Origin of the sequence: Flavobacterium sp. Leaf82 (assembly GCF_001422725.1) — a bacterium.
Classification (GTDB): domain Bacteria; phylum Bacteroidota; class Bacteroidia; order Flavobacteriales; family Flavobacteriaceae; genus Flavobacterium.
Window position 1 is genome coordinate 1 of record NZ_LMMA01000010.1, and the last position, 84735, is coordinate 84735.

31 protein-coding genes are annotated in these 84735 nt (G+C 32.2%); 23 read left to right on the top strand and 8 right to left on the bottom strand.

What is annotated here, in order from left to right; translation table 11 throughout:
- The 23 genes from ASF10_RS08260 to ASF10_RS08370 form a co-directional block, all read left to right on the top strand.
- On the top strand, positions 1 to 4922 hold a 4922-nt coding region (locus ASF10_RS08260), incomplete at its 5' end, for a non-ribosomal peptide synthetase (RefSeq protein ID WP_117611361.1).
- Positions 4923 to 4982: 60 nt separating this feature from the next.
- Positions 4983 to 7379: an outer membrane beta-barrel family protein gene (locus tag ASF10_RS08265; protein ID WP_056247576.1), complete on the top strand. Its 2397-nt coding sequence runs from the start codon at positions 4983 to 4985 to the stop codon at positions 7377 to 7379.
- Positions 7380 to 7391: 12 nt separating this feature from the next.
- A complete protein-coding gene (locus tag ASF10_RS08270) occupies positions 7392 to 12191 on the top strand; it encodes a non-ribosomal peptide synthetase (protein ID WP_056247577.1) in 4800 nt (1599 codons plus the stop codon).
- A gap of 65 nt (positions 12192 to 12256) precedes the next feature.
- Positions 12257 to 14158, top strand: coding sequence for a class II aldolase/adducin family protein (locus ASF10_RS08275; RefSeq protein WP_056247579.1), 1902 nt, complete (start codon positions 12257 to 12259; stop codon positions 14156 to 14158).
- Between the two features lie 4 nt (positions 14159 to 14162).
- The gene (locus ASF10_RS08280; RefSeq protein ID WP_056247580.1) at positions 14163 to 21293 is read left to right on the top strand and encodes a non-ribosomal peptide synthetase; all 7131 of its coding nucleotides are present in this window, start codon (positions 14163 to 14165) and stop codon (positions 21291 to 21293) included.
- A gap of 20 nt (positions 21294 to 21313) precedes the next feature.
- Entirely contained in the window at positions 21314 to 22204 is an 891-nt protein-coding gene (locus ASF10_RS08285) for a serine hydrolase (RefSeq protein WP_056247583.1), read from the top strand.
- 11 nt (positions 22205 to 22215) lie between these two features.
- Positions 22216 to 29598, top strand: coding sequence for a non-ribosomal peptide synthetase (locus tag ASF10_RS08290; protein ID WP_056247584.1), 7383 nt, complete (start codon positions 22216 to 22218; stop codon positions 29596 to 29598).
- Positions 29579 to 30457 (top strand): sulfotransferase family 2 domain-containing protein, encoded by an 879-nt coding sequence (locus ASF10_RS08295; protein ID WP_056247587.1) that lies wholly within the window; start codon positions 29579 to 29581, stop codon positions 30455 to 30457. The genes ASF10_RS08290 and ASF10_RS08295 overlap by 20 nt, the downstream gene beginning before the upstream one ends.
- Before the next feature lie 19 nt (positions 30458 to 30476).
- A complete protein-coding gene (locus ASF10_RS08300; protein WP_056247628.1) occupies positions 30477 to 31835 on the top strand; it encodes an aspartate aminotransferase family protein in 1359 nt (452 codons plus the stop codon).
- A 219-nt stretch (positions 31836 to 32054) separates the two neighbouring features.
- Positions 32055 to 32681 (top strand): adenylyl-sulfate kinase, encoded by a 627-nt coding sequence (gene cysC / locus ASF10_RS08305; RefSeq protein WP_056247590.1) that lies wholly within the window; start codon positions 32055 to 32057, stop codon positions 32679 to 32681.
- Positions 32682 to 32720: 39 nt separating this feature from the next.
- A complete protein-coding gene (locus ASF10_RS08310; RefSeq protein WP_056247592.1) occupies positions 32721 to 33125 on the top strand; it encodes a hypothetical protein in 405 nt (134 codons plus the stop codon).
- Positions 33126 to 34073: 948 nt separating this feature from the next.
- Positions 34074 to 35786, top strand: a complete 1713-nt coding sequence (locus ASF10_RS08315) for a carbamoyltransferase N-terminal domain-containing protein (protein WP_056247593.1) — start codon at positions 34074 to 34076, stop codon at positions 35784 to 35786.
- 167 nt (positions 35787 to 35953) lie between these two features.
- Positions 35954 to 39889 carry a non-ribosomal peptide synthetase gene (locus ASF10_RS08320; RefSeq protein WP_056247595.1) on the top strand — a complete coding sequence of 1312 codons (3936 nt, stop codon included), beginning with the start codon at positions 35954 to 35956 and terminating at the stop codon, positions 39887 to 39889.
- A 13-nt stretch (positions 39890 to 39902) separates the two neighbouring features.
- Positions 39903 to 40970, top strand: coding sequence for a serine hydrolase domain-containing protein (locus tag ASF10_RS08325; protein WP_082472400.1), 1068 nt, complete (start codon positions 39903 to 39905; stop codon positions 40968 to 40970).
- A 14-nt stretch (positions 40971 to 40984) separates the two neighbouring features.
- Positions 40985 to 44410 carry a non-ribosomal peptide synthetase gene (locus ASF10_RS08330; protein ID WP_056247599.1) on the top strand — a complete coding sequence of 1142 codons (3426 nt, stop codon included), beginning with the start codon at positions 40985 to 40987 and terminating at the stop codon, positions 44408 to 44410.
- A gap of 9 nt (positions 44411 to 44419) precedes the next feature.
- Positions 44420 to 46024, top strand: coding sequence for an MBL fold metallo-hydrolase (locus ASF10_RS08335; protein WP_056247600.1), 1605 nt, complete (start codon positions 44420 to 44422; stop codon positions 46022 to 46024).
- Between the two features lie 6 nt (positions 46025 to 46030).
- Positions 46031 to 54343: a non-ribosomal peptide synthetase gene (locus ASF10_RS08340; protein WP_056247602.1), complete on the top strand. Its 8313-nt coding sequence runs from the start codon at positions 46031 to 46033 to the stop codon at positions 54341 to 54343.
- 13 nt (positions 54344 to 54356) lie between these two features.
- Complete coding sequence (locus tag ASF10_RS24610; protein ID WP_056247603.1) at positions 54357 to 58988, top strand: non-ribosomal peptide synthetase; 4632 nt, start codon at positions 54357 to 54359, stop codon at positions 58986 to 58988.
- 2 nt (positions 58989 to 58990) lie between these two features.
- Positions 58991 to 59677 (top strand): thioesterase II family protein, encoded by a 687-nt coding sequence (locus ASF10_RS08350; protein ID WP_056247605.1) that lies wholly within the window; start codon positions 58991 to 58993, stop codon positions 59675 to 59677.
- A gap of 426 nt (positions 59678 to 60103) precedes the next feature.
- A complete protein-coding gene (locus tag ASF10_RS08355) occupies positions 60104 to 61408 on the top strand; it encodes a hypothetical protein (protein WP_056247606.1) in 1305 nt (434 codons plus the stop codon).
- A gap of 157 nt (positions 61409 to 61565) precedes the next feature.
- Entirely contained in the window at positions 61566 to 62216 is a 651-nt protein-coding gene (locus tag ASF10_RS08360) for a hypothetical protein (protein WP_056247609.1), read from the top strand.
- Complete coding sequence (locus ASF10_RS08365; RefSeq protein ID WP_056247610.1) at positions 62213 to 64369, top strand: hypothetical protein; 2157 nt, start codon at positions 62213 to 62215, stop codon at positions 64367 to 64369. The genes ASF10_RS08360 and ASF10_RS08365 overlap by 4 nt, the downstream gene beginning before the upstream one ends.
- A gap of 20 nt (positions 64370 to 64389) precedes the next feature.
- Positions 64390 to 66159: a hypothetical protein gene (locus ASF10_RS08370; RefSeq protein ID WP_131726519.1), complete on the top strand. Its 1770-nt coding sequence runs from the start codon at positions 64390 to 64392 to the stop codon at positions 66157 to 66159.
- 199 nt (positions 66160 to 66358) lie between these two features.
- Here ASF10_RS08370 and ASF10_RS08375 read toward each other — a convergent pair whose 3' ends face one another.
- The 8 genes from ASF10_RS08375 to ASF10_RS08410 all read right to left on the bottom strand — a co-directional run bounded on the left by ASF10_RS08375 (position 66359) and on the right by ASF10_RS08410 (position 84408).
- Positions 66359 to 67996, bottom strand: coding sequence for a hypothetical protein (locus tag ASF10_RS08375; RefSeq protein ID WP_241774930.1), 1638 nt, complete (start codon positions 67994 to 67996; stop codon positions 66359 to 66361).
- Between the two features lie 12 nt (positions 67997 to 68008).
- Positions 68009 to 71788: a YecA family protein gene (locus ASF10_RS08380; RefSeq protein ID WP_056247614.1), complete on the bottom strand. Its 3780-nt coding sequence runs from the start codon at positions 71786 to 71788 to the stop codon at positions 68009 to 68011.
- Between the two features lie 220 nt (positions 71789 to 72008).
- Complete coding sequence (locus tag ASF10_RS08385) at positions 72009 to 72329, bottom strand: helix-turn-helix domain-containing protein (RefSeq protein WP_056247616.1); 321 nt, start codon at positions 72327 to 72329, stop codon at positions 72009 to 72011.
- Between the two features lie 93 nt (positions 72330 to 72422).
- A complete protein-coding gene (locus ASF10_RS08390; protein WP_131726520.1) occupies positions 72423 to 74663 on the bottom strand; it encodes a hypothetical protein in 2241 nt (746 codons plus the stop codon).
- 38 nt (positions 74664 to 74701) lie between these two features.
- Positions 74702 to 77941: an AAA family ATPase gene (locus tag ASF10_RS08395; protein WP_056247619.1), complete on the bottom strand. Its 3240-nt coding sequence runs from the start codon at positions 77939 to 77941 to the stop codon at positions 74702 to 74704.
- Positions 77942 to 78003: 62 nt separating this feature from the next.
- Complete coding sequence (locus ASF10_RS08400; RefSeq protein WP_056247622.1) at positions 78004 to 80289, bottom strand: hypothetical protein; 2286 nt, start codon at positions 80287 to 80289, stop codon at positions 78004 to 78006.
- A 233-nt stretch (positions 80290 to 80522) separates the two neighbouring features.
- Entirely contained in the window at positions 80523 to 82481 is a 1959-nt protein-coding gene (locus ASF10_RS08405; protein ID WP_056247624.1) for a UvrD-helicase domain-containing protein, read from the bottom strand.
- A complete protein-coding gene (locus ASF10_RS08410) occupies positions 82465 to 84408 on the bottom strand; it encodes an ATP-dependent nuclease (RefSeq protein ID WP_056247626.1) in 1944 nt (647 codons plus the stop codon). Before ASF10_RS08410 ends, ASF10_RS08405 begins: the two co-directional genes overlap by 17 nt.
- Positions 84409 to 84735 lie beyond the last annotated feature (327 nt).

Consider the following 84735-nt stretch of genomic DNA (forward strand, 5'->3'; position numbering starts at 1 on the left):
AACAAGCAGAGGAAACCCCAAATAATATTGCCGTTGTATTCGAAAACAACGAATTAAGCTATAAAGAACTAAACGAAAAAGCCAATCAACTGGCGCATTATCTTAGAGATAATTATGCTATAAAACCAAATGATTTAATAGCAATCAAGGTAGACAGAAGCGACATGATGATGGTTGCAATCTTGGGTATCCTTAAATCCGGGGCAGCATATGTGCCTATAGATATTAATTATCCGCAGGAAAGAATAGCCTATATAGAAACAAACAGTAGTAGTATTGCTGTTGTTGATGAGCAACTATTAAAAGAATTTAATGGTTTACAGGAAAATTATTCAAAAAATAATATTGACAAAATTAATACATCCCACGATTTAGCCTATGTAATTTATACATCAGGGACTACCGGTAATCCTAAAGGAGTAATGGTAGAGCATTTTAGCGTGATAAGTATTTTTGAAAATTGGAAAACGCATTATGGCTTAGATCAAATTGAAGTTAATTTATTACAACTGGCCAGTATATCATTTGATGTCTTTGTAGGAGACATTTGTCGTTCTATATTAAATGGAGGCAAAATGATCATCTGTTCAAATGATGTCAAATTGAATCCGGAGCATTTATATGAATTAATGCAAAAGCAAAAAATATCCATTTTAGAAGGGACTCCAAGTCTGTTATTACCTTTAATGGAATATATAATAGTAGAAAATAAAGATTACAGTTTCTTTAAAATATTAATTTTTGGATCAGACAGTTTTAATAATCAGGATTATAACAGCTTAAAGGATAAGCTTGGAAAAGACATAAAAATTATTAATAGTTATGGCGTTACCGAAGCTACGATAGATTCCACTTTTTATGATGATTACAAAGATGACTTAAATGGATTTACTCCAATTGGCAAACCTTTCTCTAACACGAAAATCAGAATATTAGATTCGTTTAACAACCTGGTTCCTGTTGGTGTATATGGAGAATTATTTATTGGAGGAGATGCCTTGGCAAGAGGTTATTTTAACAATGAGGATTTAACAGCGGAGAGATTTGTTAGAAATCCATTTGAAACGGACGAAAAGCTTTATAAAACCGGAGATTTGGGCAGATGGCTTCCTGATGGCAATATTGATTTTATAGGTCGCGGAGATAATCAGGTTAAGATAAGAGGATATCGAATTGAATTGGGCGAAATTGAGACTGTTTTATCAAAAAATAAAGACATCGTTTCCTGCGTTGTTTTGGCCAGAAATGATTTGTCCGGAGAGAAATGCCTTGTGGCTTATGTAGTTGGTAAAACGGAACTTAAGGTTGCAGATTTGATTTCTTATTTAAAGAATGTAGTGCCAAATTACATGATTCCTTCTTATTTTATTCAATTAGAAGCATTACCAATTACTCCAAATGGAAAAGTAGACAGAAAAGCATTGCCGGACCCTCAGGAATCAAGTATAAATTCACAGGTAGAATATGAAGCGCCTTCAAATGAAGCAGAAAATAAACTCGCTCTTATCTGGCAGGAAATATTGGGTATTGAAAAGGTAGGAATTAATGATAATTTCTTTGAACTGGGAGGGCACAGCTTAAAAGTTACAAAACTCTTATATAATATAAATAAGGAATTTGACGTAAAAATCAACTTTCAGAGTTTATTCTCGAGCATGATTTTTAGGGAACAAATAGAAATCATTGCTGCTGCACGCAAAGAAGTTTATAAAAACATACCACAAATTGCTAAACAGGCAAGCTATATTTTATCTTCATCTCAACGCAGATTATGGCTTTTAAGTCAATTTGAAGGAGGTAATAAAGCCTATAATATGCCAAGCATATTTGAGTTAAAAGGGAATTTGATTATTTCCTCACTAGAAAAAGCTTTTTTCGATTTGATTGAACGTCATGAATCATTAAGAACCGTATTTAAAGAAAATGAATACAGCGAAATAAGACAATTTGTGTTAGATTTTGAAGATCATAATTTTCAATTAAAATATGAAGAAATTAAGGAAGAATCCTCAGCAGAAAAAATAGAGCGTATTATTCAAAATGAAATAGAAGTTTCTTTTGATTTATCATCAGATTCTTTGATTCGTGCAAAAATAATTAAAACAAGTAAAGATAATTACCTTTTTGTTTGTGTAATGCATCATATAATTAGTGATGGATGGTCAGCCGAAGTAATAACAAATGAGCTTTTTACTTTGTACGACAACGAAGTGCATAAGAATCAGAATGCGCTTCCGGTGCTGAAATTGCAGTATAAGGATTATGCTGCATGGCAGCAAGAGCAATTAACAAATGATACTACAGATAAAAGTAAAGCATATTGGTTAAAACAGTTTGAAGGAGAATTACCAATATTAGACCTGCCTGTTTATCAGGTAAGACCAGCTATAAAAACGTATGCAGGAAACTCGATAAATAAAGTCTATGATGAAAAACTTCTTAAAGATTTTGGCGATTTATGCCAATTACAAGGAAGTACTTTATTTATGGGATTGGTTACAGCTGTAAAAATTTTATTGCATAAATATACCAATCAAACTGATATAATAATAGGAAGCCCAATTGCAGGAAGAGAGCATGCTGATTTACAGCATCAAATTGGATTTTATGTTAATACATTAGCATTAAGAACAAAATTTTATCCTGATTATAGCTTTTTAGATTTATTAAAAAACACGAAAAAAGTTACTCTTGGTGCTTATGAACACCAGATTTATCCTTTTGATGAATTAGTAGAAAGTCTGACAATTAAACGCGATATGAGCCGCAATCCTTTGTTTGATGTCATGGTGACGTTTCAAAATACTGATAATCTTAAAGTTAATATAGAAACCCTTGGGAATCTTGTAATTAATGATTATAAAGGAATAAAAAATGATATCAGTAAAGTTGATATTGAATTTATATTTGAAGCCACAACAGTTGGAATTCAGTTAATATTAGTTTACAACACAGATCTTTATACAGAGGCATTTGCCACAAATATTACAAATCATCTTGAAGTATTGCTGCAAAGTATTGTCACTCAGCCAAAGGTTACATTAAGAGAACTGGATTATCTTAAACAAGAAGAACTTCACAAATTGCTGCTGGATTTTAATGATACAAACGTGAGTTATTCCAGCGAACATACTTTTATCGATTTATTTGAAGAAGCTGTAAACACGTTTCCTGAAAAACAGGCCTTGAAAGATGATTTCAGATCTTTTTCATATTCTGAACTTCATAAATTATCCAATCAAATTGCAGCTTATATTACAGCCAATTTTATTGAGCAGGATAAATCGCCTATTGCAGTTTTATTAGACCGTTCGGCATATATGGTTGCGATATTATTAGGAATAATGAAAACTGGCAGAGCTTATATTCCTCTGGATCCAACATTTCCAAAAGAACGTTTAGATTTTATCGTTGCCAACAGTGGATGCAAAATACTAATTAATGAGAAGAATTATGAGCTGGAAAAAATTGAAAACTTAAAGGTAATTTCAATAGAAAGTATTTTAGAACAAACTGATCAATTAGATGGTGATCTAAAGTTAAAAGTTACTCCTGACCATACTGCTTATATTATTTACACATCAGGTTCAACCGGTAATCCTAAAGGAGTTGAAATAGGGCATAAATCATTGCTGAATTTTCTTTTAAGTATGAAAAATAAGCCGGGATTTGGTCCGGAAGACACCTTGTTTTCTGTAACCACTTACTCTTTTGACATTTCAATACTAGAGTTTTTTGCGCCTTTAATTTCTGGTTCAGGTTTATATATAGCGATTCAGGATGTATTGTCTGATCCTAATTTAATAATACAAAGGTTAAACGAAATACAACCTACCATAATACAGGCAACACCAAGTTTTTATCAACTATTGTTTAATGCTGAATGGCAGGGAAATAAAAATTTAAAAATACTTTGTGGTGGAGATTTGCTAAGTAAATCATTGACAGAAAAACTGCTTAGTAATACTTTAGAAGTTTGGAATATGTATGGACCAACTGAAACAACTATCTGGTCCAGTACGAAAAAAATCAATTTTCCGGATGAATCATCTAATATTGGCAAACCAATACAAAACACCCAGTTTTATATACTTGATTCTTTCTTAAAACCAAAACCAGTAGGAACTGTAGGTACAATATATATTGGAGGAGATGGATTAGCAAAAGGATATTATAAAAATAGTTCGCTAACGGATCAAAAATTTATTAAAAATCCATTTTCAAATGGTGGTTTTATCTATGATACAGGAGATGTAGGTAAATGGAATACCAAAGGAGAAATTGAATTTTTAGGAAGAAATGATAACCAGGTTAAAATTAGAGGTTATAGAATTGAACTTGGAGATATAGAAAGCGCCTTGTTTAAGATATCTGCGATTGATGCAGCTGTAGCTACAGTAAAAACTGACGATCAGGGTAATAAATTTTTGGTTGGCTATCTCACAAGCAAGGAAAAGCTTGATGTTACAGATCTTAAATTCAGGCTTAAAGATTTTTTACCTGATTATATGATCCCAGCCTATTTCGTACAGTTGCAAGCGATGCCTTTAACGCCTAACGGCAAAATTGACAGAGCATCATTACCAAATCCGGATAATCTTAAAATCACTTCAAGTGTTGAATACGAAGCGCCAAGGGATGAAGTAGAAACTAAATTAGTACAGATATGGTCAGAGGTATTAAATATTGAAACCATTGGTATTAATGACAATTTCTTTGAATTAGGAGGTAATAGTTTAAGTGCAACCCGATTAATTAGTTTGATTCATAAACAATTTTTAGTCAAAATTTCTATAAACGACCTGTTTAAAAACATCATTGTAGAAGAGCAGGCAATTTTAATCAGAAATATACTTTTAACAGCTACATTGGAAAATAATGAGGATATAAATGACATTGAGATCGAAACTTTTACATTGTAATTATGAGATTTTTCGGTCATGTAATCGAAATAATTTAGAAAAGAAAAAAATAAGAATTGAATGAAAAAAAAGATTTTGGTTTTATTGTTATTAATAAGCACAACATTATCAGCCCAAATAACGGAAACAGGAAAAATTAGTGGAAGAGTAGCGAATTCAGAGGGAAAATCTGTTTCTCTCGCAGAGGTAATTCTAATAGGAAAAGACTCTGTAGCGGTTAAAAGCGAACTTACAAATGAAAATGGAAATTTTACAATAGAAGTAAAACAAGGATGGTACAGGTTACAAATCAGGGAAACAAGTAAAATTGTTTTTTCTAAAAATATCGAGTTAGGTACCTTTTTAGATTTAGGCACTATAACATTAACAAGTATCAATCACTTAGAGACGGTTACAATAGTAAGCAAAAAGAAAGTGGTAGAAAGAAAGGTAGACCGATTAATATTTAATGTAGAAAATTCTATTAATGCTGCAGGAGGAGATGCTATAGACGCTCTTTCTGTTACGCCGGGCGTACGTGTGCAAAACGATAAGATAACCATTATTGGCAAAAGCACTCTGGCTGTTATGATAGACGATAAAATAGTGCAGCTTACTGAGGAAGATCTGGCAAATTATTTAAAATCGATACCGGCTGATGCTATAAAAAGTATAGAAATTTTTACCACTCCGCCTGCTAAATATGAAGCTGCAGGAAACAGTGGTTTAGTGAATATAAAATTGAAAAAAGTAAAAAAAGATTCCTGGAATGCATTAGTAGGATCAACTTATATACAACGAAAATATGCCGATGGTTCTGCCATGGGAAATTTTAATTACAATAAAAATAAATTAAGTATTTCGGCAGGAGCTAATTTCAGAGACGGAACACGATATATTGAGCAGGATGATTATGCATATTTTTCTGATGGCTTATGGTATACAAGTTCTCCGTTTAAAAAGAAATATGACATATTTAATGTGAATTTAAATCTGGATTATAAGCTTACTTCTAAATGGACCATTGGAACACAGATAATGATGAATCAAAATAAAATTAGACAGACAGATAGTCCGTATACTCCTGTTTATGATTACTCTACAAATGCAATTACCAGTTCTTTAAAGTCGGACGGAGCAGTTAAGCAAAATCCAAATATAAAATCTTTGAATCTTTATAATGAATTCAAAATTGATACGCTGGGAAGAAAGATTACTGTAAATCTTGATTATTTTAATTATGAGAACGCTGATACTAAACAATACAATGGGATTTCAGTTATTGAAAATCCTTATTCTACTCAGTATTATGCAGGGATAAACTCTAATAATCAAGATATTAGAAACTTATCCGGAAAGGTAGATGTTGATTGTCCTATAAATTGGGCAACATTAACTTTTGGAGGAAAAGTTTCCAATTCAAAAGCTAAAAATACCATTTTGGCTTTTAACAGCGGTTTAGTCGACGATCCGATCTTAGATTTTCCTTTGGCTCAAAATCAATTTCAATATACAGAAAATATCGAAGCGCTATATTTTTCAGGAAATAAGAAATTTAATGACAAATGGGAAATGCAGTTTGGATTAAGGGGAGAAGCTACACAGACAAAAACAAACTCAGCTCCTGTTAATCAATCGGTAAAGAATGATTATTTTAAAATTTTCCCAACATTTTATTTGTCTTATTCAGCCGGAGAAAATTCAACTTATACTTTAAGTTATAGTAAAAGGATTGTACGCCCTTCATTTTATGAATTAAACCCTAATGTATATTTCATAAATCCATTTCAGACTATAGAAGGTAATCCTTTCCTGCAACCCGCATTTGTTGACAACGTCGAACTGACTTATACGTACAAAAAGCTGGAAAGCAAACTTTATTATGCTTATGAGGATAATTTGTTTTTTCAAATTCCTATAGCAGATTCAAATACCAATTTCATTCGGTTTACAAATGAAAACTACATTAACAGGCAAAAAATAGGAATATCTGAAAACTATGTTTATGACAGTTTTAAATGGTGGGTAAGTACGAATGCGCTCGATGTAAATTATGCCGTTTCTAAATCAAAATTGTCATTTGCAGAAGCACAAAAGGGATTTAATTCAAGGATTTCAACGAGTAACGATTTCATACTAAACAAAAACAAATCGTTGTTACTGAACCTTAATTACTGGTATAGTTTCGAAGGAGTTGACGGAATTTATAAAAACGGGGCAATGAGTTCTACATCGCTGACTGTTCAATATTTGCTTTTGAATAAAGATTTGAAAATTTCATTAAAAGGAAACGACATATTCAGAACTCAAAAAGTAACCGGAAATTCAACGGTAAACGGAGTTTATCAAAATTTCAAATATTATTATGATACCCAATTTTTTCAATTCTCAGTTTCATACAAATTTGGAAATAAGAAAATTACAGTAAAAAAGAGAGAAACCGGAAATGAAGAAGAAAGAATAAGAACTGGAAATTAATAGCTTAAAATAATGCAGGCACTACTCAGGAAATTAAATGAATTAAATATAAAGATTGATTTAGTTGATGAAAAACTAGACATTCAGGCTCCTAAAGGAGTTATGAGCAGTGACTTATTGGAAGAAATTAAGCTTCATAAAAATAGTCTTGTAGCCTTTATTAAGTTGCATAAAGCTAAAAATGAAGCCTATGTATTTATTCCGCAGGTTCAGTTGCAGGACAGTTACATTTTATCTTCGTCGCAAAGCAGATTATGGCTTTTAAGTCAGTTTGAAGACGGTAATGCGGCTTATAATATGCCCGGTGTTTTTGAATTGAAAGGAAAAATAGATATTTTTTCCCTGCAAAATGCCTTTAATCAACTTATTGCCAGACACGAATCGTTAAGAACAGTGTTTAAAAGAGACCAAACCGGAGAGGTAAGACAATTTATCCTACAGGCTGATGCACATAAATTTAAATTGCAATTTGAAGATATAAGCACAAAAAAAGATGTTTTTGGCAGACTTGAAAACACCATCAGAGAAGAATCGGAATATGCATTTAATCTGTCTGAAGATTCTTTACTAAGAGCAAAGTTAGTACAGATTTCTGAAGATACGTATCTGTTTATTTTTGTGATGCATCATATTATAAGTGATGGGCATTCGGCAGAAATCATGACCAATGAATTATTTGCTTTATACGATTCTATAAGTCAAAAATATCAAAATCAATTACCGGCATTATCACTTCAATACAAAGATTATGCAGCCTGGCAGCAAGCAATATTAAAAAATGATGGACTAGCAATCCATAAATCATATTGGATAAAACAATTTGAAGGTGATTTGCCCATTCTTGATTTGCCCTCTTTTCAGTCAAGACCAGTTATTAAAACCTATAATGGTAAGTCTGTCAGCAGGATTTTAAATGACACTTTATCTAAAAATTTCAACACCCTTTGTCAATCAGAGTCCGCAACGCTGTTTATGGGTTTGCTGGCAGTGGTAAAAATAATATTTTTTAAATACACAAATCAGACTGATATCGTGGTTGGAAGCCCAATTAAAGGGCGGGAGAATTCAGATTTACAAAATCAAATTGGTTTTTATATTAATACGCTGGCTCTAAGAACGCAATTTGATGAAAAAGACAGTTTTGAAAACTTATTAAAAAATATAAAAAAGGTGACTCTCGATGGATATGAGCACCAAATTTATCCATTTGATGAATTAGTTGAAAACCTGTCAATAAAAAGAGATGTTGGGCGTAATCCATTATTTGATGTGATGGTTACCCTTAATGACAGGAAAAATACAAAAGAAAAGCTGCAAAGTATTAATGGACTGAGTATTCAGGAATATAAAATAGAAGAATCTGCGTTTAGCAAATTTGATTTGAGCTTTACTTTTAATGAACGTAACGATGGATTAGAGCTAATTCTTACTTACAATACCGATATTTATGCGGATGAATTCTGTAGTAGGATTTTAGATCATTTTCAGGTTTTACTTTTTAGCATTACTGCAGCTCCTAATGCCGCAATAAATACACTGAATTATTTGACTGCTCTAGAAAAACAGCAGTTAATAACGGGATTTAATACGAGTAAAACAGATTATCCAAAAGACAAAACTTTAATCGATTTATTTGAGGCACAGGCTGAAAATAAACCTAAAAATATTGCGATTGCATTTGAAGACACCAAACTTTCTTATGCAGAGCTTCATCAAAAAGCCAATAATCTGACCCATTATTTAAAAGCACAAGGAGCAGAAGCAAATTCTAACATTATTCTGTGTTTTGACAGCCATCTTGAAATGGCCATTATTGGACTTTTGGCAATATTAAAATTAGGAGCTGTATATGTACCGGTTGATCCGGATTTTCCGCTGGAACGAATTCAATATATAATTCAAGATTCAAATGCAAAATTTATCATTACTAATAGTATCGATAATCCTTTAAATGAGGATAGTACTGTTCGAAGTATTTTATTAGATAAGGAAGGCTTGGATTATAATCCTGAATCTGTAAAAAATAACACTGTACAAAGTAGTAATGCCTATTTAATATATACCTCTGGTTCTACTGGCTCTCCAAAAGGGGTAGTTGTGAATCACCAGAATATAATTGATTATCTTTTTGGATTGTCTGAGAAAATAAGAATCGAAGACAATAAATCTTTTGCTATTATGTCAACAATAGCAACAGATTTGGGAAATACGGTATTGTTTAGTTCTTTGGTTTTTGGAGGAACAATTCATCTATTTTCTAAAAATACGTTGCGTGATATCATTCATATTCAGCAATATTTTAGTGCTAATGAAATTGATTGTATTAAAATAGTTCCATCTTATTGGAAATCTCTGCAAATAAATTGTGAAGAGATGTCCCCAAAAAAAATGATTGTTTTTGGAGGTGAAGAACTTACCATTGATATTGTTAGAAAAATAAATTCAGAGAATCCAAAACTAAAAATTATTAACCATTATGGTCCAACGGAAACCACGATTGGTAAATTAATACACGAAGTAGATCCTAATTATAATTATAGCAGAATTCCTATTGGTAAAGCTTTTTCGAATACTCAAACTTATGTTGTTGATAGTAATCTTAATTTGTGCGCAACAGGAATAAAAGGGGAGCTTTTAATTGGAGGTGATGGCGTATCTAATGGTTATTGGAATAATACTGTATTATCTCAAGAAAAATTTATTACAGATACTTTCCTCAACAATGGCGGTAAACTCTATAAAACCGGCGACTTAGTAATATTACAAAAAGACGGAACGATCGAGTTTAAAGGCAGAATCGATCATCAGGTAAAAATATTAGGACATCGTATAGAACTAAGCGAGATAGAAAAAATTCTCAATAAGTTTAAAAGTGTTAAGTCCAGTATTGCAACGGTTTGGCAAACAGAAAACGAAAGAAAAAGAATAGCTGCATACGTTGTTTATGAAAAAGAAGAATTGCCTCATAATGAAATTATGACACATTTAAGGCAGTTTTTACCAAGCTATATGATTCCGTCAGTTTTGGTTAAAATTGATGAAGTTCCTTTTACTTCAAATGGAAAAATCAATTATAAAATATTACCTGAAATTACAAAGGATCACATAGTACAAAACGAATACAAAGAACCTGCAACTGATACTGAAAGAAAATTACAGGCAATCTGGCAGGAAGTTCTGGTACATGACAGAATAAGTATTACAGATAATTTTTTTGAATTAGGCGGACATAGTTTACTTGTTGCTCAGGTAATTAACAGCGCAAATAAAGTAATAGGCAAAAACATTTCATTCAAAAACTTTTTTTCAAATCCAACAATTGAAGAATTAGCTCTGATTATAGAACAGGATTCTGTTGACGTAATGGACCAGATAGCTGTTACTACAAACAAATTTATTGAGGGAGAGGCATGTTTATTATCTAATAACCAAAAGCGTCTTTGGATTGTAAATCAGAATAATCAAATATCGAATGCCTATAATGTAACAACAGGCTTATTATTTGAAGGAAATTTTGATGTAGTTTGTTTTATTGAAGCTTATAAAAATATAATTCAGCGTCATGAAAGTTTTAGAACGCAGTTTATTTTTAATGAAAACGAACCTGTACAATATGTTCTCGAAAACGTTAATGCAAATGTAGAAATTGAGAGATATGATTTTCTTTTATCTGAGGACGAGCTTGTTGAGAAAATAAATTTCGAAAACAAATTTATTTTTGATATAAGATCAGCACCTCTTTCAAAACTGAAAATAATAAAAATGCAGGATAATAATCATTTTGTTATTATTTCTATGCACCATTTAATCAGTGATGGCTGGTCTATGGATTTATTAATTGAGGAATGGATTGAAACTTATAGTGCATTAATAGAAAACAGAACTCCGTATTTACCAGAACAGCATTTTACTTATAGAGATTTTTCGATATGGCAGCACAAATATCTTGAAAGTACAAAATACAAGGAAACTGTTTCGTATTGGAAAAACAGACTAAATAAGGAGATTTCATATTTGTACTTATCCAAAAATAATGCAGATGAGAAAAATCCGGTAAATGATGAAGCAGGGTTAGTTTCGTTTCAAATTGACAATTTTGTATATCAAGGTTTAAGAGAAATAGCAGGCGAATATAAAGTATCGATGTTTTCATTGCTGCTAACCGGTTTTAGTGTTTTATTATATCATGTTACAAATCAAAACGATATAATATTAGGCACTTCTACAGCTGGCAGAACAAGAAAAGAATTCGAATCTATTATTGGTTTTTTTATTAATACGCTGCCTATCAGGATTACGATCGAATCAACAGACCGTTTTATTGACTTATTGCTGAAGTCAAACCAGGGAATTTTGCAGGATATTGATAATCAAGATATTTCATTAGATGAAATTATCAAAAATTCCAACACTTCAAACAAAGGTTCGGATGCATTATTTCAGGGGCGTTTTGTATTTAATGAAGATTCTAGGAGTTCAATTAATGCTGTTGAAAGGTTGAAAATTGATAAAATTGAACGAATTGAGGTTACGGAGCTAGATGCAAAATTCAATTTTAGTTTGATAATTACAGCTGCCCACAATTCTATTTCCGGATCTTTTGAATATAAAAAGCAACTTTATGATAAAGATTATATCGAATTACTTATCGATAATTACAATGTTTTATTGCGTAAAATAATAACAGATTATAAACAGGAAGTTTCTTCATTGAATTTATTTACAGATAGTTATTCTAAATATTTAAAAAATAAAAATAAAAACAATACTAATAAGGTATTTGAAAACTTTATGAATTTTAGTAAAAAATAATTAAAAAACATATATAAAATTTTGTTTTCAAAATCAAAAAATACCAAGCCTAAATAAAACTTATTATGAGAAATAATTTTCAGGATTTATTAAAATCAAAACCAAGAAATTTAAATTCAGTTCAAAATGCACCTGATGATGTAAACTTGGATATTATAGGTAATGAATTTACAAAAATTAGAGTAATTAGCCCAAATGACAGTAGATTGAATCTAAAAGAATGGATTCAGAACAATACTGATTTTGTCAACTCACTTTTTGAAAAAGACAGGATTTTGTTATTTAAAGGTTTCAAAGGTTTTTCGCAAAAAACAGATTTATCAGAGGTTGTTGATCTGACCTCAAAAGGTACGGCATTAACTTACACAGAACCTTCTACACCACGAACGAAAGTAAACGACCAGATATATACTTCGACAGAATATCCTAAAGAGCAAAGAATAGCGCAGCATAATGAACATTCTTATTCTGATTTCTGGCCTAAAAAAGTATTTTTTTACTGTGAAAAACCGTCCAGAATAGGAGGTCATACACCCATTGCAGACAGTCGTTCTGTATATCAATTAATTCCGCAGGAAATCACAAAAAAATTCGAATCAAGGGGCGGCGTTATGTACGTTAGGAATTTTAGTGATGAAATGGATATTAACTGGCCCACTTTTTTTGATACCACAGATAAAAGTAAAGTCGAGGAATACTGCAAAAAAAAGAATATAAAATTGCAATGGGGAGAAGATAATAAGCTTCGAATTTTTCAAATTTCCCAAGCCATATTACATGATAAAGAAAAGAACGTTAAAAACTGGTTTAATCAGGCGCACTTGTTTCATTATTCAAACTTAAGCGAGGAAATTTCAGAATATCTGATTCAGACTTACGGTGTTGAGCATTTACCAAGAAATACATATTATGCTGATGGATCTGAAATTGAAGTTGACGATTTAAATGAAATTCGTAAAGCTTATGAAAAAGCGATGTTTCGATTTGATTGGGAAGAGGGAGATTTGGTTGTTATCGATAATGTGCATTTTACGCATGGACGTGATTCGTACGATGGCGACAGAAGCATATTGGTAGCCATGTCTGAAGAAGATTCGATTGAAAATTATTTAGAAAAAAATCAGGAAAATAATACCAGAGATGCTAAAGCAGCTCCTACAACCAAAAGTGTAAATACAACCAGAAAAAATACGGGGGAGTTCTTTTTTAAAGATCCTGTTTTTGAGAATAGTACTGAAATGTTAAAATATAAACTGGCTCTTTCATGCCGATTATTAAGGCTTTTGGATCTTGACGAAGGCAGTATAAGCGGACATGTGAGCATGAGGGTTCCGGGTGCTGAGAATTTGTTTTGGGTTAATCCGTTTGGAGTATTATTTGAACACGTTACGCCCGATAATTTAATATTAGTAAATGAAAGCGGGGATATTATCGAAGGTGATTATCCTATTAATGTGGCTGGTTTTTGTATTCATTCAACGATACATAAAATGTATCCGGAAGTTAATTGCGTTGTTCACACGCATTCTCCTTGGGGAACTTTGTTTTCGGCTTTTCAGGATCCTAAAGTATTACCGATAGATCAGAATAGCTGTATGTTTTTTGAGAATCATATCGTGTTTGATCAGTTTGAAGGTCCTGTAAATAGTTTAGAAAGCGCAGACAATCTGGCTAAAGCCCTTAACGGTAATAACGTAGCTATTTTATCTAATCACGGAAGTATTACTTGCGGAGAAGACATAGAAACTGCTTTGATGTATACAGTTTGTCTGGAAAGAGCCATGAGATTAAATTTTAAGGCAAAATCTTTTAAAGACGAATTAAAACTGGTAGAACCGGAAATTGCCAGAAAAACAAAAGAATGGATTTCTAATCCTCTGGGATTTAAAATTGAGTTTGATGCACTGGCTAAAAAAGCAGAACAATTTTACCCGGATCTTTTAAAATATTACCCTAAAAATAAATAGCATTATGTCTTTAGAAAAAAATAGTTATTATAGCTTATCTCCGCAACAAAACTTTATTTATTTTAATAGTTTAAAATGTTTCGATACAACAAACAGAATTGTATTGGAAATTAAAAACAGTAGCTTAAATAATTTTATTGAAAGCATCAGTTCTATTGTGAAAAATGAGGTTGTTCTTAAAATGGATCTTACCTTTTTGGATGCGAACAATTCTCCTTGTATAAAACTTAATGAAAATGCCCAGTTTACAATAAAACAAGAAACAGATGAATTAACCAAAATTGAACAGGAATATGATTTATCTTCTGAAAAAATCAATCTTAAAGTCTATATACAGCAAATAGATGAAAATGTATCTGAGATAGTTTTAGAATCTTCTGCTTTTTATTCCGATATATGGAGTTTGTTATTACTTGCAGATAAGACCATGAATAATATCAAAGGGAATACTGAAGAAGAATCCCCTATTGATTATTTGCAGTTCTCAGAGTGGAAAAACCAATTATTAATATCTGACGATGCCGGAGAAAGCATAAGCTATTGGAGTAATAAAATTAAAAACAGCAAAAAACTAAAGAATAATTTTGAATTTAATTCTGAAAGTACTTCTGTTTCAAAAGTTTATGATGTTGTTAATCCAGATTTAATTGCAAAGCTAAATTCAGGTTCAGTTAACAAAGAGTTGTGTCTTTTGTCTGCGTGGTATTTAATGTTATCACGTTTATCTTCAGATAAAGACGAACCAGGTACTATAGGATATATTCATAACGGAAGAAGTTTTGAACAGCTGTTCAATAATATGGGAGCATTTTCATTTGAAGTTCCTTTTCAAATTGATTATAAGGATAATAACCCGTCAATTTCTGAATATTTAAATAGTGTAGAAAATGAATTAAATCTTATAAATACACACAAAGAATATCTACAAATAGACAAAGATTATTATGCTTATAGTGCAGATGTGCTTTCATATCAGTTTGAATATATCGATCACGAACTTTTTTGTAAGTCAGACGAAATCGAGTTAAAAGAAGTTTCTGTTTTTGATCAGCCTTTAAAACTCAGAATGCAGATTCATAATAGTGGTGATACTATTAAGACGATTTTGTTTTTTAATGAAAAATCATTTCAACAAGATGAAGCAGCTTACTTATTGCAATTATGGATGGGGTATTGCGAACAAATTATTGATAATCTAAAAGCTGGGAAAATAAATGATATATTTTATAGCAAACAGGTTGAATTATCAAATAAAATAGTTGTTGACGAAAACTCTGTATTAGATTTATTTGAGGCTCAAGTTAAAAATAATCCTGATAAATATGCCGTTGTAGATAGTTTAAATTCAATTACCTACAAAGAATTAGACAAACAGTCGACTTTGCTTGCCGCTTATTTGTCAGGAAAAGGCGTTGATAAAAATTCTAAAATTGGTATTTTAAATGATTCAGATCATCATTTAATGGTGGCAATGCTTTCTGTTTTAAAACTGGGAGCAGCTTATATTCCAATTGATCCTAATGATAGCAGGATCAGAATAAATCACATTGTTTTAGATTCAGGTACAAAGTTTATAATCAGTAAAAGCAAATTCAATTATTTATTTGCAGATATTAAAAATTGCATTCCTGTTTTTCTGGATGAAATCGTTATTGATGATACTTTGCAAAATAATAATTTTCAAAAAAGAGTACCACACGATATCAGTTATATCATCTACACATCTGGTACAACAGGTAAATCTAAGGGAGTTTGTATTAAAGACAGTTCATTGGTAAACTATGTGAAATGGCTTCGTGACGATCTTAAGATCAGTGAAAAAGATTCTTCTGTATTATTGTCTTCCTATGCTTTCGATCTTGGTTATACAACCATTTGGGGAACCATATTGTTAGGTGGTACATTGCATTTTGTAGACAGAGAACTAATTTATCAAACAGATGTAATCATAGATTATATTTTAGATAATGGCATCACTTATATAAAAACTACACCATCTTATTTTAATGTTTTAAATAATTCTTATAATCTTTCAAAGATTACAGACTCAAATCTTAGTTTGGTATTATTGGGCGGCGAAAAAATAAATGCCAGAGATGTTGTTTCTTTTAGCAATACCAAACCCGGAGTTCAATTTGTAAATCATTATGGTCCAACAGAAACGACTATTGGCTGTATCGCGCATAAAATTGATATAACAAAAATAGACAGCTATAAAGAAAGACCGGTTATTGGTAAACCGCTGACAAACAATTTTGCTGTCATTTTAAACAGTGAAGGTGTAGAAGCTGAATTTGGTGTAACGGGAGAAATTTATATTGGTGGATCCGGATTAGCTTATGGTTACCTTAATCAGCCGGAATTAACCAGTACAAAATTTACAGAACATGCTATGTACGGAAGAATTTATGCTACAGGCGATTTAGGAATTAAATTTTTAAATGATGAGATACTATTCTTAGGAAGAAATGATAATCAGGTTAAAATTCGTGGATACAGAGTTGAATTAGATGAAATAAAAAGTGTACTGGAAAGTATACAACAGTTTGATCATACGATAATTACAACTACAAAAGAAAGCAGTGATGTCGAGATTATGGCATACGTAGTTTCTAAAGACACTATAGACGAAGCGGTCCTGAAAAAACAACTCGAAGATCGTTTGCCAAACTATATGATTCCGTCGGCAATTATTCAGCTGGATAAAATTCCGATGACTAATAATAATAAAATCGATTACAAAAAATTACCATTAAAAAGTGTCGTGCAAGATTATTCAGATGCTTCTTGCAGTCCAACAGAAGCGAAAGTAATTTCTTTATGGAAAGAAATTCTGCAAACCGAAAAAGTAGGTTTGCATGATGACTTTTTTGCTTTGGGAGGTCATAGTTTAAAAGGAATTCAATTTTTAAACAGAGTTCATAAAGAATTCCATATTCGACTAAGTCTGAAAGAAATATATGAATTTCCAACTCCAAAAGAATTTGCAACACTTTTAAAAATTGAAAATGAAATTGGTTTTGACGAAATAGAACTTGTTCAGATTCAGGAAAACTATCATGTTTCTAATGCTCAAAAAAGATTTTGGTTAACCTCGCAACGAAAAGAAAGCAGAAATTTATACAATGTTCCGTTGCGATTTAAAATTACCGGACCACTTGATACTAATATACTTGAAAATGCATTTTTAAAAATAATCGAAAGACATGAATCGCTTCGTACAGTATTTAAGTTTAAAAATGGAGAACTAAAACAATATATTTTAAGCCCTGAACAATTAAATTTTGATATTGAAGTATTAAAAAATATCGGCGATATTGATGCTGTTATTAACGAAGAAAACATAAAACATTTTGATTTAGAGAATGAGATTGGTATAAGAGCAAAACTTCTTGAACTTAATAATCAAGAACATATAATGCTTTTAACCTTGCACCATATTGTAAGTGACGGATGGTCGAGAGAAATTATAAACCGTGAAATCCCTGTTTTCTACAATGCAATTCTAAACAATAGAGAGCATAATCTGCCTGCATTGAAAATACAATACAAAGATTTTGTTTACTGGCATGAAAAAAATTGTGAAAAGCAGGAGCCATTTTGGCAAAACTTCTTTGATAACGATATACAGCCTTTAGATTTTCCTTTGGATTTTGCCAGAATTAATAAGATAACTTATGAGGGTAATAGCATTCATAAAGTCCTAAAAGGAGAAAAATTAAATAAGCTGAGAACAAATCTGGAACTCTTAAATATCAATGTAAATGATTATTTTATTGGAATTTATGGATTGTTGATCAGTTTTTATGCCAAGCAAGATGAATTTATTATAGGAACAATTGTTTCAGGAAGAAATCATGTTGATATAGAAAATCTGATAGGTGTATTTATAAATTACTTACCACTAAAAATTAAGGCTAACTCAAATTCTACATTAAAAGAATATTTGGAGGAGTTACATGATAATATTCTTAAAGGGTATGATAATCAGGATTATCCTTTTGATTTAATGGTCGAAAATTTCTACAAACATTCTAATTTGTACAGAAATCCAATTTTTGATACCATGATTATCTTTCATAACGATGAAAATAATGCTTCAAAAGTGATGCTATCAGATGATGTGGAAATAGAAGGATATAATAATGATTTAGACAGGGATGTTTCTAAGTTAGATTTTAAAGTGGACATCACGACGAAACAGGATGAAATTATTATTCATGGAGAATATAATAAAGCTTTGTTTACAAGTGAAACCATGAATCTGTTTATGGAACAATTTGAAAATTTACTGGTTGATATAAACGATAAGCATGATTTTACTTTACAGGATATTGGTCAAAATATTATTGTAAATGAACCAAAAATATTTGCAAATGATGATTCAGTTACAGAGAAATCCAATTTGATATCTGAGGTTGAAAATGCTTCAAAAGAAACCACAATTAAAATCATTTCCTCTTTTGTAATCGAACCTGTAAAGCAATCGTTACATTACTTTTTTGATGAATTTAATATTGATGCTACCGTCGAATTTGGCGATTATAATCAGGTATTTCAGGAGCTTACTTCGCTTAATTCAATTAAGGATAAAAGCATTTTAATCTGTAACAGATTTGAAGATTATTTGAACAGCAGTATTTCGGTAGAAGAAAATATAGAATCATTACAGCATTTAAAAAATAATTTCATCGAAATATTAAAGAATACACCAATTTCTAATGTTAAAATCATTGGTATATTTCCTTGCGATAATCATTTAATAACAGACATTGAAATAAAATCTTTAATTGATACGCTGAACAATGAAATGATAAGTGAATTAAAATCTATTACTAATGTTTATTGTATTGATTTTAGAAATATTGAGCAAAGTTTTCCAGACATACAAATTTTTGATAATTACAGGTATTCACTTGGATTTATACCATTTACAGATGAGTTCTTTTATGGAATGTCTTTCCAGATAAGCAGATTTTTCCTTGCTCTAAAAAACAGAATACCTTCAAAAGTTATCGCATTAGATTGTGACAATACTTTATGGAAAGGCGTTTGTGGTGAATCAGAAACAGAAGATTTAGTTATTTCTGATGGAATGAGTAAATTTCAGGAGTTCCTGGTTCAAAAACACAATGAAGGCTTTTTGATTGTTTTAGTAAGTAAAAACAATGAAGAAGATGTATTTAGGGTTTTTGAAAACCATCCCGATATGATCTTAAGAAAAGAACATTTGGTGGCGTGGAGAATAAACTGGAAAAACAAAAGCGATAATATCGTTGAACTTGCCGCAGATCTTAGTTTAAATATAAATAGTTTTATTTTTATTGATGACAATCCTTGGGAATGTCAGCAAATGATGATTGCCGCTCCGGAAGTTATTACGCTGTTGTTACCTGAAAAAGAGGATAATATTATTAATTTTTTAAGCAGGGTAACTGCTTTTGATAAAATTGATTTGTCTGCGGAAGATTTTGAAAGAAATCAAATGTATAAAACAAACCTGGTTAGGGAAGAGTTGAGTAAAACAGTTCCTCTAGAGGATTTTTTAAACGGATTAGATATTAAAGTTAGTTTTAATCTATTAAAAGAAAGCGAAATTGACAGAGTTTTTCAATTGATAAACAGAACAAACCAGTTTATTCTAAACGATCAGAGAAAAACACTTGACAAAGTACTAGAATGCTATTTGGCAAAAAACTGTTATGTAATACAGGTTACAGATAAGTTTGGACGTTACGGACTTACTGGAGTTGTTATTTTTAATAAAGAGAATAATGTTTTAAATATTGAGACTCTAAGCTTAAGCTGTAGAATTTTAGGTAAAAAAATAGAATTTGCTATAATAGATTGCCTGAAAAAATTAAGCGCAGAATTTAATCTTGGTGAAATATACCTGAACTACAAAGAGACAGAACGAAATAAATCTTTTCATGAATTTATAGAAAATAATAAGGAGTTGTTTAAAATAGACTCTTTTGATTCTCAAGATATAATTAAGGTTCAGGAGAATTATTTATTACCAACAGATCATATTACACTATTCTACAATGAGGATTTTGTTGCTGAGAAAGAAAAAAATAAATTTCACTTTCATCATACAGGTCTTGCTGTAAATAATATTAAAGAAAGTCTGGAATATTTTGAGAATTTAGGGTATATTTTTGGGGAAATCGTATTTGACCCAATTCAAAACTGCTATTTAACAATAGGTAAACATGACAGCTTTAATGATATTGAATTAGTAGAAGGCAAAGAAAAAAGTATGGTTGACCAGATTATTCCGGATGAAAAAGGAATACCATATCACCTTTGCTTTAAAGTGAACAGTTTTGATGAAACGTTAACTTATTTTAATACAAACGACTTTGCTTTTGATGTTATTAAGCAGCCGGAACCTGCCATTTTATTTGATAATAAAAAAGTCATGTTTATTTACGAAAATAGCATTGGACTTATTGAATTACTCCAGGACAGTGATCCGGAAACGCTTTCTGTAAAACATACAAAACCATCTATAAGTATTTTAACTTCAGATACTCATAAAGCAGCCGGATCGTTATCAAAAATTGGATTTTCGAAAAAAATTAAAAATGATCTGATTGTGAATGAAAATGACGTTTGCACCATACAGCTTATTAAAAAAACAGAAGAAAATTCAGGAGTAAAGTTTGATCTTAATTTTAATGAATCTGATGAAGTTATTTCTGAAATTGAGCACGATAGAAGCGAAGTTAACAGCAGTTGGGATTGGATTGATTATACTGTAAATAAAGAAAATTTACTAAGTGATCATGTTTATTCAGGGTTAAGATTATCTGATATATCCAATTTCAGAGCGATCAACAGTCCATCTTATATTTCTGATTTTGACGCTAATAATTCAGACTTACAAAACACCATTTTAAGTATTTATAAAGATATACTTAAACAGGAAAAAGTAAGCTTAGATGATGATTTCTTTCAAATTGGAGGGAACTCGCTTATGGCAACACAAATTCTTTCAAGATTGTATTACCACCACTCTTTTGAGATAAGTCTGGCTGATTTTTTTGAAAACAGTTCGGTTAGAAAATTATCTTTTTTAATTGAAACAGATATACCACAGGATTATTTATCTGATGAAATAGTTATTTAACAAGGTTAAAAAAAAGCAGGATGAAAAACTTAAATACAGTGATTTTAGGAATTTTATTTTTTTTTATTACAGGATTTCGTTTGCATGCTCAAAATGACAAAATGAAAACGGAAATTCTGGAAATCATAAAAGATAAAAAATTTGATATCGGAATATCCGTAAGAAATTCCAAAGGAGTCGAAATCTTTGGTCATAAAAGCAATGAAAAATATAAGATGTATAGCGTATCAAAGTTTTTTCTTGCGTTAAAAGTTTTGCATCTTGTTGATAAGAAGACATTATTACTTAATCAGAATGTTTCATTTGCAAAGAGTGATTTAAAAGCGGGACTATTTAGCCCGCTACGAGATTCAAACCCCGAAGGCATTACAATTACTCTTGAAAAAGCATTGTATTATATTGTAAATCAGAGTGATAATAATGTTTTTGATAAATTAGTGGATCTTTCGGGAGGTATTGAAAGTTTAAATTCTTACATAAGTTCCTTTACCAAAAACAAGAATAGTTTTTTTATGAGTGCACTTTATAGAGATAAGGAAGGGACAATTGGTAATAACGTCGTTACACCGGGTTTCTCAAGTCTTTTATTGTATAAACTAATGAAGAACAAAATAATTTCTATAGAGAGCAAGAATATTTTACTGCCTCTTTTAGAAACATCAATTAATAATAAAAGAATTCAGGCACTTGTACCTAAAAATTTGAAATCATTTCATAAAGGAGGTACTTCAGACAGGGTAAATAATGTTCTAATCGCATCAAATGATATTGGAATTGTTTACCTAAACGAAAAGAAAGATTTTTTTACAATAGCAGTATTCATTTCAAATTCATTAGAAGATGATGCAGTTAATGACGCAGTAACAGCCAAAATTACTGAAATAACAAGAAATGAATTAAGTAACAGATAAGATTTATTACTATGAACGATTTTTTAAAGGCTTTAGAAGTAAAAGGGATAAAAATTTCTAAAAAAGGAAATGATTTATCGATAAAATGCTATAATGATACAAAGTTAGATGATGACACTATTAGTCTGATAAAAACAAAAAAAACAGATATCCTTAAATATTTTGATTCAATTCCAGATAAAAATATTCCGGCTGTACCAGTTCAGGATTCTTATTCTTTAACTTCTTCTCAACACAGAATGTGGGTTTTAAGTCAGTTTGAAGGAGGATCCCAGGCTTATAATATTTCTTTTGCGGCAAAAATTTCAGGCCTGCTGGAGAAAGAAATTATTGAGCAGTCATTTAAGCATCTGGTGGAGAGACATGAGATATTAAGAACTTCTTTCAGATTTGATCCTGTTACAGAAACGGCAAGGCAATTTATACAAAGTACAGACGAAATTAATTTGGATTTTGAGTATTTTGATTTTTCTCATTTAGCAGATAAAGAAGAAAAAATTAAAGACATAATTTCAGATAATAACGCGGTTCCGTTTCAATTAGAAAATGCACCTTTATTCAAAATATGTTTATTTAAGACCAGCGAAAATGAAAGTATATTTTTTATTGTTATGCATCACATTATTAGTGATGGATGGTCTGTAAAAGTATTGTTTTCAGAAATCTTTTATATTTATAATTGTATAAAGAATAATCTTCCAATTCAGTTACCAAAACTGGATATACAATATAAAGATTATACTTCGTGGGTTCATGAAGCATTTCGAACAGAAAAATATAAAAACGCAGAAATCTTTTGGCTCGATCAGCTACAAGGCGAAATTCCAATTCTGGATTTATCTACTAAGAGTAAAAGGCCTGCTATTCTGACTTTTAATGGCGATTTTATAGCGAATGAATATTTAGGAGAATTACCACGAATGTTAAATGAAATAGCAAGAAACAACAATGTTTCTTTGTTCATTTTGCTGGAAACAGTGGTTAAAGTTTTATTATACAGATATTCAGCTCAAAAGGATATTATAATTGGCACTCCCGTTGCCGGAAGAGAACATCCTGAATTAGAAAATCAGATTGGATTGTATATCAATACTATAGCAGTTCGATCGCATTTTGATGATGAAAATAGTTTTGTTGATTTATTAAGCAAAGAGAAAACGATTTTGTTGAATGCATTACAGAATCAGCAATATCCATTTAGCGATTTGGTTTCTAAGCTTGATTTGATAAGAGACCCTTCTCATTCGGCTTTGTTTGATGTAATGGTCCTTTTACAAAATCATAAAAAGACAAATCAAAATCAAATTAATCTAAATGATTTTACGATTGAGCCGTTTGAATTTGATAAAACAACTGCTCATTTTGATCTGACATTTACTTTTGAGGAATCTGACGACGAATTAACTTTAAAAATTGAATACAATACAGATATCTACACTGAGTTATTTGTGCAAAAAATATTTACTCATTTCGAAAATATCGTTAAAGTTATATATGCAAACCCTTCCGTTTTAATTGAAAAAATTGATTATCTGAGCCCTTCAGAAAAAGAGCAGTTGAGTTCAATGTTTGATAATTCAAATGTTAGTTACCCTTCAGAGCTTACGATCATTGATATTTTTGAAGAGCAGGCATCTAAATATCCTGATAATATTGCTGTTGTTTTTGGCAATGAAACGCTCACCTATAAAGAACTAAATGAAGCCTCGAACCAGCTTGGGGCTTATTTGAGAGAACAATACCAAATTGCTTCAGATGATTTGATATGCATGAGTATGCAGGCAAGCCATCGAATGGTGATCAGCATTCTTGGAATCTTAAAAGCAGGCGCAGGTTATGTACCAATTAATGTTGATTTTCCGCCTGAGAGAGTCAATTATATTATAAAAGATACCGCATCAAAAGTGGTACTGGATGAGAATGAGTTTGAAAAATTTGCCTTGGTTCAGGATACTTATTCAAAATCGAATATTCAAAAAATCAATACACCCGATAATATTGCTTATCTGATCTATACATCGGGAACCACAGGAAATCCAAAAGGGGTCATCATAGAGCACAAAAATGTAACGCGATTACTTCTCAACGATGCGGATTTATTTGATTTTTCAGCTAATGATGCCTGGACAATGTTCCATTCCTACAGCTTTGATTTTTCGGTTTGGGAGATGTATGGCGCCCTTTTCTTTGGAGGAAAATTAATTGTCATTGCAAAAGAAATGGCCAAGGACCCGAAGCTATTCCTGAATTTATTAATCCAGGAAAAAGTAACGGTACTAAACCAGACGCCTTCGGCATTTTATAATTTAATTGCACAGGAAGCAGAAAACGCTAATACTGATTTATCGCTTCGTTATGTGATTTTTGGCGGAGAAGCACTGACCCCCAGAAAATTAAAAAACTGGAAATCCCGTTATCCGCAAACCAGACTCATCAACATGTATGGTATTACCGAGACCACAGTGCATGTTACCTACAAGGAAATCATGGATACTGATATACAATACAATATCAGTAATATAGGAAAACCCATACCTACACTTTCAGGCTATGTTTTAGACCAAAACCAGCAGCTTGTTCCCATAGGACTCATTGGAGAGCTTTATGTTGGAGGTTTAGGTGTGGCCAGAGGTTATCTAAACCAGGAAGAGCTGACCAGACAAAAATTTATTGAAAACCCATTTGCGAAAGGAGAAAGATTGTACAGATCCGGTGACCTTGTGCGTATTTTAGCCAATGGAGAGATGCAATATGAGGGAAGAATCGATGAACAGGTAAAAATCAGGGGATATCGTATTGAACTTGGCGAAATCGAAAGTGCTATTTTAAGCGTTCCAAAAGTCAAAGAAGTTGCTCTTTTAGTCAAAGAAGATGCCTCACAGCAAAAAAGCATCTTTGCTTATGTAACCACGCAAAGCAGTGTTACGGTAGCAGATTTTAGAGGAGCACTAAGCAGCATTCTTCCGGAATACATGATTCCGTCTTCGTTCATTGAACTGGAAAGCATGCCTTTGACGGTAAACGGAAAAATTGACAAAAAAGCGCTTCATAATTTAGGAACCAATAATACTAATATCGGTACACCATATACCGCGCCGACTAATGAAATTGAAGAAAAACTGGTTTTAATATGGCAAAAAGTATTGGAAAAACAGGAAATAGGTATCCATAATACGTTTTTTGAATTAGGAGGAGATTCCATAAAAGTACTTCGAATTATTAATGAATCCAGAAAAGAACTGAACCTGGAGATTTCGGTTGCCGATATTTACAGAAACAATACCATAAAATCACTGGCGGATTATATCGCACTTTCTCACGATGATATGCTTGAAAACATGGAGCAGTTAAAGCAGCGAGAACTAAAAGTAAGCAGTGAACTCGAAGGACTTAAGCAGCGCATTTTGAGCTCTGAGAAGATAACTGACCTTGAAAATATCGAGGATGTTTATCCAATGAGTGATATAGAAACCGGTATGGTTTTTACCTCTTTGTTTAACGAGATACCGGGCGTATACCACGACCAGTTTGTATACACCAACAGGTATGCAGAATTTGAAATGGCAAGGTTTGAGAAAGCATTATCATTATTAACTGCGAAACATGAAATTTTAAGAACCGGTTTTAATATAAAAGATTTTGGGGCAGAGGTTCAAATCGTGTATAAAAAAGTAGATTTCAGGATTTACAGTGAAGATATTGCATCGCTGGCTTCATCTGAGCAAGAACAAAGGATAAAGGATTACCTGAGAAAAGAAGTCGAAACGCCGTTTGAATTTTCAAAAGCGCCGTTATGGAAAATGTCCGTTTTTTATGCCGGTGGCGATAAAGTAATTTTTGTATGGCAGTTTCACCATTCTATTTTAGACGGATGGAGTAATGCCTCTTTTATAACAGAACTTAATAATTTGTATTTAAAATTAAAAGATACACCTGATTTTTTACCCGAGAAATTAAAATCGAGTTACAGGGATTTTATTTTTCAAAATGAAATTGACAAGAATGATGAAACTGTAAAATCTTTTTGGATCGACGAATTATCGGAACACACCCGTCTTGATATTTTCTCTGACGAAGATTTTGCTGAACCCCAAGCATTCTCTTTCAGCCTTGATAAAAAGCTGACAGCCCATATCAATGCGCTGGCCAAGGAAATGGATGTAACGGTAAAAGCGATTTCTTTTAGCGCGTTTGCATGTTTGATGAAAATGCTAAACTATAATGCCGAGGTTGTTGTAGGAATGGTAGCCAATACAAGACCCTCAACAAGTGAGAGTGATAAGATCCTGGGATGTTTTTTAAATACAATACCGTTAAAAATAAATGTTGACCAGGATTTGCAATGTCGTGATTTTATACAGAATGTAAACGATAAACTGATCAAAATAAAGAAATTTGAAAAATTGAGCCTTGCCGGGATTTCAAAGATACTCAATCATAAATCAGATCAGGGGAACCCGTTTTTTGATATGGTTTTTAATTATATTGATTTTTACATCTACGATGAAATAAAAGACGAATCGGTTAACAATAATGAGCAAGCAGAGAATCAAAAGGAGGTTTCGAGTAACGAGCTCACCAACACTTTTTTTGATTTTAATCTAAGTGCAAACCAGGACAGTTATTCCATAGCCCTGCACTCAAGGAGAAAATTGAAAAGCGGTTTATCGCTGGAGAAAATTTCAGAGCTCTATTTTAACATCCTTGATTTTATCGTGAAAAACCCGCAGCAATTACTGGAAGATATCCATACTATAAGTAAAAGTGAAAAACAATTACTGGATAGTTTTAATGTTGTTGAGCCTTATTTTAATGTGGATAAAGGCATACTGGAGCTTATAGATGAACAAGTAAAAATCAATCCTGATAAAATTGCGATTCAGCATTATAATCACAAGATCGACTATAAAGCACTTGATACCCAGACCAATCATCTGGCGGGGTACCTTATCAATACATTTGAGGTAAAAGAAGATTATTTATTTGGCGTCATGATGGATCGTTCTGTCAATATGATGGTATCCATACTGGGAATCTGGAAATCTTCCGGCGCTTATGTTCCGCTTGATAAACAAAACCCAGATGACAGGATACAGCAAACCATTGAAGACTCAGGTATAAAAGCACTTTTGATAGATGATTCGGTTTCTTTGGATCAAATAGAGAAATTAAATTTATCAATACCGGTTATTCATCTTGATCAGATGAAAAGCATCATTGAAAACAGTACAACAGCTGCTATTAATATAAAATCAAACCCTGACAGTCTTGCTTATGTAATCTATACTTCCGGATCTACAGGAAAACCCAAAGGGGTTATGATTGAGCACTGGGGAATGGTAAATCATATTGGTGCGAAGATTGTCGAGATGAAGATGGATCAAAATAGTGTAGTGGCGCAAAATGCTTCCCATACTTTTGATATTTCGGTGTGGCAGATGTTTTCAGCACTGGCTTTAGGAGGGACCACTATTATTTACGATTATAATTTTATTACTGATATTGTAAAATTCACAAAAAGTATAGATTCAGATCAAATAACAGTTTTAGAACTTGTTCCCTCTTATTTTAATGAGATACTTCACAATCTTGAATCTTTATCGTCACCTTACAAGTATGAAGCATTAAAAATATTGATTTTAAATGCAGAAACACTATTGCCGTCAATGGTAAAAAGATGGTTTGATTTGTACAGGGAAATTCCAATTGTCAATACCTACGGCGCTACGGAGGTTTCAGATGATATGTCACATTATATCATGTATGAGTGTCCGGATTATAAAACCGTTCCGGTAATGAAGCGTCCTATCCAGTATTTTGATTTATATATCGTAGACAGGCATCTTAAGCAAGTTCCGGTTGGGGTTATGGGAGAAATCCTATTGGCAGGACCAGGAGTTGGAAGAGGATATTTAAACAAAAAAGAGCTTACCGAAAAATCATTTTTGAAAGGACCAATAGAAGGATTAACAGCAAAAGAACGCATTTACAGAACAGGGGATCTTGCAAAACTGCTGCCGGATGGTACTATGGAATTTCTGGGTAGAATAGATACACAGGTAAAAGTAAAAGGACATAGGGTAGAATTAGGAGAAATAGAACTTGCCTTTAATGATTTTCCTGATATAAAGGAAGGCGTTATCATTGATAGTAAAAATACAAATGGCGAGGTTACGCTTGTCGCTTTCTACACTTCTGAAAACGAAACAGATGCTCAGAAGATAAAAGACTTTTTAAAAGAAAAATTACCGGTATATATGGTACCGTCTTATTTTGTTCGGTTAGAGCGTTTTCCATTAACCCCAAATGGAAAGATTAACAGAATAAAATTAAAAACCCATGAAGTTAAAATTGATACTAATGCAAATTATGTGGAAGCAGAAACTGATTTGGAAAAAGAACTGACCGAATTATGGAAAAAAACATTTGGTCTGGAAAAAATCAGTTTAGAGGACAACTTTTTTGATTTGGGAGGTGATTCTTTTAAAGCCATCAGGCTTGTTTCATTAAGCGATAGTTATACAGTGCCGGATTTGTACAGAAACCCAACAATAAGGGAACTGGCCAAACATATTAAAGAGAATAAAAAATCAAATGATTTATTGACCAAAATGTTAGACGTCAAAGAAAAGGCTGAAGTTACAATCATTGGAATCCCAAATTCAGCAGGTGATCCTTTGAGTTTTAGCAAAACTGTTGAGTTTATTGAAAAAGATTCGACAAATATCAACTTTTACGGCTTGAAATTACCAAGAACTGATCCCGAGGAAGGTCAGGATATGCTGGATATGCTTTATAAATTAAGTGAAGATGTTGTTCGGGAAATTCAGGAAAAAGTACATACACCAATCATTATTTTCGGACAATGCAATGGTAATGTCTTGGCCATAAGTATTGCAGAGATTCTTCAGCGCATTAATTTTAATGTAGAGGCGATTTGTATTGGAGCAATTTTTCCGCGTACCAGAAAAAGCTTGGGATTTGGTAAACGAAATAATTCTGAAGTAGTCAAATTTCTTACTTCATTGGGAAGTACAATTCCAACGGATCCACTAGATCAGGAATTTTTCATTAAAAATTTCAGGTATGACAGTGATTTGGCGGTTGCAGGTTTTAACCATTATCTAGAAGCAACAAAGAAAAGAAACCGATTTGATAAATTCAGAATGCCGCTTCATTTTATAACAGGCAGCATTGATCCGATTACAAAAGGATACAAAAGAAAACATAAAAGATGGCATCTTTTTGCAGAAACAGTTGATATAAGTGTTATAGAGAATCATGGACATTATTTGCTTCGTGATGCTCCTGCAGAATTAGGAAATATATTGGTGAATATTACAAATAAGAACAGAAAAACAGTAAACATTGAATATGAAAACGAAAACAAGTAATTCCAGTCTGATTTTTACTCATGTACCAAGAAGCGGAGGAATAACATTGAATAGTATTTTAAAAAATAATTTTCCTTCTGACAAACAGTATTCATTTTACATTGAAGAATTTCAGGGAAGTGGAGAAAAATCTTTAAATAAATTTGTTAGCCTTCCAATTGAAGAAAAGAAGAAAATTATATTGTTAAATGGGCATACAAATTTTGGTTTACATGAGTTTTATGATACTCCTTGTACGTATACAACCTTATTTAGAGATCCTGTTACAAGAATACCGTCTTATTACAATTATATTTTAAAGCACAATATTCATTATTTGCACAATATGGTTATTAAGAACAGAATGACACTAAAAGATGTTCTTGATTCTAAAATCAGTATCGAGTTTGATAATGGACAGGTAAGACAAATTTCAGGTTTTAAAGATGTTAAATATGGCAAATGTGATTCTCTAATGCTTGAAAAAGCTATTGAGAACCTGGAGAAACATTTTCCGGTATTTGGACTAACAGAGAAATTTGATGAATCCCTGATGTTGTTTCAAAAATATTTTAATTTCAAGTCGCCTTATTATACCGTTTTAAATGAATCTTTAATCAAAAATCCGTCGCCGCCCTCACAGGAAACTATAAAGTATATCACAGATTCTAATTACTTGGATGTACAATTTTATGAATATGCATTAGAGAAATTTAAAAAATTAATAACGGATTATGGTGATAATTTTGAAAATGATCTCAAAAATTTCACTAAAAAAAATGATAGATTAAATAATCTAAAAATTGGAAAAAAACATTTTGGTGTACAGCTGTGGCAAGCCTATGTAAGGTTTGAAAGTAGAAATAGAAGTAAAGTATAAATTAATAAAGAGAAAAAAAATGATAAAGAGCTTGATTCATTCCATGTTAGTTTGTCCTGATTATGACAGACCTTATCCCTCTATAACTCATGCAGAAGGAATATATTTATATGATACAAATGGCAAAAAGTATATTGACGGAACATCCGGAACTGCTTCGGTTTCAAGTTTCGGTCATTCTATAGAAGGAATTTCAGATGTTGTAAAAAATCAGATGGATAATGTTGCATTGATTCCAACACATACTTTTACATCAGAAGTGGTTGAAAACTATTTAACCAAATTAGTAAATTTTGCTCCTGATGGGTTTAGTCGTGCCTGGACAGCATCGAGTGGGACAGAAGCTGTTGAGCAGGCATTAAAAATGGCATTGCAATATCATCAGATAAGAGGAGATAAAGATAGATACAAAATAATATCCCGATGGGGAACATACCATGGTAATTCTGTTTTTACTTTAGATGTTGGTGGTATGGCTTTAAGACGAGCTGTATATGAAAAGTGGATGAATAATTTTCCGCATATACCACCATCTTATCCTTACAGAAAACCAAATGAAATGTCTGATGAGGAATATGCAATAATGAGTGCCGGTGAATTAGAGAAATGTCTCTTAGAAACCGGGCCAGAGACTGTAGCGGCATTTATTGCTGAACCGGTTGTTGCCGCTGCATTAGGCGCTGTTGTTCCTACGAAAGGTTATTTTGAAGAAATTAGAAAGGTTTGTGATAAATATGGAATTCTCTTTGTTGCAGATGAAATTCTAACCAGTTTTGGACGATTAGGAACTAATTTCGGGATGGAAAGATTTGGAGTAACACCAGATATTATAGCTGCTGGAAAAGGTATAAGCGGTGGGTATTATCCACTTTCTGCTGTTATTGCCCATGAAAAAGTGGCTTCAGAATTCGAGAATAGAAAAATCCCTTTTCTGGGTGGCCATTCTTTCGCCTGTAATCCTGTTGGTGCGGCGATTGGAAGTTTTATAATTGATTATGTTCAGGAAAATAATATAGTTGAAAACAGCTTTAAAATGGGAGAGGTTTTTAAGGAAAAACTCCAACGCCTTTATCGTCATGAAATAGTTGGGGATATTCGAGGGATGGGATTATATCTTGGAATTGAATTTGTAGCAGATAGAATAACAAAAATGCCATTTGCAAAAGAATTAAATATAAGCAAAAGAATAGTTGATAAAGCATTCGAAAAAGGGGTTGTTATTTATTTAGGCAAAGGATCCTTTGATGGTTTATCAGGTGATCATATCACAATTTCTCCACCATTGATTATAAATGAAGAGCAGATAGAAGTAATGGTTCAGGCTATAGATTTAAGCGTAGCCGAAGTATTGGAATCTATTTCAAAAAGTGTGAGTTGATTTTTTCTTTATGAATCTGCTAATTTTTATGGCAATGAGTAAAAATATATTCATTTATTTTTATTAGTTATATTTTGATTATTAATGTTTTAAATGTTTTTAATTAATTCAATAGATTAAGGTAATATTTGATCTGTTGAATTAATCAAAAAAAGAAAACTCAGATTATAAAAAATTGAATTTAAAAAATCGTAATGGCAAAAAATAAATATCATAATTATGGAATTAAAAAATATTAGCTGTCATGAATATACACTTAATAAAGAAAAAAGGTGTAAAATTAAAAAGCACAAGTCTATATTAATTTGGCTTACAGGTTTATCAGGTTCAGGTAAAAGTACAATAGCAAATGCTTTAGAGATAGAATTTTTCCGAATGAATATTCATACTTATACACTTGATGGGGATAATGTAAGGAGCGGATTAAATAAGGATCTTACTTTTAGTCCTGAAGACCGAAGCGAAAATATTAGAAGAATTGCCGAAACATCAAAGTTAATGCTTGATGCAGGATTGGTAGTTATTGCTGCTTTTATAACACCTTATGCACGAGACAGGCAATTGGTAAAAAATATTATTGGCTTTGATGAAGTAGTCGAAATTTTTGTAGATACCCCACTTGCAGAATGTGAAAGAAGAGATGTGAAAGGACTCTATAAAAAGGCAAGGGCAAATGAAATTAAAAATATGACAGGAATTGATTCTCCTTATGAAAATCCCGTTGCACCAGATATCACGGTCAATACTCTTGAAGAATCGCTTATAGATTCTGTAAATAAAATAATCGAATTTACAATGCCTAAACTTACTTTGAATACAGAAACCTTAAATCAATTAGTACACTAAAATCAAAAAAACTAAAAAATAATTTAATCTGAAAATATTATGAACTCACTGGATATAAAAGACTTTCCTGTAGAGCAATCTATAGTGCAAAAAGGCATGGTTATATATGAAGTTAATAAATACTTAATTTTATTTGGCGTAAAAACATCTATTTATTTTGGTAATTCTGCCGAAGTTATAAGTATCAATAACATTAATTTGTCACAAAATGCTTCGATGAAATTAAGCTACTTATTAGGGAGTTTAAATTTTTTTAATGATTTTTTATGCAGTCGAATACTCTTAGATGATATAAACATTGAATTTTTAATGAAAAATTTAAAAATTCTTACAGTTTTGATAAATCTTCTGGAGCATGAAAATAATGTTAATGTTTTAGAAAATATTATTGATGAAATGAATAATCAAAGAATTGAACTTCGAAATATATACATGCAACTGTAATTGAACACGCTATTTAATAATATTACAGGTAAACTTATATAGATTATTTTAAAGTAGAAAAAAGTTTTTGCTGATCTGTTTATATTATTAGATAATGTTCCTGATTAATTTTTGTTACATATAAACATATTTTATAAAAGGGATTGAAAAGATTTTTTTTTAAAACATCTTCTATGTTTTAAATTATATGCTACTTATTCCTAAAACTTCATTTTGAGTTTCTGGACAATTCTTATTTTTCAATCTGACTTAAAAAGATAAAAGATTCATAAGAACAAATAGTAAATACTAACTTATTTATTGCTAATTGTTTGAAATCATAACGCTAAAGTCCGTAATTTTTATACGAAAACCCCGTAATTTTTAGATAACTCTTACAGTTAATTTAGCCCAAAAACAGTAATATCTAACATCTTAAATTCAATAATTATGTGGAGTTAAAATATTATATAATATTTTAACTTGAATTTAAGTATCTGTATATTAGTTGTTAAACGAAATTTTTAATTATGATTTCGAACAAAATGCTGATAAGTAAAGATTCTAAAATAAATGAGTTAGTATAGTTTAGTTATTCTTCATTTTTCAACAAAAATATTTTGTCAGAAGATGTCATATTGGATAATAAGATCAATATCAAACTTACATTTTAAATGAAGATATGCAGGAAATAATTTCAGTTTATAAAAAGACCAAAGTGCAGTTTTGCTGATAGCAATGAAATGTAAAATTTATTGATAATACGTTTCGATCCTCCCCAGAAAGAATCTATTTTCAAGGGAAGAAAAATTAACACCTAATTTTTAAATTGAATTAAAACAAATCTCCAATATCATCATCAAAAAATTAGTAGACAAAGCAATAACTATAGTTAATATTATCAAATGTGTGAGTTTACATTAAAAAAGTCAGACAATTAAAAAATTAATAAAAATTAATAAAAATCCAATGAAAATACTAGGTATAAAATCAAGTCATGACGGTGCACTAGCGTTAATCGATAATGGAAAATTGATCTTTTCATATGAAATGGAAAAATTAAATAACAATTTTAGGCTAGCCGATTTTAATTTGACTTTTGAAGAAATTGAATCTATACTAAATAAATATAATTATAGCTTTTCTACTCTGGATCATGTCGCTATAGATGGATGGAGAAATGATAAAGAAGAAGTATTAAAATTAGAACAAGAAGACGAAATTACGATTTTAAAAGATCTTGAGCTGTCAAAGGATTTTTTTATTGATTTAAAATTAGCCAAGTATGGCGCTTTGTTGTCAGAAACAGATGATGTGCTAAAAGTCTGCAATGCGAAAATTGATGCTCTAAATTTATCTTACTCAAGTTATATGCACGTTTCTGGACATATTTTTAGTGCTTACTGTACAAGTCCATATGCAAAAAATAATGAAGATTCATATATACTATCGTGGGATGGAGGTATGGTTCCTCAATTGTTTTATTACGAAGCAAAAGATAAGAAGGTAATAAATTGCGGTCCTGTATTTTTAATGTTTGGTGGTGTATATCCTGATTTTGCTTATGAATTTACTCCATTTAGTGAAAAGAGAAAAGACCATTCTATTTCAGGTAAACTGATGGCTTATATAGCATTAGGGAATAAAAATGAGGAATTGCTACAGCATTATTTCAGAATTTACAATGATTTGGAAGCTAATGTAAAATCTGAAATTAATATTAAAAATGTGAACTGGGTTACGGAGCAATTCAAGATTCAGTCTAAAGAAATATGCATATCAATGGGATTAAGTAGTGAAGATGTGCTATGTACATTTCATATTTTTCTTGAGAACCTATTGATCGAAAAGTTAAAAGTTTTGGTTGATAAATTTCCTTATTCTAAATCAAATTTTTGCTTTGTAGGTGGATGCGCTTTGAGTATAAAATGGAATAGTAAATTACGTAATTCAGGAATTTTTGATACGATGTGGGTTCCGCCTTTTCCAAATGATTCAGGAAGTGCCATTGGTGTGGCTTGTTGCGTTATGATGGACAAAACTGATACAACTATTCTGGATTGGAACGTGTATAGCGGTCCCGGAATTATTGAAAATATAGAAGAAAATGATACGTATTTATCCAAGTCGTTTTCTGTAAAAGCACTTGCTGCGCTTTTGCATGAAAAAGACGAACCTGTTGTAGTGCTTAATGGCAGGGCAGAACTAGGTCCAAGATCATTAGGGAACAGAAGTATCATTTCTCCGGCAACGAATCAAAAAATGAAAGGACTTCTAAATAAAGTAAAAGGTAGAGAGTTTTACAGACCTGTTGCACCAATTTGTCTTGAAGATGATGCACCAAATGTCTTTTTTCCCGGAAATCCTGATCCATTTATGCTTTTTGAACATACAGTAAGAGAAGATTGGGATAACAGAGTTCCTGCAATTGTTCATTTGGATGGAAGTGCCAGATTACAAACGGTGAACGAAAATGAAAATAATGTGATTTACGAATTACTATCGGAATATAAGAAATTAAGCGGGATCCCTTTATTGTGTAATACCAGTGCAAACTTTAATGGTAAAGGATTTTTTCCTGATTTAAAAAGTGTAATGGAGTGGGAAAGTGTCAATTATTTTTGGTGTAACAACAAACTTTACGAGAGAAAAGAAAAAATGGATTTATACGAAAATCTATAACTATTTAATATTGTCTTGAAGTACTTACAGAAATATAAAAACAGTATTCATAATCCTGAGGTTAAAATATTAAATGTATAATTATATAGTAATTAACTATTTAACGGGTTTTGTGATTGAAACAAGCAAAGCATAAATAATAATAAATATATTCAATTTCTGAAAATATGAAAGATTTATATTCTATTGGTAAAAATCTTAATCAAGATAGAAAACAAGAACTAATATCTTTGGATAAGGAAGGATATCTTGTTTCTGAACAGTATTGGCTTGATCAGTTCAAAGGTGATATTCCGGTTCTGGATTTACCTCTTTTTAAAAACCGACATTTAATTCACACTTACAACGCAAACTGTGTTACATACAGTTTTGCAGATGATTTTCTTGAAAAAATAAAAGTTTTTTCTCAAAAACAGCAAACGAATCTGTTTACAATATTAATGGCAGGCGTTAATCTCTTGTTGCACAAATATACCAAGCAAGAAGATATTGTAACTGGTACAATCATAACAGGCAAGGATGATTTTGATCTTCAAAGTGACTTATTGTATGTGAATATGTTAGCGATCAGGACTCAAATTGATAAAGAAAGCAGGTTTGCAGATTTTTTGCAGATTCAAAAAAAAATATTAGCGAATGCATTTGAGCATCAGCAATATCCTTTTAACGAACTAAAGAATCAATTGAATATCAAAAAAGACAATTATTACTCCGGACTTTTTGATGTATTGGTTGTTTTAAAAAGTGAAGAATCAGAGATAAATACCAAAAACAGCTATGATAAATGGCAGGAACATGATTTTAAAGACCATGTTTCGGATATTACTTTTAGTTTTGTTGAAACGGAGAATTTGGATTTGAAAATTGAATATAATTCAGATTTGTATGAATTCGAAATCATAAACAGAATGTTTGGTCATTTTGAAAAAATCATGACCAGCGTAATGGCTGATAATAACATCCTGATAAAAAACATTGAATACGTTACTGAACTGGAAAAGCTGGATTTACTAAGCTTTAACAGCATTATTAAACACCAAAACCCAAACCATATTATTCTTGACCTGTTTAAAGAGCAGGTTGAGAATAATCCTGATGGTGTAGCTGTGGTTTCTGATGGGATTAGTTTGACTTATAGTGATCTGGATCAAAAATCAAATCAGCTGGCTCATTATTTAATCAGTCAGGGAATAGAAAAAAATCCAAATATATTACTGTGTTTTAATACCGTTATGGATAAATCCATAATAGGAATATTGGGAATAATGAAATCAGGCGGCGTTTACATACCTGTTGATTCTGATATTCCTGAAGATAGAATTTCGTATATTATAAGTGATACGAAAGCTAATTTTGTAATTAGCAACCGGTTTGATTCCGTTGTTTTTAGCGACAAAAACATTGAAATAATCGGATTAGACAGTCATCATGAAGATTGGAATCTAATGTCAAAAACAGCACCCGCTGTTGTAGTAAATCCTACTGATCTGGCGTATATAATTTATACTTCTGGAACTACCGGAAATCCTAAAGGGGTAATGATAAGTCACGAGAATTTATCGGATTATTTTATTGGATTGAATGACAAAATTGATATTGAGAAAAATAAAGTCAATTGCCTAATGTCGACATTGGCAACTGATTTAGGAAATACAGTTTTGTACAGTTCATTGATTTATGGAAATACACTGCATCTTTTTTCCAAAGAAAAATTACGTGATTCCTTGTATCTGCATGAGTATTTTGCTGAAAACCAGATCGATTGTATAAAAATAGTAGCTACTTATTGGAAATCACTTGAATACGATGATATGGTATTGCTGCCAAACATCATGATAATTTTTGGCGGAGAAGAGCTTTCTAACGTAATCATTGAGAAGATTAAAAAGGTAAAACCTGAAATACGTATCATCAATCATTACGGACCAACAGAAACCACGATAGGTAAATTACTGCATGAAGTAAAAGATAATAGTATCGGAAAAAATGTACCTATTGGTAAACCTTTCTCTGATACGAAAATTTATGTAGTGGATGAAAATTTAAATTTAAGTCCAAAAGGAATTTGGGGTGAACTTTTAATTGGTGGTAAAGGTGTTTTTAAAGGGTACTTAAATCAGCCTTCACTAACGCAAGAAAAGCGTATTATAAACCCGTTTCAGGAAGAGCAGGGACATTTATACAAAACAGGAGACCGCGTAAGAGTGAATTTAAACGGTGAAATTGAATTTGGATCCAGATTAGATAATCAGGTAAAAATTCAGGGATACAGGGTTGAATTAAGCGAAATTGAAGCCATAATTAGTCATCAGGATTATGTAAAAGAATGTACCGTTACGATTGTTGACAATGCAAATTCAGATAAAATACTTGCTGTTTACCTGGTGGTAAAAGAAGGATATAATGAACAAAAGTTTAAGGAAAGTCTGAAAAAAAGTCTTCCAATGCACATGATTCCTTCTATAATTGTTGAGTTGGACAGCATTCCGATTACCTCAAACGGAAAAGTAGATAGGAAGAAATTGCCTGATGTAAATTTACAAAAGATAACATCAGTTTTTGTTGGTCCCGAAAATGATTCTCAAAAGAAAGTTATTGCAATACTGGAAGAAATCTTTAATAAAAAGCCTATTTCTATAGATGACAATTTCTTTGAATTGGGAGGAGATTCAATAAAATCAATTCAGGTAGTTTCACGTTTAAGTCAAAGTGGTTATCTTCTTACTTTGGGAGAAATAATCAAGAATCCTGTTATTAGGGATTTTTCTGAAAAATTAAAAATAAAGAAAATAGTCCAAAGCAAAGAGGATATGTTTTCTGGAGATATCCCGCTTTCGCCAATTCAGAAATTGTTTTTCGAAAAAAAGAAAGGCGATTATAATCACTATAACCAATCAATTATTTTAACAGGGGAAAAAATTGAGGAAGAAAGCATTAGAAAAGCGCTTGATGAACTAATTCAATATCATGATACTTTAAGAATTAAGTTTAAGAAAACTGACCAGCAATGGACACAGTATTATGGTTCTGCAGAGAATGTATATCAGTTTTCGAGTGCTTTTTACGATAATGATAATGATTTTATCGAAAAAAGCAAGTCATACAGCAAACAGCTAAATATAGAAAACGGGCCTTTGATACAGATTTGTTTGTTGAAAAAAGAAAATCACGACAAGCTTTTATTTATTGTACATCACTTATTGGTTGATGGGGTTTCGTTTAGAATTCTTGCGGAAGATTTATCTAATTTATATAATAAATTTTTGCATGATACCCATTTTGTAATATCTCAAAAAGGTAGTTCATTAAAAGAATGGCAAACTAAACTTATCGACTATTCTAATAAATTTAGTTTGATTGGAGAGAGTGTATATTGGGATAACATCAACAATAAAACTTTCGACAGATTACAGATTAATTCATCAAATGAAAAAAATACAATTGCCGAAAGGTCAAAATGCCTCATAACACTAGATGAAAATAAAACGCAGGATTTAATTACTAAGTGTTATAAAAAACATCAGACAGAAATTAACGAAATTTTGATTACGGCTCTTGCGCTGACTTTAAACGAAAGTTTTGGGATTAACAGAATTTTGTTAGCTCTGGAAGGGCATGGCAGAGAAAATATTGGATATGACCTGGATATCGCTAGGACTATTGGATGGTTTACTTCTATATTCCCAGTATATATTGACTTAGAAGGAAAAAACAATCTCGATGTTACAAATACTTTATTAGATATTAAAAACAATCTTAATTCGATTCCAAACAAAGGAATTGGCTATGGAATATTGAAATATTTAAAAAAGGAGGACTTCAATACAGAGCCGGAAATAACGTTTAATTACTTAGGAGATTTTGCTTCGAGTATCAGTAATAATTTAAATAATGACCTTTTTAAAGAGATCGAGTTCGTTTATCAGGATGCTTCTGAAAAAAGTCAGTGCAACGACATCCTTAACTTTACAGGAATTATAAAGAATGGAAAACTAGAGATTTACATCAGTTTTAATAAATTTCATTTTACTATTCAACAAATTGAAAAGCTGGCACAATCCTATAAAAAACATTTAATACACATAATTACAGAACTTATATAATTATTAAAAGCCCATGATATTTTTAAAAAAAGATCTTTTAATCTTATGCATTTTTCTTTGCATGATTTCCTGTTCTAAGGTATTAAAAAGTAATACTGATACCAGCAAAACTGAAATTGTTACTAATTATGAATATAAAATAGATTCTATTTTTAAGAATAGTAATCAGGATAGAAAATTTAACGGTGTAATACTTATTGCAGATAGTACAAAGATTAAATATTGCAAAAGTTTTGGTTATGCTGACTTTGAGAAAAAAATACCAATAAAAAATACCGACAAGTTTTTAATACTCTCTATCAGTAAGCAAATTACAGCGGTACTTTTATTAAGATTAGTTGAAAGTGGAAAAGTAGTGTTGGATAAACCTATTGATAGTTATCTGACTGAGTTAAATCCAAAATGGTCTTCAGTAATTACGGTAAAAAACTTACTTAATCATACTTCGGGAATAGAAGAATTAACTACTTCTTTATTATTTAAACCTAATTCAGGATATAAGTACAGCAATGCAAATTATGTACTGCTGGGAAAAATAATTGAAAAAGTTTCCGGCAGAACGTATAAGGATTTGTTTAAAGAACTGATGAAAGAGTGCAAAATGAATCACACTATTTTTCCGGATAAAGATTTTAATGATTTTGTACACGGTTATAATTTTGTAAATGGCATTCAATCTAAAACTGATAAAATAACCTTTGACGCGTCAGAAGTTCCTGCTGGCGGCGTAATCTCTACAGTGCAGGATTTATTACTGTGGAATAACAAATTGTATGAAGGCAGTTTAGTTTCTAAAAAGTCATTTCAGGAAATGATAACGCCATACTCAGAAACCAAACATTCTGTTTTTGGAGACACAAAAATGTATTATGGTTTTGCACTTTATGTAAATGATAAAAATAAAGAAGTGGGACATACAGGTTATTCTGATTCTAAGGGATTTACGGTTTTGAATTTGTATTATCTAAATTCTAAAAAGAGTTTAATAACGATTGAAAACCAAACTTATGAGATAGAGAAAACTCCATTTTTATATGAGAAGATGATCCGGGATATGGTTTTTGCAATTAAAAACAACTAATTATAATTCAAGTAATGGATAATATAAAAGATCTAATTTTAATACTGGAGAAGAAATCTGTGAAAATCTCATTAGATAATTCTAAAGAAAACCTTAGACTTACCGGAAACGTCAAAAACATTACCTCCATTGATAAAGAACAGATTCTTAGTAAAAAGCAGGAATTAATTGCATTTTTAAAGCAAGAACTAATTGGAGGAAAAGAAATCAGCAAGAACGATATTCGTTTTAACGCTTTGAATAAATCAAATGTTTACTCAGTTCCAAAAGCAGCACAATCAGAATCTTATCCACTAACACCTTCTCAAGGTCGTTTATGGATTATAAGTCAGTTTGAAAATGCTTCATTGGCTTATAATATGTCGACTGCAATACAAGTTGAGGGTGATTTTTACCTTGATAAATTTGAAGAATCATTTCAATATCTGATTAATCGTCATGAAATACTTCGTACCTATTTTGTTGTTGATCATAAAGGAGAGGTAAGGCAATATATCTTGCCAAAGGACACATTGGATTTTACGATAAGTTTCAAAGATTATTCTGATTCTTTCGATCAGTTACAAGATACAGAATCTCATTTAGAACTTAAAAATAATGAACCTTTCAAACTTGAAAAAGCACCTTTATTAAGAGTTTCAGTAATAAGATTAGCAAACAAAAAACATATAATTTCGCTGTGTATGCATCATATAATTGGCGATGGCTGGTCGATGCAGATACTAATGTCTGAAGTGATGCAATATTATAAGATGCTAATTCACGGTAAAACATTAGAGATTCCTGAATTATCCGTTCAATATAAGGATTATGCAGTATGGCTTACTACCGAATTAAAAAAAGAAAAACATCATGCTGCAGAAGAATATTGGTTAAATCAATTTTCAGGTAATATTCCGGTATTGAATTTATCAGGCTTTAAGCCTCGCCCATTAGTTAAAACTTATAGTGGTAATACTTTTAGCTATAGATTTCCGGGTACTTTATTAGAAGACTTAAAGAGTTTTTCTAAAGAAAAAAAATCGACACTTTTCATGCTGTTAATCGCTGGTATAAATATTATACTACACAAGCATAGTGGCCAGGATGATATTATAATTGGTACTCCTATTGCCGGAAGAGAACATCCTGATCTTGAAAAACAATTAGGACTTTTTCTTAATACACTCGCAATTAGAACACCTTTAAACAAGGATAGTACATTTAACGATTTTTTTGAACTACAAAAGAAAATACTTTTAGATGCTTACCAACATCAGCAATATCCTTTTGATGAATTGGTTGGGAAACTAAATTTAAAAAGAGATACAGGTCGCTCTGCATTGTTTGATGTAATGGTTATTTTACAAAACCAAAATCAATCCTTTCAGTCCACAAATAATAGCGATAAGGAATTGAAAGTTGAGAAATATGAAAATAAGAGGAATATATCGCAGTTCGATATGACATTTTCTTTTGTTGAACAGGGAGCAAATGGTTTATTATTAAACTTGAACTACAACAGCGATATATATGATCAGGAAGTAGTAGAGAGGATAGTAACACATTTTGAGCAAGTGCTGACTCAGATAATAACAGACCAAAATATAATATTAAAAAATATTGCTTGTATAACAGAAAATGAAAAACTGGAATTAGCAAAATTTAATGCTACAGAGATAAATTATCCAAAAGATAAAACTGTAGTAGATTTATTTCAGGAACAGGCAAATAAATTTCCTGATAATATTGTTGTAAAAGATGATTTTACAAGTTATACTTATAAAGAATTAGATTTAAAATCAGACAGAATCGCATCTCATATTGTTGACAATTACGGCAATAATCATGAGCCAGTTGGTGTTTGTATTAACAGATCAGCTGATTTAATACCGCTTTTAATGGGAATATTTAAATCGGGGAAACCTTATATTCCTATAGATCCAAATTTGCCGGAAAGTAGAATAAAATATATTGTAGAGAATAGCGGTACAAAACTTATTGTGGTTGATAAAAACAATTACGAATCTGATGAAATTAAATGGGTAAACAGCGCAGAGATTGGTCTTGAAGAGACAAATAAAGCATTGAATATTGCAAAGATAAAACCTCAGGACAGTGCGTATATCATTTATACTTCCGGGTCAACAGGAAATCCAAAAGGGGTTGAAATTGAGCATAGTTCATTATTTAATTTTCTGTTGAGTATTAAAGAAAAATTAAATATTACAGCGCAGGATTTACTTTTTTCGGTAACAACTTACTCATTTGATATTTCGATTTTGGAATTTTTTCTTCCCTTGATTTCTGGAGCAGAAATTTACATTGCCAATCAGGTTTTGCTTTCAGATCCAAAAGAAGTATGCAATAAAATAGCAGCAATAAAGCCAACATTAATCCAGGCTACGCCAAGTTTTTATCAAATGTTATTTGATGCTGGATGGCAAGGCGATAAAAATATTAAAATTCTCTGTGGAGGTGACTCTTTAAATGATAAGCTGGCTGAGAAAATATTTTTAAACGCAAGCGAATTCTGGAATATGTATGGTCCTACCGAAACAACGATTTGGTCCAGTACAAAAAAAATAGAAGAACCATTAGATACCTTAAATATTGGTACCCCGATACATAATACAAAATTTTACATTTTAGATGATGCAATGAATATGCAGGCAATAGGTATTGCAGGCAATATTTTTATTGGTGGAGCAGGTTTGGCTAAAGGGTATTATAATAATTTGGCATTAACAAAAGAGAGATTTATTACCAATCCTTTTAATAACGAGGAACTAATTTATAATACAGGTGATCTGGGACGCTGGCTGCCCGACGGAAATATTGGCTTTCTAGGAAGAGAAGATCATCAGGTAAAAATAAGAGGGCACAGAATTGAACTGGGAGAAATTGAACTAGTACTTTCTCAGTATTCACAAAGTATAAAGCAAGTTGTAGTTGATGCAAAAGAAATCAATGAAAACAAAGTATTGGTTGCTTATTTTATTTCGGATAATGAATTAGATAAATCAGAATTAAGGAATTATCTGCAAAGTAAATTACCGGAGTATATGCTCCCAAATTATTTTGTAAATATAGATGTTTTACCTCTAACGGCAAATGGAAAGATAGACCGTAAGGCTTTCCCGGAGATAACAGCTGAAGATTTTATCAAAAAAGAATATAAGTCCCCATCAAACAGTACTGAAGAAAAATTAGTTGAGATATGGCAAGAAGTTTTAGGTGTTGAAAAAATAGGTATTACAGATGATTTTTTCGAATTGGGAGGGCATAGTTTAATTGTGATGAAGCTTAAAAGTATTATTGAAAATCATTTTTTAATAAAAATAACCACAGTCGATGTCTTTAACAATCCAACTATTCAGGGTGTCGCTTTATTAATTAAGGAACTTGAATTTATAAATAGTAAAAATAATAATGTTCGAAAATCAAGAACAACAATTTAATATAATAGCATGGAGAAATTAGTTTATTTAAAGCCTAATGTAGTAATTGAACCTTTAATTGAAAGATGGTTTGCATGGGCTCATTTGGTATCACCTTCAACTGCTGCAATGAATATAACAGGCAGGCATCTGGAGATAATGAATTCGTATATAGAATCTCCTGAATTGCATAAAGAAATGGTTAATAACCCAAAAATGCTTGGCGGGCCTTTTATGGATTATACAGAAGACAGATCTCAGGATATTAAAAAACTAATGGAATCTACTTTAATAAACCAAAGAGATTCTATCAGTTTTTCAATGGCTATTAGAAAATTGGTACTCATGCTAAAGAGAGAGGCAAAAGGACAATCGCTGGAAGGTCTTTATGAAAAAGTACCTGAGATTTTAAAAGGATATGTAGAGCTGATTTATGACTTAAACGGAAATCCTTCTTTTCGATTTTTCGAGAATTTATTATATAATAGTAAATATTACAATAAAAAGAGTCAGAGTATTGCTTTATGGATCACCAATAATGATTCACGTCCATTTTGTTTAAGCACACCAAAATTAAATGAAGATAATATACTGCACATCGATATCCCTTTTGATGATAAATTTATTGATGAGTTGAGTAAAATGCGCCGAACTCCGCAGAATTATAGCACAATAAGAGCTTATCTTGGTGATTTAAGCAAAGAAGAAGAAATTTTGTTTCAATCCTTTTTTACTGAAGAGACATCTGTTCCTTATGTTAAATATACAGGCGATAAAATACGAATGAGGTATTTTGGACATGCCTGTATCCTGATTGAGACAAAAGATGTAAGCATATTAGTCGATCCATTAATTAGTTATTACGGGTATTTATCGAGTGTTGAACATTTTTCTGATTATGATCTGCCGGATTCTATAGATTATGTTTTGATAACGCATAACCATCAGGATCACGTTTTATTTGAAACCCTTTTGCCATTAAGACATAAAATTAAAAACTTAGTGGTGCCAAGAAGTGGAGGAGGACATCTTCAGGATCCTTCGGTAAAATTAATGTTTAATAATATTGGTTTCAAGAATGTTATTGAAATTGAGGATTTTGAAACTGTAGATTTTTTAGATTGTAAAATTACAGGTGTGCCCTTTACAGGTGAGCATAGCGATTTAGATATTAAAGCCAAATTGTGTTTTCATATCAATATAGCTAATTTCTCTTTGCTTTTTGTTGCTGATTCCAGAGTTTTAGAGAAAAAAGTCTATGAATATACACAGCCTATAATTGGCAATATAGACGTTTTACTTTTGGGAATGGAATGTGACGGCGCACCATTAACTTGGCTTTACGGACCTCTTCTTGTAGAGGAGCTCCCAAAAGAGCATGATCAGTCCAGAAGACTTGCGGGTTGCGACTTTAACAGAGGGATGACTTTAGTTGACATCTTTAAGCCGGATGAAGTATATGTGTATGCCATGGGGCAGGAGCCTTGGTGTGAATTTATCAGCAGTATAAAATATACCGATGAATCTAATCCAATAGTTCAATCTAATTTATTAATAAATGAGTGTTTATCCAGAGGCTTAGTCGCTGAAAGATTGTTTGGAGAAAAGGAGATACTTTATAATAAAAAAAAATAAGATCCTATGAGTAAAGTTAGGGAACTACTTGTTCAATTAAAAAATAACGACATAGATATTCAACTGGAAAATGATCAACTTGAAGTGTTTTATGATGGAGAAGAATTAGATGAAGTTAGTTATAATCTAATTAAAGATAATAAGCAGGATATCATTCAATTTTTTAAGAATCATAAAATAGATTCGGATATATCGTTTTCAATTCCATTGGCAGATCACCAAAAAAGTTACCCTCTTTCAGCGGCTCAAAATCAATTATGGATTCTGAGCCAGTTTGACGGAGGTAATTCTGCTTATAATTTATCAGGAGTTCATGAATTTGAAGGAGATTTAGATATTAAACTGGTAGAAGCATCTTTTAGATTTTTGATAAAAAGGCACGAGTCCCTGCGTACTATTTTTAATCTGGACAATGAGGGAGATGCGAAACAGTATATTCTAGAATTTGAAGATATTGATTTTGTTTTACCATTTGAAGATTTTAGAGCAACAGATCATCCGGATACTTTAAATAAATCTATTGAAAAAGAACAAGTAAAGCCTTTTAACCTTTCAAAAGACTTGCCTTTCAGGGTTAAAATATTTCAAACCGGTGAATCAAAGTTTTTATTAAGCCTGGTCATGCATCATATTATAAGTGATGGATGGTCTATGGAAGTGATGGTAAAAGACTTCTTTGGTTTTTACAGCGGTGTCAAAAAAGAAGAACAAGAAGTTGTATTGCCAGAATTAAATATTCAATATAAAGATTATGCGGTGTGGCAGCACGATATGCTTAAAAACAAAAAGCTGGATCAAAATAAAGAATATTGGATAGATAAATTTAGTGGCGACCTGCCTACATTAGTTTTGCCATCACAAAAACCAAGACCTCCTATAAAGACTTACAACGGAAAAACTTTAAATTTTGTACTTAATCCGGATTTATTACATTCTTTAAAGGAATTAAATAGAGAGCATGGAGTAACGCTGTTTATGAGTCTGCTGGGTTTAGTAAAGCTTTTATTGTCTAAATATTCTCATCAGCAAGATATTATTATAGGAAGTGCAAGCTCAGGAAGGGAAAATGCAGATCTAAAAAACCTGATAGGCTTTTTTGTAAACGCATTACCATTAAGAACAATTATAAAAAACGAAGAGAGTTTTATTGACTTGTTAAACAACGTCAAATCTGTAACTATAGGAGCTTCTGAAAATCAAATTTATCCGTTAGATGAATTAATTAAAAACCTTACATTGTACCGTGACATGAGCAGAAGCGGTCTATTTGATGTTATGCTTGATTTAAGACAGTCCTTTGCTATTTTAGATGAAGAGGCCGATATACAATTAGAAGCCCTTACTATAAAACCTTATATCCAGGTTGAAAACCTAAATAGCAGATTTGATCTTTATTTCAATTTTATTGAAAAGGAGGAAGGATTAGGATTGTCTCTTACCTACAATACCGATATTTATAGTCAGGCTTTTGTAGAGCAATTGGCGAAGCATCTTGAACAGCTTTTGGCCAATGCACTGCGAAATCCTTCTCTTCCGGTTTCAAAAATAGAGTATTTAAATGAAAATGAGAAAATACAGCTGCTGGAAGAATTCAATCAAACAAAAGAAGATTTTCCGAAAGATAAAACTGTAATCAATCTCTTTGAAGAGCAGGTAGAAAGAACTCCTGACAAAGAAGCATTGTTTTTTGATAATAAGCGTTTTACATATCGTGAGTTAAATGAAAAAGCGAATCAGTTAGCTGCTTATTTACAAGAGAATTATGATATACAGGAAAATGATATTGTAGGGATAAAACTGGATAAATCTGAAACTTTTATTGTTGCAATTTTAGGGATACTAAAATCAGGAGCAGCATATTTGCCTATCGATATTAATTATCCGCAAGATAGAATAGATTTTATAGAAAGTGACAGTAAATGTAAGGTAGTATTGGATCAGGAAGAACTTATGCTTTATAATTTTGAAAGATTCAGATACGGAAACGAAAATCCTGTTTCCAGAAATAAAGCATCAGATCTGGCATATGTAATATATACTTCCGGAACAACAGGAAATCCAAAAGGCGTAATGGTAGAACATTGGAATCTGGTAAATTCTACTTTAAGCAGATTAAATTATTATCAGGTAGACAGAATTTTACTAATTTCTTCATTTGCATTTGATTCCTCTATTGCTGTTATCTGGAGCGGTTTGCTTGGAGGTACATTAGTAGTTGAGAAAGACGAAGTAATAAAAGATATTGAGACTATCACCAAAAGAATAATAGACAATAAAATAACTGACATGCTTTGTGTGCCTAGTTATTACTCTGTATTATTTGAAGCCTTCAAAAAAGAAAAAGCGAATCTTAATTTACGAAATGTAATTCTTGCCGGTGAGGCAATTAAATTAGATATAATTGCGACCCATAATACAAATTTTGATGAGATTGGACTATACAATGAATATGGACCAACTGAGTGTACAGTTTGGGCTACGGTAGCGAAAATAAATGATTGTAAAAATGTGATTCCAATTGGTAAGCCTATTTCTAATACTCAGATTTATATTCTGGATAAAGAATTGCAAATTGTATCTAAAGAAATCACAGGCCGAATTTATATTTCGGGAGACAGTGTAGCAAGAGGATATTTGAATCATCCAGATCTGACAGCTAAAAAATTCATTGAAGATCCCTTTATTTTGGGACAGCGTATGTACGATACCGGAGATATTGGAAGATGGCTGCCCGATGGATCGATTGAATTTTTAGGAAGAGAAGATCATCAGGTAAAAATTAGAGGTTTCAGAATAGAGTTAGGGGAGATAGAAATTGCTATTTCAGAATATTCAAAAGATATTACTCATGTGGTAGCAGAAGCCAAAGAAGTTAATGATGAAAAAGTATTGGTGGCTTATTTTGTTTGTAATACTGAAGTAGATAAAACAGAACTAAAAGACTTTTTGCATGAGAAACTTCCAGAATATATGGTGCCAACTTTCTTTGTTGAACTCGATACTTTGCCTTTAACTCCAAACGGAAAAACAGATAGAAAAGCATTGCCAAATATAGGTGATGATGACGTAATAAAAGGCGAATATATTGGAGCACGATCTAAAGAAGAAAAAGTTCTTGTAGACGTCTGGGAAGAAGTATTAAAGAGAGAATCTATTAGTGTAAAAGATAATTTTTATAATTTGGGTGGAGATTCGATTAAATCAATTCAAATTATATCCAAATTAAAACAAAGAGGTTATACACTAACACTTTTACAACTGTTCAATAATCCTGTATTAGAAGAATTAGCGCAATACATAGAAGTTAATAATAAGGTTGCAGATCAGTCAGAAGTAGTGGGAGAGGTTGAACTTACTCCTATACAAAATTACTTTTTCAAGTCTCCGATTTTTAAATATCATAATCATTATAATCAGTCTGTAGTATTAAAAAGCAAAGAGTTACTCGACCCTGAGATTTTAGAAAGATGTTTTACCCATCTGATAAATCATCACGATGCTTTGAGGATGACATTCCTTGATACTGATGGTTTATGGAAACAGAGAAATGAACGTAATTATAAAGAAAATATTCCTCTAAATTTTTATGATCTTACAGATGATAATAATGAAAAAGGCACTATTGCAAAACTGGGAGAAGAGTTGCAGGCAGGTTTTAAGCTTGATCAGGGAGGACTGCTTAAAATAGCGCTTTTTAGATTAAAAGATGGTGACAGGCTTGCTATTATTGTGCATCATTTGGTTGTTGATGGTGTTTCATGGCGTATTTTATTAGAAGATTTAACACTACTGTACATAGAATACAAAAAAGGAAATGATGTTAAATTACCTTTAAAATCGGATTCATTTCAAAAATGGTCCTTAATGCAGAAAGAATATGCAAACGGAGACAAAATAGCCAGTGAAAAACCTTATTGGGAGGCATTGGCAAATGAGGTTATCCCTAATTTGCCGAGTGATAATGAAATTGTAAGCAGGGAATTTGAGGTAAAAGATATGGTATCGTTTACATTGCCTCATGATATTACTAATTTGCTTCAGACTAAAGTGAACAGTACTTATAAAACTGAAGTTAATGATGTATTGCTTGCCGCTTTGGCAATTGCACTGAAAGAAAGTGTAGGAATAACTAAATCTATCCTGCAAATTGAAGGGCACGGAAGAGAGGAAATAATACCTAATATTGATATAAGCAGAACCATAGGCTGGTTTACAACAGTTTATCCTTTTGTATTAAAAACCTCTGGTACAAATGCATTAAAAGATACATTGATAGAAACCAAGGAAAGTTTAAGAAAAATCCCGAATAAAGGTATTGGATACGGAATTTTAAAATATTTATCCTCACAATCTATCCCGGATATTCATCCATCAATTGCATTTAATTATTTGGGAGATTTTGGTGATAATGCCGATAATAAAGAAAAATCAATATTAGGGTACGCTTCTGAATCTATTGGGTTAAACATTGATCCCCGAAATAAAAGAGACGTTGCTCTGGAGATTACAGGGATAATGGTGGAAGGAAAACTTAGCATGAATTTGAGATACGCTAAAGAAATCTACCATACAGAAACCGTAAAAAAAATTATGGATTCTTATGAGGCAGTACTTACTAACCTTATCGAGGACTTGGCAAAAGCTGACCAAAGCTATTTAACTCCATCGGATTTATCTTTTAAAGAGATAAGCATTGAAGATCTAAGCCAAATAAATACAGATGGAAATATAGAGAACATTTATAAACTTTCTCCTCTGCAACAGGGATTATATTTTCATTGGTCTGCGGAACCCTCTTCATCGATGTATTTTGAGCAAATATCATATCGCATTAATGTGACTGATTTGAATGTTGAAAATATAAAAACAGCATATAACAAACTGATACAAAGGCATGGTGTTTTAAGAACAAGTTTTACAGAAAACCTGGTAGATGAACCCTTACAGATAGTACGAAAAAAGGTTGAAGGTGATTTTATATTTTTAAAAATCGCAAACCAGTCTGTTGACAGTTTTATAAACGAAACGAAACAAAACGATAAAGAAAAAGGATTTAATTTAGAGAATCCTACTCAGATGCGATTGCTGGTACTCGATTTGGGTAATAATGAATTTGAGTTTATCTGGAGTCATCACCATATTCTTATTGACGGTTGGTGCATGAGCATATTAATCAATGATTTCTATCAAATACTAAATTCCGTAAATAAAAATATTTCAATAGAACTTCCGGCAGCGAAGCCTTATTCTAATTACATAGAGTGGTTAGAGAAAATAGATAAGGAAAAATCTTTGTCATTTTGGAATGACTATTTGAAAGATTATTCAAATGTGGCACAAATTCCATTTAAAATTGATAATACTCAGCATTCTGCTTATAAGGAATCTGTAGAAACATTAAAGCTGGAAGAAGATTTGTTTGAAAAAATGAATAATTTGTGTCAGGAAATTGGAATAACCCAAAATACTTTTATTCAGGGAATATGGGGGTTGCTGCTTTCAAAATACAATAATACGCAAGATGTTGTATTTGGATCTGTAGTTTCAGGAAGACCTGGAGATTTACTGGGCATAGAAACCATGATTGGTTTGTTTATCAATACCATTCCTGTCAGAATTAAATATGAAGCCGAAGATACTGCTGCGCTTTTCTTAAAAGAAATTCAAAATGCTGCCGCTTTAGCCCATGACCATCATTATCTTAATTTATCAGAAGTTCAGTCTCAAAGTGAGCTGGGTATGAACTTAATAAATCACATACTTGTTTTTGAAAATTATCTCGTTCAGGAAAACATACAAAATGATTTGTCCAATAACGGTGAAGAATTAACCATCAAGTCTGTTGAAATATTTGAACAGACCAATTACGATTTTAATCTAATAATTGTTCCCGGAAAATTATCTCTAAAAATTGATTTCAAATACAATGAGAATCGATTTGATATGCAACTAATTAAAAATGTTGTGCATCATTTTAAGAATTTCGTTGAGCAAATCTGCTTAGATGTTAATCAGCCCATAAATAGCCTGGTGTATCTTACGGCATTTGAAAAAGAAAAGCTAACTGTTGATTTTAATGATACAGAAGTTTCATATCCAAAAGAACAAACTATAGTGGATTTGTTTGAATCTCAGGCGTCCAAATTTCCTGCCAGAATAGCTATTTTAAGCAATGCGAAAAACATTACCTATAAGGAACTAAATACATTGTCAAACCAACTATCTAATTATCTTATTGCAAATTATAATATTAAGGATAAAGATGTTATTGGAGTAAAATTAGAAAGAAACGAATACTTAATAATAGCAATTTTAGGAATATTAAAATCAGAAGGAATTTATTTGCCAATTGATATTAATTTGCCTGAGAAAAGAATAGAGTATATCAAGAACGACAGTCAGTACAAAGTAGTTATAGATGCTCTTTTTATAAAAGAGTTTCTAAAACACAAAGACGACTATTCTGATCTAAATATAAAAAGGGCAAACAAATCCAATGATGTTGCTTATATCATTTATACATCCGGAACAACAGGTCAGCCAAAAGGAACATCTATAGAACATCATTCTTTGGTTAACAGGCTGGTTTGGATGCAAAAACTATACAATTTATCAGATACTGACGTGATCATGCAAAAGACACCAAATTCATTTGATGTTTCTGTATGGGAATTATTATGGTGGGCAGCAGAGGGTTCAAAAGTTACATTTTTAAAGGATGGTCTTGAAAAAGATCCAAGTGAAATTATCAGGCATATTGCGGAATTCGATGTTACCGTCATGCATTTTGTTCCTTCAATGCTGACACAATTTTTAGAATATGTAGAAAGTGAGCCGGAATCTATTAGTCAGCTAAAAAGCCTGAAAAGGATATATGCCAGCGGGGAAGCTTTGAGTGTGACTACAAATAATAAATTTCATGAACTATTTGATGATACAAAACTAATTAACTTATACGGTCCTACAGAGGCAACAATTGATGTTACTTACTTTGAGTGCAGTAAAAATTTAAATACTATACCAATAGGTAAACCAATTGATAATACGATGATTTACATCTTAGACCAACAGCATAATATTGTTCCTATTGGTATTGAAGGAACTATTTTTATTGCAGGTGCAGGTCTTGCCAGAGGATACTTGAATAAGCCGGAATTAACCAGTCAAAAGTTTATACCAAATCCTTTTATTACAGGAGATTCTATCTACAATACCGGCGACTTGGGCAAATGGCGATTAGATGGCAATATAGAATATTTAGGACGAAATGATGATCAGGTAAAAATTAGAGGAAACAGAATTGAGCTAAGTGAAATAAGTAACACATTAGAAACATACGAGCAGATAAAAACGGCGCATGCTTTAAAAATAAAAGATAAACTTGTTGCTTTTATACAATTTGCTGATGAGGTCGAACTAAATTCTGAATTGGAAAGCCATCTGAGAAACGAGTTATTAAAATCGCTTCCGGCTTATATGATACCGCACCACTTTTATCAAATTAAAGAAATACCACTTTCCTCAAATGGTAAACTGGACAGAAAAAAACTGATAGCTATATATGAAGCTTCTATTGACGGAAAAAGCATGGAAGAAAGTATTAAATCATTATCTCCCAAATCTCTTGAAATGGCAGGTATATGGGCTGAGGTACTGGATATTTCTATCAATAGTATCAACTCTGAATTAAGTTTTATTGAACAGGGAGGAGATTCTTTAACGATGTTAAAAGTCGTGGCTATCTGTAAAAAGAGAGGCTATTCTGTAACAATAAAAGATTTTATGATGTCGCCTTATTTACATTTTTTAGAAAGCGTAAATACGAAAAAACAGCAGGTTGTAACGAATGAAAACAAGGAAACTTCTAAAAATGAAAATACACCTTTCCTGTTATCTCCAATTCAGCAATACTTTTTTGATGTAAATAAACATAAATTAAATTTTGTCATGCATGCCTCTTATTTTATAGATAGCGCATATAATTTGAAGGGTATTGAAAAAAGTTTTGACGATGTAACCCGTGATCATGATTCTTTTAGTCTGAGATTTAAAAAAGAAAAAGGGGTATGGCAGCAATATTATGATTACAACAGCTTGAAATATGTTCTGGAAGAGTCAAAAGACGAAAACATGAATGTTAAAAAAGCTATTGAAAAAGCCATTATAGCTATAGATATAGAAAAAGGACCATTGTTGTATATAAATGTATTTTATGAAGAAGAAAAACCCGTTATGTTCATAGCCTGCCACCATTTGATAATGGATGCGGTTTCATGGCAAATACTTCTTAGTGATATACAATTAAATTATATTAAATAAAAAAGCACCAGTTATGAAAAGCTATAAAAATTGGATACTTGAAAACCAAAATGCAATAAATAATTTATTAGATACAGAACTGGAATACTGGTTATCTCAGATTGATTATACAGATGAGTTTGACACTAAAAATGGTATTGCTTACAGAGATATTATCAAGATTAAAAAAGAACAGCATGCATCCAACAAAGATTTACAGGATAAAATAATAACGGCACTTCTTTTCTCATTTTACAACGTTACCAAATTAGAAACCTGTGTAATCGAAAGAGAAGGACATGGCAGAAATTCAATAACAGATTATGATGTTTCGGACGTAATTGGCTGGTTTACCTGTAAGTATCCTACCAAGTACAATGCGATTAATAATTCTATCGAAGAAACACTGCAATCTGTTATTAAAATCAATGCCGCAGTTCCAAATGGAGGGATAGGCTTTGAGATTTTAAAATATTATGGACCAGTATATATCAGCAGGCAAATGGAAAGTACACCTGTGATACTTTTTAATTATCTGGGAGATCTGTCTTATAAAGCAACAAGTCAAAAATCAGAATCAATTGTAAGTAATAATAAGTTGATACTTTCTTCCCATTCAACATTTTCATCCACGATTGAAAAAACAGATCAGTTTAATGAAAATAAACTTAACAAAATAATTTTTAATGCCTGGATAGAAGATGATATTATAAATTGCGATTTTAATATTAGTGAAGAACTTGGATTTGATGAGGATATATGCCATTCTTTTATTGCGTTTTTTAAAGATCATATCGAAAAATTAATCAATGACAAACAGCAGGAAATCAAAGACAGCATAACACCTTTTCAAAAAGGATTAGTGGGTTATGCATTAAATTATCCTGATAATAAAAACTATATTAATCAAAACAGTTATGAGTCTGAAGAACCTGTAACTTTTGATTTTTTCTATAAAGTATGCCGTATTTTAACCTCCAAATATGAAATTTTAAGAACGTGCTTCACTTTTAATTATAATACAGGAAATTTTGCTTCAATTATCCTTCCGCCGGGAAATTTAATCTGCGAACATTTTCAGATAGATGAAGATGGAGGTTCAGATGAATTGAAAAATTTATTAAATGAGATAAAATTTAAAGGTTTTGATATTGAGAAAGAACCTTTGATAAAATTTTCATTGATCGAAATTAAAAACGGTAAAAAAATAATTGTCATAACAAGCCATCATATTATTATTGATGCCACTTCTATTTCATTTATTCTTGGTGAACTGATGCAAATCTCAACTGAATTAAAATCTGGCATAGAGCCATTGATAGATCCTTCATCAATTATGCAATTTTCGGCTTATGTTGATTGGATTAATTCAAAAGATGAAAAAAAGGCAATGTCTTATTGGAATAATCTTTTAAATAATGTTGAACCGTCTTTATTAGAATATAAAACAGTAGGCGAATCTGAACTTAAAGAAAATTCATTTTCTGATTTGGAGTATAATTTTGATATTAATGCAGTATCTCTTACTATTTTAAAGAAACAAAACATCACATTGTCTGCTACATTTAATTTTTTAGTAGGTTTAATTTTGTCCAAATATAACGGTACAGATTCATTTGCATGGGGAAACACCGTTACGGTACGACCTTTTGGAAATGATGATATGGAAGCAATTGTAGGCCCGTGTATTACTACAATTCCTGTAATAGTGAATTTTAATTCAGAAAAAACAATTTTTGATTCCATAAAAGAATTACAATTTCAGGTTTTGGAGTCGCAGGAATATGCTTATGTAGCCTTTAATGATATTATCAGGAACACGGGGCATCAAAATTTATTTAGTATTTCATATGGATTTCAAAATTATATGAAATTTGATATCAATGAGGATGAGGATAATTTCAGTCTGACCCAGGTTTCTCACGATAGTAATATTTCGTCACACTTTCCTATAAATATTATGTTTATAGAGGTGAATGGAGGATTAAAAGTGAAGCTAAGATATCGAAATGATAATTTCTCTGCTTACCTGCTAAATCATATCTGTAATGGAATTGTGAATATGTTTAATAATTTGGATAAGATTATAGACGTACCTCTTAAAAAAATTCCGGTTTTTGAAATTGCAGCGTTAAAAAAAGCCAGTTTAGATGGTCCAGAATATGATTTATCAAACCTGACACTACATGGAGAATTTTGTGAGACTGCAAAAAAATATCCGGATAATATAGCGGTAATCGATCTGGATAAAAAAATTACATATAAAGAATTAGATAGCATGAGTAATACTATATGCGATTTACTTCTTAAAAATAATATTTCCGGTTCAGTTGGGATTAACATGAAACGTTCGGTAAATTTAATAGCTTCAATAATTGGAATATTAAAAGCCGGCTGCCATATTGTTAGTATAGAAAAAGATTTTCCACTGGAAAAAATAGAATGGATTAATGACAATATAAAGCTATCTGCGATCCTGACAGATACAGAACCAAAAATAAATATTAAAACTAAAATATTTGTTATCACCGAAATAGGACTTCTAAATGAAATCATTCTGCCCCCAGTTGATTCCACTTCACTATGTTGCATTAATTACACTTCTGGTTCTACCGGAGTTCCTAAATTAGTTAAAATCAGTCATTCCGGGCATGTTAACAGAGTATTGTGGCTGCAAAATAATTTCCCCGCTACTCAACAAGATATCTATGGCTTTAAAACGCTATTGTGTTTTGGCCCCTCTTTAAGAGAAATATTTGAACCACTTATGCAAGGAAGCACATTGTTTGTGTATTCTGATGATTCAAATAATAATCCTTTGAATTTTAGGGAATTATCTGTGTCAAATAAAGTAACAAGACTTTTTTTAACACCCACATTTATTCAATTATTGTATGATTGTGAAATGGAGAATGCCTTATCATCGCTGCAATATCTTGAAATAAGCGGAGAACCTATTACAGTAGAACTTTTTAGAAAACTGAAAAACTCTTTTCCGACTTTAAAAGTTGTAGGCAGATACGGAGCGACAGAAGCACCTGGAACAGCCTATTATACAGAAGATACTACAGACAGTTCACGAATATTACCTTTAGGTAAACCGATACAAAATACAAATATTAAAATCTTTAACGATAAGCAGGAAGTACTCCCAATGGGAATTATTGGAGAAATTGCTATTTCCGGGGATAGTATTTCTACAGGCTATTTTAATAGCAGTTTAGAAGAAAACACTTTCATGGTAAATGAAGGAATACGATATGTTAAAACAGGTGATTTAGGTTTGATTGATAATGAAGGTAAATTAGTTTTTCAGGGACGAAAAACCAGAATGGTCAAAGTTAGGGGTTACAGGGTAGAACCGGGTGAGATCGAATATAACATGAAACTTCATCAAAAAGTTATTAAGTCGATTGTGGTACCAGTAGAAATGAAAAATACAACAAGACTTGTTGCTTTTTATACACAGAGTGAACCTGTAAATCAAGGAGAATTAAAATCATTTCTGGAACAAAAAATGGCGCAGTACATGATACCTCATGAATTTGTTGAAATAACTAAAATTCCTTTAACAGATAGTGGAAAAATTAACTATACAGAACTACTTAAGAGTATCGATTTAAATAAAAGAAAAGATTTACAGGGGCCAGGTACAGAGACAGAAAAAATAATATTTGATATACTCCATGAACTTATACCTTATAAAGAATTTGATATTCAATCGAATTTTTTTGATATTGGATTAGACTCCATTTTAGCGTTAAAAGCGATTCACAAAATAAAAAAGATGTTTGATGCTGAAATATTAGCTTCAGATATTTACAAGAATCCCTGCATAAAAGATCTTTCCTTGTTTGTAAACAGCCAGCTTAAAAGTGATTTTAATCGTTATGACAGTAATTTCTATTGTATTAATTATAGCGAAAAAAATGATTTTTTATTTTTTGTACCACCAATAGGGTATAATACCTTAAATTTTAAAATTTGGGAAGATATAATTCCGGATGATGTAACCTTAGTTGTTTTTAATTCAGTAACTGTTGATGATGCTGTAAATACAACCGTTGAAGCTATAGCTTCGAATTATATAAACTCTATTGACACATTTAGTTTCTTAAAACGAATTAATATTTGCGGATGGTCACTTGGCGGAACCATTGCTTATGAAATGGCTTTTCAGCTCGAAGAAAAACATAAAAATACAGAAAGCCTGATTTTATTTGATCCCGGTTTTTATACACCTTCTTACGACAATTTACTGACCGAAGATAAACGTAAGGAATTGATAAAAAAATTACTTTCCAATCAGTCCGAAATAAATTTAGAAGTGATTAAACCAAAAACCGATAAACTGTTAACAGAAGAAATAGAACAGAGTGTTGTAAAAGGAATGATGAATGCTAATAAATTAGTGATTAATTACAAACCGGCAGCATATACAGGTAAAATAACACTTGTAAAACCATCGCAAGTAACGGATGAAGAACGTAATTACAATAAAGAATTTAATGATTTAGATAAATATTGTTCGGGAAATATTATAGTTAAAACAGTCGAAGGAAATCATATGAATATGATAAATAATAATTTAGAAGTAATTAAGAATATTATTACTGAGGACTTGTTCATAGCAGAAATGACAAAAGAATACTTAAATAATATTTAAAAATGGAATATCAGTTGTTTATGTTACACTTTTCAGGTGGAAGTAAATATTCTTTCAATTTGTTTACAGATAAACTGAAAGATTTTTTTTCTTTAGAACCTGTAGAATTACCAGGAAGAGGGCTAAGATTTGATGAAGATCTAATTTATGACAAAGAAAAAGCAGTTACAGATTTGTTGCTTCAAATAAGAAAAAAAAGAAATGAAAAGCCATTTATCTTGTATGGGCATAGCCTAGGTGCAGAATTAGGTTTTTTAATTACTAAAGAATTAGAAAAAGTGGGTGATTTTCCATCTTATTTGGTAGTTTCAGGTAACCCTGGACCCAATATGAGAGATAATCAAAAATTATATGAAATACCTAATCCTTCCTTTTTTGATAAGCTAAAGGAATTAGGTGGGTTACCAAAAGAAATATTAGAAAGTGAAGAACTTCGGGAAATATTTGAACCTATATTGAGAGCAGATTTTGAAATTATCGAAAAGGATACAATAATTAATGCTGAAAAAATTAAATCTCCAATTTTTGCTTTAATGGGAAACGAAGAAAGAACTGTAGATAAGGTAGAGAATTGGAAAAATTATACAGAAAGTAGTTTTGATTTTAATATTTTACCAGGAAATCATTTTTTTATATATGAAAATAAAGATAAAATTTGTGATATTTTAATTAACTGCAAAGCAAAATGATAAAAAGATGAGATTTATCAACTAATTTATGAAAAAGCAATTCGGATTATTGAATTGCTTTTTAAGATTTTTTATAGTGAGAATGCATCAATAAAATACTTTGCGAAAACTTACTTCCCAATACAGAAAATAACTTTTCTTATTTTAATAGTGTTTACAGCTTTAGTGGTACAATTATGGTACATTTTAAAGCAAACTATTACAAACTAAAACAAAAATCCTTATTGAGATAACAAAACTCATGGGAGTTGTTTGATGCAAAAATAATAGAAATTCTTAATATTTTTATAGAATATATAGTAACCTAATTACTAACAACATTTGCATTAGATAGAAACAAGTAAATATACCTGCTACAGTCCGTACCGATTTATCTATATTTGAAGCTTTTCAACGTATTTGATAAATAACAAATTATTTCTTTATATGAATGATTTTAGTATAGAACATGCTGGTCAGAAAATAGTTTCAGTAAAAACCAAGGAGTACTTTAAAGAAGTAGCAAGTTCTTATTTTAATAGTAATCACAGAGCTGCTGTGGTTACACTTTATAGTGTAGTTATCAGTGATATGATCGACAAATTAGAAACGTTGGCCGATATATATTCAGATACTGTTGCTATTAATATCCTAGATAATATAAGAAAATTTCAAGCAGACCATCCAACTAGTCCCGAATGGGAAAAAAATCTAATAGAAGAAATTAAAAACAGAACAAGTTTAATTGATAATGTGGATTATGCGCGTATAATAAGTTTGAGAAATGACAGACATTTATGCGCTCACCCGGTTATTGACAAAGAAGATCGTTTACATACGCCCAATAAGGAAACTGTAGGATCTCATATACGTAATATGTTAGAATCATTTTTACTAAAACCACCGATTCTTTCTAAAAAAATACTTGGTACAATGCTTCAGGATTTAGCAGATAAAAGTGATATATTAATTAATCAAGGAAGTATTAACAGATATGTGGGAGCTAAGTACCTTGAAAATTTAACTCCTTCGATTGAAGTAGTCATATTTAGAGATCTATGGAAAATAGTTTTTAAACTTGATGATAATAATGCCAGGACGAACCGAAAATTAAATTTCAAGCTATTGAAAATTTTATATGAAAGGAATTTAGCTGCAGGTATCGAAAAAATTAAGTCCGATAAGAAGTACTTTAGTAACATCCATGATTCTGATGTAACTAAGGAATTATTGATTAATTTCTTAGCTGAAAATGAAGATCTTTTTAGTGTTTTTAGTGAAGATGTTCAGTTGTTGTTGGCGAAAGAAGCCGAGATAGATCCAAGTTCCAAAACTAGTGCATGGTTTTTATCGGATAATTATCTAGATCATCTCGCAATGATCAAAGCTGAGATCGATACACAATTTGATGGTACGTTTCCCTTTGATGCTAGTGTAGATGCATATAATATATTGATCAGAATCGGGGTTGCAAAAGGATATACGAAGGAAATTGCTGACTTTATAATATGGAGATACAGCATTTGTAAAAGTTACAACGAGGCAGATAAGGTATATACTTATGTTTTAAAGCCAAATCTAGATAGAATCGCCAACGATCAATTTGAAGAGCTTTGCGATGAAGTGAATAATAATAGTCAGTGTTGGAGCCGTAATAGGGCAGAAGATGATCATGCACACCTTAAAAGCTATATAAATACTAGACTAGGTACTAATTTCCCATTTAATAATTACAAGAATGTTTTTAAATAATGTCACTATATTCTAGATATATTAAAGGTTGTGCATAATTTCTTAATATTTCTTTTTATTTTCAAAGCTTAAATTAGATGGTTGATTGTTAATATTTCTATATTAGCTTAAATTCTTAATTTCTATGGTGATAGAAATTTATTCCTAAGTAACAGTTATGGAGAATTTCCTTAGAAAATATCGGGATCGTTTACGAATTTTAATAATACTTTATGTTTTTTGTGACCGTTCACAAAGTGACAGTATTAAGTATTATGGTATGTTTCGTAGTGAAATAAAAATCCAAGCACTTGATTTTTTACTTCGTTATCCTGATTTCCTTTCAATGGAATTAATGAATTTGATGGACAATGATACTAGTATCGATCGGAATGAGATATATAACGTAATCAGTAAAATATATTCAGATAGTGAACCGGATTTGAGAGTAGAAGAGATGGAAAAATTTTTTCATGGTGCGTATGAGAGTATTGATGAAGTCATTGCTTTTCATGTGAGTATTGGATTTCTTAAGCATGAAAGTAAAAGGCGAACAGATGGTAAGACTTATGATAAGACTTATTATATAACATTGGATTGTGCAAAAAAAATTGAGGGTTCGCTAAAAGCGGTTTCAGCGGTGCAATGGTATTTTGAACGTTGTGAATTAATAAAGAAATACTTTGATAAATTCACTGGATCTCAATTGAAAAGCAGACAGTATATGTATGCTGAATATAGCAATATATCGTATAAAAGCCATATTCAGAATATTAATTCGAAAGTAAAAATTGCCTTTGAAAGTAGATTTAATAAAGAACTATTATGAGTGGTACAGAAATTAATTATAGGGAATTTATAAAATATGTACATCAAAAATTTGCGGACGATATTTCTTCAGAAGAAGTAGAGGATTTACTTCATTTAGAAGAAAGTTACAATAAAGATAGTCCTGCATCATTAGGAAAATCTCTTTCTTTGAATAGACTTATTTTCTCAGGAACTAAGCTATCAGGTGACCTGATTAATTTCGATGAGATTTTACACAAAGGAATCAATATTTGGATTGCAGACAATCATAAAGGGAAGTCTACAATATTTAAGATTATCAAATTTGCACTTACCGGGAATGATAGTATAAAGAAAGATATCAAATTGTGGATAGATGAAATCCTCTTAGAATTTACGATAGGAAGAATTACTTACACATGTCATATTGATCGTACTGGTCGGGACAAGGGAGCGCTCTATAGTTTTAACATTGATCAATACAATTTCTTTAAAGGAAATCAAAAATTAGATACGTTACAAAAAGATGTAGAATTTGTATTTAATAGCAGACAAGATTTTGAAGATAAGTTACAAAAATTCTTTTTTGAACAATTTTCATTTTATAATCTTAAATATACACAAAAGACTGGTGGAAAGGATTCATTCGATTTAACTACATCAAGTCTCAGCTGGTCAACTTATTTTAAATCAATATATTTAGAATCAAGTAATTATGAATATTTATTTTTTGATACTGAGAAATTTGGTGCTCAAGGAAAAAAAATATTTGAAATGATTTTAGGTCTGCCTTTGACTTATCCGATAAATATGCTTAACGTGCAACGAGATCGTGTTTCTGAAAAAATTGGCCAGATCAAACTTGTAGATAAATCAAAAACAGACACAACAAAGTCAACAAAAGAAAAGCTTGATAAGAGATATCAAGAAGTATTAAAAGAACTAGAGTTAATTAATAAAAATACCGAGATTAATTTTAATGAGCGTCCATTAATCGAAGAATATACTAAAATCCAAGACAAGGTAAATCAGATACGGATAAACCAAAGAACAGTTACGGATTCTTACCAGGCTGAAAAGGCAAAACTTATTCCGCTCGAAGAAGAAATTAGAAATTTAGAAAGTGACAAGCGTAAGATTGATGCTGAAATTATTAAGTTGAAAAAGCAAGAGTTAAATTTAGAGCTTTATAAGCAGTCACAAAGCTTTTTTAGCAATTTAGATATTAAAACTTGTCCTCATTGTGAACTTCAAGTCAGCGATGCTAAAAAAGAAAACGAAAGAGACCATCATATTTGTAGTCTTTGTGGAGAAGAATCTACGGAGCAAAAAGTTGAGGAATCTGAAATTTTACAAAAAGCAAACCAGATTAAAGATGAAATTAACGGGCATAATGATAAATTAAAAAAAATTAATACTACAATTAACGATGCTGAATTAGTAGTTAAGAAAGTTAAAAAGAGCATACAAGATCATTATGGAAAGATGATAGCCATCCCTTCAATAGATTCAGACAACAAAAGGCTTAAAGAAATAGAAAACGAAATAGCACTAATCAATAAGGAAAGGGAAAAACATAAAAATCCGATAGAAAAAAAAGATCAATTAATAAAAGAAGAGGCTGTTCTTAATTTCCAACTAGAAGAGATTAAGAAGATGGAATTAAATGTGGTTTCTGAAGAATTGGTTACACTTAACTTAAAAAAAACTATACTCGATTATGCTCTTTCTGCATTAGAAAAAAAACGTATTATTTTAAATAAGGATATTCTTGGTAAACTTGAACAATTAATATTGAATGAAATTAATGCTTTTGGACTAAAGAGTATAACACAAATTGAAATTAACGACAGATATGAATTAATTTTTACTCAAAACGACGTCCCTATTAGTTTTAACGATTTGACAGAAGGAGAAAAGCTAAGGGTGAAACTTGCTTTTTACCTGAGTTTGATCCAGCTTGATATTGAGCATAGTTTAGGCAGACATCCACGTTTTTTGATTTTTGATTCACCTGGTAGCGAGGAAATGGTTCCAAAACACCTACAGGGACTTTCTGATATCTTTAAAAATATCAATGATAGATTTAAAGATCAGCTTCAAATTTTTGTAGGTTCGGCATTAAGGGAATTTTCTCAGATCACGGATAAGGATCGTACATTTATTAAGAATGAAGATGAGTTTGTTTTTTAATGAATGATGCTAAAAAATATATGGAGCTTTTTGAAAATGGTAAAGAATTTGAACAAATACTGTTCTTAGATAATTTTTATAATAATTTTATTATAGATGATACAAGTGGTAGTGATCTGTTTGATATTTTGGTTAGTGGAATAAAAAAATCTACTAATTTATATGTTAAACGATGCAGTTTTAAACTCATTTGCGATTTAACGCTTATTGGAAAAATTTCCAATAGATTGTCAACTGCAGGCCTAGTTAATGATTTCATTTTAGGAGACAACAATTTATTAAAAACAATCGGTTTAAAGTATTTGCCATATTTCCCAGAAATATTCACATCTGATATTGTAGAAGTTCTTAAGGATCTTTCAGATAATGAGGATGGTGAGATTTCTAGTCAGGCTCTTGTTTGCCTGGGATTACATTCATTATCATTAAACCTAAATAGGACTGATGAAATTAATTTTGTAAGTATTATACAAACATCAAAAAGATATTTCGTTGCAGCCATAGACGCTGTAGAAAATCGTGATGATGCTGATTATTACATTTTGTTGATTAGTTGGATTGAGGCTGTAATATCGAATGATTCAATCTTGGTAAAAGATAGATTGGAACTTTTAGAGAATAGCTTACTAATTCGAAATCTTTACGAGCGGGAAGGATTGGAACTTGATTTTCTAATTTTTCAACTTATTTCAAAAATTAAAAGTAGTTTAGATATTTCCAGCAGATCAGAAGAGTGGATTGATTTCAAACCTAATTTGCAAGCGTTGATGACAGTAAGATCTGAAATTGACAGGCTTAACAATCTCAGCATTAATAATAAAGGTATTATTAATCAGTTATCTCAAGGTGTTTTTGAGAATTTACAGAAGCTTATTTATAGTCTTCATCTTTCCGGCGAAAGAAAACGATTAAATTTCCTAAAAGTAAGTAGTGACTTAGAGTTGGCGAACTTTATAGAAAAGATTATAGATTACTTCCCTAGTACTGTTGATGAGAATCCTGAAAATTATGAATTGCTTATTACTTTACAACAAAGTTTGGGCACTGAAGAGGGAGTAAGGATTTATAAAAAAATCAAAAGTAGAGAGGTTTCGATAGAAAAGGCACTTTTTGAACTTCTTAATAACAACAATAATAATCAATTACCATTTAAAACAGGAAGTATTCACGGTCAGGAAATTCTAAATGATCTAACAAGTAAAATTGATAAATTTTTGCCAAATTATAATTTAGAAAAAAGAACGGCATTTTTAAATGTACTTGAAGAAGTTATCAGATACACAAGATCTACTTTGGTTAATAATGATAAAAAGAGATTTCTTTTCTTATATAGTAAATCGGAAAATGGTAAAGGCCAGGAATCTATTGAACAGGACCTGCAAGATAGCATGCTCAGTTATTTCGAACATTCAAAAATTGCGGATGGACTTGAGCATGAAAAATCAAAATTCGTCGATGGAGGAAGGGTGGATATACTTTATAAAAAAGATGTTATTACAATTCCAATTGAACTCAAAAGATCTATTATTAGACCAGATGAAACAATTCTAGAACAAAATTATTTAGCTCAAGCTCAAACATATACATCGGGGTATGATCAGTTAGGAATCTTCGTTTTATTAGAACTTAGTGACAAATCTAAGGAACCACCTGCAAATTTTAAGGATTGGTTTAATATTCATCATTTGGCACCTTCTACAAATCTTAAGATTAAGTATCCAGATTATATAATATCTGTTGTTATTCCTGGTAATCGTACTGGTCCAAGCGCAAAAAGTACCTATAAGTAAAAAAATAACAAATTATTAAAGGAATTACATGATATCTTCAGAAAAATATTTGGCTGAACATTGTTAACCATTGAAGCGTCCAAATCCGTGATGTTGATTCAGAAGCGAATTTGCAAATTTTATTAGTACAACTCATAATTGTGCTGAGTAATGATATAATGATCTTAATTATTTTTCCAAGTCTTCAAAACTTAGTCACTTATTCATTATCCTCCCCATTTTCTTTTCTCAGGAATATCTTGTCTAATGTAGTAAGTGTATAAATAGATTTTATAAATATATCCTTTGCAACTGCTGTGTAGTTTTCTTTTGTAATTCCGAAGTACTCCATAGCTTTTTTACATGCTTTGTTTGAGTTGCTAAAAGTATGTGCTAACAAGCCCGAACGTAAATCGTATAAGTTTCTAAGGAATATAATCATATCAGGAATTTCAAATTCAGAAGCTTTTAAAAACTTTTCTAATTTTGTTATTCCGCGGTCATTTTTATCTAAATTAATATTTCTTTGAATCTCGGCCTCATTTAATCTATCAACTGTAAGTTTTATAATAGATAGCATTTGCTCACTAAAAGCTTTCACATTATTATTAGGTGGTAAATGTAAAGAGGTGAAGATGTGTTGATCTTCAGTAGCTAAATCTTTATAAAACTTCCAGCCGAATTTCTTTTCCCAATCATCATTGAATTTCATGTACAAGTGTTTAAAAAGTAAATCGGGTGTTTCTGGCTGTTGGACCCAATTGCCTTCAATCATAGTTTTATAGTAAGTGGAACTAATTCCTTTCTGCGGAGGGATATTATATTGTTTCCAGTGCAATTGCTCCTTATGAGGTAATGATGAAAGTTCTACTAAAAATACAGCAACATAATCGTCGATATTATTATCAATTTTTAAAGAAAAAAAACTGCAGCTTACACGCCATCCATCTACCTTGTATTTTGAAGGTTCATTATAATATTTATTCAGTACTTCTTTCTTGAAGTAGGTAGTTATAAAATACTTGTCATTAGTTTTCTGACAATCCATCAGTTTTTCATTCCCATCGTCATCGTAACCAATGATAAAGGATTCATGTTTTTCTTTTTCATCGTCGAAATGATAGCTGTTTGTTTTAGCGGGATCAAATTTGATAATGGTTTTACCAGAGATCCAGCTTTGGCTCTTGCCTAGGTCAATAAAATCAACTGGCCTTATTAAATGGTTAAAATAACTTTTATCAGTTTTAAAATTTTCATCAATTGGTGTTATGTCGAAATCCAAAAAGTTAATTTTGTCAGTTCTCATGAAGTCGTAGCAAATCGAGAAATGAACTTTTCGAATAGAAATATATTCCTTTAGGAATTTATATTTAACTTTTACTTTCTGGGACGTAATATTTATAACTTCTATCAGTTCACCCAAATTATCAATAAAATAATAACTCCGGTTTTGTTTATTATCGCATTTTTCATAAAGCTTGAAATAATTTACAAAATCTTCGCTCACGTCAGTATACTCGTCTGTGCCGTCACTAAAAATAAAGTGCTTCTGAAAAAGAAACGGCTCAAAGCCTTCTTCTGAATATTTTTGATAAGTTCTTTCGGGATTTTTTCCAAATCCACCAAATATTGCCGGCGATCCCTCATAGCCTGGTGTGATAACCCAATCTGTATGAGTAAGATATTCTTCCATCTTTTCGTCATGTACAATGCAACAATATATAAGTGTCTCGTCATTGTCATCATGATGTTCACTATGGTATATTGTTATCCAGCCATCTTTTACAAATGATTTTTCAATCTCTGCAATTCTGTCTTTCAATAAAAATTTATCTTTATCCATTGTTGATTTTCCCATAGTTTTCAATCTTTAAATTGCTGCGTTTTCGAGGGCTAGTAAACCATCTTTTTCAATGTTGTAAATCGTTATAAAGGGCAATGGTAAACTGTCTTTCTTTAGATGAGGTGTCAGCATATTTTCCTGAGTAACGATTATTGATTTTATACTGTAACTACTGATGTCAATTCCATATTTACTAGTTACAATATCTTTATTCTTTTCAAGCCATTCGTGTCTTCTCATATGTTTTCCAATCCAGCCCATAGTATTATCACTGCCAAAAAGTTTGTCAACTTCCTCAATCATTTCCTTTATATTTCTGCTCGGGGACATGCTTTTGCATTCAAGGCTGTATAACACTTTTTTGGTCTGGTCTATAATCATAACGTCTATATCGCCAATGAGTGTTTCATTCTTTAAATCATGCTTTGGTCCTATATAAACATCAGTACGATAAAGATGGTCTTTCATATCTATGGCATTTACTACCCTTTTTACTAAAGCATCACCTCGTTCTTGTGCAAATTTGCCTAATGCGGACTTAATTTTGCTGTCTTCAAAAACCCTGAGGCGGTCTGAAGTGCACTGGTCCATCAGGTATGACCTGCTGTCCAGAATGGCCCTCGGTCCCCAATAAGCAATTTTTTCTGTTCCATCTTCTACAATTACTAGTGGTTTTCTAAGCAGTGACAGCATACGGTTAAATCTCCATGGCATAATATCTATGAAATCATATCCTTTTGGAAGTTTTTCAAGTTTACCTCTTTTGGTAAGTGCCAGATAACTGACAGCGCTATCAAACTCTTTTGTATCAAACTCGTCGGTAACATATTTGTTAACCTCAGAGCGCAGTCTTGTCAGTTTAAATGATCCATATGGGGTAGATTGTTGAAAGGCAATTTCAGCAAGTGCCCCCATAAAAACTAATATTCGCTCCGTTGAGACACCGAAGTCTTCCAGAAAAGCTCTATTTAGATTTTCGGGAATACTTCTTCCGCTTTCCTCTTTGAGTTGTGGAAATACGTCTGCAAAAGTTTCTATGGCATCGTGTACATTTTCGGAAATTTTTGCCTGATTATAAGGGTCATATATCTCCTTAAGTCTGTTTTTGTCGGAAGCTATCCTGCCTGTTTCCAGTACCCCCATACGAATATCAAAAAGCTCATAGTGTATCTGGTCTCCTATGGAGCCCCAGTCGACAATCTGATCCATTATGCCCATTATCTCGTCAATTGCCGCAACAGAAACTATATTGGTACCATTATAAGGTTCAGCCGCAATATGTTCGATTAAAGCCCGAACCGCTATGGCGCTTCTATTGTTTCTACCTAAGTCAAGCATCAGGTTTTCGCAATGTTCTTCAACAGAGACATAGCAGGCGATTATGGTAGGTGTATGTATTCTCAGAAATTCCCTTTTTCTTATAAGGCTTTCATTTAGTCCTAGAAGTCTTTGGAGAAGTATTGTCGAATTGTACAGCGCAAGTTTTTCTCTCAAAAGAGGCAGTAATGCTTTTTGGACAATATTATTTGTTAGCTTATTTTTCTCTTCTTTAGTAACAAGTTCGCCTGGTGGCGGACAGTCTGATGCAAGTCTTGGTACAATCTGGTCCAGAACCAAGCCTATATCATATTTTTGTATATGCCTGAACGGTTGTAGATTACTTGGATCCAGCAGAAGGTTGTCGCTTGTATCCAATATGAAAATTTTCTTTTTCATTCCAAGAGGAACATCCTTTTCTATAATAGATGCAATCTCTTCACTTGTAATTTCTGGCTGTCCATTATTTGAAAGCAATAAGTTAAATCCTTTAAGAAGAATCTCTACCAAAACTCGCTCTCCTAGATTATCAGAACCATAAAGATAAGGAAGAAGTTCTCTTGGAATCGTAATTGATATCTTGGATGATGAAGCTGTGAATTTAAACTTGTCAGAAAGCCCTTCCTGTCTTTTATAATTACGATCAATTGTTTCAAAACTTGCTTCATCGTCAAAAATATAGCTGATTGTTATCGGAGAATCTGGATCAAGGTTTTTAAGGTGAACGCTTAGAGACGAGCAAAGTTGCCAGAGCCAATATGCAAATGCACCGTTAAACTCCCAGTACATATATCTTAGTTCTCTGCTCAGATCATCCAATTCACGTGAAGGCATTACCCAGATTCCTTGAGGATAACCCTCGATATAAAATTGTAGCAGAGATGTGTAGAGACTTGCCGGGCTGAGGTAGATAGGGCTGTAAACCTCGGCTTTCTCAACTAATACGAATGATTTTCTGCCATTAGTATTCTGGCGGACTGCATGATTATCAGTTTTTAAGATTGATTGTTTATAAAGCTCCTGGGAAAATCCAATTGGTAAAGGAAAACTGAATTCGGGAATATCGGAATGAAATGACTCATCCCTGTCAAGGTAGAGTTTAAACTTGTCCAGCACGGAAAAGGAAATAAAATTAAAACGCTCTCTGTTTGCGTAGTTTGCCAAAGCAAACTTCCATAGATCAAGAGCATCGCAGTCTTTCAAATTTGACAAAACATTAAATTCAAAAAGAGGAATGTTCAATGAAGCAGCATGATCAATAGCACACTCTGAAAATGCAAATCCTCTTCCAATGGGAGAAATTAATACAAGGTCGAATATTTGATAAGAACTATATCGCGAATCCGTCAAAATTTCTTTAATGATTTTTTCCTTAATCGTCGGACTTATAATGGAAAGAGAATTAGTAAAATTAGGCTGCACTTTATAATTACTGCCATCGTCAAATATATACTGAATAAATGCAATCTTATCATCATCAAAACGATAAAGGCCTGACCTTTCTGGCAGTGTGGTACTGACTGGAATTTCTTTAACATCTATGTAAGTAAATTTCATTCTGGTGAATTGCTGCTGTAAAGAATTCCATAGAAGATCATGGTAAGCACGGCTGACGTTGCTGATATTCCTAAAATAGTCAGATAGTGACCAAATATAATGGGTTAGTGCAAAGCTTATTGTTGTTGGCGATACTATAAGATACTTTTCCCCCGCGCGTAGAAGCGGTTTATATAAAAGAGGATTTTCTTCCTGTGTATGATCAAAATTATCAGATTCAATATTAATCAGGAAAGCATCTAATGCACGTTTATCTATTTCGTTGTCTGAAAGCACAACTTCTATATCACTGCTAGATAATACAAGAGAATCTTTAAGAGCCTGGAGTTTTTCTGTTTCAGGAAAAAATATTGCACTATCTTCAGCTTTGCCCTGCTCATATCTCTCATATCCGTTGAGCTTCGCTACTCTATTGGAAAAGTTTAAAAGTAGCTTAGTGACCTGAAAGCTGTTCTCTAGAACCTGATCAGCAATATTTGAATTTGGCCACAAGAAGAGTGCTGTCAGGAGATTAGACAATATAAACGAGCCGTTTTCAGTGATTCCAGGAAAAATGGTATTATTTCCGTTGTGAAAAGTTATAGAATCAGTAAAAAGGTTTACAGGTATTTCTTCGTAAGGATGATGTCCAAAATTTTCTGTGACGTATTCCTTTAATATTTCATATGGAACAGTTTCGGAATTGGTATTGAAATTTTGGAATATAAGTAGGCTCATTTGCTCAAAACGAACATTTTTACCGTGATTTTGCGGTAATATAGAAAGCGCTGCGACTGAATTGAGAAGATCGAAAGAATTATATTTTCCGAAAAAAGGATGTTTTGCTAGCGGAGTTGAAGCTGTTTTGCCGGAAGCTCCATTGTTATAGCAGCATTTCTTATATTTAATATTACTACCGCAATAACATGGATCATTTCTGTTTATTTTTTTCATAATGAAAGGAGGACATTGGTAAAAATGCTTAGTAATTAGTTTGATTACGGTTTATTGAATTTATAAACTCTAAAGATAAGTATTCAATAATAGGTAAAGAATAGTACAAATACCTGTTTTCAAATTGGATTATGTTAAATCAATTTAATTTTATTACATACCTTTAAATTATATTCCAGAAACACCGAAAAGAAGCTTTTATCTGTCCAGAAAAACTAATTTAGAATTTTGAACTTTCAATCTCTTTTTTTATTTCTATGTAGGTTTTTATCCGGCCTGATTTAATCCATTCCATTAACTCATGCCTGTAAAAATATATGCGTTTCCCTTTCTTATTTACTGGTATTTCTTTCTTAGAAACTTTACTGTAGATTGTGGCTATTGATAGGTTTAAAAGTTTTGATGCTTGTTCAACGTTCAGAAGTTCATCTTTACTTTCTTCCACAACAGAAATGCTTACAATAAGTTTTTCCAAATGCTCTAATTTATCATGAAGTTTGTTCATCATAATTGGAATTTGATCGAAAGTAAATGGTTTCATAAAATGCTGTTTAAGTCTATGCAAAAGTATTTGTTACATATATGAGTCATAATGGATGTCCGTGAAAGGAATTCTTTGGCTTATAGTTTCTAATTATTGAAAGTACATATAACCACCTAAGTGAGATGAATCAGGCTTGGCGAGCAAAATTGTTTTAATTTTAGGCCTATAAGCTAATTTGGATAAGATGTGTTCAATTCCTTTCTGTGCCTTCTCCAACTTTTCATTGGGGTTTTCATAACATGAAAGTATAATGGTATCAGGAAGGATTTCCTGAGCTATCGTAGCTAGTGTATGGAGGCAAGTTAGCTTTTGTGAGTTCTTATCAAAAAACGCGGTACTAGTATGTTTGGCTTCTCCAATAAAAAGTTTTCCATCCACAATACAGACTATATCCAAATCGGTATAGGGCTTTGCATTTCGGTAATTTTTAAGAACATCAATCTGTGGCACGTACCTAAAATCCATTCTGCAGCTATTCTTAAGACTGACCAGTGTTCGTATCACAGTAAGATTTCCGTCCCTGAGATCCTTGGCATGAAACATGTTATTTTTAATAAGGTCATTGAGCTTATAATAGAAATTTGACTCTACAGGCACCGTAAATTCATGGAGGCAGCCTTTACATGCTACGCTTTCTGCAATGTCATTGATATGGTACCAGAATGTTGACGAACAGTTTTTGCATTTAAGATTAAACCCTTTGAAAAATACCTGATAGGAGCACAGTCGCTCAAGTGTTTCTTTAAGTCCTAATTCGAGATTTTTTTCATTTTCAGGGCTGTTTTGGCTGTCCTTTAGCTCAATTCCATTTTCCTTTAGTTTCAAAATACAGCGTTCCTTGAGCTGGCTGAAATTTATAGCGTCTCCAGCCTGCTTATTGTTCCGGATAAGGTATTCAAATGTTTCGACCCAAAAAATATCGGTAAAGAATTCTTCTATATCGTGAAAATTGTTTCGGAATGCCTTGATGAAAGCGGCAAGCCTGTTACTGGCATCATTATATCGGATATCCCTTAGAGAGGTATCCTGCATCTTTCCATTAATAACAGGAGAGGTAATGAGTTGGTGTATGATTTGCCTTGTATGTGGAATTTGTACTTCAACAGTTGATACACTATTACCATTAGTATAGAGTGTGATATTCCTGTTTGTTGTTATTCTTCCATGTATTGCCTTGAAGATGAATGCTGTACTGGTAGTGTAAGGAAATCTTAGCATTGGCTTTGAATAGGGCTCAATCCGGCTTATTTCAACATCAATTGCCCATTTTTGACTGGAGTAGGCTACATGATCTGTAAAACTTAACCTGGGAAGATGAAACAGTCCGTTATCAGAAGTCAGAAGCTGATTTGTGCTCTGTTCCTCTCTGCCTATAAATCTAGCTCCCGCACCGTCCATTATGGAAAAAGGAAAGGAATTAACAGTGGTATAAGTGAACCTTACCGGTAATTTCATAGGTTTAAATACACCTTCTATGATATCCAGCACCTGCTGCTGATCAAGGCTCATGGAAACTACTTTAAAATTATCTTTACCAATATCATAAAGTACAGCCCCGAAGAAAGGATCAGTTTTAAGTATTTCTAATTGTTCAGTGGTAATGTACAGTATCGTTTTAGAGCTGTAGAGCTTTCGGTTCCAAAAGTAGAGCAGGTCATCGATGGTGCCCGAATCTTGAGCAATAACAATTTCCAGATCTGTATAAGATATTTCATGGCTTCGAAGCAAGACGTTTATGATATTATGCTCTGCAAGAGAGAGTTTGCTGATTGGTTTATTGGTGTGGATTATTTCGTGAAGCCGATTGAAATGCTCTGGAGTTACCTCGATCTGATGATAGTTTTTCGTGAGATCCACATCCACATTATTTATATGGGTACCTATGCCAAAATTGAGATCATAGTATCCAAGTAGTGGACTCTCGACCAAATACAGTTGATTGGGTAAAATTACATTATTGTAGTGGCTGAACTGGGAAAGGAAATAAAGTCCATCAATTCCGGTAATCTCCGAGTACGCATGTGGATCATCCAGAAGACAGTATTCTTTAGGATTATATGGTGCTAAATCTTTTAGGTATTCCTGATCGATATCAGAGGTATAAAATATAATATCAGGATCGTAATACTGAAGCATCGTTTTATATTGTTCAGAAACTTCTCCGTATATAACCGGAATTATCGGATTGAAACGCCCTCCCCATAAGAGCTGGTTGTTGGACATCAGTTTGACAAGGTCCTGGTACTGAAAGTCCTTTGTTATAAAATAAATATAACGCAGGTGCCTTGGCCTTGAGGATAGATAATATTGTTGTACGGGAGCTGTTGTCATCTGAGAGTATTGTTTGGTATTTTTTTTTAATTTGAGGTTTAATCCTGCAGGTCTGAGTCGAATAGGGAAAGTTCCAAAAAAGCAGTAAAGCTTTTAAAAAACAAAGCGTAATCGATTTCTACTTCATTGTACCCAGCAATTTTCAACAGGTTGCCGGGATATAAGTAGACATCATGAAAAGCAGAAATACTTTCCATTTTGCCTGTAAGTGCATTAAAGAGAATCAGTTTTATATTCTTTCTAATATCTTCTTTGGAGAAGAGCGTAAAAATATCCGAATCAGCCAGGGCAGAATAGTTTCCGTTGGCAAATCCTGCGACCTGGTACGATTGAAGCCCCTTTTCCTTAATCAACTTTTCATCTTCTTTTTTCAGGATTCCCTGTTTGTACCGCGTGGTGCTGTCAGACTTTATTTTAGCGGAGATTTTGTCCAGTGGTGTAGTTTCAAAATTAATGTCTTTGCTTTTAAGTATCTTTACTTCGGGGCTCTTTTCTTCAATTTTAATTTTATATCCATGCATTTTCAGTACGGCCTTTAGTTCCATTTCACGAACCGAACCCAATACATTAGCTATATCCCTGTAATCAATCTGTTTACTATAACTATGGCTTCTTAAAACCCCTATAAATGCATGTTGGAAGATATGGTTCGGCATCACATTAATGTAATCGGTGGGCAGGTCCAGCCATGAGATACTGAGATCCTTAAACTCGAAATTTTCACTTATAAAATGGATTATTCCCGGCGGGTGCTGAACTATATATGAAGCCAGAAGATCATTATATCCCTTCTCTGAAATGTTCTGTATATGCCCAATAAGTGAGATGGATTTGAGTGGATGGGCAAAACCCTTGTCCTGAAATAATTTTAAGGCCACATCCAAGCCATACATAGAGTAATCCTTGCGATTGTAATATTTGCACCAGAAGAGGTCTATTTCAGCTATATGGATCTGCCTTTTTTCATGTAGGGCCAGCCTTATATAATTGAGTATAATAATCCTGAGATTATAGCTACCCCTGTTTTTGTTTTTCAGGATTACATCGTGAAGGGACAGACATTTATAATCATTATCCTGGGGGTGCAACCCAAAGGCGTATAGGTATTTTTTCACATCTTTTAAGATCCAATTGGCCTTAAAATCGTCTATTTGATACAGTGCAATAAAATCTTGGAGTATCTCCCTGCCCAAAGCCGGATTACCATTCATATAATTGTCCACAGCAGTGAATAAATCCTTAAACCTGCCGATTTTTGTTTGATGGATGTAAAGGTTCTGCAGTATATGGGTAATGAGATCTTTTAAATAAAAAGAATCTGTTTTTTTCAAAAGTTCAGAGATTCTTGAAGCTGAAAGAGCGTTATCATGTTTGCTAAAAAAAGTCCTTTCCTCTTTAATTTCTTTTTCGAGCTCCCTGTAAAAATACTGGGTATCGTAATGCTGAGCGGCAAGTAGGTTTAAGATTAGTGATGCGTTATTGGTTCTCAGGTAATACAACATTGAGAATAAATAACCACCACTGGTTATATCTTCCTCAGTATAGCCGTTTGCGATAAGTCCCTGCAGATAGGTATAATTTGCAGCGTGCAGGGTAGACAAGTGGTCCCTCTGAACCATGTTGATAATCAGGGAGAGGTCATAAAAATGGATGATTTCCAGTTCAGCAGGATTCATAAAGGAAAGGTTTTCCCTAACCTGAAAATAAAAGGACTGTATGGCTTCAAAATCAACAACCTGAGAAATAAGTTCTTTGAACTGCACTATTGAACTGTATTTTTTAGTGATGTTGTTTTTCTTCTGATCAGAAAGGCTGTAAAAGTTCACTCTTGACATGAATCTTATTTCACCCGCCATTATGGAATCATAGACCAAGTTATTGATCTTTTCCAGAGACCGGACATAATTGATATTCAATTTTCGGAGGTAAGTGACAAGGCTGTCATGAAATAGCGCTATCCTGTTTAGACGTACTTCAAACAGATAGGGGTGTTCTTCTATAAATTCCGTCACAATATCACGAAGTCCGTCCTCAAGAAAAAGGTCAAGTTCGGAGCGCATCGTATAGGTGTGGGAACACAGAAAAATAGCCAAGGCCTGTTTGCCTTTTTCATTAGTAATTAGCTGACGGTAATAGTTGTCGACACTGTCGAATTTTTCATAATCCGGGATGCTTTTTTCTTTTTTATAGTGTTCTGCTATGTATTTTACAAGGATTGGATACCCGTCTGTGAGTGTAAAAATTTTGTGTGAAATGCTGTATCCTGATATATGGTACAATTCATTGAGTACCTTAATAGTCTGTTCCAGGTTCCAGTTGCCTAAAATATATTTTTCCCATGTCAGCTCTCTTTGCAGGGGACGACTGAGAATAATGGTCTTTGAACCCTTCTGGAGTTTATTGATAAAGGCAATAAATTTTTCTAAATCACTCGTATTATAATTTTCGACATGATCCAGCCCGTCGATAATTACAACAGCTTTATTCTTGACCACCTCTTTGAGTATCTGCTTTTCATCACGGCTTTGGTAATCACTAAAGACCTTTTTAGATAACTCACTTAAGAAGTTATCATATTTCAGCCGCTTATCATAATCTTTGTCCTGACTTGAGGTCCAGAACCGGTACAAGATATGATTAGGGTACTGGTCTGTAAGTGTCTTGACGAAGTGGCTTTTTCCAACCCCTGGCTTTCCTTCGATGAGCAGGATATTTTCCACCGAAAGACGCTCACGTGCAACATCGACAGTTGCTTCCAAAAGCTCTGTACTGTAAAGCGTTATAGAAGGAAGCTGATCCCTTGAAATTTTTAATATTCTTTGGTCAAGCCTGTCATTAAAGAAATACTCAATTATATTTTTTCTGTTTTCATCCAAGGCATAGAGTTCATGAATGTTTTCAATCATCTCGGTACGGCTCATCGTAATGATATAAACTCCTGAAAAATTATAAGCAGGTATTCCCAGTATTTCGCAGTTGGGTTCAATTTCAATCTGCTTAAAAATGATGATATTGGTGTGATCCGACAGCTTATGGGCTTTGCCTTTAATTGAAATTTCACTGCCAGAAACCACCAGCTTATCAAGGCTCATTTGATCCATGTCCTTAATCTGAAAAAAATAATTGTTGCTGCCACATCGGATTTTCACGTCATCAAAGTTATTTTTGACCGCAGCTTCAATTTCCAATTCATCTATGTTTCTCTCGGCATCCATTTTAGCCAGCAGCAATGATGCGGCAAGCCATTGGTAAGAGTATCCGATAAATGCGTATTTCATAGTTTTGTATATAATATTTTCAAAAAGGAGTAGGCTTGGTTCATGATGGTGGTTTTATATTACTATAATGGCGTCGGACTTACCATTGAAAAGAATTCCGCATCAAATAAAGTACTGTCCAGTTTGGATGCGAATATAGAATAAGGATAATCTTTCTTATCTATATTTGTGCCTATCAGGAAAATCCCTTTGATATCTTCGTCTTCTTTCCCATACATAATTTCCTCTAGTATCTCGCCCCGCTCTTCGAGATGTTCATTGGTGTAAGGATACCCAAAGCATACATATCTTCTTTTAGACGTATTACTATCCATTTCAACATAATTATGCCTGTCTGTGGTCTCGCCTTTTTTTATCCTTTCAATAAGATCCTTTATCATATATTCAAAAGTCTGTTGATCTTCGTAGCCGATATTGAGCAGTAGGAAAGAATTCTCCAACCACAGTTGTTTTTTCTGCTTTTCCTGACGCCCAATGATAGCTTGCCACCAAGGCGTAAATTTGAGTGCCGGCTTTTCAACAGGGATGCCTTTTGCTCTTCCGATAATATATGGGTCAAGTTCTTTTGATTTTAGGGTAAGTTGGTAATAATTGGCCTCTTCATATTCATCCTTTCCAAGAGCAAAAGCGGAATCGATATACCAAGCGAGTAGATCAATCTCATCACCAAAATAGTCGACGTTAGCTTCAATTTCCCTTCGGCGCTGCAGATAATGTAGCTTTTGGGGAATGCCTGGCAGCATGTCAAAAACAACGTGAAGGTCTGTGAGGCTCATAGAGGGCGCAAGCTCGGTTACTTTTTTATTAGTTACTCCGGCGTTGATCAGCATTTTAAGGTTGGAGCCCATTGCCCCAAGATGGGAGAGAGTGATTCCTAGAGGAATAAAAAACTTAATATTTCGGGTATCGACACGGTTATTTGGACCCTTTTTTGTTTTCAGGGAAAGTTCACCTTTATTGGCCTTAAGATAATTTATAAATCCTAGTGCCTGATGGGATGGTTCCTCAATAAGCCCCTGAAGAGTCTTAAAGAGCCTTTCAGGGGCACCCCTTTTTGCAGAAGGGCTAACTGTTCCGGCTTTAGCCTCGATAACCAAGGCAAAGGAATCAATAACAACCAGTACATCATTTTCAAAAAGTTTGTTATCTGATCCTGGCCACATGCTGCCTGCGTAAATAGCTGCCCCGGGAAAAGCTTGCCTACATAGTTTTTCGACTTCCTGTTCTAGATATTCCCCTCTGTAATCATTGTATTTGGTTTGCAGCTTTGAATCCTCTGCAACCAATAACTCAAGAAGTGAAATACTCATGTGGGTCATGACTGTCCAAAGGGAACTGAAGTAGTGGTCATCTCCAAGTTTTATAAAGGGTTTGCTTTGGACAGGGTTACTTAGCATAAAGTGGTCTTTCTCGCTTTGGGCTAATTCCCCAAATTTCATACTCCATTTATCCATTACTGTTTTTATCTGCTGAGAGGTAAGAAGACCCCGAGATAAGGATTCCATTTGGTTAAGATCAAATATAAACAGCTGCTGAAGTTCCAGATCAGACATCATCCACAGTATATCCTTGAGTTGATCTAAGCTATATTTTTCAGCCATTTCCGCCTTTTGGCTCGCAGTAGACTTAGGCGAATCTTTAAAAATATTTTCATACTGCTGCTGAAGTGAAATAGTATCATTAGCATAGATAAATCCGTGCTGTTTATCAATATGACTGTTTACTCTGATTTCTACTTCATGGGTCATTGCATCGAGCAGTTCGATCAAAAGCTGTGGTTCGAAACCGTACAAATGTTTAAAGACATCGGAGATTCCTGCTGAGAGTTCTTTGGTAACTTTCTGCATCAGGTGTTCATAGGACCAGTTACGGACTGCCGTTGTCTGCGCCATCATCTGTATTCGCAGCTGATGCGCGTCCATTTGCTCTATTGTTTTTATATGGTCGGGAATATCATAAAATTTTGTGTTGTTGAGTTCCCCAAGCTGTTTCATGCTTTCTTTGAAAGCGCTAACTTTATAGAATAGGGGTGTGCCTGAATCAGTATAAGGAAGGGTGAGGGCAATGGCCTGCAGCAATTCCATATAGTAGGGAGGAAACTCAATACTTCCAGTTTCTGCTTCTTCATCGCGATTCTGACGATCTATCATAAAGTAAAACATGCAATAGGATAAAATATACAATTGGCTATGGTCTTTATACCATGAAGCTACCTCCGTGTATTTTTCATCGAATTTCGATTGGGAGTCGTAGCCCATCTCCCTTATTTTATCGATTCTCTGTTCCAGGGTCAGATCAGGATCATTATCTATTTCAAAAGCATGAAAATTCATTTTGATGGGTTTCATATGTAAGATATAGGGAAGTTTTTTATTTGGATAAGGATAAGATTAATTGCATTAGATGGAATTAATTTTGAACTTTAAATGTATAGTATTTTCCCACATCTTCCAAATAAAGCCGATTTTAGAATGATATTATAACTGGAAATTGATCCAAGTTGTCCAGTAGAAGAAATGTCAATTTTCAGCTAAAATTTTGCTTTTTGCTGATTTTTAAAATTACACTTATGTTAGAAAGTTTAAATTATTTTCCAACCATTATCTTCAAGGAGCTTACTATTTTCCTCTACTAATGTTTCATTTAAAGCTACGCAAAGGAGATGAGTAGGTCGGGACATGCCTACATGGGCAACTTTAAGACACATTTCTTTTCTCGATGCTCCCTTTCTTTTAACATAGGCTGTACCCTTAAGTTGCTCTATCAAATATTCTCCACAGGGTTTGTGGAAAGATGTTTCTAGATATAATGTAGCTCTATGTGTTTCGCCTTTTACACTGTGTACCGTTGCCACTTCTATAGGAACATGATTTAAATGAGTCGCACTGGAATAAAAAATATTCTTTAGTTGCAGCGTTTGGGCACTAATATCTTCAGCATCATTAGAATCTATAAACTTTAATGAATAGTCTTTCAAAGCAATGTCCAAAGCAGGAAATAAAATATCTTTTGTAAAGTTTTTTATTTCTTCAGTTGGATTGTTACCAGAAAAACTTTGACTGGCCCATGCAGAAATCTTTGAAGACAGGGCAATAAACTGCTCAGGAAACTGTTGTTTTAGAAAATTAATGAGAGAGGTTCTACTATAATATCGTTCACCTTTGATCGTACTATTTTTGATTTCTGATCTTCGAAGAATCTCTACAAGACAATCAATCACAGTATTGAAAAATTCTTTTGGCTCTGAAATATTGCTATATGTTATTGCAGCCAGCAACGATTTGAATGAAGGGTTTTTATTTGAAATTTTCTTATTAAAAGAAGGGAAATAACTTTTAATGGTTAATCCATCTTTATCTTTGCCAACCCAGCCAACAGCTTTTACAGGATATTTATATTGCTTATTTTCGGCTAAATCGTGCACGGGCAGTAATGCAGCAAATTTTTCAATTACCTGATTTTCTTCTTTACTCTTGTATTTAATTATGTATGTAGGAATATCAAATTCATTACGTCCTTTTAAATCGGGATTACTTTTAAGGGCCACCGTTTTTAATATATTAGCTATAGGCTGTGAAAACCTTCTGGATTCTGTAATGCTCATTCTTTCGGAATCTTCCCAAGCACTTATTCCGTCATTATCATTTAGAATTGCCTGGTTGGTATCTCCAATGCGCTGAATAATTACATTATCATCAAATAATAATTTAATGATAGCATCTTGGTGGTTATATGTATCCTGCATTTCATCAACAAAAACATGAGAAAATCTGCTAGAAAAGGCATTTTTTATTTCAGGATATGCCAGCAGATATTCTTTGGCATAAAAATATGCATCATCATAAGAAAGAACACCGCTTTTTAGAATACTAGCTTTAAGTTTATTTAGAGAGTTATATACTCGGATTTTTTCCTCGTTAGACCAACCTGCATTTTTTCCTTTGCTTCTCTGAGGTTTTTTCGGTTCAATCTTTTTACCATCAACACCTTTGACGAGATCGTAAACTTGTTCTTCAACTTGTTTATAAGTGAGTTTGAAGGCTATATCCCCATTAGCGTGAAGAAATTCTTTTGCCATTTTTAAATCGTCTCGTGAAACGCCTTTGGCAAACGATGTGAATAAACGATTAAATGCACGGTCAGAGTCTATCACAGCAATTCGCTCATGGTTTTTGTTACTGTAGTATGGTATTGCTAAAAACTTATCAATAAATGACTGTATAGTGCCAAAAAAATTAGGGTATTGAAATAGCTTTTCAGCCCTATGTCCAAGATTATTTTTAATTTCATTAATACCAACATTTGTATGTGTAAGTACACATAGACCTTTACCATTCTCAAAGGGCATTTTTTCAGAAAGAAGGTATAATTTTGCAAGGAGGCTAGTAGTTTTACCGCTTCCTGGACATGCTTCTACATCAATTGACCTGTCTATACAGGATATAAAGTTGTATCGTTCGTTTTTATCATCTTCAAATGTACCATTGTCTCCAAAGAAAATTTTTTCTACCCTCGTGATATCTTTATGAGTGATCTGCATCTTCTGATTTTGTTACATGATAAATTGCGTCAACGATATATTTGAATCTTTCATCAGCCTTAATTCCCGGCTGTATTTTTGATTTGTATCTTAATAGCATTTTTGACAACCATTGGGCAGTAACTGTTTTAGAAGCCTTGTTAGCAGAAAGTCTTTCATAAATTTTATAAGCAATTTGCTCCTTACTTAAGGAGTCTTCTTTCCATTTACTGTAAATTTCTTTAGCCTTCTTTATTCTTTTAATTGCTTCTGTGGAAGTAATGCCTTTAAAATTATGGTTGTTAGTTCGTGATTTAGACAATTGTGCTAAATAGGTAGCACAGTTTATAAATTCTGCAAATTCACCTAAAGCAAGATCATGTTCCATAGTCCAAAGCGAAGAATGGAAAACTTGTATCCGTCCATCAGCAGAATTATAATCTTTGATTAAATTGTCCGACTCGATTTTGGCATCAGGAACAAGTTTAGTTACAGTACGTTTTTTGGACTGAATTGTAGCACCTGTATCGGTTTGTTCAATATCTAAATCAGTAATAATGGAAACCTTTATAGGAAGTGTACTTTGATCAAACCTTTTAAATATTTTAGCATATCTAAGAAAAGCCTTGCTTCCAACATTTACAACAGAAACCCCATATCTATGAAGAGGTCTCCCAATAATTTCAGCTATCGTTGGGATCAGTATATTTTCAGCAGTACCTTCTACTAAAATAACCCCTTTTGCAAAAAACATATTGGACTGGGTAGCATCAAGAAATCTTTCCAAAAACTCGTAATCATCCTCTTCTAATCCTGTATGACCTGCCGCTAAAGAATATGCCTGGCCATCTTGGCATAATATAAAATTTTTAAGATGTAATTTTGATGCCAGTGTTGTACTGTGTGTAGAAAGAATAAACTGATTATCGAATTCTTGCTGTTTGTTTTGTAAAGCACTTATAACTCTTAATTGAGCCTGAGGATGTAGGTGTGCTTCCAGTTCTTCAACTAAAGCGAGTCTAAGCCCGCTATAATTTTTCCCCTGCAAGAGTAGTAATTCGGTAGCGATAAATAATTTGTTTAGCGCGCCAAGTCCAGACTTATTTTCTTCAAGTGAAAGTCCTAATTTTTTTAGAATACTGGCCAGTTCAGAACCCGAAATATGAAAGAAAGGATTTTGAATGTCATCAATATGAAAAAAATCCTTTAAGTGATTTTCCACTTTACTTTTTATAGGCCCTCCCGCAGGCGTTTCTTTAGATATTTCATATTCTAAATCTTCATCTAAAGAATCATGTGAAAAATATCCTGTTATTAAATTATTTGCTTTAGAAACATACTTTTCTAAAGTATGTTTTACTTTTTTTTGATCATCATCGAATTGATCTTTAAATAAAGGATCATTTGATAGAATTTGAGCTAATCTTGATTTATAACCTGGAGATAACTCTGTTTCTGCATCCCGAAGCGGTTTAAGGTAAGTCAGGCGCAACATATCTTTTGCTGCACCATCCATAAATGCACCATCATCATCTATACCTGCTTTAACATTATAAATGACTCTGTGATCACGAGTGTAAGCATATAGCCATATACGCAATTCATATTGTTTAAATTCATTGAAATGTAACCATTCCAGAAAAAAACCTGCTTCTTGATTTGAAAAACCTGAAAGAAGGCACTCTATTCGAAGTTCTCTACTTCTTCCTGTTTTATAATGATGGAAATCCCTTTCATCCAACCTATGAAAATCAAAAGTATGGCTACCCAGTATCATTCTAATAGCATCAATAATAGCTGTTTTACCAGAATTATTTTCTCCTATAAGAACATTCAAAAAAGAATTGAAGGAAATATCAATGCCAGGATTGTCGGTTCTAATTTCATTCGAATTATCCTTGGTTCCTATTTTGCGAAAGTTCCATATTTTAATATTTTTTAGATACATTTTTCTCAAGTCATAAATTGGCTACACAATTATACGATTTTATTAGTATTTAACGAAATTTATAAAGATTATTCAAGTAAATTACTTAATGAATATTAATGTTTTACAAAGACAAGGTAGAAGTGTAATGTCGGCTTACTTTTATACTAAGAATTCTGTACTCAAATGGTTTTGATCATTTTATGTCTAGGCAAATTGATTTCATGTTCCTGTGGATATGGTGCAAATTCCGGTTATATTGATCACCCCATTCCGTTTTAAAGTGAGCACCTGATTCCAGTTCAAAATGACCACCTAATTCCGGTGCAAAGTGAGCACCTCCGTTTT

What these genes read in the sequence shown, in the direction of transcription:
- ASF10_RS08265 (WP_056247576.1), top strand. Translation starts at nt 4,983, where the DNA reads ATGAAAAAAAAGATTTTGGTTTTATTGTTATTAATAAGCACAACATTA.
- ASF10_RS08270 (WP_056247577.1), top strand. Translation starts at nt 7,392, where the DNA reads ATGCAGGCACTACTCAGGAAATTAAATGAATTAAATATAAAGATTGAT.
- ASF10_RS08275 (WP_056247579.1), top strand. Translation starts at nt 12,257, where the DNA reads ATGAGAAATAATTTTCAGGATTTATTAAAATCAAAACCAAGAAATTTA.
- ASF10_RS08280 (WP_056247580.1), top strand. Translation starts at nt 14,163, where the DNA reads ATGTCTTTAGAAAAAAATAGTTATTATAGCTTATCTCCGCAACAAAAC.
- ASF10_RS08285 (WP_056247583.1), top strand. Translation starts at nt 21,314, where the DNA reads ATGAAAAACTTAAATACAGTGATTTTAGGAATTTTATTTTTTTTTATT.
- ASF10_RS08290 (WP_056247584.1), top strand. Translation starts at nt 22,216, where the DNA reads ATGAACGATTTTTTAAAGGCTTTAGAAGTAAAAGGGATAAAAATTTCT.
- ASF10_RS08295 (WP_056247587.1), top strand. Translation starts at nt 29,579, where the DNA reads ATGAAAACGAAAACAAGTAATTCCAGTCTGATTTTTACTCATGTACCA.
- ASF10_RS08300 (WP_056247628.1), top strand. Translation starts at nt 30,477, where the DNA reads ATGATAAAGAGCTTGATTCATTCCATGTTAGTTTGTCCTGATTATGAC.
- cysC (WP_056247590.1), top strand. Translation starts at nt 32,055, where the DNA reads ATGGAATTAAAAAATATTAGCTGTCATGAATATACACTTAATAAAGAA.
- ASF10_RS08310 (WP_056247592.1), top strand. Translation starts at nt 32,721, where the DNA reads ATGAACTCACTGGATATAAAAGACTTTCCTGTAGAGCAATCTATAGTG.
- ASF10_RS08315 (WP_056247593.1), top strand. Translation starts at nt 34,074, where the DNA reads ATGAAAATACTAGGTATAAAATCAAGTCATGACGGTGCACTAGCGTTA.
- ASF10_RS08320 (WP_056247595.1), top strand. Translation starts at nt 35,954, where the DNA reads ATGAAAGATTTATATTCTATTGGTAAAAATCTTAATCAAGATAGAAAA.
- ASF10_RS08325 (WP_082472400.1), top strand. Translation starts at nt 39,903, where the DNA reads ATGATATTTTTAAAAAAAGATCTTTTAATCTTATGCATTTTTCTTTGC.
- ASF10_RS08330 (WP_056247599.1), top strand. Translation starts at nt 40,985, where the DNA reads ATGGATAATATAAAAGATCTAATTTTAATACTGGAGAAGAAATCTGTG.
- ASF10_RS08335 (WP_056247600.1), top strand. Translation starts at nt 44,420, where the DNA reads ATGGAGAAATTAGTTTATTTAAAGCCTAATGTAGTAATTGAACCTTTA.
- ASF10_RS08340 (WP_056247602.1), top strand. Translation starts at nt 46,031, where the DNA reads ATGAGTAAAGTTAGGGAACTACTTGTTCAATTAAAAAATAACGACATA.
- ASF10_RS24610 (WP_056247603.1), top strand. Translation starts at nt 54,357, where the DNA reads ATGAAAAGCTATAAAAATTGGATACTTGAAAACCAAAATGCAATAAAT.
- ASF10_RS08350 (WP_056247605.1), top strand. Translation starts at nt 58,991, where the DNA reads ATGGAATATCAGTTGTTTATGTTACACTTTTCAGGTGGAAGTAAATAT.
- ASF10_RS08355 (WP_056247606.1), top strand. Translation starts at nt 60,104, where the DNA reads ATGAATGATTTTAGTATAGAACATGCTGGTCAGAAAATAGTTTCAGTA.
- ASF10_RS08360 (WP_056247609.1), top strand. Translation starts at nt 61,566, where the DNA reads ATGGAGAATTTCCTTAGAAAATATCGGGATCGTTTACGAATTTTAATA.
- ASF10_RS08365 (WP_056247610.1), top strand. Translation starts at nt 62,213, where the DNA reads ATGAGTGGTACAGAAATTAATTATAGGGAATTTATAAAATATGTACAT.
- ASF10_RS08370 (WP_131726519.1), top strand. Translation starts at nt 64,390, where the DNA reads ATGGAGCTTTTTGAAAATGGTAAAGAATTTGAACAAATACTGTTCTTA.
- ASF10_RS08375 (WP_241774930.1), bottom strand. Translation starts at nt 67,996, where the DNA reads ATGGGAAAATCAACAATGGATAAAGATAAATTTTTATTGAAAGACAGA.
- ASF10_RS08380 (WP_056247614.1), bottom strand. Translation starts at nt 71,788, where the DNA reads ATGAAAAAAATAAACAGAAATGATCCATGTTATTGCGGTAGTAATATT.
- ASF10_RS08385 (WP_056247616.1), bottom strand. Translation starts at nt 72,329, where the DNA reads ATGAAACCATTTACTTTCGATCAAATTCCAATTATGATGAACAAACTT.
- ASF10_RS08390 (WP_131726520.1), bottom strand. Translation starts at nt 74,663, where the DNA reads ATGACAACAGCTCCCGTACAACAATATTATCTATCCTCAAGGCCAAGG.
- ASF10_RS08395 (WP_056247619.1), bottom strand. Translation starts at nt 77,941, where the DNA reads ATGAAATACGCATTTATCGGATACTCTTACCAATGGCTTGCCGCATCA.
- ASF10_RS08400 (WP_056247622.1), bottom strand. Translation starts at nt 80,289, where the DNA reads ATGAAACCCATCAAAATGAATTTTCATGCTTTTGAAATAGATAATGAT.
- ASF10_RS08405 (WP_056247624.1), bottom strand. Translation starts at nt 82,481, where the DNA reads ATGCAGATCACTCATAAAGATATCACGAGGGTAGAAAAAATTTTCTTT.
- ASF10_RS08410 (WP_056247626.1), bottom strand. Translation starts at nt 84,408, where the DNA reads ATGTATCTAAAAAATATTAAAATATGGAACTTTCGCAAAATAGGAACC.